Below are 97,870 nucleotides of genomic sequence, written 5' to 3'. Positions count from 1 at the left end.
GGGTTACGGCGGGGGCGGGGACGGCCGGTGGACCGGTGCGGGCACGATCCTTCCAGCGGGCCGGCGGTGCGCTCGGCGTGTCCCGCCGCGGCTCACTCGATCCGGGTAAATCCGTGTCGTGCTCGGCGAGTTGGTGGCATCGGACAGCGAGAAGGGTACGTGCCGCGGGCGCCGAACGGGCGGAGTCCCGGTGGGGACACGGGTGCCCCGCCGGGCTGCATGCCGCCGGGCGCTCCAGGGGGTGCCGTCAGGCCGTGCACACCTGACGGCACCCGCCTGAGGACGACTCCTAGGAGGTCACGGCCGTGCGGATGCCGCTGATCGCGGTGATGGCTCCGGTGGGGCCGAAGGTCAGCTCGACGGCCGGAGGTGCGTCCCGCCAGTCGAAGCCGCCGTGCGCGTCGGCGTTCGCGAACTCCGCACGGTCGATGGTGATCGGGTCGCCGCTCGGGAGGTAGTAGGAGAACGGCGCGCCCTCGGTGAGCGCCGACTCCGCCCGCTCCGCCCCCGGGTCGCCCGCAGCAACGAACGGCCGCCCGTCGGAGGGGAGTTCGCGTGCGCAGTCGCCGAGGTCCACCGTGTGCGGCGCGCAGAACACGGCCGGCCGGTAGTGGACGGTGTGCCCGCCCGCGCCGCCCGCGACGGAGTCGAGCACGGCGAGCACCGGCGGGTGCGCGGGCCTCTCGGTGGTGGCCTGCGCGGAGACCGGAGCGCTCGCGGGTGCACGGGCGGGGGCAGGGGCGGCAGCGGACGGCGGAGCGGTGGCAGCACCGCCGGAGGGGGTGCACGCGGCGGCGCAGAGGGCGAGGAGCAGGGCGGCGCCGGCACCGGCGGTGCGGCGTTCGGGCGGGGGCATCGGGAGGGGGGATCCCTTCGGACAGGGGCCCGACGGGGCCGGGCGGCACGACAGGAAGCGGGCGCGCGGACGGGCGTCCGGCCCCGGGGCGATGATCCTTCCAGAGCCGGCCGCGCCCTCGGGACGCACCCCGGGCACCCCCGGGATCAGGGACCGGCCTGCGGCGGCGGGGTCTCCAGCCGGGCGAGCCAGGAGGTGAGCAGCGCCTCCAGGGCGGCCGCCTCCACCGGGGAGAGCTCCCCGACGAGGCGGTGTTCGTTGCGCATGTGGTCGGCGAAGGCCCGGTCGATCAGGTCCCGGCCGGCGGGGGTGAGGGCGACCACCCGGCCCCGACCGTCGGCGTCGCTGCGGCGGCGGGTGACCAGTCCGGCCCGCTCCAGGCGGTCGACCCGTTTGGTCATGGCGCCGGTGGTGACCATGGTGTGCGCGGCGAGTTCGCCGGGGGCCCGCTCGAACGGGTCCCCGGCGCGGCGCAGCGCCGCGAGGACGTCGAACTCGCCCTCGCCCAGGCCGTAGCGGCGGTACACCACGGACAGCTCCTCGGTGAGGAGGGCGGCGAGGCGGTGCAGGCGGCCGATGACACCCTGGGGTGCGACGTCGAGGTCGGGCCGCTCGCGGGCCCAGGCGGCCTGGATGCGGGCGACGTGGTCGAGCGGCTGCGGCTGGTCCATGCCCGGATCATATCTTCCCCGGAAGCTATAGTGTCTTCCATGGAAGGCAATCTGCGGTGGATCCCGGTCACGGCGGTGGCTCCGGTGGCCTGGGGCGTCAACTACTTCGTCACCCAGCGGTTCCTGCCGCCGGACCATCCGCTGTTCGGCGCGGCGGTGCGGGCGCTGCCGGCCGGGCTGCTGCTGCTCGCCCTCTGCCGGGAGCTGCCGCGCGGCGTGTGGTGGGGGCGCTCCGCCGTGCTCGGGCTGCTCAACACCAGCGCCTTCTTCGTGCTGGTCTACGCGGCGTCCCAGTTGCTGGCGACGAGCGTGGCGTCCACGGTGATGGCGCTCGCCCCCTTGGCGATGATGCTGGCCGGCTGGGCGCTGCTGGGCGAGCGTCCCCGCCCGGCGCACCTGGTGGGGGCGGGGGTCGGGCTCGGCGGGGTGTGCCTGATGCTGCTCGGCGGGGCGGGCGGGGTGAGCCCGGCCGGGGTGCTCGCCTCGTCGGCGGCGATGCTGGTCTCCTCGCTGGGCTTCGTGCTCGGCAAGCGGTGGGGCGCGGGCGCCGGCGTGCTCGCCTCCACGGCCTGGCAGCTGGTCGCCGGCGGGCTGTTCCTGCTGCCGGTCACCGCCGCGGTGGAGGGTCCGCCACCCGCGCTCGGCGCATCCGCGCTGCTGGCCTTCGGCTACACCTCGGTGGTGGCCACCGCCCTCGCCTTCGCCGCCTGGTTCGCCGGTCTGCGGCACCTGCCGGCCGGCACGGTGGGCCTGATCGGCCTGCTGAATCCGCTCACCGGGGTGCTGCTCGGCACCCTGCTCGCCGGTGAGTCGCTGACGCTGCGCCAGAGCGCGGGCGCGGCGCTGATCCTGGCCGGCATCGTGCTGGGCCGCCCGGCGGGTGCCGGGCAGCGGCCGGCCGTCAGCCCTCCCAGGTCCCGTACTCGCCCTCCAGCATCTCCAGCAGGTTGTTCCAGAGCGTCGAGTCCGCCGGCCCCTGACCCAACTCCTCCAGCAGGGAGGTGAATTCGGCGAGGGCGGCGTTCGCCCCCGCGCCGGTGAGGCGTTCCTCCCAGCGGGCGAGCAGGCCGAGGGCTCCGACCAGTCCGGGCAGTGTGTCGGCCGCGTGGCCGCCGTAGCCCCGGGCGTGGTCCCAGCCCTCGGGGTCGTAGACCTCGACGACGCCGGTGTCCCCGCGCACCATGAGGTGCTTCAGGCCGTAGGTGCCGACGCAGTACGCGTAGCAGACCGGCGGCGTGTCGTCGTCGGGCCTGCGGCGGCCGTAGATCTCGTCCGGGTCCTCCGCCCACATGCCCTTCGCCGGGAGGCCCTCGGAGTCCCAGTCCACGAAGGCGAGCCGGACGGCCGGCACCCCGACCGTGGTGAGGAAGTCCCGCACCCCGGCGTTCTCCAGCGCCTCCGGCAGTTCGGCGCCGGTCGGCCGCCAGAGCGTCCCCGGGCCGAAACAGGACTCCAGCCAGTCGGTCGTGGGCCGGCGTGCGGCGGCCACCGCCTCGGACTCGTTCACGGCCGCTCCCCCGTTCGTTCGGCAAGGCGGCCATTCAACCGCGCCGCACCGACACCGCCCCACCGCCCGCTCGTCCCGTCACACCCCGTCCGGTGCCGGGCGCGGAGCGCGGGCCCGCGGTCTCAGCCGGCGGCGCCACCGCCGGCACCGCCACCGCCGGCGCGGCGGGCGTAGCGGGCCGCGAGCGTGCCGTGGGTGAGGCCGTGCAGGACGAGGCTCATCAGCACGGTCATGGTCATCAACTGGCCGACCAGGTCCGCGGCGTGCGGGTCGACGGGAGCGAGGCCGTTGAACGCGAGCAGGCCGTACACGATGGTGGCCATGCCGCGGGGGCCGAGCCAGGCCAGCAGCAGGCGGTCCCTCCGGTCGAGGCCGCTGCCGATCAGGGCGAGCAGGACGGGGAGGACCCGGACGACGGTCAGCGAGAGGGCGGCGTAGGCGACCACCCGTCCGTCGAAGTCGCCGGTGAAGGCCTGGGTGACGAGTTCGCCGAAGACGAACCAGAGTGCGAGCGAGAGCAGTGCGCCGACGTCCTCGACCAGGTGCAGCGACTCGGGCGGCAGGGCTCGCACCTCGGGCGCGAAGCAGAGCCCGGCGACGAAGGCCGCGACGAAGCCGCTGCCGTCCAGCAGGATGCCCAGCCCGTAGGCGGCGAGCGGCAGGGCGAGGACGCCGAGCCGGACGGCGGCGGGCGGCGTCCATCCGGCCCGCCAGGAGCGGCGCAGCAGCAGGCCGCCGGGCCATCCGACCAGGACGCCGGCGACGACGGCCCGGAACACGGCGTCGAGGGCGGTGCCGAGCGGGTCGCCGGACGGCTGGGGGACGTCGCCGTAGGCCTCGGCGCCGGCCAGGCAGAACAGGAACACCGGCGCGAGGATGCCGTCGTTGAGTCCGGTCTCGACGGTGAGGACGCCGCGCAGCCAGGACGGCAGCCGGCGGTCCTTGATCAGTTCGGCGGCGGGTGCCAGGTCGACGGCGACGGTCACGGCGGCGAACAGGGCGACCAGCCACCAGCGGCCGGACGGGAAGAGCAGTCCGCCGACCAGCACCCCGGCCAGGACGGTGAGCGGCAGGGCCACCAGCAGCAGCCGGGCGAGCAGGCGGCGGTGCGCGCGGACGACGCCCTTCGGCACGGCGGTGGCGTCGGTGAACAGCAGTACGGCGAGGATGATCTCGACGGCGCGTTCGGCGTCCGAGGTGGTCACGCCGACGGTGACCAGGGGGTGCGGACCGACGGTGAGGACGACGCCGGCCGCGGTCATCGCGACGGGGGCGGTGATGCTCCAGCGGGTGAGCCGTCCGGCGACCAGGGCCCACGCGAAGAGCGTCCCCATGCTGACGACCAGCGCGATCACGCGCGCACCTGATCTTCCCCCGGTGCGACCGGACGGCGGCGGAGTGCTCCCGATCGTATGCGCGGGAGGTCCGTGGGCCGCCGCTCCCGGAGGCGCTCCCCCGCGTGTCCCGGTGGTGGGCCGTCGACCGGGGTCCGGCGGGCCGGGGCGCCCGTCCGGCGGCCGGGTGCGGGTGGTGCGCGGAGGGCCCGCCCTGCGCCGGGAGGGCCCTCCGCGGGCACCCGCCGCCGCTGGGTCGGCAGCGGCGGCGGGTGGTACGGGTGCCGGCACCGCGGAGGCGGCGCGGCCGGTGGGGTGAGCGGTCAGCGGCGGGTGGTGAGGCCGAAGCCGTACGGGAAGAGCGGGTCGTAGTGGGCGTCGCCGGTGTTGACGGGCTCCTGGGCCTCGCTGCGCGGCCAGCTGACCGGGAGCTTGCCGGTGAAGCCCCGCTTGCCGAAGAGCACGTCGGCGACGCCGCCGCCCTCGCTGCCGGGCAGCCAGGACATCACGAAGGCGTCGGCCTTCGGCAGTTCGCCGGTGACGATCTGCGGGCGGCCGGCCACGTCGAGGACGACGCAGGTCGGGACGGCGGCGCAGACGCGGTCGACGTTCGTCCGGTCCGTGTCGGAGAGGTTCAGGGTGTGGCCGTTGCCGACGTCGCCCATGCCCTCGGCGTACGGGGTCTCGCCGACGACCACGACGCCGACGTCGTACCCGTCGGCGGGCGCGGAGGCGTCCCGGCTGTACGCCGCGTCCGGGGCGTACTGGCGGATGCCCTGGAGGATCGTGGTACCCGGAATGGTGTTGCCGCTCTGCCCCTGCCAGGTGACGGTCCATCCGCCGGCCTGGTTGCCGATGTCGTCGGCGTCGGCGCCGGCGACGTAGATCTTCTGGTGGGCCTTCAGCGGCAGGGCGCGGTCGGCGTTCTTGAGCAGCACCTGGGACTCGGCGACGGCCCGGCGGGCGACCGCGCGGTGGGCGTCCGAGCCGATCGTCGCGGCGTTGGAGCGGTCCGTGTAGGGGTGTTCGAAGAGGCCGAGCTCGAACTTGGCGCGCAGGATGCGGCGCACCGCGTCGTCGATCCGGAAGAGCGGGACGCGGCCGGCCTGCACCTCGGCGAGCAGGGCCTGCTCGAACTTCCCGGCGCTGTACGGCACCATGAACATGTCGAGGCCGGCGTTGACGGCGGTGCGCACCTGGGTCGGGTAGTCGCCGGGGATCTGGTTGATCGCGTCCCAGTCGCTGATCAGGAAGCCGTCGAAGCCGATCTTCTGCTTGAGGACGTCGGTGAGCAGTTCCTTGTTGGCGCTCATCTTGACGGGGTTCCCGATGCCGTCCTCCGTCCAGTCGACGCTGGAGTAGGACGGCATGATGCTGCCGACGTCGTGCTTGCGGACGGCGGTGACGTACGGGGCGAGGTCGACCGTCCGGAAGTGCTCGCGGTCGGTGATCGTGACGCCCTGGTCGAGCTTGTAGCTGCCGCTGGTGGAGCTGCCGTAGGCGGTGTCGCCGTCGCCGGCGTAGTGCTTGACGGTGGCGAGCACCCGGTCGGGGCGGGCGAGGTCCTTGCGGCTGTCGCCCTGGAAGCCGTCGACGGCGGTCTCCATCCGGGAGACCAGGTCCGGGTCCTCGCCGTAGCTCTCGTAGGTGCGGCCCCACCGGTCGTCGCGGGCCACGCACACGCACGGTGCGAACACCCACTGCGGGCCGGTGGCCCTCGTCTCGGTGGCGGTGATGTGGGCGGCCCGCTCGACGAGGTCCGGGTCGCGGGTGGCACCCATCGCGATGTTGTGCGGGAAGACGGTCGCGCCGACCAGGTTGTTGTGGCCGTGGACGGAGTCCACGCCGTACAGCAGCGGGATGTGCAGCCGGGTCGCGAGGGCGCGCTGCTGGTAGCCGTCGACCATGTCGGCCCAGGCGGCGGGGGTGTTCGGGGTGGGCGTGGAGCCGCCGCCGGAGAGCAGCGAGCCGAGCTTCAGATCGGTGATCTGCGCGCGGTCGCCGTCGACGGCGTTGCGCTCGGCCTGGGTCATCTGCCCGATCTTCTCGTCCAGGGTCATCCGCGCGAGGAGGTCCTTGACGCGTTGCTGCACCGGCAGTTTCGCGTCGAGGTACGGCAGCGGGCGTCCGCCGGCGGCCGGCTCGACGGCCTGCGCCGTGCTCAGCGGCACGGTGCCCGCTGCCAGGGCGGAGGCGGCGAGCAGGGCGCCGGCGAGCAGCGCCCTGCGGTGCGGGCGGCGGGTGGTGCCGTGACGGGTGGGTTCCACGTGTCTCTCCGTATCGCGGTGGATGGGCGGACACGCGCACACAGGCGCGTCCGGCGGCGGCAGGGGCCGCGCCGGGTGGTGCACTGCTGAGGGCCGCTGACATGCAATCAGACCTACCGACCACTAGGTAAGTCTTCTGCCCCACTTTTTTCAGAGCTTGACGGATCGTCGGCGGCCGGGCGCACGACCTGCCCCGGAACCCGGCCGCGGGGCCGGCCCGGTGGCTCGTACACTCACCCGGTGACCCTCGACCGCACCGCCGACCACACCCCTGACCACCCTGCGGAGCACACCGCGCACCGCACCCCGGGCGGCGCCCGAGCCCCGCGGGCGGGTGGCGCGCGACGCCGCGAGGAGATCCTCGCGATCGCCGTGGAGACCTTCGCGACCCGCGGCTACCACCACGCCTCGCTCGCCGAGATCGCCGAACGCGCCGGCCTCACCCAGCCCGGCCTGCTGCACCACTTCCGCTCCAAGACCGCCCTGCTCAGCGGCGTGCTGGAGCTGCGGGACAACTCCGAGATGGCCCAGCTCGGCACCGAGCGGCCGCGCGGCCTGGCCCTGCTCGACCACCTCGTGGAGACGGTGCGGCGCAACGCGGAGCGCGAGGGCATCGTCAGGCTGTACGCGGTGCTCTCCGCGGAGAGCGTCACCGAGGGCCACCCCGCGCAGGACTTCTTCCGCAGCCGCTACACGGGCCTGCGGGCCCTGGTCGCGGAGGCCCTCACGGAGGCCTGCGAACTCGGCGAGACCCGGGCCGACACCGACGTCGAGTCGGTGGCCAACGCGATCATCGCGGTGATGGACGGACTGCAACTGCAGTGGCTGCTCGCCCCGGAGTCGGTCGACATGGCCGCCACCACCCGCCGCACGATCGACGCCCTGCTCGCCGACCTGCGCGCCGACGCCGACCGGCCCGCCTGAACCGCTCCCGAACGGCCTCGGCACGGCTGCGGGCCCGTGGGCGGGGCACGGTGCCCGTCGACCCGCGCCCCGTCCGCCCCGCACCGGGTCGTAGGACGAACCGGGTCAGAAGACGAACCGCGGCGGATGCACCAGCACGCCGACGACCAGCAGCGCCAGCAGCAGGAGGTGGGCGGCCAGTGCGCCGACCGCCGCAGCGCGCCAGCGGCGGGCCGTCGTCGGCCGGCGGCCGGCGAGCCCGCCGACCAGGGCCCCGAGCAGGACGGGGCCGCAGAGCAGCACCGTGCCGATCAGGGCCGACTTCTCCGCGCCGTGCACGGAGACGGCGTCCCAGCCCGAACGGACGGCACGCCGGTACGAGCTCCAGACGAAGGTGAGCAGCCAGCCGTCCAGCGCGACGACGACCGCCCACAGGAACACCGCGGCCGGCCACTCCTGCGCGCCCGCGCCGTCCTCACCCGTCCGACTCCGCTCCACCACGCCTCCCCCTCCGACCCCTCCGACCGCACCGACCGCACCGACCGCACCGACCGCACCGACCGCACCGACCGCACCGGCGGCGCGCACCCGCACCATCGTGCCGCCCCCGCACCGCCACGGAGGCCGCGAAGGCGCCTTCGTCACCGGGTCGGAACGCGTCCGCCGCGCCGGAGGCGCCCGTCAGGTCCGGCGGCCGAAGAGCGGGCCGAGGACGAGTTCGGCGGCCCCGGCGGCGACGGCGAGGTGGCCCGCGGCGGCGAGGCCGACCGGGACGGGCTGCCACTCGGGGTCGGGGATACGGGCCTTGAGCTGGGCGGTGACGCCGTCGAGGTAGGTGTCGGGGGCGGCCAGGACGGCGCGTCCGCCGAGCACCACCCGGTCGATGTCGAGCAGCCGGACGAGGTTGGCGACGCCCACGCCGACCAGCCGGGCGGCGGCCGCGTGGTCGCCCCGCTCCAGGGCGGCGAGGCAGAGCACCTCCAGGCAGCCGTGGTTGCCGCAGGCGCAGAGCGGCCCGTCGACCTGCACGGTCTGGTGGCCGAACTCGCCGGCGTTGGTGCGGGTGCCGCGGTGCAGGGCACCGTCGAGGAGCAGGCCGGCGCCGAGTCCGGCGGCGAGGTGGACGTAGGCGAGGCCGCCGCCGGGCCGCGGGGTGGCGGGCGCCTCGCCGAGGGCGGCCGTGTTGGTGTCCTTGTCGACGACGACGGGCAGGCCGTCGAGCCGGGCGGCGAGTTCGTCGCGCAGCGGGTAGTGGTGCCAGTCGGACGAGCCGCGCGGGCCGCTCGGGGTGAACCAGTGCAGGACGCCGGCGGCGTGGTCGAGCGGGCCGCGGCAGCCGACGCCGGCACCGAGCAGCCTGGCCCCGGCGGGCAGGGCCGAGGCGGCGTCCCGGACCCCGTCGGCGACCAGGCGGACGGCGTCGCCGGGCGCGATCCCGGCCTCCACCGGCCGGGTGTGCAGGTGGAGGCGGCGGCCGGTCAGGTCGACCAGCAGGACGGTGAGTTCGTCGCGTTCGAGGTGGACGCCCACGGCGCAGGCGGCTTCGGCGCGCAGCCGGAGCAGGGTGCGGGGCTTGCCGCCGGTGGAGGCGCTCTGGCCGGCCTCCTCGATCATGCCTTCGGCGAGCAGCCGGCCGGTGATCTTGCCGATGGCCTGCGGGGTGAGGCCGGTCCGGTCGGCGAGTCCGACCCGGCTGCCTCCCTCGGGGGCGGCGCGGAGCAGGCCGAGCACGAGCGCGGCGTTGTGGTCGCGCAGTCCGGCCAGGTTGGTGCCGGTCGGGCCGGGGTGCGTCGTCATGGGGCCCATTGTGCCCGGACGGCGGCGCCCGGACCGCGCCCGGACTTGCACTTAGGAAACACTGTTGTTTAACTGGCGCCATGACCACCGCGAGCACCCCGCACCCCGAGCCGTCCGAGCACCCCGAGCAGCCCGCCCTCCGGGTCGGCCTGATCGGCTACGGCCTGGCCGGCGCCGCCTTCCACGCCCCGCTCATCGCCACCACTCCGGGCCTGCGGCTGGAGGCCGTGGTCACCGCCAGCCCGGAGCGGCGCGAGCAGCTGCGCCGGGAGCACCCGCAGGCCCGCGCCGTCGACACCGCCGAGCAGCTGCTCGCCGACCCGTCCGCGCTGGACCTGCTGGTCGTCGCCTCCCCCAACCGCAGCCACGTGCCGCTCGCCCGCGCCGCCCTGGAGGCCGGCCTGCCCGTGGTGGTGGACAAGCCGCTGGCCGCGACCGCGGCCGAGGCCGCCGCACTCGCCGACCTCGCCGAGGCCCGCGGCCTGCTGCTGACGGTCTTCCAGAACCGCCGCTGGGACGCCGACTTCCGCACCGTCCGGCAGCTGGTCGCCGACGGGTCGCTCGGTACCGTGCACCGCTACGAGTCCCGCTTCGAGCGCTGGCGCCCCGAGCTCAAGGAGGGCTGGCGCGAGTCCGCCGACCCGGCCGACGCGGGCGGCATCCTCTACGACCTCGGCAGCCACCTCGTCGACCAGGCGCTCACCCTCTTCGGCCCCGCCACGCACGTCCACGCCGAGGTCGACGCCCGCCGCACCGGCGCCGTCGCGGACGACGACGCCTTCGTGGCCCTCACCCACGCCTCCGGCGTCCGCTCCCACCTGTGGATGAGCGCACTGGCCGGCCAGCTCGGCCCGCGCCTGCGCGTCCTCGGCGACCGCGCCGCGTACACCGTGCACGGGATGGACCCGCAGGAGGACGCACTGCGCGCCGGGCAGCTCCCCGGCCCCGGCTGGGGCGAGGTCGCCGAGGCCGACCGCGGCCTGCTCGGCACCGTGGACGGCGCCGCCCCGCATCCCTCGCTCCCCGGCGACTACCCCGCCTTCTACGCCGGCGTCGTCCGCGCGCTGTGCGAGGGCGCGGCCGCGCCGGTCGACCCGCGCGAGGCCGTCGCCGCCCTCGCCGTCCTGGAGGCCGCCCGCCGCTCCGCCGCCGAGGGCCGTACCGTCGCACTGACCGAGGAGACCGCCCGGACCGGGGAATCCGCACGAGCCGAGGAGACCGCACGATGAGCAGCCCGCAGAAGAGCCCGGCGACCCCCGAGGAGATCGCCGCCCTGATCGAGCGGATCGAGGACGAGGAGCGCCGGCTGCGGCTGCCCGGCTTCGACAACGAGGACGCCTGGCGGCTCGGCACCCGGCTCGTCGAGCTGGCCCGCGGCGAGGGGGCGCCGGTCGTGGTCGACATCCGCCGCAACGGCCAGCAGCTCTTCCACTTCGCGCTGCCCGGCAGCTCCGCCGACAACGACGCCTGGATCCTGCGCAAGACCCGCACCGTGGACCGCTACGGCTGCTCCTCCTACCTGGTGGGCCTGCGCTTCGCGGTGAAGGGCGACACCTTCGAGGAGAAGTCCCGGCTCGACCCGGACACCTACGCCGCGCACGGCGGCGCCTTCCCGATCACCGTCGAGGGGGTCGGCACGGTCGGCACCGTCGCCGTCTCCGGTCTCCCCCAGGCCGAGGACCACCGCCTGGTGGTCACCGCCCTGGAGCAGCACCTCGCCGCGGCCCGCGACAGCGCCTGACATCCCCTTCACGCGCGGCGCCCCGCCCCCGGACCGGACCCGGGGCGGGGCGCGATCACGTGGTGACGGCTGCGCCGGGGTCCCGTGGCGCCGTCCCGTCGTCCGCCGTACCGGGGACGGCGCGCAGGCGGTAGGCGGCACCGTCGCGGCGCACCAGGCCCGCGGTGGGCGGCGGGAAGTGACTGCCGAGCAGCAGGGTGTCGGTGTCGGCGAGTTCGGCGAGCAGCTTCCGGCGGGTCGCACCGGCCAGGTCCGGGTCGATGTCGACGTGGCTGTGGATGCCGGGCTCGGCGAGCTGCACGGGGTGGTGGATGCAGTCGCCGGTGATCAGCGCGGTGGCGCCGCCGCTCTCCAGCCGGACGGCCACCTGGCCGGGGGTGTGGCCGGGCATCGGCAGGAGGACGACCCCGGGCGCGATCTCCCGGCCCCCGGCGGGCACGTCGACCAGGTCGAGGAGCCCGTGCTCGGCGACCGGGTGGACGGAGTCGCGGAACATCTGCCGGCGGGGCTCCTCCAGGTCGGCGGCCGCCCAGTGGTCCCATTCCGCACGGCTGGCGAGGTACCGGGCCCGGGGGAAGGTGGGGACCCAGGCGTCGCCGTCCCTGCGGGTGTTCCAGCCGACGTGGTCGGTGTGCAGGTGGGTGAGGACGACGAGGTCGACCGCCGCGGGCGGGAAGCCGGCCCGTTCCAGGCGGTCGGGGTAGTCGGTGTCGAGCCGGTGCCAGGCCGGGTTGGCGCGGTCCTTGCCGTTGCCGATGCCGGTGTCGACGAGGATCCGCAGACCGCCCGCCGCCACCGCGAAGGTGTGGCTGGCCAGGCGCAGCACGCGGTCGGCGTCGGCGAAGTCGGGCTGCAGCCAGGGGGCGGCGGCGACCACCTCGGGCGTGGCGCCGGGCAGCAGCCAGGGGCCGGTCTGCGGGGGCAGTTCGACCTCGTCGATGCGGTGGACGACGAGGTCGCCCACCGTCCAGGCGGGGGCCGGGGCCGTGCGGGCGGGGTGGGTCAACGACATGGCCGTCCCTCCGGGTGCGGGGCGGCGCCGGGCCCGCGGGCGTGGCGGGCCCCCGGGCGCCACTGGAGATCGATCTCCGCGTCGAGCGTACCCGCCGGCCGCGGCGGCCCGGGAGCGCGGTGCCGCTACCGCTCGATGTACGACTCCAGGCCGCGCAGGAAGACCTCGATCTTGAACTCGAAGCGCTCGTCGCCGTCGCCGTTCACCATGGTCTCCGCCATGTCCTTGAGCAGTGGGAAGCGCTCCTCGGGGAGCCGGGCGAGGTAGTCGCGGACGCCGTCGAAGTAGGCGTCGACGTCCACCCCGGCGGAGATCTTCGCGGTGTAGAGCGAGGCCTCGTAGGCGTCCGAGTCGATCAGCTGGCCGAGGCCGTCCAGGGCGAAGGCGGCGACCTGCCGGGGGATGCCGGCGGAGAGCAGCAGGCCGACGACGAACTCGGCGACCCTGAGCTTGTTCGGGCCGAGCTGGATGCCGCCGAGCGAGACCACGGTGATGTCGCGGTGCGCGGTGTAGACCCGCTGGGCCTCCCGGCAGACCTCCTTGATCTGCTCCTTCCAGCGCTCCGGTTCGGGCCGTCCGGGCAGCCGGATCTCGCCGGAGATGCGCTCCAGCATCAGCTCCAGCAGTTCGTCCTTGCCGGAGACGTGGGCGTAGAGCGAGGCGGGGCCCGTGCCGAGCTCCTGCGCGACCCGGCGCATCGTCAGGCCTTCGAGCCCTTCGCGGTCGAGGACGTGGATGCCGGCCTCGACGACGGCCTCGGGCGTGAGCGGCTGACGGGTGTCGGCCCTGCGCGCCTTGTGCCACGGGATCGGGGGCATCTCCGAGGTCACGCGCACCTCTTCCACCTCGGGGGGACGCCCGGTCCGCATGCGAGGACGGACGTCCGTGATCGACGGACGTTGACGAACATCGTAACCGAGGGCGAACAGCGTTCGAAGCCACGAATATTGTTTGACAGAACGCCGATCGACTCCGTAGAACAGTGTTCGTTCGATAGAAACGCTGTTCCCCTGCCTGGAGACGCCATGACCGACACCCCCACCCCGTACCGATGGCGGTGGGCCGCGCTGTTCGTGATCCTCGCGGCCGAGGTCATGGACCTCCTCGACTCGCTGGTCACCAACATCGCCGCACCGTCCATCCGCGCCGACATCGGCGGCGGCGAGAGCACCATCCAGTGGATGGGCGCCGCCTACACGCTGGCGATGGCCATCGGCCTGATCACCGGCGGCCGCCTCGGCGACATCTTCGGCCGCCGCCGGATGTTCCTGATCGGCGCCGTCGGCTTCACCCTCGGCTCGATCGGCTGCGGCCTCGCCCAGGGGCCCGACCAGCTGATCGCCGCCCGGGTCTTCCAGGGCCTGCTGGGCGCCGTGATGCTGCCGCAGGGCCTCGGCATGCTCAAGGAGATGTTCTCCGAGAAGGAGCAGGCCTCCGCGTTCGGCATGTTCGGCCCGGTCATGGGCCTGTCCACGGTCGGCGGCCCGATCCTGGCCGGCTGGCTGGTCGACGCCGACCTGTTCGGCACCGGCTGGCGCATGATCTTCCTGATCAACATCCCGCTCGGCCTGTTCGCGATCGCCGGCGGCCTCGGCTTCCTGCCCGAGTGGAAGAGCGCCCGCACCGTCCGCCTCGACCTGCTCGGCGCCCTGCTCGCCGCGGCCGGCTCGGCCCTGATGATCTTCCCGCTGGTGCAGGGCCGCGAGCACGACTGGCCGCTCTGGGCCTTCGCCCTGATCGCCGCCTCGGTCGCCGTCTTCGGCTTCTTCGGCTGGTACGAGGGCCGGCGCAGCCGCAGCGGCGGCGACCCGCTGGTCGAGCCCAGCCTGTTCGCCAAGCGCGGCTTCAGCGGCGGCATGGTCCTCGGCCTGCTGTTCTTCTCCGCGATGACGGGCTTCTGGCTGACCTTCAGCCTGTACACCCAGATCGGCCTGCACTACTCGCCGTTCAAGGCCGGCCTCGCGGGCATCCCGTCCTCGCTCGGCATGGTGGTCGCGTTCATCGCCTCGCAGGCCCTGCAGCGCTTCGGCCGCAAGGTCATGCACGGCGGCCTGATCGTGATGGCGCTCGGCGTCGCCGGCATCATGCTCACCCTGCACCTGGCCGGCACCGGGGTCACCCCGTGGCAGCTCGCCCCGGCCCTGGCCGTCACCGGCCTCGGCATGGGCTTCGTGATGGCGCCGTTCTTCGACACCGTGCTGGCCTCGGTCGAGCCGCACGAGACCGGCTCCGCCTCCGGCACGCTCACCTCGGTGCAGCAGTTCGGTGCGGCGCTGGGCACCGCCATCCTCGGCACCGTCTTCTTCGAGCAGGTGAAGAGCGGCGACTTCGTGCACGCCGAGCAGGTCACCCTCGGTGTCGAGCTGGCCATGATGGCCGTCGTCTTCGCCGCGATCTTCCTGCTGCCGAAGCACGCCCGCCCGCAGGGCGGCGAGGAGGCCCGGGAGGGCGACGCCGAGGCCGCCGAGCCGGCCGCCGCGGTCAACGCCTGATCCGCTCCCCCCGCAACGGCTGCGGCCGCCCGCCACGCGCGGGCGGCCGCAGCCGTTCCGCATGTCCGGCCGCCCGCACCTTCGGCCCTCGCACGTCGGGCCGCCGCGCGGCCCGGCCGCTCCCCCGGCCCGTCGGTGGTGTGTGGCGGGGCACGAACGGGGCAGAAGCGCGCCGCGGGGGAACGCCCGCACGGCCGCCGCCGCCGGGCCCGTCCGAGGAGGAGCGCCGCCATGACCACCGCACTGCCCCGGCTGACCGGGGAGTACGTGCTCGATCCCGCCCACAGCCGCATCGGCTTCGTGGCCCGCCACGCCATGGTGACGAAGGTCCGCGGCTCGTTCGACGAGTTCGAGGGCGCCGTCCACCTGGACGGCGACGATCCGGCCGGTTCGCACGGCCGCGTCACGCTCCGGGTCGACAGCATCGACACCGGCAACGGGCAGCGCGACCAACACCTGCGCACCAACGACTTCCTCGACGCGCCGAACCACCCGGAGATCACCTTCGTCTCGACCGCCGTCGAACAGGTCGGCACCAACCGCTTCCAGGTCACCGGCGACCTCACCATCAAGGCCACCACCCGGCCCGTCACCCTCGACTTCGAGTACACCGGCAACGCCGTCGACCCGTACGGCAACCTCCGGGTCGGCCTGGAGGGCACGCTGACGATCAACCGCAAGGACTTCGGCGTCAACTGGAACGCGGCGCTGGAGGGCGGCGGGGTGCTGGTCTCCGACCGGGTCGTCCTCGAACTGGACATCTCCGCGATCAAGCAGCCGTGAACCGCGCCGCCCCGGGCCCGCGAGCCGAAATCACCGGCCGCCCGCCCGCTTGGACCCGTCCCGCAGCGGAGAAACGATCCACATGACCACGGTGCACGAGGAGAACGAGCGCAAGTACGACGGCGCCCTCGACGGCCCGCTGACCGCCGACGGGCTGTCCGAGGTGTCCGGGGTCGTCCCCGGCGGGACGGAGAAGCTGAACGCCGTCTACTTCGACACCCCCGACCTGCGCCTGCTGCGCAGCGGGATCACGCTGCGCCGGCGCAGCGGCGGAGGGGACGCCGGCTGGCACCTGAAGACGCCCGGTTCGAACGGCATCCGCGTCGAGACCCGGCTGCCGCTGGAGGCCGGGCACCGGCGGCGGCCGCCCAAGGAGCTCGTCCGGCTGGTCCGGGGCACGGCCCGCGGCGAACGGCTCGCCCCGGTCGCCCGGCTGAAGACCGAACGGACGGTCACCCTGCTGGTCGACGCGGAACGCCGCACCCTCGCCGAGATGGTCCGCGACCGGGTGTCGGCCACGGCGCCGTCCGGCGCGGACACCGCCCCCGGCACCGGGCCCACCGTGTGGACGGAGACCGAGGTCGAACTCGCCGCCGGCGACCCCGGACTGCTGGACGAGGTCGAGGAGCGGCTGCGCGCGGGGGGCCTGCGCAGATCCGCGGCGAGCTCCAAGCTCGGCCGGGTGCTCGGCGAACGGCTCGACGAACCGGCCGGCCGGGCCGAGCCGCCCGCGGGATCGGTCGCCGCGGCCCTCACCGCGTACCTGCGGGAGCAGGTCGCCGCCGTCCACAGCCTCGATCCGGCCGTCCGCCTGGACCGGCCGGACTCGGTGCACCGGCTGCGGGTCACCGTGCGCCGGATCCGCAGCGCGCTGGCCGCCCACCGCAAGCTGCTGGACCGCTCCGTCACCGACCCGCTGGACGAGGAGCTGCGCCGGTTCGGCAAGGTGCTGGGCCGGGCCAGGGACGCCGAGGTGCTCGGCGAGCGCCTCGCCGAGCAGGCCTCCGGGCTGCCCGCGGCCGGCCGGCCCGCCGAGGTGTCCGCCCGGATCTCGGCCCGGTACGCCCGCCGCTACCGCCGCGCGCACCAGACCGCGCTGCAGGCCATGGACGGCCGCCGCTACTTCGCCCTGCTCAACGCCCTCGACGGGCTCGCCGCCCGGCCGCCGCTGCGCAAGCGGGCCCGGCGCGGCACCTCCGAGGCCCGCAGGGTGCTGGAGCGGCAGCGCCGCCGGGCCGTCCGCCGCCTCGGCAGCGCGCTCGACCTGTCCCCCGGTCCCGACCGCGACAAGGCCCTGCACCGGGCCCGCAAGGCGGCCAAGCGGGCCCGGTACGCGGCGGAGTGCGCCGCACCGGCCGCCGGCCGGCCGGCCGGGGAACTGCGCAAGCGGATGAAGCGCATCCAGCAGCCGCTCGGCGCCCACCAGGACGGCGTGGTCGCCGAGCCGGCGATCGTCGACTCCGCGGCCGGGGCCCGCCGCCACGGCGAGGACACCTTCGGGTACGGCCTGCTGTACGCGGCGCAGCGGGCCCACGAGGAGCAGCAGGTCGCCGACGCCGCGAAGGCGCGGAGGAAGGCCCGGAAGAAGGTGACGGGCTGAGATGCGGACCCGTCCGTTCCCCGCGGGGCTGCGCGCCACCCGCGGCCGCCGCGGTTAGCGTGCTGACATGGCCGACCGAGAGCAGCCGCCGGCGCCGTACGACCCGCCGGTCCGCGATGCCGTGACGAACTACTTCACCGACCGGGTGACCGAGGCGGAGGTGGCGCTCGCCCGCGCGCTGCGGGAGGCGGAGTCGCTGCGGGAGCGCCGGGCCGCCTGCGTGAACGGCGCCCGGCTGACCGACGAGGAGGCCCGCCGGGTCGCCGAGGCCGCCGAGCAGCGCGCCGCCCGGATCGCCGCCGCGACCGACGCCCGCCCCGAGGCGCACGCGGGGGCCGTCGCCGCGGCGCTGGCCGTCCGCGAGGGCCTCAGGTCGGCCGGTCACCCGGTTTGACGCCGGCGGTCCGGGGCTGCGCAGCCTTCCCGGCTTCCGGCCGGGGTGCCCCGGGTGACCCGTCCGGTCCGTCGCGGCCGTCCCGGGTGTCCCCCGTCACGGCGTGCAGCCGCTCAGCGGGCGGGTTTCCCCCGCCGGCCGGCCGCAGATGCGTTCGGTGAGCGGCGTCCCCTCGGCCCCGCGGCGCACCCGGATGAGGTGCAGCCCGTGCCCGGGCTGGGGGCCGCCGGCGAGCGGCCGGGTGTCGCGGAAGTCGACGGTGCCGGTGGCGCGGTTCTTCATCTCGACGGCCCGCAGTCCGGCCATCACCGAGCCGACGCCGCCCAGCTGGGAGGCACCGGCCTTGGCCGCACCGGCCTGGAGGGCGGCGGTGGCGTCGTAGGCGAGCGCGAGGGCGCCGTCGGAGAAGACGTCGTCCTCGTAGGGGTTGCCGCTGCGCGGGGCGAGCCGGAGTTCGGCGGCGGCGACCTCGGCGAGGTCGGAGGCGCGGGCGGTGACGGACGGGTCGGAGAGCGCGGTGTAGTAGAGGGTGGCCTGCGGTGCCATCCAGGTCGCGCCGGTGCGGAACTGGGCCTTCGTCAGGTCGTCGCCGGTGAGCACGGTGAGCGGCCGGCTGCAGCCGGCGTCCGCGGCGAGGCGGCGCATCAGCTGGTTGACGTCGTCGGCGCGGCCGGCCAGGTAGAGCACGGCGGGCTGGTGCTCGGAGTGACAGCTGGTGCTGAGCGCCGCCTCGAAGTCGGGGTCGCCGTTGCTGGTCAGCCCGTACTCCAGGGGGTGGCCGCCGATCAGCTGGAAGCCGGCCTCCTTGAGCATCGCGGAGCCGTACTCGGCCTGTTCGGGGCTGTACCGGTCGTCGCGGCCGGCGGTCCGGGTGAGGACGGCGGCCCAGCGGTCGGCCGGCGGCACGGCGAGACCGTCGACGATCAGCCGCAGGGCGGCGGCCTCCTCCTGGTCGGTGGCGGCGAGGCCGAAGTAGTTGACGTGCCCCTTGGCGAGGTAGCTGCCGGAGTTGGTGGTGCTGACCACGGCGAGGCCGGCCTGCTGGAGGAGGGTGAGGGAGCTGTCGCTGTCGGCGGTGTCGCGGCCGAGTCCGACCACGCCGACGATCGAGCGGTCCCGCCGGGCGAGGTCGACGATCCGCTGCACCGTCTCGCTCTGGAAGTACATGTCCTGCCCGCCGTTGGCGACCAGCACCTTGATCTTGAGCGGGTCGCCGGCGTTGTTGCGCAGCTGGGCGAGGTGGACGCCGGTGAGCTCCTTGAGGCTGTTGAGGGCGCGGGACTGCTGGCCGGCGGCGGTGGTGAGCGAGCCCGCGTAGACCACGGTGACGTAGTGCACGTCGGGCAGGGCGTCGACCCGGGCGTTCTCGCGGCGGATCGCGGCCTCCAGGGTCTCCAGGCCGACGGCGGCGCCGGTGCGGTCGGTCTCCTCGCCGGGCAGCGTGCCGCTGAGGCGGATGCCGCCGCCGTCCCCGGCGAAGGAGACGCCGCCGGTCGCGACGCCGACGCACTCGCGGGTGCCGCCCGGGTCCACCCGCCACACCGCGTCCGGGTTGGAGCCGAGCAGCCGGGGCTCGCAGTAGCGGTCGCCGAGCTGCTGCACCCGTAGCAGGCCGCCGCAGGCGGCGAGGACGAGGACGGCGAGGACCGTCCAGCGGGACCACAGGAACCACCAGGAGCGGCCGACCGGCACCGGCGCCAGCCGGGTGGTCGCGCCGCCGCCCAGCTGGTGCCGGGTGAGCCGGACGGGCAGCGTCCAGGCCAGCGCCCGGCCGCGGCTGGGCGCCTGGCGCACCCGCAGGTCGCTGACCCAGTTCTCGTACGGGCCGCGGCGGCGGGTGCCGACGGCGTGCACCGTGACGGGGGCGGTGCCGGCGTCCTCCAGCCAGCCGGCGACGTCGGCGTGCGCGACGGCGGCGAGGACGAGCAGCGGGTCCTGCTCGCTGCGGCGGCTGCGGACGTCGGAGATCGCGCCGAGCACCCGCAGGGCGCCGTTCCGGGCGTCCGCGCGGGGCACGAAGACGACCGGTGGGACGCGGCGCTTGCGACCGCGCAGGTCGGGCGCCCAGGAGCGGTGCGCCCAGCGGAGGTCCTCCAGCAGGGCGAGGGTGCGCAGCTGCAGGTGGAACTGCTGGGCGCGGTCCTTCTCGTCGTCGGGGGTGTCGGGCAGCTGGGCCTTGAGGATCTCGCCGGCGACCTCGCGGGCGCGGGCCCGGGTGACGTCCCAGGACATCCGGGGCCGCCAGAGCGACCAGGCGGCGGCCTGCCGGCCGGACGCGGCGAGGAAGGTGGTGGTGGCGAACCAGCGGCTGGCCCGGCCGAGCCAGGAGAGCGGCGCGGTGTTGCGGCGGACCCAGCCGGTGACGCCGAGGACCAGCAGCGCACCGAGCAGCACGAGCACGACGATCTGCCAGGTGGCCTGGGTGAGCAGGCTGGTGAGCCCGGCGAGGACGAAGGCGCCGATCAGGCTGGTGGAGTTGAGGACGGGCGACAGCAGCCGCTGCAGTTCGCCGCCGGTCGGACGCGGTTCGGGCCGCCAGTGCAGGTCGCGCAGCCGGCCGAGGACGGTCTCGACGTGGTCGTCGAGCGACCGGCTGGCGGCATCGGGGGCGGCGAGGGCGTGCCGGGCGGCCGACTCGATCGCGGCGACCAGCCGGGAGCGCGGCGCGGGGTAGCTGCGGTACCAGGCGGGTCCGCGGCGGGCCCAGGGGCCCTTGGCCAGCGAGTCGACGATGGCGACGGCGTTGCGGTGCGGGTCGTCGCCTTCCGCACCGCCGACCACGCGGTACGGCAGTCCGCCGGCCTCCTGGGCCTCCTGGACGGCGTGCACCACGCCGCGGACCTCGCGGTCGAGCTCCGGGTCGTCGTCCTCGGCGTACAGCACGACGACCGGCATCGGCAGCCGGGCCCCGCTGAACTGGCCGATGAGGTCCTTCACCAGCGCGTCGACCTCGTACTTGGCGGTCGTGCGCACACCACCGATCCGGGCGCTCTCGCGCGCCGAGCCCTGAGCCACCTGCACCCCCGTAGCCGCCCCCCGCAGGACGCGCACCCGCGCCCCGGACTGACTTGGCGTCAGACCGCGAGTGTAGACCCGGGGTGCGACGGCGCACACGGGATCGCACGGCCCGCGGGCGCCGGGCCGCCGGGCGGTCCGGCTGCTCCGTCGGAGCGACAGCCGTCACCCCGACGGCGCAGTGCCGCGAGCCGCGCCCTGCAGCCGGGGCGCCACCCGGGAAGGCTGTCGCGGGCCACCGCGCGGATCCGTGCCCCCGCCGGTGCCGCCTGCTGTCCGGTACGAGCGATCGGGGCCGCATGACGACCGCACCACCCCTGCCGACGGACCCGGCGACGCAGTCCCCGCCCGCCCACGGCCGCCCGGCCACCCGCACCGAGCCGCCACCGCCCCGCCCGCCGCACCGGGCACCGGCGCTCCGGCGGGGCGGGGCGCGGCCGTGACGCCCGACCAGATCCTCCTCGGCATCGGGCTGATCGTGGTGCTCGCCGCGGCCTCCCAGTTGCTCGCCGCCCGGCTGCGCATCCCGGCGCTGCTCGTCCTGCTGCCGGTCGGCTTCGGCGCCGGGGCGCTCACCGACACGGTCGACCCGCAGCGGCTGCTCGGCGCGGCGTTCTCCCCGCTGGTCTCGCTGGCCGTCGCGCTCATCCTCTACGACGCGGGCCTCGGCCTGGAGCTGCGCCGGCTGCAGGCGCACACCCGCCGCGTCGTCGTCCGGCTGATCTGGCTCGGCACCCTGATCACCTGGGCGGCGGCGACGGCCCTGGCGGCGCCGCTGCTCGACATGTCCAAGCGGTCGGCGGTGATGCTGGGCGCGATCCTCGTCGTCTCCGGGCCGACGGTCGTCGGGCCGCTGCTGAACTTCGTCCGCCCGACCGAGCGGCTGCAGCGCATCCTGATCTGGGAGGGGACGCTGATCGACCCGGTCGGCGGCATCCTCGGCGCGTTCGTCTTCCACGGCGTCGTCTCGGCCAGTGGCGACGGCATGCGCAGCGAACTCGGCGGCTTCTGGCTCAGCATCCTGGTGGGCTGCGCGGGCGGCGCGGTGGGCGCCGCCGTGCTGTGGCTGGTGCTGGACCGGCTGCGGCCGAACGAGATCCTCGGCACCACCGCACAGCTCGCCGCGGTGATCGGGACGGCTGCGGCCTGCGACGCGCTGCGCGACGACACCGGGCTGATCGCGGCGGTGGTGATGGGCATGGCGATGGCCAACCTGCCGGGCCTGGACCTGCCCGTCCGCCGGCCGTTCCTGGAGACCCTGGTCTCGCTGATCATCGGTCTGCTCTTCGTCTCGATCTCGGCCACCGTCACCCCGGCCTCGCTGCGGCACGTGGTGCTGCCGGCGCTCGGCCTGGCCGGGGCGCTGGTGCTGGTGGTCCGGCCGGTGGTGGCCCTGCTGGCGACGCTGGGGACCGACGTGCCGCGCGGCGAACGGGCCTTCGTCGGCTGGATGGCGCCGCGCGGCATCGTCGCGGCGGCCACCGCCTCCACCTTCTCGGCCTCACTGGTCGCCAAGGGCGTCGACGGCGCCGAACGGCTGCTGCCCGCGACCTTCGTGGTGATCGTCGCGACGGTGACGGTGTACGGGCTGACGGCCTATCCGGTGGCCGAGCGGCTCGGCGTGCTGCGCCCGGCGCGGTCGCGGCCGTTGCTGGTCGGCGGCGACGCCTTCGCGGTGGACCTCGGGCTGGCGCTGCGGTCGCTCGGCCTGGACGTACTGATGTGGGCCGGTGCCGACGCCGAGCAGGCCCGGATCACCGCGGCCGGGCTGGAGCTGGCACCGGGCGAGCTGCTCGCCGCGGCGACCGGCGCGGGCGCCGAACTGGAGGGCATCACGGGGGTGCTGCTGCTCACCGAGGAGGACGACTTCAACGCGCTGGCGTCGATGACGCTGCACGAGACGCTGGAGGGCGCGGTCTTCCGGCTGGCGCCGGCGGCGGGCAGCCGGGGCGTGGTGGCGCCGTATACCGGTGGCAAGGCGCTGTTCGGCCCGGGCCTGAGCCGTCCGGAGCTGGCCCGCGAGTACGGCGGGGGTGCGCGGATCACCACCCGGCCGGTGGACGGCGGGCTGCCGGAGGGCCACCGGCTGCTGTTCCTGGTGAAGCCGGACGGACGGCTGCTGCCCGTCACCGAGGACCGCACCCCGGCCCGGGGCGCCGGGGACGCGGCGGTGCTGCTGAGCCCGCCCGCGTGATACCCCGGCCGGGCCCGGCGCGTCCCGGCGCGCCTGCGCGGCCCGCCCGGCGGCGCTGGCGTTACTGGAGGACCGGGCAGGCGGGTCGGAACGGCGGGAGGACCGGGTGGCGACGATCCACGTCCGTGCGGTGAGCCCGCCGGACCTCACCGAGCGGGCGGTCGCGATGCTCGCGGCCGACCCGTGCGTGCTCAACCTGCTGGTGCAGCCGGGAGCGGCCCGGCACCCGGACGGCGACGCGCTCGCCTGCGACGTGCTGGCCGGCGGTGCCAACGAGGTGCTGAACGGCCTGCGCGGGCTGGGGCTGGAGGGCCGCGGGTCGGTGGTGGTCGAACCGGTCGACCTGGCGTTCTTCGGCCCGGCCGCGGAGGCCGGCCGGCGCGGTCTCGGCCGGCGGGTGCACGCGCCGATCTGGGCCGAGGTCGAGGCGCGGATCCGCGCCCAGGGCAGCTACGCGCCGAGCTTCTACCTGTACCTGGTGGTCGCGGCGCTGCTCGGCGCGGTCGGCATCGTCACCAACTCGCAGATCCTGATCGTCGGCGCGATGGTGGTCGGCCCGGAGTACGGCGCGATCGTGGGCGTGGCGCTGGGCCTGGACATCGGCGACCGGCGGGCCGTCCGGCGCGGGCTGACGGCGCTGGCCTGCGGCTTCCCGGCGGCCATCGTCGTCACCTTCCTGTTCGCGCTGGTGATCCGGGGGTTCGGCCTGGAGTCGCGGGCGTACGACGCGGGCCTGCGGCCGGTGTCCAACCTGATCGGCACCCCGGACTTCTTCTCGGTCGTGGTGGCCTGCCTGGCCGGGGTGGTCGGGATCGTCTCGCTCACCGAGGCCCGGACGAGCGCGCTGCTCGGGGTGTTCATCTCGGTGACGACCATTCCGGCGGCCGCGGACGTCAGCGTGTCCGCGGCGTTCGAGAACTGGGAGAAGTCCTGGGGATCGTTCCTGCAGCTGCTGCTGAACGTCGGGGTGCTGGTGCTGGTCGGCACGGGCACGCTCCGCACCCAGCGCGCCGTCTGGCGCCGGATCGGCCGGCGGCGCAGGCGGCCGGCCGCGGACTGAGTCCGCCGGAAGGGGGCGGGGCCGGTCGGCCCCGCCCCTCGGGACGGTCGGTCAGGCGGTGGCGGGCGGCGGTCCGCCCGTCCGGGCCGGCGGGGCTCCCCGGTCGCCCTCGGGGCCGGTGTCGAGGAACTCCCGGATCGCGAAGCCCAGCGCCACGAAGAAGGTGATCCACAGGACGACGGCCCAGGTCGGGTAGCTCCAGGTCGCCAGGATCAGCGCGCCGATCAGCAGGATGACCACGCCGATCCAGCGCTTCCAGCGGTGCACGAACGGGCCGACCGGGCCGAGCTTCATGCCGAGCGAGTACAGCGCGTCCCGCAGCGAGGCGATGATCCGGCGGCAGGCGGTGCGCACCGCGACGGCGGGCTTGGACGGCCCGATCAGGAAGGCGCCGACGGCGGTGACCACGGCGACGGCGCCGATGGCACGGATGCTCGCGCGCATGAACCGGATCAGGGTGTCGTACACCGTCCCGGCGGCCGCCTGGTTGGCGCCCGGCGGCAGGTGGTCCAGGTAGTAGGCCCGGAAGATGGTCAGCACCACGCCGATCAACAGCATCGCGAGGGCGATGCCGATCGCCGCGCCGATCAGCGCCCGGCGGCGGTTGACGGCGAGGAAGACGCCGCCGGCGGCCACGATCACGGTGAGGATCGGCAGCCAGTTGCCCATGATCTCCAGCAGCCGGAAGTACGTCCTGATCTTGCCGACGTCCTTGGAGGAGAAGATCACGAAGTTGGTGTGGACGTCCGGGATCTTCGAGGCCACGGAGAGTCCGGAGTCGACCAGTTGGGTCTTCACCTTCGCGATGACGGGCGCGAGGTCGATGGAGACCTGGTTGTTCTCGAGTTTGACGGTGCCGCCGCCCTTGCCGGTGAGCGCCTTGTCGAGGGTGCTGTGGATCAGGCGGTTGGCGTCGACCCAGAGGGTGGCGAACTGGTCGCTGGTGACCACCTTGTGGACGGTGGAGCTGACCAGGTCGGTGAGCCCGCTCTTGATCGGGCCGCTGAGGTTGCCGATCAGGTTGGACAGGTTCTCCGGCACGCCCTGCTGGGCAGCGGTGTCCGAGAGCTGCTTCACCAGGGCGTTGACGTCGATCTGGTCGAGCACCACGGTGGTGACCCGGTTGGTGATCGCGTCCTGGACGTCCGGCTCGGTGGCGAGCGGGGCCACGGTCTGCACGTACCGGTCGGTGTCGCCGACGAAGTTGGCCGTCCAGACCGCCATCACGGACAGGATGGAGAGCAGCGAGGCGATCACGATCAGCACCACGGCGCCGGAGGTTCGCCAGCGGTGGTGCTCCCGCTTGTGCGGCGGGGTGGTCGCCTCCAGGACGGCGAGGCGGGCCTTCAGCGCGGCCACCTCGTCCTGGCCGCCGCCGGTCACCACGGTGGGCTGCTCGACGGTCGGTTCCGGACCACGGGCGGGCGGTGGTCCGCCCGGCGGGACGGGCTCCGGCGGCTTGCCGTGGTCGGCGCCGCCGGACGCGGATTCGCCGGAGCCGGGCTCCGGTTCGCTCGACGCCATCTGCTCTCCTCGGGTCGGGGCCTGCGGCCGTTCGCCCTATCAGGAGAAGCGCGGCCCGGCGCGGCCACCACCGGGAATGGGCGTACGGGTGGTTCCGGCGCGCCCACGGCAGGCCGGACGGCCCGGGCGCGGCGATGATCGGAGGGTCCGTGCGAGCCGCCCCGAGCGGAGCGGCGCACGGCCGCACCCGGCAGGAGGACCCCATGGCGAAGGACCAGAACCCGGAGACCCGTCCGGCGGCGCAGCCCACCCCCGAGGAGCGCGCGGCCCGCGGGCGGGCGGCGCGACGGCAGGCACCGCGTTCGAGCCACGCCGAGTACCGGCCGGCCAAGAAGCGGCCGGACCCGCTCGGCATCCTGGAGGCCCAGTCGGCCAAGCGGGTGCCGGAGCTGGTGCCGATCCGCTACAGCCGGATGAGCGAGTCGCCGTTCCGCTTCTACCGCGGCGCGGCCGCCATCATGGCGTCCGACCTGGCCGGCAGCCCGGACTCCGGCATCCGCGCCCAGCTCTGCGGCGACGCCCACATGCTGAACTTCCGGCTGCTCGCCTCGCCGGAGCGTCAGCTGCTGTTCGACATCAACGACTTCGACGAGACCCTGCCCGGCCCCTGGGAGTGGGACGTCAAGCGGCTCTCGGCGAGCCTCGTCATCGCGGGCCGGGCGAACGGCTTCGACGACAAGGAGCGCGCGGAGATCGTGCGGGCCACCGTCCGCCAGTACCGCGAGGCGATGGCCCGGTTCGCCGGGATGCGGAACCTCGACGTCTGGTACGCCCGGATGGACTCCGACATGCTGCAGGAGCTGGCCGCCGAGCGGGCGCCGAAGCGCGGTCAGCGCGGGCTGGCCCAGGCGCTGGCCAAGGCCCGGACCCGGGACAGCCTGCAGGCCTTCGAGAAGCTCACCGAGGTCGTCGACGGCCGGCGCCGGATCGCCGCGGACCCGCCGCTGCTGATGCCGATCTCCGAACTGCTGCCGAACGTCGAGCGCGACGCGCTGATGACGCTCTTCCGCAGCCTGGTCGGGCGCTACGGCAAGACCCTCCCGTCCGACCGCCGGTACCTGCTGCAGAACTTCGAGCTGGTCGACGTTGCGCGCAAGGTGGTCGGCGTCGGCAGCGTCGGCACCCGCTGCTGGATCTTCCTGATGCTCGGCCGGGACGGCCAGGACCCACTGTTCATGCAGGCCAAGGAGGCCGACACCTCGGTGCTCGCCCCGCACGTCGGCGCCAGCCAGTACCGCAACCAGGGCGAGCGGGTGGTGTCCGGCCAGCGGCTGATGCAGGCGGCCAGCGACATGTTCCTCGGCTGGGAGCGGGTGGACGGCATCGACGGCAAGCGCCGCGACTTCTACGTCCGCCAACTGCGTGACTGGAAGGGCATCGCGGTCGCCGAGGACATGCGGCCCGCCGGGATGCAGGCCTTCGGCGCGCTCTGCGGCTTCACCCTGGCCCGTGCCCACGCCCGCTCCGGGGACCGCATCGCGATCGCCGCCTACCTCGGCGGCAAGGACGTCTTCGACCATGCGCTGGCGGAGTTCGCGGAGGCGTACGCCGACCAGAACGAGCGGGACCACCGGGCACTGGTCGACGCCGTCCAGGACGGCCGGCTGCCCGCGGCGGACCCGGTGGCCGAGCCCCGCTGACCGCCGCGGCCGCGCCACGACCGGCCGCGGGCCGAACGGATGACGGTGCGGCGGGCACGGCGCCCGCCGCACCCTGCGGCCCGGACGGACGTGGTACCACCTGACACAGAGGCCCGGGTGCCCGGCACTCCGGCCGGGCCCCGACGCCGAGGAGACGATGCGCATGCCGGCCGGACCGACCGAGCAGCAGGCCCCGGCGCCGCAGGACCCGATCGCGATCGTCCGCACCCGGGGCTACGTGACCGTCCTGGTGCTGGCCGCGCTGCTCGGCGTGCCGATCTCGGCCGGCGCCTTCGGCTTCCTCGCCCTCGTCTCCGAACTGCAGTCGCTCGTCTTCACCGACCTCCCGAAGGGGCTCGGCTTCGACGGCACGCCGGACTGGTGGGCCGTACCGCCGCTCGCCGTGGCGGGCGTGCTGGTCGCGCTGACCATCCGCTACCTGCCGGGCGGCGGCGGCCACAAACCGGCCGAGGGACTGAAGACCGGGGGCACGCCCTCGGTCGCGGCGGTGCCCGGGGTCGCGCTCGCCGCGATCGCCTCGCTCGCCCTCGGCGTGGTGCTCGGCCCCGAGGCCCCACTGATCGCGCTCGGCGGCGGCATCGCCGTCGGCGCGATCAAACTGCTGAAACGCGACGCCCCGCCGACCGCGGTGGGCGTGCTCGGCGCGGCCGGCAGCTTCGCGGCGATCAGCGAACTGCTCGGCTCGCCGCTGGTGGGCGCCTTCCTGCTGATGGAGGCCTCCGGGCTGGCCGGGCCGATGCTCGGGGTGGTGCTGGTGCCCGGGCTGCTCGCCGCCGGCATCGGCTCGCTGATCTTCACCGGCCTCGGCCACTGGACCGGTCTCGGCACCTACTCGCTGGCACTGCACCAGGTGCCGCCGGCCGACCGGCCCTCGCTCTCCGAGTTCGGCTGGGCGCTGCTGGTCGGTGCGATCGCGGCGCTGCTCGGCGAGGGGATCCGCCGCTCCGCACTGCGCCTGCAGCCGGTGGTGGAACGGCGGCGGCTGCCGCTCACCGTGCTGATGGGCGTGCTGGTCGGCGTCGTCGCCCTGGTGTACGCGGCGATCAGCGACAAGCCGATCTCCGACGTGCTCTACTCCGGCGAGAGCACCATCGGACCGCTGCTTGCCGACAACTCCTCCTACACGGCGGGCGTCCTGGCGCTGCTGGTGGTCTGCAAGTCACTGGCGTACGGGCTGTCGCTCAGCGCCTTCCGCGGCGGCCCGGTCTTCCCCGCGGTGTTCATCGGCGGGGCGGGCGGCATGGCCCTGGCCCACCTCCCCGGGGTGGACACCACCACCGGGTTCGCGATGGGCGTCGGGGCGATGAGCGTGGCGATGCTGAAACTGCCGATGACCTCCGTACTGCTGGCCACCCTGCTGCTCGGCACCGAGAGCCTCACGGTGATGCCGCTGGTGATCGTCGCGGTGGTGGTCTCCTACGTGGGGACGCTGCGACTGGCCCGGAGGCCCGCCGCACCGGCATCCCCCGCCCCCGAACCCGCCACCTAGGGGAACCGTCACCACCGTCCGAGTCGCGCGGTTCCCCGCACCCCGCCGGGTGGTCGGGGCGCGGGGAACCGGCGGGGGGTCAGGCTGTGGCGCGCTCGGCGGCGGCGAGGCGGACGCAGACCGCGACGCCCTCCATCGCGGAGCGGACCTCGTCCACCGACGGGAAGGACGGGGCCAGCCGGATCTGGCTGTCGCGCGGGTCGTTGCCGCCGGGGAAGGCCGCACCCGCCGGGGTCAGCGCGATGCCGGCCTCCTTGGCGAGGCGGACGACCTCGGAGGCGCAGCCCTCGGGCACCTCCAGGCTGACGAAGTAACCGCCGAGCGGCCGCGTCCAGGTGGCGATGCCGAGCGGGCCGAGCTCGCGCTCCAGCACCTCGTACACGGCGGCGAAGCGGGGCTCCAGCAGCGCGCGGTGGCGCTCCATGTGGGTCTCCACCGCGGCGGTGTCGGTGAAGAAGCGGGCGTGCCGCAGCTGGTTCACCTTGTCCGGGCCGATGGTCTGGGCCGCGGCGAGGCGGGCGTACCAGGCCGTGTTGGCGGGCGAGGAGCCGAAGAAGGCCACCCCGGCTCCGGCGGCCGTGATCTTGGAGGTGGAGGCGAAGACGAACGCGCGGTCCGGGTTGCCGGCCTCCTCACAGGCGGCCAGCACCGGCAGCAGCGGGGTGCGGTCGTCCGTCAGGTGGTGCACCGCGTAGGCGTTGTCCCAGAACAGCCGGAAGTCGGGCGCGGCGGTCGGCATGGCGGCCAGCCGGCGGACGGTCTCGTCGCTGTAGGTCTCGCCGCTGGGGTTGCTGTACTTGGGCACGCACCACATGCCCTTGATCCGCGGGTCGGCCGCGACGAGCTCCTCGACGACGTCCATGTCCGGGCCCTCGCCGGTCAGCGGGACGGGCACCATGGTGATGCCGAAGCGGTCGCAGATGGTGAAGTGCCGGTCGTAGCCGGGCACCGGGCAGAGGAAGCGGACCTCGTCCTCGTCCGCCCAGCGCTGCTTGGCGCCCGGCAGGACGGAGAGCATGGCGTGCGCGACCACGTCGTGCATCACCGTGAGGCTGGCGTTGCCGCAGGCGAACAGCTGGTCGGCGGGGACGTCGAGCAGCTCGGCGAAGACCGCGCGGAGCTCGGCCAGGCCCAGCAGGCCGCCGTAGTTGCGGCAGTCGGTGCCGTCCGCGGCGCGCACGTCGCCCGGCTGCAGGATCGTCAGCAGCGCGTCCGAGAGGTCGAGCTGCTCCGGCGAGGGCTTGCCGCGGGTGAGGTCGAGGCTCAGGCCGCGGGTGCGGAGCTGCTCGTAGGCGGCCCGGGCGGCGGCGAGTTCCGCCCCCTGCTCCGGGCCGGCCGACGTGGTGGTGGACGGCTGTGACACGGGGTTTCCCTCCGGTGTGGGTGCGGTTCTACCGGCGTTGCCGGGGCACTGCTGCGCCGACAATCTACCAATCCGCGGAGGCCGCCCCGTCGCCCGCGGCGGGTGCGGGTGCCCGCACGGTGACCCGCTTGGCGCCCAGCAGGACACGGTAGCGCTCGCGGGCGGCGAAGTCGGCGAGGCTCCACAGCGCCGGGCGGCCCGCTTCGGCGCACAGGTGCAGCACCGAGTCACCACCGGCGTGCACGCCGATGTGCGCGCCCCAGGGGTCCTCGTCCCGGCCGAAGAACAGCAGGTCGAGCGGGAGGGGCTCGGCCACCCGGACGGTGCTCGCGGTGTCCGCCCACAGCTCGCTGGAGCGCAACGCGGGCACCAGCAGGCCGGACCGTTCCAGCACGGCGCCGGCGAACGACTGGCAGTTGGCGCCGTGTTCGAGTCCGGGGCGCTCGGCGACCGCGCGCGAGCCGGGGAAGCGCGCCCCGGCGTACGGGACCTGCCAGAAGGCCGCGGGCAGCCGTGCCACGAAGCCGGCGGTCACCGGCGGGCCCGCAGCCAGTCGGCGAAGGCCTGCAGGGCGGGCCCCGGGTCGCTGCGGCCGACGCCGATCCGGAAGCGGTCGGCGGGGGTGTCGGTCAGCTCGGAGCGGTAGACGGCGGACGGCAGCAGCAGCACGCCGGCCTCCTCGACCAGCGCGGTGCAGAAGGCCTCGACGCCGTCCGCGCCGAGGTAGCGCGGGTAGGCGACGCAGCCTCCGTCGGGGGCGCGCCACTCGAAGAGGTCCGGGAACTCGGCGAAGAAGGCGTCGAAGAGCGGCAGGTTGGCGGCGATGATGCCGCGGTTGCGCTGCAGGATGCCGGCCCGGGCCTTGATCGCGATCCGGGCGAGGATCTCGCTGGGGGCCGCGTTGCAGATGGTGGTGTAGTGCTTGGCCCGCTCCAGGCGGCTGCGCAGCGCGGCGTCCCGGCAGGCGATCCAGCCGATCCGCAGGCCGGGCAGGCCGAGCGACTTCGAGGTGACGTTGAGCGAGAGGGCGCTCGGCGCGAGGTCGGCGGCCTGCGGCAGGATCCGGGCCGGGTCTCGCTCCAGGCCGCGGTAGACCTCGTCGCTGAACAGGTGGATCCCGCGCTCCTCGCAGAGGGCGGCGAGCGCGGTGAACTCGGCCCGGTCGATCACCTTGCCGGTCGGGTTGTGCGGGAAGTTGACGGACAGCACCTTGGTGGTCGGGCGCAGCGCGGCGGTGACGGCGTCGAGGTCGAGCGCCCAGTCCTGCTTCTCGTCCAGGGCGACGCCGGTGACCTCGCAGAGGGCGAGCGGGACGGTCTCGGCGGACTGGTAGTTGGGGGTGACGACCACCGCGTGGTCGCCGCGGTCGAGCAGCGCCTGCATGGCGATGTACAGGCCCTCCTCGGCGCCGGCGAAGCAGACCACGTCGTCGGCGCCGACGGTCTCGTACGTGCCGGCGATCGCCTCGCGCAGGCCGGGGTCGCCGAAGGTCTCGGTGTAGCCGAGGGCGAGGTTCTCCCAGGCGTGGCGGTCCTCGGCGTCGGCGAGGCCGACGAGCTCGGCCATCGTCATGGTCTGCGCGTCGGAGGCGGTGAGGTGGTGGCGGGCGGTGAACTCCCAGCGGGAGAAGTAGGTCTCCAGGCGGAAGTCGGGCAGTCGGGTCATCGGGGGCTCCGGGGGTCCTTGAGGTCGGCGAGCAGCGCGTAGACGGTGGAGCGCGAGGCCTTGAGGGCGGTGGCGACGACGGGGACGGCGCGGCGGACGGCGAAGACGCCGGCCCGGTCGAGGTCGGCGAGCACCTCCATGCGCTCGGCGCGGCCGAACCGTTCGACCGCGCGGCCGCGTTCGCGGACGTGGGTGCCGACGATCTCCTGGATGCGTTCCGTCCAGTCCTGTTCGAACAGGGCCTCGGGCCGCTCGACGGTGGGGGCGGCGAACCGGCTGAGCACGGCGGCGGCCTGGTCGAGCGGGGTGCGGTCGAGGTTGACGCAGAGCACCGCGGACGGGCGGCCGTCCTCGCCGCGGAGCACCGCGCTCACCGAGGAGAGCCGCCTGCCGTCGGCGAGCAGCTTCTCGTACGGGCCGAAGACGTCCTGGGCGGCGGGCTCCAGACGGTCCAGTTCGCCGAGCAGCGAGGGGTCGCCGGGGGCGCGGCCGGCGTGGGGGTTCCAGATGGCGAGCACCCGGTCCCGTTCGGCGTCGTGCAGCACGACCTCGGCATAGGGGCCGAGCAGCAGGGCGACGGCCTGGCACACCGGGCCCCAGAGCCGGACCCGCGGGTCGGTTTCGCGCGTCTCCATGCTCTGGACTATACGTCCGATCTGGACAGAAATTCCAGACGCAATGCCGGGACGGACGGATTCAGGTCCTGCGGGCCACCGCGAGGACCGCCATGTCGTCGTCCCGCGGGCCGCCCGTCCACCGCTCGACGTCCAGGACCAGGGCGTCGATCAGCCGCTGCGGCCGGCCGAACGGCCCGAGCGGGGCCAGCCGCGCAGCCGGGTCGTAGAACTCCCCCGCGCCGTCCCGGGCCTCCGTCACCCCGTCGGTGACCAGCAGCAGCGTGTCCCCCGGCGCGAACGGCCAGGCGTCCGGCGCGGACCGCGGCACCCCCAGGCCGCCCATGCCGAGCGGCAGGCCGGGGTCGCGCGCCGCGAGCAGGTCGACCCCGCTCCCGCCGGCCGGCAGCCGGTACGGCCCGGGGTGGCCGCAGTTCAGCAGCCGCACCCGGCCGCCCGCACCGTCCACCTCGCCGAGCACGGCGGTGATGAAGCCCTCCGCCCTGACCTCCTCGTCGCTCCAGGCGCTCTCCCGGACGAGCGAGTGCTCCAGGGCGTCGGCGAGGGCCGGCAGGTCCGGTGCCCGCTCTGCGTTCTCACGGAAGGCCCCCAGCAGCACCGACACGGCGGCCACCGCCCGCAGCCCCTTGCCCCGGACGTCGGCGATCAGCAGCCGCGTCCCGAACGGGGTCTCCTGCACGGCGTAGGCGTCCCCGCCGATCTGAGCCTCGGTCTGCGCCGCCCGGTAGCAGGCCGCGACGGCCAGCGTCCCCACCCGGGCGGGCGGCGCGGGCAGCACGGCCTGCTGCGCCGCCTCCGCCACCGACCGCACCGTCGCCAGCCGGTGCCGCTGACGGGCGATCACCCGGTTGACCCAGATGCCGATCAGGGCCGCGAACACCGTGTTCGTCAGCTCCAGCCAGCCGGCCGTGGTGCCGAGGGTGCCGTCCCGGGAGGTCAGCACCAGCACGCCGAGGGAGATCGCCGCACCGACGGCCACGGTGTCCCGCAGCGGCAGCAGGGCGCCCGCCAGGACGGAGGCGGCCGCCATCATCGGGTCGCCCCAGTAGTCGGCCGTGGCCAGCGAGTCCCAGACCAGGCCGCCGGCCACCAGCAGCCAGGGTGCGAACCGGACGGAGCGGGGCCACTGCGTGGACATCGTCGCCACCGGCAACCACGACTCCCGGACGCCGCGGCCGGGGGGGGGGGGGGGGGGGGGGGGGGGGGGGGGGGGGGGGGGGCCCCCCGCCGATCGGCGGGTCCGGACCCCCGCCCTCCTCCCCTGGCATCGGCCGGGTGACCAGGTGGCGGCCCTTCCTCGACGACGACACCCTCCGGCCCGGACCGGAGCTGGTCGCCGCGCTCAGCGCCGACCTGCGCTCACCCGACCCGGCGGTCCGCGACGAACAGGCCTACGTCCTGCTGCACCGCTGGATACCGCGGCTGCCCACCGCAGAACGCCACCGCCTCGGCGACGAGATGGCGGACCGCTTCACCGACCCGGAGATCCAGGCCCGCACCTTCGCCCCGCTCGTCCTCGCCCGGCTCGTCCGCCCGGGCGACCACGACCCGGCCTGGCAGCGCGCCTTCGACACCTGGTACCGCACCGAACCCGACCTGCGCGGCCACGACCCCGAACTCGGACGGCTGCACGCGGTCGCGCACGGCGCCGACCTGCTCGGCGTCCTCGGCCGCAGCCCGCACACCGAGCCCGCCGACCTGCTGGACCTGGCCTGCGCCCGGCTGCTCGCCCCCACCGAGCACCTCTTCGACGCCATGGAGGACGACCGGCCGGGCCTCGCGATCGCCCTCACCCTGACCCGCCCGGAACTGACCCGGTGCCAGTCCGTCGACTGGCTGGCCCCCGTCGCCGCCGACTTCGCCGCGGGCGGCCCGGCCCCGTCCCGGCGCACGCCTCCAACACCATGCGGACGCTGCGGGTGCTCCACCTGCTCGCCGTCCGCGGTGTCCGGCCCGCCCCGGACGCCGCCGCCGTCCCGCTCACCCACGCCGGGGCCGTCGCCGAGGCGGTCGCCGCGACCCTCGCCCTGCCGTCCCCGTACGCGGGCTGACCGGCCGCCGCCCGGGCCCTCGGCCGGGCCGCCACAGCCGGTGGGCACCAGTCGGTGGGCCTCAACCGGTCGGCAGCGGGCGGTCGTGGAGGAGCTTCTGGTACAGCACGTGGTCGTGCCAGGCGCCGTCGAGGAAGAGCAGGCCGCGGGCGGTGCCGATCCGTTCGAAGCCGCACTTCTCCAGCACCCGCTGCGAGCCGAGGTTGGCCGCGGCGGCGCCGGCCTCCAGGCGGTGCAGGCCGAGCTCGGTGTCGGCGGCGCGACAGGCGAGCAGCGTGGCGGCGGAGGCCAGGCCGCGGCCGGCCCGGGCGGCGTCCACCCAGTAGCCGAGGTTGGCGCTGCACAGGTGCAGCCGCACGATGTTGGACAGGGTGACGCCACCGACGATCCCGTCACCGCTCGCGAGCACCCAGAGGGCGAGCCGGCCGGTCTCGGCCTGGACGAGCTGGTCGTGCAGCCGGGCGCGCTGGCCGGCCACGGTGAACCAGTGCTCGTCGCGCGGCGGGTCCCAGGGGCGGAGGCGCTCCCGGTTGCGGATCATCGCGCGGCTCAGCGCCTCGGCGTCCTCCGGGACGGCGGGCCGCATCAGGACGTCGCCGGCGAGCGGCGCGGAGAAGGTGATCACCCGGACAGCGTAGGCGCTCCCCGCCCGCGGGCACCCGCGGCCGTGACGCCTGCCGGGACATGCGAGGGCGGACGCGACGCCCGGGCCCGCTCACGGACGGCTCAGCCCGCCGGGCCGGCCGTCCGGTCCGTGCGGTGGTCAGCAGCCGCAGGCCGGGGCTTCCAGGGCGCGGGCCAGGCGGTCGCTCCGGGCGCGGTCGAGGCCGAGGGCGTGCGGGAGTCCGCAGGTGCCCGGGCCCGGAAGGCCGCCGCTCAGCGGGGAGGGTGCGCACGGCTCGTGGTCCGGTCCGGAGCCGAGGCCGTGCAGCAGTTCGGAGACGGCGGCGGGGACGGTGGCCGGCGGCGCCCCGACGGCGAGCAGGGCGGCGGCGATCCGTGCGGCGGCCCCGGGCGGGATGCGGTGGCCGTGCAGCGCGGGCAGCAGGAGCAGCAGCCGGGCGTCCGGGTCGTGCAGGCCCTCGGCGGCCTGGGCGGTGGCGGAGGCGATCGCGTCCAGTTCGGCCCAGGACAGGCCCGGGCCGGTGGCGCAGCCGTCGTCGAGCAGCACCGGCTCGGGGCGGCTCCGGTCCGGGTGGGTGAGCAGCAGGTCGCGGCCCGCGTCGCCGGGGAGGTTGCGGTGGACGAGCACGGCGGTGTGGCCGTCGCGGAAGGGCACCCGGAGGGCGGGCCAGGCCTGCTCGTCGAAGAGGACCTCGGCCACGGCGTCGGCATCGGCGCCGTCCCCGCCGAACCACTCGGGTTCGGCCGGCCGGTGGCAGAGCGGCAGCAGGTGGTCGGCCCAGAAGCCCGGACGGGCCGTGAGGGGCTCGCCGGGGACGGTCGGTCCGTCGTGTCCGTGGATCAGCACCGGGACAGCATGCCGGAGGGTTCCGACGGGGCGGTGCGGTGGGGCTGCCGACCCCGGGCCGTTGCGGTGTGACGGCGGGCCCGGGGCCGACAGGTCGGCGGTGCCGGTGTGTCAGCCGACGTTGGCGCAGGCGTTGCCGATCGCCGGGTTGAGGATGCTGACGACGCCGATCGAGTTGCCGCAGACGTTCACCGGGATGTGGACCGGGATCTGGATGACGTTGCCGGACAGCACACCGGGCGAGTTCGTGGCCACGCCCTCGGCGCCGGCGCTCGCCGAGGCCGGGCCGGCAGCCGCGCCGAGGACGAGGGTGCCGGCGGCGGCCGCGAGGGCCAGGGCGGTGCGCAGTGCGGTCATGGTGGACTCCTGTCGTGTCGAGCTGTTCTGATGACGCGTCGGCCGCGCGATCGACGAACGGCCGTCATCACCTTTTCGGCACGAACGGCCTCCGGGGTTGGCCCGGCCACGACACTCCACCCGATCGGCGCAGCGGTCCGGCCGACGGTTGACCGGTCCGGCGGAACGGCCCGGCCGGGCGCCGCACGGACGCAGGTCGGACGCGGGCCGGACACGGCAGGGCGCGGGGCGGCGGCGGGGCCACCGGGCCGCTTCGGCCGTCCGGGGGACGGCCCGGCCGTGCGGCGCCCGGGGCCGCTCCCGCGGTCGGCCGGGTAGGCTCTCTGACGGTGCGTCGGCGAACGGACGGCCCGGGAAGAGGGCCCGCGGCCGGCGGGAGCCGCAATCAGGGGGTTGTCGTGGGTCTGCTGCTGCTGTTCCTGTCGCTGGCGGGGTTCGTCGCCGCGGTCGCGCTCGCGGCGGCGGGCACGTCCGCGCTGCTGGGACGCGGCGGGAAGCCGCTGCCGGGGCGGCCGTGGCGCGGACTGGCCCGGGTGGCCGCGGCAGGCGCACTGGCGGTGTACGTCTGCGGGCTGGGGCCGGTCGGCCTGGACGCACTGGACGCGGGCGACGGCGGCACGGACTCCGCCCCGCCGCACCCCTGCCGCACCGGCCCGCAGGAGCGCTGGATCCACGTCGTGGACTGGGAGGCCGGGTTCGTCCCGGTCCGTTTCGAGTGCCACCTGCCGGACGGCGGCTCGTACCGCAACGACTCGGTGCCCGGCTGGGTCAATCCGGCGGCGACGGCGCTCGCGCTGGCCGCCGCGGCGTGCGGGATCGCGGCGGGAGCCATGGACGAGCGCGCGGCCCGCCGGACGCCCGCGGGCGCCTGAGGGCGGCAGGGGCCCGAGGGCGACGGGGTCCGAGCGGTCGGGCCCCCGTCGCCGACGGCGGGTCAGAAGTCCAGGGAGACCTGGTCGACCGTCCAGAAGGCGCTGTTGGTGCCGGTGTAGCGGAACCGGAGCTGGGCGGTGGAGGCGCCGGCGGGCACCGTCACCGGGATGCTCTCGAAGCGGTTGGTGCCGGCCCGGTAGGACGCGAGCAGTTGCGGCGCACCGGAGTCGAAGGAGATGTGGACGTCGCCGGTCTGCGGACCGTCGACCTTGTAGTCGGTGGCGAAGCGCAGGGTGGCCGTCCGTGCGCCGTTCAGCCGGTAGCGCGGGCTGATCAGCGTCGAGTCGAACGGGTGCGCACCCTCTACCGCGGCGACCGGTTCAGCTTCACCCTGGACCTCCCGGCGCCGACCACCGACTGACGGACGGTCGGGCCGACCGCCCGTCCTGCGGCACGACGGCGCGCCGCATGCAGACCCGCGGCCACCGGTCCAGCCCGTGTGCGGCCTCGCGCTCCCGGACGGCCCGCAGCTGCGGCCCGATCTCCGGCCCGTCGAGGACGGTGAAGCCGCAGCGGGCGTAGTAGGGCGCGTTCCACGGCACCTCGGCGAAGGTGGTGAGGGTCAGCGCGGGCAGCCCCTCGGCGGCGGCGCAGCCGGCGGCGCGGTCGATCAGCGCCCGGCCGATCCCGCGCCGGGCGCTGTCGGGGTGCACCGACACCTGTTCGACGTGCAGGTCGCCGTCGACGCGCTCGGCGAGCAGGTACCCCACCGGGCGGTCGCCGCCGTCGACCGCCACCCAGGCCAGGCCGGCGGCCAGGAACGGGGCGAACTCCTCGTCGGAGAAGGGCTCGTCCGCGGCGATCTCGGGCATCCCGACCCCGCGGAACGCCTCCCCCGCGGCACGCTCGATCGCCTGCAGCACGGGGACGTCCTCGGGACGGGCGGCTCGGATGCGCATGCGGTCATTCTGCCGTCCCCGCCCATGGCGGCGGGCGGACCTGCGGGCGTCCGCCGAGCGGATGACTTCGCCGCGGCGCAGCGCGCGCCCGGGCCGCGGGGCGGGCAGTGTCGTCCGGGTGACCGCCGGGCCGGGAGCCGGACGGGACCGGGGCGGCGCCGGGACGGAAGGAGAGCGGCATGGCTGCTGACAGCGGCGGACGGGACGGCGGCGGCACCAGCGAGAGGCTGGCCCTGGCGGGCATGCTCTTCGCCGTCTCGATGACCTTCATCGACCAGACCATCGTGTCGATCGCCGCCCCGAGCATCATCCGCGAACTCGGGCTCTCCGCCGGTGCGATGCAGTGGGTGGTCAACGCCTACCTGCTGTCGCTGGCGGCGTTCTTCGCGCTGGGCGGCCGGGTCTCCGACATCCTCGGGCACAAGCGGATGATGCTGGTCGGCACGGTGGTGTTCGTGGCGGCGTCGGCGCTCTGCGGGGCGGTGCCGACCGGCGGCGCGGCCGAGGCCTGGCTGATCTCCTTCCGCGCGGTGCAGGGGCTCGGCGCGGCGCTGATGTTCCCGGCCGCGCTGGCCGTGGTGGTCGAGGTGTTCCCGGTGGAGCGGCGCGGGCGGGCCCTGGCGCTGTTCTTCGCCGTGGCGGGCGGGCTGACCGCGCTCGGCCCGATCCTCGGCGGCTGGCTGACCAGCTGGACCTGGCGGGCGATCTTCTGGGTCAACGTGCCGGTGGCGGTGGTCGCCCTGGTGCTGACCTTCCTCGCCCGGATCCGCAACACGCCGCGCCCGGAGCCGATCGACTGGCCGGGTGCCGTGCTCGTGGCGGCCGGCATGGCCCTGAGCGTGCTCGGCCTGCAGCAGGCGGCGGTCTGGGGCTGGGGCAGCGCGGCGACCTGGGGGTGCATCGTGGGCGGCCTGGCGGTGCTGGCGCTGTTCGTGCTGGCGGAGCTGCGCAGCCGGGACCCGCTGATCACCATGCAGGTCTTCGCCGACCGCGCGTTCTCGGTGGACAACGCGGTGCTCTTCTTCTCGATGATGTCCTTCGTCCCGGTGTTCTTCTTCGCCTCGGTGTACGCGCAGGTCGCCCTGGGCTACTCGGCGAACGAGGCGGGCCTCTACCTGCTGGTGTTCTTCGCCGGGTTCGGCCCGGCCTCGCAGATCGGCGGCCGGATCCTGGACCGGCGCGGAGCCCGGCCGGCGATGCTGCTGGGGACGGTGGTCGGCGCGGCCGGGTTCGCCGGGTGGGCGGCGAAGATCACCGATCTGTCGCTGGGCGCGCAGTGGGTGTGGATCGTGCTCGCGGGCGCCGGGATCGGCCTGCTGCTGACGCCCGCCTCGACGGACGCCGTGAACCGGGCGATCGGCCGCTCCTACGGCGAGGTCACCGGGATCACCCAGACCGTCCGGAACTACTCGGCGAGCGTGAGCCTCGCGGTGCTCGGCACCGTCCTGCTGCACACCGCGGCGAACCGGATCACCGACACGCTGGAGCAGCGCGGGCTGCCGCCGCAGGCGGCGCGCAGTACGGCCGACCAGATCACCAAGAGCCTCACCGGGCCGAGCACCGGCGGGTCCGGGGCGAGCGGCGTCGACCCGGGACTGCTGGCCGCCCTGCGGGCGGACTTCGCGGCGGCGAACCGGCCGGTGCTGTACGGGATGGCGGCGGCGCTGGCGGCGGCCTTCCTCTGCGCGCTGTGGCACCCCGGCACCCGGATCACCGCGGAGGGCGAGGCGGCCCGGTCCCGTCCGGGTGCGCGCCCGACCGGCCGGGAGCCGGAGCGGGAGGGCTGACCGCGTCGGGAGCCTTCGCGACCGGTACGGCCGCCAGGTCGTCGACCAGGCCGACGAGCCAGACGGCGGTGTCCACGGCGTGCAGCGCCGCCGGGTCCGGCGGCAGGCGGGCGGCCGTGACGCGCTCGTCGAGCAGGGCGGTCCGCGCCTCGGCGAGCAGCGGGTCCGGCGGGACGGGCGCCCGCGGTCCGGCGCGCAGCGCGGCGCCCTCCCGGCGGAAGGCGGCGGCCGCGGTGTCGGCGTCCCGGACGAGGGTGGCGGCGGTGTCCGGCCAGCCGGCCAGGGAGTGCGGGGCGATCCTGGCGAGCAGTTGCTCGGCACCGCGGACGGTGTGCTGGCCGGTCAGCACCGCCGCCTGCCAGTCCGGTGCGCCCGGCGGCACGGTGTGGTGCTCGGAGCGGAACTGGGCGTAGGTGGCCTCGGCGAGGACCGCCGAGCGGCGGGCCCGGCGCACCGCGCCGTCCGGGGCGGGCCCGCCGGTCAGCACCGCGACGGTCTCGCGGAGCGCGGCGGCACTGTCGGCGAGCAGTTCGGCCGAGCGTCGGCGCAGTTCGCGGGCGCCGCCGAGCGGCCAGGCGCAGAGCCCGGTGAGGATGCCGACGGCGGCGCCGGTCGCCACGTCGAGGAGCCGGGCCTCGGCGAGCCGCCAGCTGGCGGGCGCGAGCTGGGCGAACACCATGGCCACCACGACGGTGAAGGTGCCCTGGGCCCAGGCCAGGCCGAGCAGCGGACCCACGGTGAACGCGGTGAGCATGGTGACCGGCAGTGCGACGGCGTAGAACAGCGGCCGCTCGCCGACCAGCATCAGCATCACGGCCGTGGCGACCGCACCGCACAGCGTGCCGGTGAGCGCGGGCCGCAGGGCCATGCCGGTGTCGGCGGCGGTGGTGCGCATCAGGGTGAGGGTGGCGAGGAGCACCCAGAAGCCGTGTGTGAGGTCGAGGCCGCCCACCAGCAGGCGGGCCGCGGCAAGGGCTGCGGCGGTGCGGACGGCGTTCTGGAAGTACACCGAGCGCGGGGTCAGGTTGGCCCGGAACCGGGCCCACCAGAGCCGGACGGCCGGCTCGTGGGCGTACCAGAACGGGCCCGGGCGTTCGGCGGGCGGGGTCGGGTCGGGCGGCAGCGGTGCCCCGCGGCTGATCCGTACGGCGAGGGTGAGGAAGCGGGCGCCCTCGGCGGTCTCCAGGGCGATGCTGCCGAGGGCGAGCCGGGCGGCGGTCGCCGCCTCCGCGGGGTCGGCGGTGGGGTACGGCCCGATGTGTCCGGCCGCAGTGCCCGGGGCGGGGCGTGGGCCGCCGTCCGGGTGGAACGGGGTGCTCCGGACGGTTTCGAAGGCGGTGAGGGCGGCCTCGATCGGCTCGGTCGCGGGCACCGGCCCGGCCCGCGGCGCTCACCAGTGCGGCGGCCTGCGGCAGCGGGCCGGCGAGGTCGTTGACCCGGCCGATCCGCAGCAGCTGGGCGCGGGTGTGGCGGAGGGCGGTGGCCGCGTGCGAGAGGGCGCGGTCGGTGGCGCCCGCCGAGGCCGGGCGCTCCATCAGGGGGATCCGGGAGAGGCGCAGCTCGTCCATGGCTGCGGCGGCGGGGTCCGGGCGGCCGTCGGCGGCGCCGGGCGGGGCGCGGTCCCGGACGGGGCGGCCGGGGGGCGCCGCGACGGCGGCCGCGGTGCGGTCGGCGAGGTCGGCGACCGCGGCGGCGGCCCGGGCCAGTCGGTCGCGGTGGTCGACGGGCGGCGGCACCGGCCACAGCAGCCGCTCGGCGGCGGCGAGCAGCACGATCCCGGCGGTGACGCCGATCAGCCGCAGCGGCAGGTCGTCCGGCCGGTACGGCGGGAAGCACGGAAGGATGTAGAGCAGTTGCAGGCCGTTGGCGAGGCCGACCAGCCGGGGCCCGCCGACCGAGCCGTAGGCGACGGCGAATCCGATGCCCAGCATGCCGAGGGCGGCAGCCCACGCGCGGACGGCGAGCAGGGTGCCGAGGGTGATCAGCAGGTAGGCCGCGGGCAGCGTGAGCAGCAGGGTGCGGGCCCGGGCGCGGGCGCCGCCGCCGATCCGGGAGAGCAGCCCGAGGGAGATCGCCCCGAACAGGGCGTAGGTCGCGGCGCTCGGCCGGTCGAAGGCGTACCGGAAGGTGTAGAAACCGGTGCAGGCGACCAGGGTGACCCGGACGGCGCGGTGCAGGACCTCCAGGCCGGGGTCACGGGCGCGGAGCCGGTCGGGCAGTGCGCGCGTCCGGCTCATCGGCACCCCGCTGTCCCTGGTCGGTGTCCCCTGCGGTCGCGGCGCCCGGCGGGCCGGAGGTGGGCGGCCCGGGGCGGGCCGCCACCCGGCAGGCGTGGGCGGCCACCCGCTCCACCAGGCTAGGACGGCCCGACCGGCCCCGCAGGGGCGCCCGTCACTTCGGCAGCTGGGCCCGGATGGCCCGGTCGGCCGTGGCGACCGCCGGCTCCACCGGATCGCCCTTGACGGCCGAGTAGAGCAGGGCGTTGAACGGCCCCCAGACGGCGGACATCTGAGGGAGCGACGGCAGTGGCACACCGGTCTTCGCGGCCTGCTCGAAGGCGGCGAGGTCGGGGTCGGCGGCGCGGGCGTGGGCGAGGGCCTCCTTCAGGGCGGGCATGCGGGGCTCGGCCTTGTACAGAGCGTCGGCGAGTTCGACGGAGCCGAGCGTGGAGAGGACGAACTTCTGGGCGAGCGCCTTGTGCGCGCCCTTGCTGGCGACGAAGAACGACTGCACGCCGACGAACGACCGGGCGGGGCCCTTGCCCTCGAAGCCGGGCACCGGGGAGACGGCGTACTTGGTCCCCGCGGCCCGCACGTCGGCCAGCCGCCACGGGCCGGACACCAGGAAGGGGGTCTTCCCCGAGGTGAAGGCGGCGGCGGTGCTGTCGGAGGTGTAGGAGCGGCGGAGCACCCCCTTCCCCTTCTCCCCCAGCGAGGCGATCTTCTCGATGGCGGCGACCGACGCGGGGTGCCCGACACCGAGGTCGGCCGGATTGGGGTTGCCCCGCCCGTCGTCGCCGAACAGGTAGCCGCCGGCGGAGCTGAACAGCGGGTACATGTGGTACGTGTCGCCGGACTTCCCGTCCCCCTGGCTGACGGTGTACCCGACCGCCTGGGTCACCTTGCCGGCCTTCCTGAGCTCCTCGCCGGTGGCCACCAGGTCGTCGAAGGTCTGCGGGGCGTCGGGGGCCAGCTCGGTGTTGCGGAACAGCACCAGGCTCTCGACCGCGTACGGGATGCCGTAGAACTCGCCGTTGTACATCACCGCCCGGCGGGCGACGTCCACGTAGTCCTCCATCTTGTTGTCGAGCACCAGGACGGGGTCGATGTAGCCGTTCAGCACGAGGTTCCCGATCCAGTCGTGCGCGCCGATCATGACGTCCGGGCCGGTGCCGGCCTTGGAGGCCTCGACGAACCTCTCCTGCTGGTTCTCCGTGACGGCGACGATCTCGGCCTTGGCGCCGTGCGCGGCGGCGAAGGAGTCCGCGAACGGTCTGAGCGCCTCGGCGCGCTTCTCGTCGGCCCAGATCACCAGTGTCCCGTTCGGGGTCGCGTCGGAGGCGGAGCCGAAGACGGAACCCGAGCCGCAGGCGGTCAGGCTGAGGGACAGGCAGATCGTGGCCGCGATGAGGGGGAGGCTTCTGCGCACGCGTCGCTCCGGGTCGATGAGGGTGGGGGCATCCGCCGAGCCGGCGTGCGCAGAAGTTAGCAACGCCCCCAAGCCGTGGCAACGCTTTTCAGCAACTTTCGCCAGCGCTTCCAATCCCTTGCAGGTGAGGCGCGGCCCGGCGGCGGGAGTCCGCACACGTCGCATCCGTACGGGCGCCCGCACACGGCCCGTCCATCACGTTGAGTGAGCGTCCGTGCGACTTGAGTTGCCGTCGGTGAGGGGCCGGACGAGGGTGGTCGGCGAGCCGCTCCCCCGGTGCGGCCGACTCCGCGATCACGAAAGGCACCGACCCATGTCCGTCACCCGGACCCTCCGCACGGCCGTCCTCGCGGCCGTCCTCGCCACTGGCACGCTCGCCGCAGCCGCTCCCCAGGCGTCCGCCCTCGGGGAGGGCAGCATCCGCGTCGTGGGCGGCCGGATCGTCGAGGACGGCGCCGCCGTCGACGTCACCGTCACGGTCGCCTGTCCCGCCGGCGACGTCCGCGCCGTGCTCGTCCGCGCGATACAGGGCGTCACCGGCTCGGTGGACGCCGCCGGCCCGCAGCTGCCGATGGTGACCTGCACCGGCGACCCGCAGGACGTCGTGGTCCGCCTGGCGGCGACCCCCTACGAGGCGGGCGTCTCGGACTGGCAGCCCGGCGAGGCCTACGTCACCGCCTGGCTGTCCGGCGCGGCGACCGACAACGACCTGTTCGAGGTGGTCGACCTCGCCTGAGGACGACCGTCCGGCAGCCGCTCGCAGGCCGCCCGGCCCGGGGACCGCACCCCGGGCCGGGCGGCCTCCGTCGCCTCCGCACCCGGCCGCCGGTGCGGCCGCTCAGTGCGACCCTGCCGCCAGGGCCTGCTTCTGCAGGTCGCCCAGGACGTCCTCGGGTCTGCGGACGGCCGGGCCGGCGCTCTTCTTGATCTCGGCGGAGATCGCGTCCCAGGAGGTGTCCCCGAGCGGATAGAAGGTGGCCTGCGGAAGCAGGGCGAGGAACGGTTCGAGGTCGTGGTGCCGGCCGCTCGCGGTCATCGCCAGCAGGGCGTCGTGGGTGACGGGCATCAGGTTGTACGCCTCGTCGAACGCCAGGGTGTTCTCACCGGTGTACACGAAATCGAGGAACTTCTTGATCTCCTTGCGGTGGCCCCACTTCTTGAACGCCATCATCCAGTCCGCGACGCCGAGCGTGGACTTCAGCGGACCGGCCCGGCCGGGGATCGGAACGATTCCGTAGTCGATCCCGCCGTCCTCGGAGAGCTTGACGAGCGAGGGGTGGCCGTTGAGCATCGCCGCCTTCCCGGCCGCGAAGTCCGCGAACGCCGTCCGGCGGTCGGTGCGGGCCGGATCGGGATAGGTGAGCCCGGGAGTGACGAGGTTGTTCCGCAGCCAGCCGAAGGTCTCCACGTTCTGCGGGCTGTCCAGTGCGTAGCGGCCCGAGCGGTCGGTGAATCCGCCGTCGTTCCCGAGTTCCCAGATCAGCGTCTCCGCCTGGGCCTCCTCCGGGCCCAGCGGCAGCGCGTACGGGACGGTGCCGGGCACCTTCTCCCGGATCCGCTGGGCGTCCCTGCGCAGCTCGTCCCAGGTGGTCGGGGGCTCGGCGATGCCCGCCCGGCGGAAGACCGCCTTGTTGTAGAAGAAAGCGCGCGCCGAGGAGACGAACGGAATTCCGTACTGGATACCCTCGACCTGCCCGGCCTTGGCGAAGCTGTCCAGGAAGTCCGCCCGGGTGCCGATCGACAGGACGTCCGAGGCCTTGTAGAGCAGGTCGCCCGCGACCTTGTCGGCGTATCCGCCGGTCTGCAGCACGTCCGGGACGTCGCCGCTGTCGATCATCTCCTTGACCCGTTTGTCGATGTCGTTCCAGTTCACCACCCGGACGTCCACCCGGATGCCGGGATTCGCGGCGGTGAAGGCCGATGCGACCGCGTTCCAGTAGTGCTGGGAACTGTTCGACTCCTTGTCGCCGTAATCGGCGGCCACCAGCCGGATGGTGACCGCCGCGCCGGAGCCGAACCCCGATGCCGAACAGGCGGTGAGGGTCAGGGAGCAGGCCAGTGCCGCGGTTAACAGGCGCGGCAGATGTCGTTCCACGGGGAACCGCCTTCGAATGGTGCCGCAGGGCGGCAGGGCCGGAGACAGGAATGCGCCCGGGAATCCCGCGGGGTGTCGGCGGGGTGTCCACAAACGGTCGACCGCACGCATTCCTGGTCGAGGAGGGTGGCGAAGCGTGCATGAACGGCCGGGCGAATGGGCGAAAGTCTCGACCAGTCCCGACCGCGGACTCCAGCGCGGTTACCGAATCGTTGCCCCACGTGACCGCTCCGACGCGCTCCGCAGCGGCCCGCGACCGGGCGCCCGCCCGTGCGGGCACCGGGTCGTCGGCATGCGACGGAGCGTCAGAAATGGTTCCGGCCGGGGCTCTTGGGTCCGCAACGGCCGGTTCCGGATGTGATGCAGGCTACGCGGCGGTACGTCTTGACCGGCTCCGTCCGCCGCTGCCACGGTGGTCCACACCTGTTCGACCGGCCCCGGCCCGGGGCCGTCCGCCGTCCGTCCGTGTCCGCGCACCCCGGGAGCCGTCATGCCGTGCCGCAGCGCCCGGACGTGCCGGGGCACGCCGGGCGCTGCGCCGGGTACCGGTGTCAGGAGGTGACGGAGGCCGGCAGCACCTGGGAGACCTGTGCCGCGCCACCGCACGGCTGGAAGGCGAACGGCACCTTCTTGTCTGCGTCCGCCAGCGGGTCCAGCGGCGCGCGGAAGGCGAAGCCGGCCGCCTTCGGGCACGGCGCGTCACCGGTCGGGACGTTGCTCCACTTCAGGAAGAACGCCGCGGTTCCGCCCGGGGCGAGCACCAGGGTGCCGCCGCTGCCGCCGAGCCCGCCGAAGCCGGCCGGGATCGCCCCCACGGCCACCGACAGCGCCGGCGCGCCGGGGGGCGCGTACGGGGCGAGGGTGGGACGGCCCGTCAGCGAGCAGGCCGCCGAGGACACGTTGGTGAGCACGAAGCGCTGGACCATGGTGCCGGCGGCGCCGTCGGCGGTCGACGCGGTCACGCTCAGCATCGGGTTGACGCAGTGCTCCACCTCTCCCCCGCCCCCGCCGGCGGTGGCCGTCGGGGTGGGCTTCGCCGAGCCCTTCGCCGAGAACGCGACCGTGCCGGCGCTCTTCGCGGGCGAGGCGGTGGCGGTGGAGGCGGAAGCCGCGGTCGAGGGGGCGGCGGAGACCGCGGTGGTACCCACGGCGTCCCCGGCCGTGTCGGTGCCGTCGCCGTTGCACCCGGCCAGCACCAGCGGGGAGGCGAGGGCGAGCAGGACGGCGAGGGCTCGACGGCGAGTGTCCACGGCAGGGCCTTTCGTTCGGTCGGTCCGGCCACCGGGGCGGCGCCGGCCCGCGGCGCCCGTCGGAGCCCGCCGGACGCCACCGCCCGCAAGGACGCGCACAGCGGACGGCCGGTTGCCGCCACGGCGCACATCCCACACCCCGCGGCCGCCGCGATCCAGCACGGAGAGATCACCTCTTCCGCACGGAACCGCGCACGGACGGGCCCGGGCCGAACGGTCGCTGACGAACCGCCCGGCCGCCGGGCTCAGGCGCGGAACGGCGGAACGATCTCCAGCACCCTCGCGCCGCCACCGGCGACGGCACTCTCGAACAGGGTGAGCCGGTCACCGACCGCCACCCCCTGCCAGAGCTCCGGGGTGAGCGGCGCCAGCCGGACGGTGGCCGAACCGCCGGGCGCCAGGACCGGTTCGTCCTCCACCCAGAGCGCGGCCACGGCCAGGGAGGGCTCGCCGGTCGCCGTCCGCAGCCCGATGTCCCACAGCGGGCGCAGCCGGCCGTCACCGGCGAACGGCGTCGTCCGCCTCCCGGCGTCCGCACCGGCGAGCACCAGTTCGGCCCGGACGCCGCCGCGCTCCGCCTCCCCGCGGCGCCAGGCGCACCATCGGGCGGTCCGCTCCCGGCCCACCTGGCCGGCGGCGTCCGCGAGCAGGTCCCAGTAGGCGGGCGGCAGCGAGCGTGACCGGCCGGCCGCCAGCAGCAGGTCGAACGCGAACTCCCAGTCCTGCCGCCGCCCGCAGTCCCGGACGTCCTCGGCCGTGGCGCCGTCGGAGGTCAGGACACCGGCGGGCAGCAGGTCGGCCGCCCGGAGGCAGCGTGAACGCGTCGGTCATCCGGCCCATGGTGCTCCACCACCCCGCCGCCGTGATCACCGGGCCGGTGTCCTACCGTGGCGGCCCGAAGAGGAGGTGGGGGCGGTGGACGTGCCCGTACGGCTCGTGGTGGACCTGCTGCGCGACCGGGCGGTTCCCGGTGCCGTCCGCCTCCGTGCCCGGCGCCGCCGCACACTCCTCGGCGGCGGCTCGCCCGTCCGGGTGCCCGGCCGGCTCGCGCTGCGCTCGCGGCTTGAGCTGATGGAGGCCGCCTCCGTGGGCCGGCTGACCGTTGCGCCGGGCGGCGGTGCACTCCGCTTCGCCTTCCGCGGGGCGGCGCCCGGGGTCGAGATCCCGACCGGCGGCCGCATCGTCGTGGCCACCGCGGCCGAACCCGACCGCTGGGCCTCGGCGGTGGCCCGGACGGTGCTCCGCTACGAGGCCGTCCCCGGCCGCCCGGTCTGGATCGAGACGACGGCCGCCGACGCCCCGCTCGTCCACCGCGCCCTCACCGGCGGGCACTGAGCCCGCCGGGAAGCCCTCGCCACCAGGCGCCGGGCGGCTCCTTCACCCTCACCCCGTGTCAGGCGGTCGACTCCGAGACATCAGGTTCACCATCCGAGACTTCGCCCGGCACGGGTCGACCCCGGCACCGGCCACCGCTCGGCCGGCCATCCGCGCGAGGTCTCCCTGGAGTGCACGGCCGACCGTACGAAGCGGGTGACCGAACTCGAGGCACCGATCGTCACGGCCTGAGGGCGGACCGGTCGCCGGCCGGGAACGGTCAGGCCCGGTTCGCGCGGCCGGAGGCGAGCAGGTGGCCACGGCGGAGCAGCGCGCGGCAGCGGGCGGCGAGGCCGAGGTGGGCGGCGGGCCGGTCCGCACGTACGGCCTCGCGGTCGTCGAGTGCACGCACCGCAGCGGGCTCGGTCATCCGCCCTTCGGGCCACTGCTTGTGCACGGCCACCACCCTTCGTCGGTCGGCACAGCTTACGGCCGCGCGGCGCCGGACCGGTCGGTGCGGTCACGGTCGAAGCGCTCCCGGGCCGCGAGCACGGCGTCGCCGTGGGCGGCCGACCAGGATCCGAGGGCGCGGATCGGGTCGAGGAGGGCGGTGCCCGCCGCGGTGAGGGTGCAGTCGACGCGGGGCGGGGCCTCGGCGTCGCGACGGCGTTCGACCAGGCCGTTGTACTCGGGGCGGCGCAGGGCCTGGTCGAGCACCTTGGGGCTGATCCCGCCGACCCGGGTCAGCAGGGTGCGCGGCCGCATGGGCCCCTGCTCGCCGAGGACGTACACCACCACGCTGTCCCGGCGGTTGGCGAGCACCTCGAAGGCGATCCGGGCCCGGCAGTCCGCGGCGAACACGTCGCCGCCCAGGTCCGCGGCCGTGCCGATGTCGTCCGTCGCGCCGTCCTCCTTGATGGGTCCATCCTGCCGGTCCGTCGCCCACCGAACGGTGTGCATCGACCCGGTTGGCGTCCCGGGCACGGCAGTTCGCCGTCGTCAGCGAGTGGGGAGCAGTGGGATGCGCATCGGCATTCTCGGTACGGGGGCCATGGCCGCGGCCCTGGGCGGGGCCTGGGTCCGGGCGGGGCACGAGGTCGTGGTGGGCGGCCGCGATCCGGGGGCGGCGGTGGGGCTCGCCGAGCGGATCGGGGCGGCGGGCGGCGCCGGGCTCGCGGAGGCGGCGCGGTTCGGTGAGGCGGTGCCGGTCGCCGTGCCCGCGCAGGCCGCGCCGGGGGTGGTCGGCGGGCCGGCCGCCGAGTTGGCGGGGCGGACGCTGCTGGACTGCACGGTGCCGATGGCGCCGGGCGCCGCGGGCCCCGTCCTGACCACGGCGGGCGGGCGGGACTCGGTGGCGGTCCGGCTGGCCGCGGCGGCGCCGTCCGCACGGGTGGCCAAGGTGTTCGGCATCTGCCACGAGAGCATCTGGACGCTGCCGCGGCCCGCCTTCGAGGGGGCTCCGCCGGCGGTGCCCTGCTGTGCCGACGACCCGGCCGCGGCCGCCCTGGTGGGCGAGCTGGTGGCGCCGACCGGCTGTGCGGCGGTGCCGTGCGGCGGCCTGGAGCGGGCGGGGCTGCTGGAGGCCGCCGCGGTGTTCGCGATCGGCGCGTGGTGGTCCGGCGGCGAGGTCCGGCACGTGTTCCCGGCACCGGCCCTGGCCCCGGGCGCGGTGGACGACGAGGTGTTCTGACGCCGGGACCCCGCGGCGGCCGGCCGGAACGTGCAACGGCCGGCCGCCACGGGTCGTGATCGGGCGTCAGGCCAGGTCGAGGCCCGGGTAGAGCGGGAAGCCGGCGAGCAGGTCGGCGGCGCGCTTGGCGACGTCGTCCCGCACCTGGGCGTCCAGCACGTACTGCGCCTTGGACGGCGTGCCGGCGGCGGTGGTCGCCGGGGCGGTGCCGCGCAGGGCGGTGTCGATGAGGTCGGCGATCTCGTCCATCTCGGCGGTGCCGAGGCCGCGGGTGGTGAGGGCCGGGGTGCCGATCCGGACGCCGGAGGTGTACCAGGCGCCGTTGGGGTCGTTGGGCACGGCGTTGCGGTTGGTGACCACGCCGGAGTCCAGCAGGGCGGCCTCGGCCTGACGGCCGGTCAGGCCGTAGCCGGAGACGTCGATCAGCACCAGGTGGTTCTCGGTGCCGCCGGTGACCAGGGTCGCGCCGCGGCGCAGCAGGCCGTCGGCGAGGGCCCGGGCGTTGTCGACGACCTGCTGGGCGTAGGCGCGGAACTCGGGGCGGCGGGCCTCGGCGAGGGCGACGGCCTTGGCGGCCATCACGTGCGGCAGCGGGCCGCCGAGGACCATCGGGCAGCCGCGGTCGACGTGCTCGGCCAGTTCGGAGGTGCACAGCACCATGCCGCCGCGCGGGCCGCGCAGCGACTTGTGGGTGGTGGTGGTGACGATGTGGGCGTGCGGCACGGGGTCGAAGTCGCCGGTGAGGACCTTGCCCGCGACCAGGCCGGCGAAGTGCGCCATGTCCACCATCAGGGTGGCGCCGACCTCGTCGGCGATCTCGCGCATCAGACGGAAGTTGACCGGCCGCGGGTACGCGGAGTAGCCGGCCACCAGGATGAGCGGGCGGAACTCGCGGGCGGTGGCGCGCAGCGCCTCGTAGTCGACGAGGCCGGTGGCCGGGTCGGTGCCGTAGCTGCGCTGGTCGAACATCTTGCCGGAGATGTTCGGGCGGAAGCCGTGGGTGAGGTGGCCGCCGGAGTCCAGGGACATGCCGAGCAGGCGCTGGTTGCCGAGTTCGCGGCGGAGCTCGGCCCAGTCCTCCTCGGTGAGGTCGTTGACCTGGCGGACGCCGGCGCGCTGCAGTGCGGGGCTCTCGACTCGCTGGGAGAGCACGGCCCAGAACGCGACCAGGTTGGCGTCGATGCCGGAGTGCGGCTGGACGTAGGCGTGTTCGGCACCGAAGAGCTCGCGGGCGTGCTCGGCGGCGAGCGCCTCGACGGTGTCCACGTTGCGGCAGCCGGCGTAGAAGCGGCGGCCGACGGTGCCCTCGGCGTACTTGTCGCTGAACCAGTTGCCCATGGCGAGCAGGACGGCCGGGGAGGCGTAGTTCTCGCTGGCGATGAGCTTGAGCGACTCGCGCTGGTCCTGGATCTCGGCGCCGATGGCGTCGGCGACCCGGGGCTCGACGGCGCGGACGGCGTCGACGGCGGCGCGGAAGGCGGTGCCCGCGGTGGGGTCGACGGCGGTGTGGGGTGCGGCGGGGTAGCCGGGCGTGGCCAAGGCTGTCTCCTCGTGACGACTCGGACGGCCCAGGCGCACGGCGACAGCGTGAGACACGGAGCCGCTCCCCGATGGTCGAATCCATCCCTGCGCGCCAGTCACGGCTCACCGGGAGCGTACCAACCGTGCCGGGTGGTCGCCGCGTGGGTCCGTTCCGTGGACGGGCTTGCCCCGTGGGCGCGGTGGGAAGGGAGGCTGCGGGGGCCCGTGCACAGGGGCGGGTGACGGGGACGGACGGGGGGACGGCATGACGAAGCGTGATGTCCGCAGGGGCGTGGTGCGGCGCGGGGTGCTCGCGCTGACGGCGTGGTGGCTGTGGATGCCGCTGGTGGCCCTGCTGGTGTGGGTGGTGAAGCACGTCCTGTTCGGCGGGTTCGGCCAGCAGGACCAGAGCTACGTGCCGCTGATCGAGCAGGAGTTCTTCCCGCACGGCGGGCCGGTGGACGCGGCGCCGCTGTTCTGGCTGTGGGTGGCGGTGGGGCTGCTCGGCACGGTGTGGGGCGTCGCCTTCGTCGCGGACGAGTCGGGGGCCGGGTTCCGCGGGTGGCGGGTGCGGCTCGTACTCGCGGTGGTGGTGCTCGCGACGGTCGGTTCGCTGGTGCGGGCGGGCACCGGGATGTGGGACGACGACAAGGACGCCGGGCGGTACTACGCCCGGGCGACGGTGCTGGACGTCCCGGCGGCCGGCGCGGCCGTCCCGCGCTCGGTGCTGGCGGTGACCGAGCACACCCGCAAGGGCGACGGCGGCCGCTGCGACCTGGTCGGCACCGCCGACGTGCCGGCCTGCGTGAAGACCGAGCCGATGCCCGACTTCGGCTTCGAGGCGCGCACCGCCTCCTACGCGGCGGCGGCCAAGGCGCTCACCGACAGCGCCGGCCTGGCCTCCGGGGTGCACCTGATGGGGCACAGCCTGCACTACCTGCCGGACGCCGCGCGGGGCGGCGGGGTGTGGACGGCGCTGCTGGACGGCTCCGGCGAGCAGCCGATGGAGGGCGTCGCGGTCTGGGACGGCCGCTCGAACACCGTCGCGAGCTGCGCGTTCCGCGGCGGCCACGCCTTCGGCCGGGCCTTCTCCGGGACGGGCGCCAACAGCCTGCGCAACCTGCTCGCCGAGCGGTTCCCGCAGCTGACCTACAGCGAGCAGGACATCTGGGGCTACTGCGACGGCCCCGACCCGCAGACGGCGCAGCCGGTGGTGGTGATCTCGGTGGCCCGGCAGATCGGCTGGAGGCAGCGCACCGTGCTGGAGCCGGCGGGGGTGCTGGTGCTGCGCGGCTCGATCGACGGCAGGCCGGACATGACGTACCGCAAGGAGGTCGCGCCGGGCGAGCTGCCGGGGGCGGTGTACCCGGGCTCGGTGGTACGGGCGCAGATCCACGAGGTGCAGTGGCTGGGCGGGCGCGGCGCGAAGGACGACCGCGGCTTCGGCTACTCCCACACCTCGGCCTCGACGAACGCGAACAACCCGGGCGAGTTCCTGCTGCGGTCGAAGGCGGACGGCCACCTGTACTACGTGACGCCACTGGTGCCGCGGGAGAGCTCCTCTCAGGTGGTGGTGGCCTTCGCGGTGGTCCGGGCGGACCGGGCCGGCGGCGGCCTGAACGACCTGCACGTGTACGTGCGCGGCGACGACGCCCCGTCGGTGAACCTGGACGTGCTGGCGAGCCGGATGGTGTCGTACATGGCGCAGCAGACCTCGATCACCATCAGCGCCGGCGCGGGCGGGGCCCTGCAGGAGATCGTCCCGTTCGGCCGGGACATGTGGCGCGGATTCGTGGACTTCAACGGGCAGACCCAGGACTACGTCGACCTGTCCGGTGACGCGACGGTGAAGCCGAACCTGGTGTCGCTGAACGGCAGCATCACCGCACCCGGCGGGCAGCCGACCCCGGCCCCCGCGACCTCGGCGACGGCGCCCGCGCCGTCCGCACCGGCGCCCACCGCGCAGGCACCCGCGCCCGGCGGCGGGTGCGGCGCCGATCCGGCGCAGCTGACGACGGCACAGCTGGCGGCGTGCGTCGCGGAGCTGTCCCGGGCCCTGCAGGGGCGGGTGCAGGACCCGGGGACCGCTCGGCCCTGACGATCGCGGCGATCGGCGGCGCGTCGCCGTGGGAGGATGCCTGCGGGGCTGTTGACCAGGGTGTTCGTCCGGCACGGCGGCGGCCGCCGGCGTCAGGGGGTGCGCCGCGCGGTGTCGCGGGCGGGTGGTGCGGCCGTCCGGCCCGGCCCCCGCAGCTCGCGCCCGTGGAGGAAGGCCGGCCATGACGACCCGACGCGAACGCTGGGAGCGGCACACGCAGTTCCCCCTCATCGTGCTGTCCGTGCTGTTCGCCGTCGCCTACGCGGTGCCGGTGCTCGCACCGCGGGCGCCCGGGTGGGTGCTGCACGGGGCGGCCTGGGCCGAGTGGGCGGTGTGGGCGGTCTTCGCGCTGGACTACGCGACGCGGCTGGTGCTGGCGGAGCGGCGCTGGGAGTTCGTCCGCCGCAGCCCGCTGGACCTGGCCTCGGTGCTGCTGCCGCTGGTGCAGCCGCTGCGGCTGCTGCGACTGGTGTCGACGCTGCTGCTGGCGGGCCAGCGGGTGCGGATGGCCTCCCAGGTGCGGCTGACGACCTACGTGGCCGGGGTGGTGCTGGGGCTGCTGGTGTTCGGCTCGCTGGCGATCCTGGAGATCGAGCGGAGCTCGCCGCGCGCGAGCATCCGGACCCTGGGCGACGCCCTCTGGTGGTCCTTCACCACCATGACGACGGTCGGCTACGGGGACCTGACGCCGACCACGGGCCTCGGGCGGCTGCTGGCGGTGGCTCTGATGCTGTCGGGGATCGCCCTGCTCGGTGTGGTGACGGCCAACATCGCGGCCTGGTTCGTGGCCCGGTTCGAGGCGGAGGACCGGCTGGACCACCTCAACCACCGGGCGATCCAGGACCTCACCGCCGAGGTGCGCGAGCTGCGGCGCGAACTCGCCGAGCTGAGCCGGCACGCACGGCCCGACGAGGCCGCGGCGGACGACCGGCTCGAACGGTCCGCCTGAGCACCGGCCGCCGCGGGCGGGCGGCTCCGACCGTCCGCCCGGGACGGCCCCGCGACCGGCCCCGCGACCGACCGCGGCCGTGTGATCTGCGACACGTCGCCGGGCCGCGGCGGCCCGTGCGCACGCCGTGCGACCGGTACCGGTGCCGCAGGGCGCGGCCTGGTGCGTGCAGTGACGACGCGTCGGGGGCACGGCCGCCGGGACCCGTGCACCGCCCGGCGGGACGCGTTGTCCGCGGGTGGCGCTAGGTTTCCGACATCACCGCGGGCGGGGTGTCCGGACCCCCGGTCGGCTGCGGGGGTTTCCGACGACTTGGCAGAGCACGAGGTGGGGCCGTAATGGGTTGGGTGGCGGCGGGCGACGGGTACGAGGTCGCCCTGGTGGAGGGCCGGGTGACGGCGCGGTCGACGTCCGGCCGTTCCGCGGGGAGGCAGCTGAAGTCGCTGCCGAAGGCGGTGCGCGAGCACCCGGAGACGGACCGGCTGCGCCGGTTCGCGACCTGGCTGGAGCGCCACGCGGCGTCCTGCCGGGAGCAGGTGGACGCCTGGATGGTGTCCTCGCTGCCGGTGCCGACCGGGCTGCTGGCCAAGGTCTGGCCGGACGAGGCCTGGCAGGCCGCGCTGCGCGACCTGGTGGTCGTCGGCGACGGCGAGGACGAGGTGGGCTTCCTGCGCGACGCCACCGCCGACGGCGAGCTGCGGCTCGTCGACCTGGACGGCGAGACCGTCCGCATCTCCCCCGCCACGGTCACCCTGCCGCACCCGGTGCTGCTGGAGGACCTGGAGGACCTGCGGGAGTTCGCGGCCGAGCTCGGCGTCGTCCAGGGCGTCGACCAGATCCACCGGGCGACCTTCCGCAAGCCCGACGAGGTGGCGGAGAAGGCCACCGAGGTCAAGGACTTCGCCGGCGGCAGGTTCCCGTCGCGGTTCGGCCTGGCCGCCCGCGCCACCGGGCTCGGTTACCGGGTCTCCGGCGGCTACGCCACCACCCGGGTCCGGGACGGCGAGCGGACGGTCGAGCCGGCGGTGTGGATCGGCGAGCCGTACTGGGACGGCGATTCGGAGACCGGCGCGCTGTGCTGGCGCGACACCGAGGGCCGGGCGCTGACGCTGCCCGAGGTCGGGCCGGTCGCCTGGTCGGAGGGGATGCGGATGGCCGCCGCGCTGTACGCCGGCCGCACGGTCCAGGAGGGGAAGAACGCATGAGCACGCACGAGGACACGGGGACGGGCCGCACGATGACCGAGGAGCAGGCCGCCGAGCTGCTGCAGGCCGGGGCCGTGCTGCCGCCCGGCACCGCCGGCGCCGGCGAGCGGGCCGTGCCGCTGACCGCCCGCACGTACCGCCACCCCGGCCTGGACGACCGGGTCGTGGTCCGGCTGGTGCCCGCCGAGCTGGGCGCCGCCGAGGACCAGGCCGTGGGCTTCCTCGGCCTGCAGCCCGACACCGAACCGGCCGAGGTCGGCCTCGGCCTGCGGCAGGCCCTGGGCTTCCCCGAGTGGGTGCTCGCCCACCACCCGCAGGACGGCCACCACGCGCTCGGCATCGTGCCCGAGCTGGAGCGGATCGCCAAGCAGGCCGCCTCCCGGCCGAAGGCCGCCCTGGAGGGCTACCAGCAGCTCGCCGAGCGGCTGGCCGAGGCGGTGCCGCACTTCCTGCCGACCTTCTACGAGCAGGCCGGCCGGGTCTTCCTCGGCGCCGAGAACAGCCAGTTCGCCGCCCAGATGTTCGCCCGCGCCCGCAAGGCCGAGGCGCAGCACGGCCTCCCGCTGGACGAGCAGCGCCTCGACGCGGTCTTCCTGGAGTTCGCGCTGGCCGGCGCACTGCCCGTCAAGGTGCTCTCCGGGTACGCCAAGGAGCTGAGCGCCCGGGTGCCCGCCGCGGAGGCCTTCGACCGGTTCCGCCGGCTGTGCGTGCGCCGCACCGCGGGCGGCCTGGAGCCGTCCGCCGTGATGGCGACCGACCTGCGCCGGCTGGCCCGCGCGGCCGGCGCCGACCCGGAGGCCGCCGAGGCCGACTACCTCGACGAACTCCTCGCACTGCCCGCCACACTGCGCGCCGCCGCCGGCTGGTGGAAGCGCCACCGCGACGCCCTGGTCGCGCTCGGCCGGCGCAGCCCGTCGGCCCGCGGCCGGCTGCTCGACCTGATGCCGACCGGCTACGACGGCGAACTGCCCGTGCTGTGGCTGGACGTCCTGGTCGAGTCCGGCGCGGCCACCGGCCTGTACGACGACTCGGTGCCCGCCGAGGCCCGCCCCGCGGACGGCACCGCAGGCTGGTTCGAGCGCTTCCTCGGCTGGCGCGGCCACCGCTGGGGCACCCAGACCCGGATACCCGCGCTGCTGCCGCTGGTCGACCGGGCCGCCGGGCGGCTGCGCGCCGAGCACACGGCGGCCGGCACCGCGGTGCGCGTCACCGAGACCAACGTCAACCTGCTGGACACCCTGCTCGCCCTCGGCGTGCCGGTCGCCGACCCGACCGAGAACACCACGCTGCACCTGGAGGCCTGGGCGCAGGACGAGGCGCGGCGCGACCTGACCGCGCTGGAGGCCGACCCGCGCTTCCGGCCGGCGTTCCGCAGGGGCGCCGACCGGCTCTCCAACGACGCCGGCGGCCGGCAGGCCCTCGGCCTGCTCGCCCGCTCGCCGGGCGGCCGGCCGATGCTCGCCGAGTGGATGTCCGAGATCGCCCGGCAGCCGCGCGCCGCCGGCCTGCCCGAGCTGCCGAACGCCTTCCAGCGGCTCGGCTGGCTGCCCGGCGAGGTGCTGGTGCTGGCGGGGGAGGAGGTCCGCGCCGCGGCCTCCACCGACCTGTCGGCCGTGCTCGCCCGCTCGCTGCGCGCCGGCGTGATCGACGAGTTGGGCTGGCCCGCCTGGGACGAGGCCGCCGCGGAGCTCGTCGCCCGCAAGGACGTCGACGACATCGTCGTCGCGGACGCCTGGCCGCACCTGATCGCGGCCGGTCCCTCGCAGGCCCGGGTGCTCGGCGCCGAGGGCACCGTGCTCAGTCACGACCTGCGGATCCCCGCTGGCGACTCCTCCGAGACCGGCTTCCACTACGTGGACGGCTCGCTGCTCGTCCACTGGCAGTCGCAGGCCAACAACCGCCGCTTCCTCGGCTACTGGCACACCGCCGCGGACCGCGTGTTCAGCATGCCCGAGAACACCTCCCGGCGCGGCACCCGCACCTACTGGCTGGGCTCGCTGAACAGCCACAGCCTGCCGCTCGACGGCGGCGGCCGCACCGGAGGCAAGGGCACCGTGCACGCCGGGGACACCGCGCTGCCCGGCGAGCGCCGGATCATCGGCGACGGCCGCACCTTCTGGGTGTGGGCCGACCCGGGCGGCGACGCCCCGTACACCTGGCACGAGTACGACCCGGCGACCGACACCGTCGGCCGGGCCGCCGACCCCGCCTTCGTCGCCGACGCGCTGCGCGACGCCCCGGCGGGCAGCAAGGCCTGCGGCGGCTGGGTGATGCCCGCGCCGACCGGTGACACCACGGCGAGCGGCGCGCCGGTGGACGGCCTGCTCGGCTGGCGCACCCTCACCCTGGCGGACGGCTCGCACCGCGGCGAGGACCTCGCCGGACGCGGCATCACCCTGCCGCCGGGCCGGGGCTGCCCGCTGCGCCTGGTGCAGTTCCCCGGCGCCGACCGGCCGCAGGCCGTCGTCCGCAACGGCACCTACGGCATCCGGCTGGTCGACGCGGACGGCGCCACGACCGCCACCGTCCGCACCGACGACCTGCCCGGCGAGTTCGCCGAGGGCACGCTGATCCTGCCGCCGCTGCGCTACTGGCACTACCTGCAGCCGCGCGACCCGCAGGGCTCCGCCGCGCTGCGCCGCCTCGACGACGGCACGGCCGCCGCGCTGCTCAAGGCCGCCACCGAGGCCGACCCGCAGCAGCCCGCCGAGCTCACCGCGGCGGTCCGCGCGGTGCTGCCGGAGGTCACCGACGAGCGGCTGCTGGCCGGCATCGCGGGCCTGCTGCGCTACGCCGCCGCCCCGCAGCAGCGGCTGACGGCCGTCGCCGAGCGCCTGGAGCTGGAGCTGTCCGGCGGCGCCGTCCCGGTCGAGGAGGCCCCCGGCCCGTCCGACGGCGAGCTGCAGGCCGCACTCAGCGGCCTCGGCGTGGCGTCCTCCTGGTACAACGCGCAGCAGAGCCGGTACACCGCCGAGCAGGTGCGCTTCCTCGCCCGGGCGGCCTCCCCCGAGACCGAGGCCGCGGCACCGGGCACGGTGCACCTGGACGCCACGGAGACCCCGCACGAGCGGGTCGGCTGGCGGCAGCTGCCGCAGCTGCCCGCGGCGACCGCGCTGCGCGCGGTGTCCGCCACCAGCACGCCGGAGGACCGTGCCGCGCTGCGCGGCCTGTTCGAGGTGCTGGCCGGGGTGGGCCTCACCGACCCGGCCGGGACCGCGCACTGGCGCACTGCCAGGCTGCACGTCGCGGCCGGCCACCTGGCCGACCGGGACGGCTCGACCCGCCACGGCGACCGCGACATGCTGCTGCCGCTCGGCGGCGGCGCGTTCCTGCTGTTCGCCGACGGGGACGTGGCGACCAACGGCGACACCGAGTCGACCGTGCTCTTCCACGACCCCACCGGCCGCTTCGAGGCGCCGGCGCCGTACACCCTGCTCTCCTGCGAGCCGCTGAAGGGCGCCGCGGACGGCCGGGCCGCCGCGGTGCTGGCGTACGCCGCGGACCGCGAGCCGGCCCCGTGGTTCCCGGCGGCCGCCGAACGGTTCGCCTCGCTCACCGGTGTCACCGGCACCATGGCCGCCCTGGTGGTGGCCGGCCTGCCGCAGGTCGAGAAGTGGGAGCGCAACTTCCTGCCCGCCGAGACCCGGGCGATGCTCGGGCTCAAGGTCGCCGACGCGGCGGTCGCCCGGGACGAGCTGCGCTCGCTCGGCGCCGCCACCCGGCGCAGGCTGCTCACCGCCCTGGTGCCCGCCGACCCGGCGCTGCTCTGGACAGAGGGCCCGGACGTCGAGGCCGCCGCGGCGGTGTGGAACGAGAAGCTGGGCCGCCGCGTCGCCGTCCCGGAGGCGCTGCTCGCCGAGGCCGTCCGTGCGGTGCGCACCGGCTGGGCGCCCCGCGCCGCACTGGGCGCCGTCCTGGACCCGGCCTCGGCGGCCGACCTGACGCAGGACCTGGAGTGGCACGTCCAGCGGGACCGGGTGGTGCCCGTCCGGCCGGGCTCCGGCTTCACCGCCGCGACGCTCGTCGGCGCGGTGGCGATGGCCGGGTGGCTGTCCCACCGGCTGCCGGCCGGCGACCCGCTGCGGGCGGCGCTGCCCGCCGCGCTGGCCGCCGTCCGCGACCGGCTCGCCCACCCGGGCCTGATGCTCGACCTGGGCCGCTACGTCAGCCTGCCGAGCTTCCGCAAGGTCGCCGGCGCACCGACCGAGGTCGGCGAGGGCTACGAGCGGTACGGCGCGGTGGTCATGGCGACCCACGACACCCAGCCCGCGCCGGGCATCCGCACCGCCCTGCTGGACGCGGCCGGCGAGGACCCGTACCTGCCCGCGCTGCGGGAGAACGCCGGCGAGCCCTTCCCGGCCGAGGCGGCGCTGAAGGCCGCCCGTTCGCCCGGCTTCGAGGCGATGCTCGGCGACCCGGGCGACCCGGCCGCCGGCGAGCGCGGGCCGGACGGCACCTGGTGGCCGCAGGACCCGTCCCGCTCGGTGCCCGACCTCGTCGAGGAGGCCGCCGCGCGGCACGGCCTCGGCGCGGACGCCGCCGCGCTGTACCTGATGCTGCTCGCCATGCCCGACCCGACGGACCGCAACACCGCCCGCTGGACGGGCTGGAAGCCGGCCCGGCTGAAGGCCGCCCGGGCCGAGCTCGCCGCGACCGACCTGGTCGTGCAGGCCTCCCGCACCCGCGCCGGACGGACGCTCTTCCTGCCCGGCGGCTGGACGGAGCAGCGCAGCCCGCACCTGCCGCTGGAGACCTGGAAGCTGCCGCTGCTCGGCGGCGGCTCCACCGCCCTCGGCGTGCTGCTGCCGGCCGAGCCCGCCGCCGGGCTGTACCGCCGCGCCTGGCAGCGCCTGCTCGACGGCGACCTGCCGAGCTTCGGCGAACTGAAGGCGCCCAAGGCCCGCCGCGGCCGCCGCCGCTGACCGAGCGCCGGCGACCCCCCGGGGGTGCGGCACACCGCCGCACCCCCGGCCCCACCCGTTGTTCCCCTTTCCCCGGACCGAAGGACCGACACCGTGTCTCCGACGACCCCGACCGACCTCTCCGAGCCGACGACCGATCAGGCCGCCCCGCCGGCCCGGCAGATCCTGCCCGCCGAGGAGCGGTACGCCCAGGAGCTCGCCTTCCTCGCCGCGTACGACGAGGGCCCCCGCCCGCCCGGCTGGGCGCTGACCCCGGCCGCGGTGGTCACCTTCGTCTGCGGCAGCGACGGCGAGGCGCTCGCCCTGCCGCCGAAGCGCCGCAAGGACGGCGCGCTGCCCGCCAAGCTGGTCGTCGCGCCGAAGTTCGTCGGCGAGCGCGCCCTGGTCGAGCGCTGCGTGGTCACCCTCGCGGGCGAGCGCGGCCTGCTGCTCGTCGGCGAGCCCGGCACCGCGAAGTCCATGCTCTCCGAGCTGCTGTCCGCCGCGGTCAGCGGCACCAGCGAGCTCACCGTGCAGGGCACCGCCGGCACCACCGAGGACGCCTTCCGCTACGGCTGGAACTACGCGCTGCTGCTCGCCCAGGGCCCCACCCCGCAGGCGCTGGTCGCCTCGCCGGTGATGACCGCGATGCGCACCGGCCGGGTGGCCCGGATCGAGGAGGTCACCCGCTGCCTGCCCGAGGTGCAGGACGCGCTGGTGTCGATCCTCTCCGACCGCCGGGTCAGCGTGCCGGAGCTCGCCGGCACCGCGGACGCGACCGTCGCCGCCGTCCCCGGCTTCACCGTGATCGCCACCGCGAACCTGCGCGACCGCGGCGTCTCCGAGATGTCCGCCGCGCTCAAGCGCCGCTTCAACTTCGAGACGGTGCACCCGATCGCCGACGCCGGCGCGGAGACCGAGCTCGTCCGCACCCAGGCCACCGCCGCCGTGCAGCGGGCCGGTGCGGCGTTCGGCGTCGACGACGCCGTCCTCGACGTGCTCGTCACCGTCTTCCGCGACCTGCGCACCGGCCGCTCCGCCGAGGGCTGGGACGTCGAGCGGCCCGGCACGGTGATGTCCACCGCGGAGGCCGTGCACGTCGCCGCCTCGCTCGGCCTGGCCCGCGCCTACCTGCCCGCCGGCGACGTCCTGGACCTGGTCCCGGGCCACCTGCTGGGCGCCGTCCGCAAGGACGACCCGGCCGACCACGGCCGCCTGCTCGGCTACTGGGACGGCCCGGTGCGCCGCCGCGCCGAGGACGGCTCCGCGATGTGGCGCCGCCTGTGGGACCTGCGGGAGAACCTGCGGTGACCGACCCCCGTACCACTGAGGACACCACCGGGGCGGCCGCCGGGAGCACCCCGGCGGACACCGCGGACCCGCGCGAGGCGGTGGAGGCGCTCGCCGCCTCCGCCCGGCCCCACCTGATCGGTGTCCGGCACCACAGCCCGGCGCTCGCCGCGGTGGTGCCGGCGCTGCTCGACAAGGCCGACCCGCAGGTGGTCTGCGTCGAGCTGCCGGCCGACTTCCAGCGCTGGCTGCCGCACCTCGCCGACCCGGGCACCGTCGCCCCCGTCGCCCTCGCCGGGGCCGACGAGGGCGGGCACCTCGGCTTCTACCCGTTCGCGGACTTCTCGCCCGAGCTCGCCGCCCTGCGCTGGGCCCGCGAGCACGGCGTCGAGGTGCGCTGCTGCGACCTGCCGCTCGCCGACAAGGGCTGGGGGACCGCCGGGGCGGGCGACGCGCCCGGCGTCCGCCCGGCCGTCCCCGCCTACGCCGACGCGCTGGAGGCGGCCGGCACCGGCCGCGAGGGCGACGACCTGTGGGACCGCTCCGTCGAGGTGCGGGCCCCCGGCAGCGAGCCGGAGGCCGTCCGCCGTGCCGCGCTGGCCGTCGGCTGGGCGCTGCGCCGCGACGCCGAGGGCCGCGGCGGGGTGCCCGCCGGGGACCTCGCCCGCGAGGCGCACATGCGCCGGGTGATCGCCGCGGCGGCGGCCGGCGGCCGCCGGGTCGCCGCGGTCGTCGGCGCCTTCCACGGACCGGCGCTGACCGGCGTCGAGGAGGCGGCGCCGGACGCGACCGGTGCACCGGCCGAGACACCGGCCGAGACACCGGCCGAGGGCGGTCCGGTCACCTCGCTCGTCCCGTACACCTTCGACCTGCTCGACGCCCGCTCCGGCTATCCGGCGGGCATCCGCGACCCCAAGTGGCAGCAGGCCGTGCTCGCCGCCCAGGGCGACCCGGAGCAGGTCGACGCGGCCGCCGCCCGGGCGATCACCGACATCTGCCGGGAGCTGCGGAAGGCCGGGCACCCGGCCGGCACCGGCGAGGCCGCCGAGACCCTGCGGCTGGCCGGCGACCTCGCCCGGCTGCGCGGCCTGCCCGCACCCGGCCGCGGCGAACTGCTGGAGGCCGTGACCGCCGTCCTCGGCCAGGGCGAGCCGCTCGGCCGCGGCCGGGCCCTCGCCAAGGCGCTGGAGGCGGTGCTGGTCGGCGCCGACCGCGGCCGGCTCGCCCCGGGCACCCCGCGCTCCGGCCTCGGCCCGTCCGTCGAGGCCGAGCTCGCCGCGCTGCGCCTGCCCGACCCGGAGGACCCGGACTCCCGCGAACTGCGGCTCGACCCGCTGCGCTCCCCGCTGGACGGGCGCCGCGAGGTGCTGCTGCAGCGCCTCGCGATCTGCGGGATCGGCTACGGCAAGCAGATCGAGGTCTCCGGCACCGGCGACGGCTCCGCGCTCAGCACCCGCTGGCGGATCGCCTGGACGCCGTCCGCGGCCGCCCGGCTCGACCTGGCCGGCGTACGCGGCGTCACCGCCGAACTCGCCGCCGCCGGCACCCTGCGGGAGACCGCCCGCCGGCAGTCCGCCGAGGGCGGCCCGACCTGCACCCAGCTGCTGGACGGGCTGCGCGCCGCGGCCCGCTGCGACCTGCCCGCGCTGGTCGCCGAACGGCTCGCCGAGGCCGAGCAGTCGCTGCCCGCCTCGGCGACCCTGCCGGAACTCCTCGACGCGCTGGACCTGTTGGAGGCCCTGCGGCTCGCCCACCTGCCCGGCACCACCGAGCAGAGCCGGGAACGCGCCGCCGAACTCGCCGCCGTCCTGCTCGACGCGGCCGTCCGCGGCCTGCCCGGACTCGCCGGCAGTGAGGACCCGGCGGACGCCACCGCCCTGGTCGCCCTGGCCACCCGGGCCGGCGACCACCGGCTCGGCCTGCGGATGGACGACGCCCTCGCCGAGCTCGCCCGCACCGGCTCGCCGCTCGTCCAGGGCGCCGCGCTCGCCGCACGGGTGCTGCTCGACCTGGACACCGCGGACCGCCTAGGCGCCCGCGCCGCCGGCTGGGTCGACGCCGCCGCCGACCCAGAAGGCCGCCGCAGACTGGCCCGGCTGCTCACCGGCCTGCTGACGGCCGGCGGGCCGCTGCTCCAGTACGCGCCGGACGCACTCGGCCCGCTGCTGGAGCGGATCGACGCCCTGCCCGACCGCGGCTTCCTGGACCGGCTGCCCGCGCTGCGGGCCGGCTTCGACGCGCTCAGCCCAGCCGGCCGCGGCCGGCTGCTGGACACCGTCGCCGAACGGCTCGGCGAGCGCCCCGACCTGACGCTCACCGCCCCGGCCGAACTGCTCGCGCTGTGGACGGCCGCGGACACCGCCGCCGCCGAGGCGCTCGCCGCCCTCGGGCTCCCGGGCACCGGGGCACCGGCCCCGGCACCCGCCGAGCCCGAGGCGCCCCCGGTGGAGACCGCGAGCACCGCTGCCGACGGCCCGGCCGAGGCCCGGCTGTCGGCGGCCGACCGCTGGCGGCTGCTGCTCGGCCGTGAGCCGGAGCGGCTGCCCGACGGCGCCCGCCGCTACGCCCAGGCCCTGGACGAGCTGTACGGCCGCGGCCGCGGCGAGGGCGCCGCCGACCTGGACGGCGGCTCCGGCAACGGCGGCGGCCAGGAGGCGTCCTTCCCGACGGCCCGCGAGTGGTCGGAGGAACTGGAGGCGCTGTTCGGCGCGGACGTCCGCGAGGAGGTGCTCGCCGCCGCCGCGGACTCCGGCCGCACCGACGTGCTGGCCGAGCTCGACCCGGCGTCCGTCCGGCCGTCGATGGAGCTGCTGACCTCGGTGCTGAACCTGGCCGGCGGCATGCCCGAGCACCAGCTGAACCGGCTGCGCCCGCTGGTGCGCCGGCTGGTCGAGGAGCTCTCCCGCGAGCTCGCCACCCGGCTCCGGCCGGCCCTCACCGGCCTCGCCACCCCGCGGCCGACCCGCCGCCCCGGCGGCCGGATCGACCTGCCGCGGACCCTGCGGGCCAACCTGGCGCACACCCGCCGCCTGGACGACGGCCGGCTGGTCGTCGTGCCGGAGCAGCCGGTGTTCAGCACCCGCTCGCGGCGGGAGGCCGACTGGCGGCTGATCCTGGTCGTCGACGTCTCCGGCTCGATGGAGGCCTCGGTCATCTGGTCCGCCCTCACCGCGGCGGTGCTGGGCGGGGTGCCCACCCTGTCCACGCACTTCCTGGCCTTCTCCACGCAGGTCACCGACCTGACGGAGCGGGTCTCCGACCCGCTGTCGCTGCTGCTGGAGGTCAAGGTCGGCGGTGGTACGCACATCGCCGCCGCACTGGCGCACGCCCGTTCCCTGGTCACCGTGCCGAGCCGCACGCTGGTCGCGGTCGTCAGCGACTTCGAGGAGGGCTACCCGCTGGGCGGCCTCCTCGGGGAGGTGCGGGCGCTGGCCTCGTCCGGGGTGCACCTGATGGGCTGCGCGGCGCTGGACGACACCGGGACCCCGCGGTACTCGGTGCCGGTCGCCCGTCAGCTCGTCGCCGCCGGCATGCCGGTGGCCGCCCTCAGTCCCCTCGCCCTCGCCCGCTGGGTCGGCGACCGCCTCCGCGGGGAGGCCCGATGACCGGAGTACAGGCGATGACCGCTGCCGAGGACCTCCAGCTGCCGCCCGTCGCACCCGAGGTGCTGGCGGCCGCGGTGGAGTCGCTGACGTCCCGTCTGCGCAAGAAGCTCGACGCGGCGATCGAGCAGTACGCCGCCCTGCCCGTCGCCCCGGCCGCGGACGGCCCGGGCGTCGGCGTCCGGTGCGGCGAGGACGCCGTGGTCACCCTGCTGCCCGGCCCGGACGGCGCGGTGACCGAGGAGGGGCAGGCGCGGTGCAGCTGTCTGCTCGCCCCGCGCTGCCTGCACCGGGCGGCGGTGCTCGGCTGCTGCCCGATCGCCGACCCGCCCGCCGCCGGCGCCGCGGCACCGGCCGGGCCCGCGGAGCAGGCCGAGCCGGATGCGGCTCCGGCGACGACGGCGGCCGCAGGGACGGCCGGGGCCGAACCCGCCCCGGCCGCCGCGCCGGAGCCGCCCGCCACCGTCGAGCCGACGCCCGCCCAGGTGCAGGCCGCCGCCGGACTGTGGGCGGCCGCCGCGGCGGCGCTCGCCGCCGGCGTGCCCGCGGCCGGGGCCGTCCCGCAGGCCGAACTGCTGCGGGCCGCGCACACCGCACGGCTGGCCGACCTGCACCGCGCCGAGGCGGCCGCGCTGCGGGTGGTCCGCGGCCTGCGCAGCGCCCGCGCCCGCTACAGCAGCCACCGCACCGCCGACCTCGCGGCGGCGCTGCGCGAACTGCTGCTCACCACGGCGCTGCTGCGCTCCGGCCCGGCCGACCGGGCGGTGCTCGGCACCGCCCGCCGGGCGTACAAGCCGGGCGGCGCGCTGCGGGTGCACGGCGTCTGCCGCGAGCCGGTGCTGACCGCCACCGGCTACGGCGGCGTGGTGACCCACCTGGTCACCGAGGACGGCCGCTGGGTGTCGATCGCCGACATCAAGCCCGGCGGCCCGTCCCGCGCCCGTGGCGCGGGCACCGCACCGGTCTCGGTCGGCGCGGCGGCCCTGGACCACTCCCAGCTGTCCCGCGGCGGCCTGCTGATCTCGGGCGCCACCGTGTCCGCGGACGGCCGGCTCGGCTCGGGCCGCGGGGTCCGGGCCAATCCGGTGGGCGGGATGGACTGGGGCTCCGGCCCGCTCGCGGAGCTGTTCGCCCGCCCGCTGGCGGAGGCCGTCGCCGAGCGGCTCGCCGACGGCCCGCTGGCCGACCCGGAGCAGACCGAGCTGCTGCGCCGGCCGGTCGGCTGCGAGCTGGTGGTGCTCGGCGCGTCCGCCGACAGCGTGCTCGCCCGCGAGGTGGACGGGACCACCGGCGAGCCGCACGGCCCGCTCGTCCGGCTGGTCGCCGTCAACCGCCACCCGGACCTGGCGCACACCGCCAACCTGACCCGGATCGGCGCCCACCCCGGCCTGCGGCTGCGGGTGCTCGCCCGGGTCGACCCGGACCGGGCAGCCACCCTGCGTCCGCTGGCGGTGGCACCCGTCGCCGGGGCCGCGTACACGCTGCGGCTGCCGGCCGAGTGGCAGGGCCGGGCCGACCTCGGCTACGACCTGCTCCAGGGCACCCACGTGCCCGCCCCGGACGGGGACGGGCCCCAGCTGCCGGGGCCGGTGTCCGCGGGGCCCGACCCGCTGGGCGACTCTCCGCTGTGGCGGGTCCGCCGCCAGGTCGAGCTGGCGGTCGCGGGCGGGCGGCGCGCGGTCGCCGAGGCGGCGCGCAGCGGCGGTGCCCGGACGGACGCCGCGGCGCTGCGGCGCACCGGGTTCCGCACGGCGGCCGGGCTGTCCACGGCCCTCGCCGAGGAGGCCGACCGCCGGCAGCGGGACGTCTTCGGCCGGCTCGGCGACCCGAACGCCGACCGCTACGCAGAGCAGTGGCTGGCCGCGGCCCTGCACCTCACGGCTGCGGAGCGCGAGCTCGTCCGGGCGACCTGGCACGTCCGCGAGGCCGCAGCCGGCTGAGCCGGTCCGGGTCCGGCGGCCCCCACGACGGGGCCGCCGGACCCGTTTCCCTGCTGCATCGCCGGGCGCCGGGCCTGCGGCACGAGTCGTGCACGGAGCCCGCGGTGAACCCGGACCGCACCGGTCCGTCCCCGGGCACCCGGCACCGGGCGGGACGCACATGACGGGCGTAGATTGAGGGCACCCACGGGATGATCACCACCGAGGAGGGGTGTGGACGCGCCGGCTGTGGACTACGGGGCGGCGTTCCGGGCGACGCCCAGCCCCATGGTCGTCCTGACCCCCGGCCTGGTGATGGCGGACGCCAACGAGGCCTATCTGCGGGTGTCCGGCCGCAGGCGCGAGGAGCTGGTGGGCCGTCTCCTCTTCGAGGTCTTCCCCGGTGATCCGGCGCACGGCGACGACTCAGGCGCCGTACCGCTCCGCGCCTCGCTGGAGCGGGTCCTCGCCACCCGGCAGAGCGACAGCATGCCGCTGCAGAAGTACGGCGTCGACCGCGCCGACCGGCCCGGGGTGTTCGACGAGCGCTACTGGAGCACCCTGAACACGCCGGTGCTCGGCGCGGCGGGCGAGGTGGTCGCGATCGTGCACCGGGTGGAGGAGGTCACCGCGCTGGTCCGCGGCATCCTGGACGGCCGGGGCCCCGCGGACGGCGCGGTGCTGACCGGCCTCACCCGGGAGGCGCACATGGCGGCGGACCTGCTGGCCCGGGCCCAGGAGCTCGCCGACCTCAACGAGGAACTGCGGCAGGCGCACGCCCGCGAGCGCGAGGTGGCGCTGACCCTGCAGCGGTCGCTGCTGCCCGCGGTGCCGCCCGCGCACCGCTCGTTCGCGGCGGTCCGCTACCGTCCGGCGACCCGGACGCTGAACGTGTGCGGCGACTGGTACGACCTGGTCGACCTGGACCGGGCACAGCTCGGGGTGGCGGTCGGCGACGTGGTCGGCCACGGGCTGGAGGCGGCCGGGATCATGGGCCGGCTGCACAGCGCGCTCAACGCCGCCCTGCGCGCCACCCGGCAGCCGGCGCAGGCGCTGAAGACCCTGGCCCGCTACGCGGTGACGGTCGAGGGCGCCCTGTCGACGACCGCGGTGCAGACCGTCGTCGACCGCTCCACCCGCACCGTCCGGTACAGCAGCGCCGGGCACCCGCCACCGGTGCTCGTCGACGCGGACGGCTCCGTCCGGGTGCTGGACGGGGCGACCGATCCGCCGCTCGGCGCCTGGGAGAACGAGATCCCGCGCTCCGAGGCCGCCGCCGGGTACCGGCCGGGTGCCACCCTGGTGCTGTACACCGACGGCCTGATCGAGCGGCGCGGCGAGGACATCGACGTGGGGCTCGACCGGCTCACCGCAAGCGCCGCCCGGCACCGCCGCCTCGAACCGGAGGCGCTCGCGGACGCGGTGCTCGCCGACCTCGGCGCGGACGACGAGCAGGGCACGGACGACATCGCGCTGGTCGCCGTCCGGCTCTGATCCGCCCGGCCTCACCGGGTGCCGTCCAGCGGGTGCGCGGGACGGGCTCCGGAGGCAGGCTGGTCTCTCCCGAGGTCAACCAGTCCACGAAGGGACGACACCGTGGCCACCGACTACGACGCCCCCCGCAAGGGCGACGACGAGAGCTCCGACGACAGCATCGAGGAGCTCAAGGCACACCGGGCGGAGCGGGCCGACGGCAAGGTCGACGTCGACGAGTTCGACGCGGCCGAGGGGCTCGAACTGCCGGGCGCGGACCTGTCGGGCGAGGAACTGACCGTGCAGGTCCTGCCGAAGCAGCAGGACGAGTTCACCTGCGCGAGCTGCTTCATGGTGCGGCACCGCAGCCAGCTCGCCGGTGAGAACTCCAAGGGGCAGCCGATCTGCAAGGAGTGTGCCGACTGAACCCGGCACTGCCGCCCGGCGGCGCGGCCGGGGCCAGGACGGACGGCCCGCGGGGTCAGTCCGGGGAGAGCAGCGGGCCCAGCGGCCCGAGGTCGATGTTCAGGTCCTCGGGCGTCAGCCCGAAGTGCTCGCGGAGCTCGTCCATCCGCTCCTCCAGCGCCATCAGCGTGCGGCCCATCTCCTCGATCCGGTCCTCCGAGAGGTCGCCCACGTCGATCCGGCGCAGCGCCTGACGCTCCATCAACTGCCGCAGCAGCTCGACCACGGTCAGCACGAGCGCGGCGAGGTCCCGGCCCACCGACTCCGGGTCCAGCTCGATCCGGCGGCCCGGCCCCACGGCGCGCGGCCCGCGGTCCCCTCCCGGCGCGGTCACGGCCCCTCCCCGGTGTACGGCATCGGCGTGTGCTGCCGCTGGGGCGCGTGCTCCTCGTCGGCGGCGGCGAGGGTGCCGACCGAGGCGATCAGCGCCCGCAGACTGATCCGGACGAGGTCGACGTCCGCGATGGAGAGGGTGATCTCGCCCGCGACGACCACGCCGCCGGCGAGCAGCCGGTCGAGCAGGTCGACCAGGGCGATCCTGCGCTCGTCCACCGGGTACGTGACCGCCCGGACCGGCTCGGCTGCCCCTGTCACCCCCGTTCACCCGCCCTCGGCCGGCGCGACCGGCGCGACCGGCGCGGGCTGTTCGCCGGACCGGGGCTCCGGCGGCCCGGGGCGTCGCGCGGTCCGCCCGGTCGCCCGACCGCCGACCGCGGTGGCGGGCCCGTCGCCGGTGCCGGTGCCGGATGCAGGGTCGGCTTCGGTGTCGAGGTCGGCGAAGGAGTACGGCGGCCACGGGCCGGTGAGCTCCAGGCGGAGGCCGGGGAAGCGGCGGCCGAGTTCGGTGACGGCGGCGCCGAACTCGGCGACCCGTGCCTGGTCGACCAGGTAGGCGCCGTTGAGCAGCATCGGGTCCGTCCGGCCGCTGGCCTCGGCGGACTGCAGCGGGTGCTCCGCGGCCCGGCCCGCGCGGGCGGCGAGCGCCGCGTGGATCTCCCGGGCGCCGTCCATGGCCTCGTCGAACCGCCGGGCCAGGGAGTCGCGTTGGGCACGGCGGCGCAGCAGGTAGGCGGTGCCGGGGCGGTCGGCGGGTGCCGGGATGTCGGCGGGTGCGGCGGCGGAGCCGGCGAGGTAGGCCTTCACTCCCCACTCCGCACGGTCGGCGACCCGCTCCAGGGCGGCCCGCAGGCGGGGACCCGCGCCGCGGAGGAAGGCGGCGGCGCCGCGGTCGTCGCGGTAGAGGGTGGCGAAGCGCAGCGGCAGGGTGCGGCCGCTGCGGGCGAGTTCGGCGATCACCTTGTGGTGCGCCCGGACGGCGGTCTCCAGCCACTGCAGGTCGGTCAGGCGCTGCTGCAGGGACCGTTCGTCGAAGCCGCTGCGCGGCACCGAGCCCACGACCAGGACGAGTCCGGGGGCGGTGAGCGTGCGCAGCGGCTCGCCCGCGACCCCGGTAAGGCCGTCGAGGGCTCCGTCCCCGGCGTCGTGGATCACCGCGTAGAGCCAGGTGAGGTCGGGTGCGGTCATGACGTGCTCCTCGGGCGGCGGCGCCGGACGGGCGGCGCCTCTCGGTCCTCGTACTCTCGGCTCCCGTGCGCCCCGTCCTCGTAAGCGTCGTCCTCGTACCCGTCGTCCTCGTGCTCCGCGGCAGTCCCGACCGTCCGCCGGCCGCTGCGGCCCGCCTCCAGTTCGCCGATGCGTTCGCGCAGACGGCGGTTCTCCAGGGCGAGGTCCCGCTTCCCGGACGAGAGGGAGGGGTCGTGTTCCCACCAGTCGATGCCCATCTCGCGGGCACGGTCGACGGAGGCGATCAACAGGCGGATCTTGATCGTGAGCAGTTCGATGTCCAGCAGGTTCACCCGGATGTCGCCCGCGATCACGATGCCCTTGTCCAGGACGCGTTCCAGCAGGTCCGCGAGGTTGGCGGGCTGCCCGCCGGGGCCGCGGGACTGCGCGGCAAGGAACCGGTCCCCGGGTCGGGCGGTCGGCTCGGTCATGGCGAGTCCTCCTCGGGCCTGCCGCGGTAGTAGCGGCGTTCACGGCGGTAGGAGACCAGGTCGCCGTCGTCGTCGAGGGCGACCAGGTAGACGGCGAGGATGTCGGTGGAGTCGGGGACGCGGCGGGACTCCATCACCTCGACGCCGATCCGCCAGCCGTCGTCGGTGCGGTCGATCGAGGTGATGCCCTCGGGCGTGCGGCCGGTGAGGTCGCCGACGTCCGCGGCGGCCACCGCCGCGGCCCGACGGGCCGTCAGCCTCCCGTCCGACGGGCGGCGCCGCGGCGGCCCCTCCGCGGACCGCGCCGGGTCGGGGGAGCGGTCGGGAGTCCCGTCGCTCCGGCGGCGTACGGGGCGGGTCGGTTCGCCGGCGGTCCGGCGGCGCGCGGGGCTCTTCTCCGCGGCGTCCGGCCCGGTGGCGGACCGGCGGGTCCGGCGTTCGGGCCGGTCATCACGGACCGGGCGGTCGGGCGGGGGCTCGGCCGGGGGTGTCCGACGCGGCCGGCGCTCGACCGGACGGTCCGGGTCGCCGCCGTCGGCGGGCCGGGGAGTGCGGACGGCCACGGCTCACACCTCCGGGTACCGGGCGGGTCCCCCGCGCCACGGGTGTCCCGCCGCGCGGGCGCGGAGCACCGGCCGGCCGCAGGCCCCGCGGCCGGCCCCGGAGGACGGTCGAGCGGCGCCGCACGGCGGGGCGGCTGCTGTGGGCAGGGGTTCCGCCACCCGGCCGCGGTCGACCACGTCGACCCGGGCGGGCGGATCGGTGACGCCCCGCACTCCGTCCGGGGTCCGGGTGCCGGCCGGCACGGTGCCGTGGACGTAGCAGGCCCGGGTCGGGGCGGTGGCACCGCCGCCCGTGCCGGCCCGCGCGGCGCTCATCGCTCCTCCTCCCCCCGAGCGCGCTTCGTGCCGTGCCCGACCGTCCCGTGCCCGGTGCCGCCGCCCTGCAGGCGGTGCACCAGCTCGGGCGTGCCCCGGCTCCTGCCGTCGGCCGGGTCGAGACGGTTCGCCGCCTCGGCGAAGCGCAGGTAGGTGTCGACGCTGGCGACGACGATGCGGGCGTCGACCGTCAGCAGCTCGATGCCCACCAGGGAGACCCGCAGGTAGACGTCGATGACCAGGCCCTTGTCCAGGATCGGGTCGAGGACGTCGGCCGGACCCCCGGCCGGGGGCCGGTCGAGGTAGCGGCCGGTCGGCGCGGCGACGGTGGACACGGCGGATCACCGGCTCCCGGCCGGGACGCGGCGACGCGAACGCGGAGCGGGATCCTCGTCCTCGCGTGCCTCCTCGTACTCGTCCTCGGGTTCCTCGTCGCCGGGCTCGTCGCCGTCGGCGGACCCGGAGCGCAGGGACTCCGTCCGGCGCTGCAGCGAGTCGGTCAGCGCGTCGACGCGGTTGCCGGCCGCGGCGACGGCCGCCTTCCGCCCGGCGTCGGCGAGTTCGCCGCGGACGCTGCCGGCCAGTTGCCGGAGCTGGGGCGACGATTCGGGCAGCCCGCTGAGGAGCGCGGCCGGATCGGTGGTGATGCGTTTGCCCGCGACCATCCCCGCGAGGGCCATCGCCCAGCGAACCTTGTGGAAGGGCCCGAGGAGGTAGCCCGCGCCGACGGCTGCGGCAAGCTTCGTGTTCTTCATGGTGTGTCCTACGGAGGCGGGAGTCCCGTCGTCGATCCGTCGGACATCGAGGATCTGTCCGACGAAGACCCTGGCCCGCCTACCCGGCCAACTCGATCACAAACGGTGAGCGCAGAGTGGTTGAAATGTCTAAATTGACCGACAATGCGCAACCATTCGTCACTCTCGGCACTGAAGGTGGCGGCGGGTACGCCGGCGGGTCCGCGCTTGCATCCGGTACCCGGGTACGGGTTTACCGTCAAAGACGTCCCCGCTCGGGGGCCTGACGACGGGAGTGAGCGCGATGGGCGACGGGGAGTGGGTGCCGGTGTCGTGCACGCTGCCCAGCGAGGAGCGGCCGCTCCGGGCGGCGGAGTGGGACGGCCTGTTCGCCGGCCACCTGCAGCAGGCGTCCCGGACCGGGCCGCTGGGGCTGCGGCTGGAGCTCGACGCCGGCTGCGAGGCCCCGGTGCGCGACCTGGCGGAGCGGGAGGGCGGCTGCTGCTCGTTCTTCGCCTTCGCCGTCGCCGTGCGCCCGGAGGCCGTGCTGCTGGACGTCTCGGTGGACGCGGCGCACGCGGCCGTGCTGGACGCCGTCGAGGCGCGGGCCCGGGCCGTCGGGGGCCCCCGGTGACCGGGGGCCTGCGCTCCGGGCAGGTCGCCGACGCGGCCGGGGTGAACGTGCAGACGCTGCGCTACTACGAGCGGCGCGGCCTGCTCGCCGAGCCCGACCGTTCGCCGGGCGGGCACCGCCTCTACGGCGAGGAGGCGGTGACGGTGCTTCGGGTGGTCAAGGCGGCGCAGCGGCTCGGCTTCACCCTGGACGAGGTCGCCGAGCTGCTGGAGGCCGGCCGCCACCGGCACGGCCGCCCGGTGCCCGGCCTGCAGCAGCGCGCCGCGGCCAAGCTCGCCGAGGTCGACGCGAGGATCGCCGATCTGACCGTGATCCGCGGCGCGCTGCTCGCCGCCGTCGACGCCGGCTGCGACGACCTGCTCGCCTGCGCGGGCAGTGCCTGCTGCCCGATCCCCTTCACCGATCTCGCCGAGGAGAGGCACCGTGACCAACCCTGCTGCTGACCGCACCCCGCGCACCGTCGGGGTGCTGGCGGGCCTGGCCGGCCTGGCCTGTGCGGCCTGCTGTGTGCTGCCCGCGCTGATCGCCACCGGTGCGGTCGGCGCCGGTGCCGGGGCGGTGACCGGCCGGCTGCCCGCCCTCGCCGCCGCGCTGGCCGCGGGCGCGGCCGCCGCGTGGTGGCTGGGCCGGCGCCGGGGCGCCCGCGGGTGCGGCTCCCGGGGCTGCGGGGCCGGCGCTTGCGGGTGCGGGAACACCGCTGAGGCGGTGGAGATCGGCCCGCCGCCCCGCCGGTAGCGATGGCGGCAGCCGCGCACCGAGGGGCCGGGGAACGTGAGGGTGCCCGCCGGCGGGCGCTCGGGGGCGCGCCCGTCGGCGGGCGGTGCGCCGGACCGGCCGACCCGGGGAGGTGGCGGCCGGTCCGGCGGGTCTACGCGGCGGCGATCGCGGTCAGCACCGCGGTCCGGGCGGCCTTGGCGGCGGGGAGCGCCGCCGCGGCGAGCCCGGCCAGCGCCGACCCGGCGAGGACGACCCCGATCGTCGTCCACGGAACGGTGAGCGCGGTGACGCCGTACAGGGTGAGGACCCGCTGTCCGGCGACGCCCCAGGCGAGACCGAGGCCGAGGCCGAGCAGCGCGCCGTGCACGGCGATCAGCACGGACTCCAGCCGGACCATGCGGCGGACCTGGCGGCGGGAGGTCCCGACGGCACGCAGCAGCCCGATCTCCCGGGTGCGTTCGACGACCGAGAGGGCGAGGGTGTTGACCACGCCCAGGACGGCGATGACGATCGCCAGGGCGAGCAGGCCGTAGACCAGGTACAGCACGGTGTCGACCTGGCCGGTGACGGACTTCTTGTAGTCGGCCCGGCTCTGCACGGTGACCTGCGGGTAGCCGGCGAGCACGGTGTCCAGGGCGCTCTGCACCCGCTGCTGGTCGGCGCCGGGGGCGGTGTTGAGGTACAGGGTGAAGTCCTGCGCCTCCGGGGCGTACCGGGCGAGGGTCTCCAGGGAGACCTCCCAGCTGCCGCCGTCCTTGCCGGCGCCGGCCGGGGGCCTGCTGATCGCGCCGACGGTCAGGGTGCCGGTCGCCCCGTTGAGGAACTGCAGGTCGACGCGGGAGCCGACGGCCAGGTGGTCGGCGTCGGCGGTGGTCCGGTCGACCATCACCTCGCCGGCGGCGACGTCGGCGGTGGAGCCGGCCACGTACTGGGGCTTGACGGCCCGGTCGACGGCGGCGGTGTCGACGCCGGAGACGGCGATCTGGAAGCCGTTCAGGTGCGCGAGCGCGTACCGCTGCCGGGTCACGGCCACGACGCCGGGGACGGCCCTGACCCGGTCGGTGACCTCGTGGCCGATCGGGGTGGCGCCGTTGCCGGACAGCACGTAGTCGGCGCCGAAGGTGGCGTCCACGGCCCGGTCGACCGAGGTGGTGAGCGAGGCGGCGAGGACGGCGACCGCGCCGACCAGGGAGAGGCTGATCATCAGGGCTCCGGCGGTCGCGCCGGTGCGGCGCGGGTTGCGGACCGCGTTCAGCCGACCGAGTCGGCCCACCGTGCCGAACAGCGCGGGGTAGCACGCGCCGAGGCCGTGGACGACGACCCGGGACAGCGCCGGGCCGAGCACGACCAGGGCCAGCAGGGAGGCGAGGATGCCGCCGCCGAGCAGGGCCCCGGCCGTGACGATCGTGGTGTGGTGGGTGGCCGCGCCGTACAGCAGTCCGCCGCCCGCGACGAACAGGACGGCGCCGAGCGCGGTGCGCCGGCCGAGCTTCGGCGCGGGCGGGACGGCGGCCTCGCGCAGCGCGGCCATCGGGGAGATCCGGGCCGCGCGCCGGGCGGGGAGGTGGGCGGCGACGAGCGTGGCCACGACGCCGACGGCGTAGGCCGCGACCGGGGTCGGCGGGTCGATCACCAGGGCTGTGCCGGACAGGTCGACGCCGAAAGTCGAGATCAGCGCCCTGAGTCCGGCGGCGAGGCCGATGCCCGCACCCAGGCCAGCGGTGGAGCCGACGAGGCCGACCAGCAGCGCCTCGGTGAGCACCGACCGCAGCACCTGGCCGCGGCTCGCGCCGAGGGCGCGGAGCAGGCCGAGTTCGCGGGTCCGCTGGGCGACGAGCATGGCGAAGGTGTTGAGGATCAGGAAGATCCCGACCAGGACGGCCAGGCCCGCGAAGCCGAGCAGCGCGAGGGTGACGACGCTCAGGAAGGAGCTGATCTGCTGGGCCGCGGTGGCGGCCTGCTCCTCCTTGGTGGCGACCGAGTAGCCGTCGCCCAGCGCGGCCTTGATCGCCGCCTTGGCGGTGGCGCGGCCGGTGCCGGGCCCCGTGTCCACGATGATGCCGGTGAACCCGTCGGGCTTGCCGAGCAGCTGCTGCTGCGCGGTCGCGGTGTCGACGTAGGCCATGGTCACTCCGGGGTTGCCCGCCCGGTAGGTGACGATGCCGACGAGGGTGCCGGGCATCGAGCCGGCGGGGGTGAGGACGCGCAGGGCGTCGCCGAGGTGGAGGTCCTTGTGCCGGGCGCTGGCCCGGTCGAGGACGATCTCGCCGGCCCGGGTGGGGGCGCGGCCCTCCGCGAGGTGGACCTGCGGGTCGTCGTACCAGTTCTGGCCGAGGGTGGGGGCCCCGGTGGTGGGGCCGACCTGTTTGCCGTTCCGGTCGACGACGGTCAGGTCCTGCAGGGACACCTGGCCGTGGGCGGCCCGGACGCCGGGGAGGGCGGCGACCCGGGCCACCACGGCGGCGGGCAGGGTCGGGGTCTCGCCGGAGACGCCGCGGTCCTCGGCCTCGGGGGTGAACGCCTGCTTGGGCTTGACCGTCACGTCGGCCGCGGTCGAGCCGGCGATGCCGGCGAAGGCGACGTCGATGGTGTCGGAGAACACGAGGGTGCCGGAGACGAAGGCCACGCCGAGCAGGACGGCGAGGGTGGACAGCGCGGTGCGGCCCTTGTGGGCCAGGAAGGTGCGGAGGCTTGCCCTGATCATGCCGTCAGCTCCTGCGTCCGGCGCCGTCGAACCGGCGCATCCGGTCCAGGACGGAGTCGGCGGTCGGTGCGGTGAGCTCGTCGACGATCCGGCCGTCGGCGAGGAACAGCACGCGGTCGGCGTGGGCGGCGGCGACCGGGTCGTGGGTGACCATGACGATCGTCCGGCCGAGGTCGTCCACCGAGCTGCGCAGGAAGCCGAGCACCTCGGCGCCGGCGCGGGAGTCGAGGTTGCCGGTCGGCTCGTCCGCGAAGACGATCTCCGGGCGGCTCGCGAGGGCCCGGGCGACCGCGACGCGCTGCTGCTGGCCGCCGGAGAGCTCGGCCGGCCGGTGCTTCAGCCGGGCGGCCAGGCCCACGGTGTCGATCACCCGCTCCAGCCAGGCGCCGTCCGGGGTGCGTCCGGCGATGTCCACGGGCAGGGTGATGTTCTCCAGCGCGGTGAGCGTGGGCAGCAGGTTGAACGCCTGGAAGACGAAGCCGATCTTGTCCCGGCGCAGCCGGGTGAGCTGCTTGTCCTTGAGGCCGGTGATCTCGGTGTCGCCGATGAGGACCTGCCCGCCGGTCGCGGTGTCGAGGCCGGCGAGGCAGTGCATGAGGGTGGACTTGCCGGAGCCGGACGGACCCATGATCGCGACGAACTCGCCACCGCGGACGGCCACGTCGACGGCGTCCAGGGCGACCACCCGGGTCTCGCCCGTGCCGTAGGCCTTGGTCAGGGACGTGGCGCGGGCCGCGACCGTCTCGTGCGGGCCGGTGACCGCGGTTGCTGTGCTCACGCACGTCCTCCAGGATCGGGGCACCCGCGCCCGGTCGGGCGGGCGGGCATGGCAGACTTCCGGCAGCGACTTCTACCGGAACGTAGAAGTTCTACGATCAGGTAGAAGTTCTACGTCGACGTAGAAGATAGCGCAGGAGGTGGACCGGTTCCGTGGGCATGCACCCGACCGCACCCGAGGGGCGGGGCAAGGGCGAGCTGGAGGCCGCGATCCTGGCCGTGCTGCACGGCGCGGCCCCCGACGCACTGACCCCCGGCGAGGTGCTCGAACGGCTCGGCGACGCACGGCTCGCCTACACCACCGTGGTCACCGCCCTGACCCGGCTGTACGGCAAGGACGTGCTGCGGCGCGCCAAGCGCGGCCGGGCCTTCGCCTACTCCCCCGTCGCCGACGAGTCCGGGCTCGCCGCCCGCCGGATGAGCGGCGTGCTGGCCGGGCGCGCGGACCGGGCGGCCGTCCTCGCCCACTTCGTCGACGAGCTCTCGGACGCCGACGAGGAGCTGCTCCGCCGGCTGCTGGACCCGGGGAAGTAGGCCCGGCCCCGATGCGCGTCGCCGTCTACCTGCCACTGGTGCTCCCGCTGCTGGCCGCGGTCCTCGCCCGGCCGCTGGGCGAGCGGCTGCCGCCGCGGCAGGCCACCTGGCTGCTGACCGCCGGCTCCCTCGTCCTGGCCGCCGCGAGCACCGCCGTGCTCGGCATGCTCGCGGCCACCGGGCTGATCCGGATCCCGCTGCTCGCCCGGCTCGCCGACGGGCACTGGTCGGCGCACGCCGCCCAGCAGCACGACCCCACCTCGCTGTCGGTCGCCGTCCTCGCGGGCACGCTGCTGGTCGGCGTCACCGCCCTGGCCGGCCGCATGCTCGTCCGGAGGGCCCGCACCCTCGCCCGGTCGATGTCGGAGGCCGCCTGCCTGCCCGGGCGGGACCAGCTGGTCGTGGTCGACGACCCCGCCGCCGAGGCCTACGCCGTCCCGGGGAACCCCGGCCGGATCGTCGTCTCCACGGGCATGCTGGCGGCCCTCGAACCCGCGGAGCACGAGGTGCTGCTCGCCCACGAGCGCGCCCACCTGGACCACCGGCACTACCTGTTCGTCGCCCTCGCCCAGCTCGGGGCCGCCGCCAACCCTCTGCTGCGGCCGCTCGCCACCACCGTCGGCTACACCGTGGAACGCTGGGCCGACGAGGTCGCGGCCGGCGTCTCGGGCGACCGGCACCGGGTCGCCCGCACCATCGGCAAGGCGGCCATCGCCGCCCGCCGCACCCGTGGCCGGTCCTGGATCCCGGCCGCCGCGCTGGGCGTCCTCGGGCGGCTCCGGCCGGGTACGCTCCGCCCGGGCACCCCGCGGCCGCACCTGCGCCGGCCCGCCTTCCTGCGGGCGGACGGGCCCGGCCCGGTGCCCCGCCGGGTCGCCGCGCTGCTGGCCCCCGCGCCGCGCCGACGCGCCTGGACGGCCGCCGCCTTCGCCGGGCTGGCCCTGACCACCGCACTGTGCGCGGCCGAGGCCGCACACGACCTGGAGACCCTGCTGGAACTGGCCAAGCACGCGGCTGCGCACCACTGAGGGCCGTACCGCCGCAGGGCCGCGCCGCCCGCGCGGTGGGCGGTCAGCCGGTCGGTGCCGGCGGGGCGTCCAGGATGCCCAGCAGGATGCGGACCAGCTCGGCGACGACCTGGTCGAGGGTCGCGTCCACCCAGCCCTCGGCCCAGTCGTGCAGCAGCCCGTTCACCCCGCCGATGAACGCGGCGGCGGCCACCCGGTAGTCGCGCGGCACCGCCTCCCCGCGGGCCACGGCCGACGCCGCCTCCGCGCACAGCAGGTCGACCCAGCGGGAGCGGCGGGCCAGCCGCTGCTGCTCCAGCCGCGGGCTGACGCCGATGATCTCGACGAAGGTGATCCGCAGCCGGCGCCGGTCGGCGGTGACGTGCGCCGCGTAGGCGCCGAAGACGGCCGCGGCACGATCGGCGACGGGCAGCCCCCCGGCCTCGGCGAGGGCCGCCAGCGCGGCCTGCTCGGCCCAGTCGTTGACCTGGAGGTGGAGGTCGGCGAGCACGTCCTCCAGGGTGCGGAACTCCTCGTAGAACTGACGGCTCGACAGCCCGGCCGCCTCGCACAGCGCGGCGACCGTGGTGGAGCGGTAGCCCGGCGCGTCGCCGAAGAGCTGCAGCGCAGCGGTCAGGAAGCGCCCGCGGCGCTCGGCCTGCCGGTCCTCCGCGGACCGGCCCGCGTACCGACCGGTCGGCTGCCTCAGCCTGCCTGTCACCGCACCCCCCGTAGTCGACGGACCCTCATTTTCCCGCGTCCGCCGTCTTGTCGGGACACCGACGCGTCGTTACTTTCAAGTAGAAAATCTGAATGTGCTCGTTTTCAGATCCTCCCTGGACCACCAGCCGGAAGGAACGACGATGCCCCGACCCGCCCACCGCTCCCCCGCGCGCCGCACGCCACGGCGGCGCGCCGCGCTGCGCCGCGCCCTGCTCGCCACCTGCGCCGCACTGGCCCTGACCGCCGGGGCGGCGAGCGCCGGCGCCACCCCGCTGCCGGCCGCGGCCGCGGTCTCGGCCCGGGCGGACGGGCTGCGCGAGGTGCTCTTCGTCGGCAACAACTGGGACGGCACCGCGGACGTGGTGGAGTCCACCGGCGCCCTCGCCCGGATCGGGCGCATCGACGTCGTCCCGGACAAGGCGCAGCGGCTCGCCGAGATCTACCTCAACCCGGTGAAGCTGGCGTACTTCCTCGGGGTGCGGCTTGGCCCGGGCGAGGGGCACGACCAGTTCGTCGACGACATGTACTCGACGCCGGACGGCTCTGCCGTGGTGGTCTCCCGGCCGAGCTTCGCCGACGTGGTCTCCATCGACCTGGCCACCGGACGGATCAACTGGCGCTTCCCGGTGGCGGGTTACCGATCCGATCACATGGCCGTCTCGCCGGACGGCACCCGGGTCGCGGTCTCCGCCTCCACCGCCGACATCGTGCACGTGCTGGACATCCGGACGGGCCGGCAGCTCGGCTCCTTCGCCACCGGCGACAAGCCGCACGAGAACGTCTTCACCGACGGCGGCACCCGGATCTGGAACATGGCGATCGGCGAGGTCACCACCGCGCTCGACGCGCCGTGGCTCGACTGGACGAAGGGCGACCGGCGGATCACCGTGGTCGACGCGCAGACCTTCCGCCAGGTGAAGGTCATCGACATGCGGCAGCGGCTGGACGCGATCGGCCGCCAGGACCTCTCCGACGCCGTCCGCCCGGTGGCGTTCAGCCCCGACGGCTCGACGCTCTACTTCCAGGTGTCGTTCTTCAACGGCGTGCTGGAGTACGACGTCGCCGCCGACCGGATCACCCGGGTCGCCGACCTGCCCGGGAACCCGGCGACGAATCCGGACCGCACCACCTGGGTCAACGACTCGCGGCACCACGGGCTGGCCATGAGTCCCGACGGCGCGCACCTGTGCGTCGCGGGGACGATGGACGACTACGCCACGGTCGTCGACCGGGCCACGCTGAAGGAGGGCCCGCTGGTCCCCGCGTCCAAGCCGTACTGGGCGACGGTCAGCGGGGACGGCGCCTCCTGCGTGATCTCGGAGAGCGGGGCCGACCGGATCACCGCGATCGACTTCGCCACCGGCCGGAAGGTCGCCTCGACACCGGTCGGCGACCACCCCCAGCGGGTCCGGCTCGGACACGTCGCCGCCGACTGGACCTCTCCGCCGGCACCCTGACGTCCGATCAGTGGGCCGGCGCGTCGCGGGGAAGGGCGCGGTGGGCCCGCCAGGCGTCCAGCGCCTCGGTGCGGGTGCCGGCGGGGTGCTCGGCGTGCCAGCTCCGCAGGAAGCGGTTGAACTCGAACTGGGCGCCGACCTCCTGCGGCCGGGCCGCCTCGGCGCGGGTCGCGTGCCAGTGGCGGACGGCGTCGGCGAGGGTGCGGCCGGCGTTCTCCGCGACGAAGGCCCGCATGTGCGCGTCGAAGTGGAAGGACGGCCCGATCTGCTCGGTGAACCAGGCGCGCAGCACCTGGCTGCAGCGCTGGCCGGCGGGGATCACGGTGTCCCCGTCGACCGGCGCGGCGAGCTGCCGCACCGCGCGGGAGGGACGCGGCGGCGGGGCCTCCGGCAGCGGCCCGCCGTCCAGCGCGGCGGCCAGCCGGGCGGTCAGCGCCGCCTTCCCGCCACCCCGGCGGACACCCATCTCCCGGGCCAGTCCGCCGAGTTCGTCCAGCGTCCAGTACCACCGCAGCAGCTCGGCACCGCTCAACGCCGTCGTCAGCCGCGGTCTCGCCTCGTGCACACCGGTCATGCCGCCCCCGTCCCCGCCCATCCGGCCATTCTGCCCGCCACCTGCGACAACCCGAGACCGGGGGTCGGCGCCACGCTCGGCGCAGCAGGAAGGACACCCCGGGACGGCGGACCCGGCACAGCCCGCGGCGAGCCCACCCGGAAGAACGCCGGACGGATCCGCCCCGCAGAGGACGCGCGTTCCGGCCGCCGTCCGTGCACCGCGCGCAGCCCGACCCGACCCGGCACGGACGCCCGGTTGCCGCACAGGCGGACCGCAGCGGCCCGCCACCGCGGGTCAGCGAGTCGTGTTCGGCCACGACACGGCGGCCCTGTCTGCAGCATCGGCACGCGAAGTATCGGGGGGACTCTCGCAGCCCGGCCCGCAGTGGCGCCGGAGGGACGGGCGGGCGCGGGTCAGGCGTGCGGGTGGGTGGGGCCGCCGGCGGTGCGGGGGGTGCCGAGTGGGGCAAGGGTGCCGGCGGCGGCCATGGAGTCGGCGAGGAGGGCGGCCGTGCGGCTGGCCTCGTAGAGCTGTTCGCGGGCGTCCCGGGCGGTGCGGATGACGTCGTAGGCGTCGGCGCCCGCGGGGTCGGGGGCGATCCGGCCGGCGGCCTGCTCGCTGCCGAGGAAGGCTTCGAGCCGGTCGAGGAGCTCGGGCAGCCGGGCGGTGAGGCCGGCCAGGGCGCCGACGGCCTCCGCGGCCTCGGTGGTGTGCAGCAGGCCGGGGCCGCCGCCACGGTGCGGGGCGTCGGCGGCCACGCGGAGCAGTTCGGCGGCTTCGGCGGCGAGTTCGGCGACGGACAGGTGCTGCGGGACGGTCGGGTTCATCGGTGGCCCTCCTCCGGGCGGCTGACGGTGCGTCGGCGGGCCGGGCCGCCACGGCGGCCGGTCCCGGGGAGTGCGTCTGCCCGCCCGGCGCGCCGCCACACGGTCGGCGGCCGGTCGGATCGGACGGGCCGTCAGCCCTTGCGGGCCACGTAGTAGAGGTTGAGCGGGTCGCCGTCGACGGACCGCACCTCGACCTCGTCGAAGCCGGCCTCGCCGAGCATCCGGCGGGCGGTCTGCTCGCCCCACACGGTGCCGAGTCCGGCACCGCCGGTGCTGAGCGAGGTGGTCATGCAGTAGAAGACCGAGAAGCAGTAGAGCGCCGGGCCGAAGGGGTGGCCGACGTTCTCCTCCAGTCGGCTGGAGGCGGCGATGTCGCCCATCAGGAAGATGCCGCCGGGACGCAGCGCGGCGGCGATCGCGGCGAGGGTGGCCGCCGGTTCGGCGAGGTCGTGGATGACGTCGAAGGCGGTGATCAGGTCGTACTCGCCCGCGATGCCGGTGGAGTCGCCGACGGCGAGGGCCACGTTAGCCAGGCCGCGCCGTTCGGCCTGGGAGCGGCCGACGGCGATGCCCTCCTCGGACTGGTCGAGGCCGTGGAAGCGGCTCTCGGGGAAGGCCGCGGCCAGCACCACGGGCGCGCGGCCCTGGCCGGTGCCGACGTCGAGGGCGTCGATGCCGGTCCGCAGCCGGTCCGTCAGGCCGGGGACGAGGGGCACGATGGTGTCCACCAGGGCCAGGTCGTAGACCCGGGCGCTCTCCTCTGCCTGCAGTGCCTGGAACCGGGGGTAGGCGGAGTAGGGGACGCCGCCGCCGTGCCGGAACGCGCCGAGGACCTGCTGTTCGACCTCGCCCATCAGTCCGACGTACTGCATGATGCCGGCCAGGTTGTCCGGCCCGGCGGCCGCGGTGAGCGAGGCGGCGTGCTCGGGCGGCAGCCGGTAGGTGCCGTCGGCCGGGTCGTACTCGACGATGCCGCCGACCACCATGCCGCCGAGCCATTCGCGGACGTAGCGTTCGTCGAGTGCGGTGCGGGCGGCGAGGTCGGTGCTGGTGGCGGGCGGCGAGCCGGCCATCGCGTCGAACAGGCCGGCCTGGTGGCCGACGCTCGTCATCAGGGCGAGGGCGGCGCCGTTGAGGACGTCGACCATCCGGCCCGCGAAGGCCTCGGTCTTCGCCTGGTCGAGTTCCCCGTTGCCGTTCTCCGGATTCGCCATCGGGCACCTCCTGCTGCCGGGGCGGCGGGGCCGAGCAGTGCCGCACCTCCAACGTACGCTCGGCCGGCCACGGCGGCTCTCCGCCCCGGACCGGCCGTCATACCGCAACGGCCGCCCTTGACTCCGGCGAAACGGGCACCGTACGGTCGGGGGCGATCCGACCGGAAACTTCTCCGAAACTTTTCGTCGCAGCTCGCAGCACCAGCCGCGCAGCACCCTTCACAGCACCCCCTCGCGGAACGCTCCTCGTCGCTCCCGCCCGTCCGAGCCCTCGGAGGCACCCATGGCCACGCCCGGGGACCCGGCCGCGCCGCAGTACCAGGACGCCCGCAACCCCGTCCTGCCCGGCTTCCACCCGGACCCGTCGGTCTGCCGGGTCGGCGAGGACTACTACCTGGCCACCTCCTCGTTCGAGTACTTCCCGGGCCTGCCGCTGTTCCACAGCCGGGACCTGGTGCACTGGCGGCCGATCGGGCACGCCGTGGACCGGCCGGAGCAGCTGGCCCTGGACGGCGTCCGGCCGTCCGGCGGTCTCTACGCAGCCTCGCTGCACCACGCCCGCGGGCGCTTCCACCTGGTGTGCACCCTGGTCGACGGCCCGGGGCAGGACGGCACCTTCCTGCTCACCGCCGACGACCCGGCCGGCCGCTGGTCGGACCCGGTCTGGCTGCCCGCGGCACCCGGCTTCGACCCGTCGCTCTTCTTCGACGAGGACGGCTCCGCCCACCTGCTCGGCGCCCGGCCGACCGACGACGAGGGCCGGACGGAGATCTGGCTGCGCGGCATCGACCTCGACCGGGGCCTCCTCACCGGTGAGGAGCACGTGCTCTTCCGCGGCGCCCTGGTGGACGCCCGCTGGGCCGAGGGCCCGCACCTGTACCGGCACGGCGACCACTACCTGCTGGTGGTGGCGGAGGGCGGCACCGAACACGACCACGCCGTCACCGTCGCCCGCAGCCGCCGGCTCACCGGGCCGTACCGGAACAACCCCCGCAACCCGGTGCTGACCCACCGCCACCTCGGCCTCGGCCACCCCGTCACCGGCGCCGGGCACGCCGACCTGGTCCGCACGCCGGCCGGCGACTGGTACGCCCTGCTGCTGGCCTCCCGGCCGTACGGCGGCGGCGGGCACGCCAACCTGGGTCGGGAGACCTTCGTCGCCCGGGTCGCCTGGGAGGACGGCTGGCCGGTGGTCAACCCCGGCAGCGGGCGGCTGGAGGAGACCACCCGGATCGCACTGCCGCCGCACCCCTGGCCGGAGCCCGGCCCGGTCGACCACTTCGACGCGGCCGAGCTGGGCCCGCGGTGGAGCCTGCTGCGGACCCCGCGCACGGTCTTCCACAGCCTCCGGGAACGCCCCGGCCACCTGCGGCTGCAGCTGCTGCCGCAGACCCTCGCCGAGCGGGCGACGCCGAGCTTCGTCGGCCGCCGCCAGCAGCACGCGGACTTCACGGCCGAGGCGGCGCTCGACTTCGCCCCGGCCGCGCCCGGCGAGCAGGCGGGCCTGGTGGCGTACTACGACCCGGACCACCACGTCCGGCTGCTGGTGGACGGCGACGGCGCGGGCGGCCGGGTCGTCCGGCTGACCGTGCGGGACGGCGGCCGGGACACCGTCCGGGCCGAACTGCCGCTCGCCGCCGGCCCGCTGGTGCTGGGCGTGACCGCCCGCGGCCAGCAGTACGCCTTCCGCTGCGGCCGGGCCGACGGGCCGGCCGCCGAGCTCGGCACGGTGGACGGCCGCATCCTCAGCAGCCGGCACGCGGGCGGCTTCACCGGCTGCCACCTCGGCCTGTACGCCACCGCGCCGCACCCGACCGCCACCCGGGCGGACTTCGACTGGTTCCGCTACGTCGCGGACTGACCGTCGCCGCCGCCGCACGCCGCGGCGAAGGCGGCCAGGTCGGCGGCGGTGCGCACGGGGTCGTCCCACTGGACGACGTGGCCCGAGCCCTCGTGGACGAGCAGCGCGGCGTGCGGCAGGGCGGCCGCCAACCGCTCCTGGTCGGCCCGCGGCAGGACGGTGTCCCGGTCGCCCCGGATCAGCAGGGCGGGCGCGGCGATCCGGTCGAGGCCGTCGAGGCGGGTCTCGCCGAACAGCCCCTCGACGGTGGCGCGCCACACCCGCGCCGGGACGCGCAGGCCCTCCTGCACCATCAGTTCGGCGAAGTCCGGCGGCAGCGGCCTGGCGACGACCGACTCCACCATCGCGCGGACGGCCGCCGGGTCCAGCGGGTCGGTCATCCGCGCGACGGCCTCCCGGAAGGCGGCGGCCTCCGGCTTGTCGACGAGCAGGGCGGGCGAGCCGAGGAGGACCAGGCCGCGGACCCGCTCGGGGCGGTCGGCAGCGAACCGGCGGACGGTGAAGCCCGCGCTGGACGCGCCGACGAGCACGGCCCGGCCGATGCCCAGCAGGTCCAGGAAGGCACCGAGGTCGGCCGCGAAGTCCGCCGGCCGGTAGCCCTCCGGCGGGCTGTCGGCCCCGCCGTGCCCGCGCTGGCTGGGGGCGAGCACGTGCAGCGCCGGGGGCAGCGCGGCCATCAGCGGCCCGAAGGCGCGCCAGGAGTCGCCGACGGCGTGCAGCAGGACGACCGGCGGTCCGGCGGGATCGCCCTGCTCGGCGTACGGGAGGGCCGGCCCGCCCGGCAGGCGCGCGACCCGGACGGCCGGTTGCTCCATGCGGCACCTCCCCGCAGCGGCACCCTCACTCGGTGGTCCCGCGCCGGAGCGGGCGGCGCAGCGCCCGCGGCGGGACGCACCGGGGTCAGCCCGGCCGGTGGCGCAGGATCCGGTCGTCCCCCGGGCGGGGGTCGCCGCGCCCGTCGGTGTTGCTGGTGGTGACGAGCAGGCTGCCGTCCGGCTCGGCGACCACCGTCCGCAGCCGCCCGGCGGTGTGGTCGAGGACGGCGGTGGGGGTGCCGGCCGTGCCGTCGCCGTTCAGCGGGATCCGCCACAGGCGCTGGCCGCGCAGCCCGGCCATCCAGATCGCGCCGTCCGCGAAGGCGATGCCGCTCGGCGAGGCGTCGGCCGGACGCCACTGGACCACCGGGTCGGTGTATCCGGCCCGGCCGGCCTTGCCCTCGACGACCGGCCAGCCGTAGTTGGCGCCGGGCCGGATCAGGTTGAGTTCGTCCCAGGCGTCCTGGCCGAACTCGGAGGCCCAGAGCCGTCCCTGCGCGTCCCAGGCGAGGCCCTGCACGTTGCGGTGGCCCAGCGAGTAGACCGGGGAGCCGGGGAAGGGGTTGCCGGGCGCGGGCGCGCCGTCGGGGGTGATCCGGAGGATCTTGCCGCCGAGCGAGGTGCGGTCCTGCGCGAGGGCGGTGCGGCCGGTCTCGCCGGTGCCGACGTAGAGCATGCCGTCCGGGCCGAAGGCGATCCGGCCGCCGTTGTGGTTGTCGCCCTTGGGGATGCCCGAGAGCACGGCCCGGGGATCGGTCAGCCGGGCACCGGCCGGGCGGGCGGGGTCGTAGGCGAAGCTGACGATCCGGTTGTCGTCGTTGCCGGTGTAGTAGGCGTACAGCCGGCCGTTCGGGCCGAGGGCCAGGCCGAGCAGTCCGCCCTCGACGAAGGCGTCCACGCCCGGGACGGTCCCGACGTCGGCGCGTTCGCCCGTCCTCGGGTCGATGCGCAGGATCCGCCCGGTGTCCCGGGATCCGACCAGCAGGGCGCCGTCCGGCATCCGGGCGACGCCCCAGGGGGTGTTCAGGCGGTCGGCGACCGTGGCGGCGTCCGCACTGCCCGATGCACTGCCCGATGCGCCGGCCGTGGCAGCGGTGCCCGCCGGGGCGGACGAGCCGCAGCCGGCGAGGGCCGCGGCGAGGACGGGCAGCAGGGCCAGCGCCGTCGCGGTGCGGGATTTCACACGGGCCTCCCGGCGGGGCATCGGCCGCCCGGCCCGCGCCGGGCAGCACTCCAGCTCACCACACCCGGGCCGTCGCTTCCTGCGTTCCGCCGATCGGCACCGCATGGCACCACATGACACCTCCTGGCACTGTATGACGCCACCAGGCGCCACCCTGGCACTGCAACAGGGGCAGGTCCACCCCACGACACCACCGGCACTCACCCGCCCCGCCGATATATCCGCAGGTCAGGCGGCATGCGCTGCCATGGACGCCACGCATGGCGCCACAAGGGCTTGCGCATGGCACCACAGTGGTGCCATCATGACGTCATGGACCTCACTCCGTATGTCGACACCCTGCGGCGCGAACTCGCGGTGGCCGCCGAGGCCGGCGGCGACGAAGCCCGCGAGCTGGCCGAGCGCCTCACCGCACCGCTGGAGTCGGCGACCCGCCTGACGATGCTCAACGTGCTCTCCGCCGCGATGGACGAGATCACCCGCGAGCTCGCCCCCGGCTCGGTCGACGTACGGCTGCGCGGGCTGGACCCGGACTTCGTGGTGACGCTGCCGCCGACCGGCAGCGGCCCCGCGCAGGCGGCCGCCGCCGCGCCCGTCGAACCGCTCGCGCCACAGTCGCCCGCCGACACCGATGAGGGCGGCACCGCCCGCGTCAACCTGCGACTGCCGGCGCACCTCAAGGCGCGCGCCGAGGAGGCCGCGGGCCGCCAGGGCCTGTCGGTCAACGCCTGGCTGGTCCGGGCCGTCTCGGCGGCGCTCGACGGCGGCACCGCACCGCGCACGACGGAGAAGGCCCGCAGCGTCGGACAGAGCTTCACCGGCTGGGTGCGCTGACCCGGGCAACCGCCCCGCACCCATCCGCACCACTTCACCCACACCGCTCCCCACCTGCGGGGACGCCCCGAAGAGCCACGAGGACGGGACAGCCATGCCTTCTTTCGACACCCCCGAACCGATTTCCGCCCACGCCCACGTGGCCGCCGGCTCCGTCCGGCTCACCGCGGGCGACCGCCCCGAGACGGTCGTCGAGGTGCTGCCCCTGGACCCGAAGAAGGACCGGGACGTGCGGGCCGCCGAGCAGACCGAGGTGTCCTTCGCCGGCGGTGTCCTCACCGTCCGGACGAAGCAGCGCACGCTGCTCGGCCCGACCGGCGCCGTCGACGTGACGGTCGACCTGCCCTCCGGCTCGCACGTCGAGGTGGCCGGCTCCTGGACACAGGTGTTCGGCGAGGGCCGGCTCGGCGAGGTCCGCGTCAAGACCTCCGCCGGCGACGTCCGCCTGGACACCACCGGGCCGCTCAGGCTGACGGCCTCGCACGGCTCGATCACCGTCGACCGGGTCGAGGGCCCGGCCGAGATCACCACCAGCTCGGGCAGCGTGCGCGTCGGCACCGTCGACGGCCCCGCCGTCCTGAAGAACTCGCACGGCACCACCACCGTCGGGACCGCCCTCGGCGAGCTGCGGGTGAGCGGCGCCAACGGCGACATCGACATCGCCCGGGCCGAGGGCCCGGTCACCGCCACCACCGCCCACGGCACCCTGCGGGTCGCCGAGGTCGCGAGCGGCAGCATCCAGCTGGAGACCGCGTACGGCGCCATCGAGGTCGGCATCCGCAAGGGCACCGCCGCCTGGCTGGACGTCAGCTCCGAGCGAGGCCAGGTGCGCAACTCGCTCGCCGACGCCACGCCGCCGGAGGAGGCCGAGGACACCGTCGAGGTCCGCGCCCGGACCCGCTGGGGCAACATCGACGTCCGCAGCGCCCGCGCCTGAGCCCACGCCGTACCACCGCCCCGCACGACCGCCCTGCACGACCGCCCCGACCCACCGTCACCCCAGCCTTCGAACGGGAGGGCTCCATGCCTTCATTTGTCATGCCCGCGCCCAGGACGGACGGTGATCCGCGGCCGCCCGCCGCCGTCACCGCCACCGGCCTGCGCAAGTCCTACGGCGGAAAGACCGTCCTCGACGGGATCGACCTGCACATCCCGGCCGGATCGGTGTTCGCCCTGCTCGGGCCGAACGGCGCCGGCAAGACCACCACCGTGCAGATCCTCTCCACCCTCGTCGCCGCCGACGGCGGCACGGCCCGGGTGGCGGGCCACGACGTCGCCGGCTCGCCCGCCGGCGTGCGCGCCGCGATCGGCGTCACCGGGCAGTTCGCCGCACTCGACAACCTGCTCACCGCCGAGGAGAACCTGCTCCTCATGGCCGACCTGCTGCGTCTCGGCCGACGCGAAGGGCGCGCCCGCACCAGGGAGTTGCTGGAGCGCTTCGACATCGCGGACGTCGCGCAGCAGCGCGCCGCCGCCTTCTCCGGCGGCATGCGGCGCCGGCTCGACCTCGCCATGACGCTGGTCGGCGACCCCCGGGTGATCTTCCTGGACGAGCCGACGACCGGGCTCGACCCGCGCAGCCGCCGCACCATGTGGGAGACGGTGCGCGCGCTGGTCGCGGGCGGCACCACCGTCTTCCTCACCACCCAGTACCTGGAGGAGGCCGACCAGCTGGCCGACCGGATCGCCGTGCTCGACGGCGGCCGGATCGTCGCCGAGGGCACCGCCGACGAGCTCAAGGCACGGATCCCCGGCAGCCACGTCCGGCTGCGCTTCACCGACCCCGCCGAGCACGCCCGTGCCTCCGCGGCCCTGCCCGGAGCGGCCCGGGACGACGAGGGCCTCGCCCTGCGGGTGGCCGGCGACGGCGGCATCGACGCCCTGCGCACCCTGCTCGACCGGCTCGACGCGGCGGGCATCCGGACGGCCGACCTGTCCGTGCACACCCCCGACCTGGACGACGTGTTCCTCGCCCTGACCGGCGGTCGCACCGCCGCCACCGCCACCGCCACCCCGCCCGACGCCGAGGAGACCCTGCGATGAGTTCGCTCGCCCACGCCGTGAACGACTCGGCGACCATGCTCCGGCGCAACCTGAAGCACGCGGTCCGCTATCCGGCCGTCGGGTTCGGCAGCGCCATGACGCCGATCCTGATGCTGCTGCTCTTCGTCTACGCCTTCGGCGACTCGATCGGCGCGGGCATGGGCGGCGGCCGGGACGCGTACCTGGACTACCTCACCCCCGGCATCGTGGTCATGGGGGTGGCGGCCGGCTCGATGTCCACCTCGATCGCGATCTGCTCGGACATGACCGAGGGCATCATCAACCGCTTCCGCACCATGGACATCACGCGGTCCTCGTTCATGACGGGCCACGTCCTCGGCAGCGTCGTCCAGACGATGGTCTGCGCCGTCCTGGTCGTCGGCGTGGCCCTCGCGCTGGGCTTCCGGTCCGCGGCGACCCCGCTGGAGTGGCTGGCCGCGGCGGGCCTCCTCACGGCGATCGTCTTCGCGGTGACCTGGCTGTCGGCGGCGCTCGGCCTGCTCTCCAAGACCGTCGAGTCCGCGAGCAACAAGCCGCTGCTGGTGCAGTTCCTGCCGTTCCTCGGCTCCGCGTTCGTGCCGGCCGACTCGATGTCGCCGGGTCTGCGCTGGTTCGCCGAGAACCAGCCGTTCACGCCGATGACCGAGACGCTCCGCGGTCTGCTCTCCGGTTCGGCGATCGGCAGCAGCGGCTGGATCGCGCTCGCCTGGTGCGCGGGGATCACCGTGATCGGCTACCTCTGGTCGCGCTCGCTGTTCAGCGGCGGCGTGCGGCGCTGACCGCCGGACGTGCGGACGGGCGGGGGCCGTTCGGCCCCCGCCCGCCGTCGTGCGCGGCTGCGGATCAGCAGCTCAGGTTGTTCCCCGGGACGGTGCCGAGGATCTGGGTGAAGCTCTGGTAGGCGTTGATCCGGCTCTGCACCTGGGCCGGGTTGCCGCCGTTGCACTCCAGGCTGCCGTTGATGCTGCGGATGGTCTCGCCGAAGCCGGCGCCGTTCACCATCGCGTTGTGCGGGGTCATGGTGCCGGGGCCGGACTGGGTGTTCCAGTACCAGAGGCCGGTCTTCCACGCGACGGCGGAGTCGGTCTGCACCAGGTTGGGGTTGTGCAGCAGGTCGATGCCGAGGGCGTCGCCGGCCGCCTTGTAGTTGAAGTTCCAGCTGAGCTGGATCGGGCCGCGGCCGTAGTAGGCGGCCTGGCCGGCCGGGCAGCCGTAGGACTGCGAGGAGTCGCAGTAGTGCGGGTAGTTGGCGGTGTTCTGTTCGACCACGTACACCAGGCCGCCGGTCTCGTGGCTGACGTTGGCGAGGAAGGCCGCGGCCTCCTGCTTCTTCACCGTGTCGCTGCCGGTGTTGGCGAACGCCGGGTAGGCGCTCAGCGCGGCCTTCAGGCCGGCGTAGGTGTAGAAGGAGTTCCGGTTCGGGAACATCTGGTTGAACTGCGCCTCGCTGACCGGGAATCCGCCCGGGTTCGAGGTCTGGGTCGGGGTCGGCGTGCTGCCGCCGCCGGAGCAGTTGTACGGCTCCCAGTACCAGGTGGAGATCGTCGGGTCGTAGCCCGGGTTGTCGTGGGTGGCGCGATACAGGTTGCCGTTCGAGTACTTGACGACCGTGCCGGTGGTGTAGGTGCGGCCGGCCACCCAGGCCGGGTAGTCGCAGCTGCCGCCGCCGGTCGGGGTCGGGGTGGAGCCGCCACCGCCGCCGCAGACGCCGTTGTCGGCCCAGACGCCGGAGGCGCCGCCGGGGGTCTCGTTCTGGGTCCACCACTTGGCGGTCCAGTTGTGGCCGCTGTAGGAGGCGGACATGCCCCCGGTGTAGACGGAGGAGGAGTTCCACGCCGAGGCACAGGTGCCGGCCGAGGCGGAGGTGGGAATGAGGACCGCGAGGCCTATCGCGGCGGCGCCGGCGGCGGCGGCCGCGATGAACCGGCGCTTGGCCGGGAGACGGTGCTTCACTGACACGTGATCACCCCTTGGTGCGGTGGGGGCCGCACGGGATCGAGGACGGAGGGGACCGCGCACGCGGGCCTGCGGACACCGTCGGAAGAAAGGGGTGCCGGGCCGCCGTTGCGGGGTTGACGAGGACTCAACCAAACTGGTCTATACCTGTCAAGAAGGCGTGCTGTAGGCAGGTTCAAGGGAACCCTAAGAAATCCTCAAGGCGCGCGGCGCGGCCCGCCGGGCCCTTCCGGACGGGGGCTCGCGGGCCGGCCGCGCCGGCCGGCTCAGGCCTTCCGGCGGCGCTCGCCGCGGGCGAGTCGGCGCAGCCCCGCGAACCGGCCGAGCCGGTCCAGCCGTTCGGCGTTGGCCATCGACGCCCGGTCGAGCTCCTCCATCAGGCGGCGCGAGCGGTGCTCCAGGGCGAGCTCGTCGAGCATCCGGTCGATCTCGGCGAGCACCGACCCGTACAGCTGCCAGGCCTCCGGGTCCTCCTGGACGTGGCGCAGCAGCTGGTGCGCCACGTTCTCGCGGACGGCCCAGGCGGCGGCGAGCTCGGCGGCGAGGCGGTCCTCGGCCTCCTCGGCGCTGCGGCTGACCTGGGTGGTGACCAGCACGGCGAAGCTCACCAGGGCGCCGCCGACGTGCTCCAGCAGCTCGCCCAGCGAGACGGTGACGTCGGAGGGGAAGAGCCGCTCGTCGCCGTTGCGGCGCTTGGCCAGGTCGGTGAGCGAGCGGGTGAGCACCCGGATGACGACCACGCAGATCTCCAGCGTGTCCAGGCCGGTGCGGAGCACGATCCGCGAGAGCAGGCCCTCGCTGACCCGCGGGTTGAGCCGCAGGCTGTCCTCGGCCTGGCGCAGCGCGGCGTCGACGTCGGCGATGGCCTGGTCCAGCCGACGGGCCTCGTGCAGCCGGGCGGCCGCCTGCTCGACCGGTGCCGGTCCGCCGAGCTCCTCGGCGATCTCCAGCAGCAGTTGGCGGGCGCGGCGGGCGAGGTCCTCGATGGACTCGCCGGCGGTGTCGACCCAGACCGGGGGCGCGAAGACGACGTTGAAGGCGAGTCCGACGCCGGCGCCGATCAGGGTCTCCAGGACGCGGTCCCAGGCCTGCGAGGCGAGCCGGGTGACGCCGAGCACCAGCATGGCGCTGATCGCGACCTCGTTGACGAACTCGTCGACCCGGACGAAGTGCCCGACCACCAGCGAGGCCAGGATGATCAGCCCCAGGCTCCACCAGGAGAGGCCGACCACGGCACTGAAGCCGATCGCGATCAGCACGCCGACGATCACCGAGTTGACCCGGCGGATGCTCGTCTTGAGCGTCGAGTACACGGTGACCTGGACGACCAGCAGCGCCGTCAGCGGCGCGGTGAGCGGGGCCGGCTCGGCGCTGAGCTGGACGGCGACGGCGTAGGCGAGCGTGGCGGCGACCGTCGCCCGCAGGTACAGGGCGACGGTCGGGTCCTTGATCCACCGTCGGACGGCACTCCTGGTCCGGGTCCACAGATCGCGCATCACTCCCTTGTACCCGTCGCACCGCCCCGCATCCGGACGGCGCGGCGCACCCCTCCGGGTGCCGTGGCCGGCGCCGCGGCACCCGGAGGGGCGGGAGGTGCTGCGCGCGGGTCAGGCCGAGACGAACCCGCGCACCTGTGCCAGCACCGTCAGGTCGGTCAGGAAGCCGATGTGGGTCTGGCAGGCGACCAGGGTGTTGGTGGCGCCGCCGACCGCGGTGCTGGTGTACGGGATGATCACGCCGTCGCAGGGCGAGTACCAGGTGCGGTACGCCGTGCTGCCGGGCGTCTCGTCACCGCTGTTGAGCGTGGCGAGGAAGGACGAGCCCGGGTACATCTCCTGGCAGGACGGGTAGACGATGCAGTTCGCGGCGTAGGTGGTGCCGTGGTTGGCGCCGGCCAGCGAGGCCCAGTGCGCGACCTTGGTGTGACCGCCGAGCTGCTTCACGTACCACCGGGTGACCAGCCCGCCCATCGAGTGGTTGACCAGGTCGACCTGGGTGGCACCGGTCTTCGCCCGCACCTGGTCGACGTAGGCCGCGAGCTGCGCGGCACTGGTCTGGTTCGACTGGTTCCAGTCGTACTCGAAGGTGTACAGCTCGGAGGAGCCGTAGCCGCCCGCCGTGAACACCGAGAGCGCGGTCGTCCAGTTGGACGCACTGCCGGTGTAGCCGTGCACGAAGATCACCGGGCGGTGGCCGGCCGCATGGGCCGCCCCGGACGGCACCACGAACGCGGTGACGGCCGCCAGGCACAGGAACAGGGAGCCGAGAATCCGGCGCATCCCTACCTCCAGGGTTTGGGTGGGGGAACCCTGACCGGACGTCAGGGCGGCCACAGTCTGGACAGCCCCGGCCCCGCCGCGAATCGGTGAAACCACCGGCGCCCGCAACCGGACGCGGCCTTGTGCACCTGCCCAGCCGCACCCCCGGGCCACTGGGCAGCCCGACAGCCTCCGCCTCACCGTCTGGACCGCACACGACCGTTCTGCTGCGCTGGGCCACGCACCGACCGACCGCCGGCCCGGAGAGGCAGCCCGTGCACGGACGCGAACCCGAACTCCGGGCGCTGGACGCCCTGCTCGCCCGCGCGCTCGCCCGGACGGGCGGCTGCCTGCTGCTCACCGGGCCGCCCGGCGCCGGCCGCACCGCCCTCGCGGCCCGTGCCGCCGAGGCGCCGGCGGCCGCCGGCGGGCGGGTGGTCGCCGCCCCCGGCCACCCGGCCGAGCGCGACCTGCCGTACGCGGCCCTCACCCTCCTCACCGCCGAGCTCGCCGGCACCGGAGCACCCGACCCGTCCCCGGGGACGCCACGGACCGACGGACGCCGGTCCGCCGCCGAACGCGCCGGGCACCTGCTCGACCTGCTGCAGCGGGCCGCCCGGGACCGCCCGCTGCTGCTGGTCGTCGACGACGTCCACCACTGGGACGCCCCCTCCCGCACCGTCCTCGGCCTGACCGCCCGCCGACTCGCCCCGCACGGCCCGGCCACCGCACTCCTCACGGCCGACACCCACCACCGCACCCCGGCCGACGACCTCGCGGGGCTGCCCCGACTCGACCTCGGACCACTGCCGGACGCAGCCGCCGCCGCACTCGCGCACGCCACCGCCCCCGGCCCGGTCGCCCCGGCCGTCCTCTCGGCGCTGCTGGCGGCCGCACACGGCCGGCCCGGCCAGGTCGCCGACCTGCTCGCCGTCCTCACCGCGGCGCAGCTCGCCGGTCGGGAGGAACTGCCCTCGCCGCTGCCCGCGACCCCGCTGCTCCGGCGCTACGCCGACCGGCTCGACCCGCTGCCGGCGGCGGAGCGGACCCACCTGCTCGCCCTGGCCCTCGCCGAGGAGGCCGCCGGGCTCTGGCCGGCCCGACCGCGGCTGCCGTCCGCGACGGAACCGGGATTCCTCCGGGCGGCCGCACGGGCCGGCATCGTCGACGGGCACCCCGACGGCCCCCGCTTCACCGACCCGTTCTGGCCGGCCGCGATCCGCCACCGGGCCACGACCTCCGACCACCGGGCGGCCCACCGCCGGCTCGCCCTCGCCACGGCGGCCGACGGCCCGCGGCTGGTGCACCTCTGGCACGCCGCCTCCACCGCGACGGCGCCCGCCCCCGCGGCCGCCGACGCCCTGGACGCCGCCGCCCGGACCGCCGGGGCCACCGCCCTGCCCGGCCAGCTCGCCGCCCTGCTCGGCCTCGCCGCCGTACTCGGCCCGCAGGCCGCCGCCGCCGCGGACCGGTACGCGCGCGCCGCCGAACAGGCCCGCCTCGCCGGCCGGACCGGCCTCGCCCGGCAGCTCCTCGACCGGGCCCGCCGCCTGCCGGCCGACGCCCGCACCACCGGCCGTGCCACCCGCACCGCCGGCATGATCGAACTCGCCGGGGGACCCGCCGGACAGGCCCGGGCCACTCTCTCCCTTGCCGCCGACCTCCTCGCCCCCGTCGACCCGGAGCTCGCCCTCGACGCCCGCCGGCACGCCGCCGAGGCCGCCTGGGCGGCCGGCGACCGGGCGGGCTGCCGCGCCGAGACCGCCGCCCTGCTGCCCGTCCCCGCCGGCCCGGAGGCCCCGGCCGTCCCCGCGGTGATGCTGCACAGCGCCCGCGGCGCCGCCGCCGCCTTCGACCTGCACTACAGCCGGGGCATCCCCGCACTGCGCCGCGCGGTCGCCGACGCCGCCCCCGGGTCCGGGGAGGGGACCGGGCCTGCGGCCCTGGCCCGGGCGCTCGCGGCGGCGGCCGTGCTCGGCGACGCCCCGGCCGCCCGCGACCTCGCCGGCCGGGCCGTCGCGCTGGCACGCGCCCGCGGCCACGAGGCCGGCCTCCCGCACCTGCTGCAGCGGTTGGCCTTCGCCGAGCTGTACGCGGGACTGCCCGAGCGGGCCGAACGGCACGCCCGGCAGGGCCTCGACCTGGCCGAACGGGTGGACGCACGCAACTCCGCGGCCCACCACCACGCGGTGCTGGCCCTCGCCGCCGCCGTCCGCGGGGACGCGGAGGACTGCACCCGGCACGCCGCCGAGGCGGACCGGACGGCCGGGGCGCACGGACTGGCCACCGCCGCGGCGGTCACCGCCTGGGCGCTCGCCCGCCGTGACGCCTCCGCGGACCGGCCCGACCGCGCGGCGGCCCGGCTGCTCGCCCTGGTCGCACCCGGGCCCGCCCAGGGGCACTTCGCGCTGCGGCTGCTGGCCGTCCCCTGCCTGGTCGAGGTGTGCGTCCGGGTCGGCCGCTGCGACGAGGCCCGTCCGGCGGTCCGGGAGTTCAGCGCCTGGGCGGCGGCCGGGGCGGGCCCGCACGCGAGGGCACTCGCACTGCGCTGCGCGGCACTGCTGGCCGAGGCGGAGGGCAGCGCCGCGGACGCCGTCCTGCGCCCGTACCGGGAGGCGCTCGCCCGGCACGCCGCGGCCGACTCCGTCCTGGAGCACGCCCGTACCTCACTGCTGCTCGGCAAGGCGCTGCGGCGCCGACGGCGCCCGGGACGGGCCCGCCACCATCTGCAGGAGGCACTGGACGGCTTCGAGCGGTGCGGGGCCCGGCCGTGGGCGGAGGAGGCCAGAGGTGAGCTGCGGGCCGCCGGGGCCGCGTCGGACCGGCCCGCGGACGGCGGCGCCACCCGGTGCCGGGACCTGACCGTCCTCACCGCCCAGCAGGCGCACATCGCCCGGCGGGCCGCCGACGGCGCCACCAACAACGAGATCGCCCGGCAGCTCTCGCTGAGCCCGCGTACGGTCGAGCACCACCTGCGGAACGTCTTCGCCGTCCTCGGCATCCGCTCCCGGACACAGCTCGGCCCCGTCCTCGCCGGCCGCCCGCTTCCCGGGTGCGGGGAGCGGGCCGTGCGGGGGTGCGGGGTGCCGGGTCCGGGATCACCGGTCCGGGCCGCGGAGGCCGTACGGACGGCCGGGGGCCCTACTTGCTCAGGCCGGCCTTCACGGAGCACACCGGCCAGGCACCCGGGCCCTGCGCCGCGAGGACCTTCTCCGCGACGGCGATCTGCTGCGCCTTGCTCGCCTGGTGCGCGTTGGCCGCGTACGCGTGGCCACCGAACGCG

85 protein-coding genes, 3 pseudogenes and 1 riboswitch are annotated in these 97,870 nt (G+C 75.8%); of the genes and pseudogenes, 40 read left to right on the top strand and 48 right to left on the bottom strand.

Features of this window, described 5'->3' with window-relative positions; translation table 11 throughout:
* Window positions 1-289 precede the first annotated feature (289 nt).
* Window positions 290-856, bottom strand: coding sequence for a hypothetical protein (locus IE98_RS0133255; protein WP_030275484.1), 567 nt, complete (start codon window positions 854-856; stop codon window positions 290-292).
* Window positions 857-1,002: 146 nt separating this feature from the next.
* Complete coding sequence (locus IE98_RS0133250; RefSeq protein ID WP_030275482.1) at window positions 1,003-1,527, bottom strand: MarR family winged helix-turn-helix transcriptional regulator; 525 nt, start codon at window positions 1,525-1,527, stop codon at window positions 1,003-1,005.
* Between the two features lie 39 nt (window positions 1,528-1,566).
* Here IE98_RS0133250 and IE98_RS0133245 point away from each other — a divergent pair, with 39 nt between their 5' ends.
* Window positions 1,567-2,532: an EamA family transporter gene (locus tag IE98_RS0133245; protein WP_030275481.1), complete on the top strand. Its 966-nt coding sequence runs from the start codon at window positions 1,567-1,569 to the stop codon at window positions 2,530-2,532.
* Here the strand turns inward: IE98_RS0133245 and IE98_RS0133240 are convergent.
* From IE98_RS0133240 to IE98_RS0133230, 3 genes and pseudogenes are all read right to left on the bottom strand, one after another.
* Window positions 2,429-3,034, bottom strand: coding sequence for an SUKH-4 family immunity protein (locus IE98_RS0133240; RefSeq protein WP_052391311.1), 606 nt, complete (start codon window positions 3,032-3,034; stop codon window positions 2,429-2,431). The two genes, IE98_RS0133245 and IE98_RS0133240, sit on opposite strands and share 104 nt — an antisense overlap.
* 122 nt (window positions 3,035-3,156) lie before the next feature.
* Window positions 3,157-4,389 (bottom strand): cation:proton antiporter, encoded by a 1,233-nt coding sequence (locus IE98_RS0133235; RefSeq protein ID WP_043175727.1) that lies wholly within the window; start codon window positions 4,387-4,389, stop codon window positions 3,157-3,159.
* A 311-nt stretch (window positions 4,390-4,700) separates the two neighbouring features.
* Window positions 4,701-6,626 (bottom strand): annotated as a pseudogene (locus IE98_RS0133230) (glycoside hydrolase family 3 protein); the annotation flags it as partial.
* 381 nt (window positions 6,627-7,007) lie between these two features.
* On the opposite strand from IE98_RS0133230, the gene IE98_RS0133225 reads away from it, so the two are divergent.
* On the top strand, window positions 7,008-7,559 hold the full coding sequence (locus tag IE98_RS0133225) for a TetR family transcriptional regulator (RefSeq protein WP_043175742.1): 552 nt from the start codon (window positions 7,008-7,010) through the stop codon (window positions 7,557-7,559).
* 105 nt (window positions 7,560-7,664) lie between these two features.
* Here IE98_RS0133225 and IE98_RS0133220 read toward each other — a convergent pair whose 3' ends face one another.
* Together IE98_RS0133220 and IE98_RS0133215 are read right to left on the bottom strand one after the other, a co-directional pair.
* On the bottom strand, window positions 7,665-8,039 hold the full coding sequence (locus tag IE98_RS0133220) for a hypothetical protein (RefSeq protein WP_199923007.1): 375 nt from the start codon (window positions 8,037-8,039) through the stop codon (window positions 7,665-7,667).
* A 180-nt stretch (window positions 8,040-8,219) separates the two neighbouring features.
* The gene (locus IE98_RS0133215) at window positions 8,220-9,344 is read right to left on the bottom strand and encodes an ROK family protein (protein ID WP_030275472.1); all 1,125 of its coding nucleotides are present in this window, start codon (window positions 9,342-9,344) and stop codon (window positions 8,220-8,222) included.
* 71 nt (window positions 9,345-9,415) lie between these two features.
* Here IE98_RS0133215 and IE98_RS0133210 point away from each other — a divergent pair, with 71 nt between their 5' ends.
* A complete protein-coding gene (locus IE98_RS0133210) occupies window positions 9,416-10,564 on the top strand; it encodes a Gfo/Idh/MocA family oxidoreductase (RefSeq protein WP_052391310.1) in 1,149 nt (382 codons plus the stop codon).
* Complete coding sequence (locus tag IE98_RS0133205; RefSeq protein WP_030275470.1) at window positions 10,561-11,076, top strand: heme-degrading domain-containing protein; 516 nt, start codon at window positions 10,561-10,563, stop codon at window positions 11,074-11,076. Before IE98_RS0133210 ends, IE98_RS0133205 begins: the two co-directional genes overlap by 4 nt.
* Before the next feature lie 55 nt (window positions 11,077-11,131).
* On the opposite strand, the gene IE98_RS0133200 is transcribed toward IE98_RS0133205, so the two are convergent.
* Window positions 11,132-12,088, bottom strand: coding sequence for an MBL fold metallo-hydrolase (locus IE98_RS0133200; RefSeq protein WP_052391309.1), 957 nt, complete (start codon window positions 12,086-12,088; stop codon window positions 11,132-11,134).
* Between the two features lie 125 nt (window positions 12,089-12,213).
* Window positions 12,214-12,918: a TetR/AcrR family transcriptional regulator gene (locus IE98_RS0133195; RefSeq protein WP_234443769.1), complete on the bottom strand. Its 705-nt coding sequence runs from the start codon at window positions 12,916-12,918 to the stop codon at window positions 12,214-12,216.
* A 195-nt stretch (window positions 12,919-13,113) separates the two neighbouring features.
* Between IE98_RS0133195 and IE98_RS0133190 the strand changes: the two genes are divergently transcribed.
* The 4 genes from IE98_RS0133190 to IE98_RS0133175 all read left to right on the top strand — a co-directional run bounded on the left by IE98_RS0133190 (window position 13,114) and on the right by IE98_RS0133175 (window position 17,357).
* On the top strand, window positions 13,114-14,580 hold the full coding sequence (locus tag IE98_RS0133190) for an MFS transporter (protein ID WP_052391307.1): 1,467 nt from the start codon (window positions 13,114-13,116) through the stop codon (window positions 14,578-14,580).
* 231 nt (window positions 14,581-14,811) lie between these two features.
* The gene (locus IE98_RS0133185) at window positions 14,812-15,363 is read left to right on the top strand and encodes a YceI family protein (protein WP_030275465.1); all 552 of its coding nucleotides are present in this window, start codon (window positions 14,812-14,814) and stop codon (window positions 15,361-15,363) included.
* An 82-nt stretch (window positions 15,364-15,445) separates the two neighbouring features.
* Window positions 15,446-16,963, top strand: coding sequence for a CYTH and CHAD domain-containing protein (locus IE98_RS0133180; RefSeq protein ID WP_030275464.1), 1,518 nt, complete (start codon window positions 15,446-15,448; stop codon window positions 16,961-16,963).
* A gap of 67 nt (window positions 16,964-17,030) precedes the next feature.
* Window positions 17,031-17,357, top strand: a complete 327-nt coding sequence (locus IE98_RS0133175; RefSeq protein WP_030275463.1) for a hypothetical protein — start codon at window positions 17,031-17,033, stop codon at window positions 17,355-17,357.
* A gap of 96 nt (window positions 17,358-17,453) precedes the next feature.
* On the opposite strand, the gene IE98_RS0133170 is transcribed toward IE98_RS0133175, so the two are convergent.
* On the bottom strand, window positions 17,454-20,330 hold the full coding sequence (locus IE98_RS0133170) for an ABC transporter substrate-binding protein (RefSeq protein ID WP_043175724.1): 2,877 nt from the start codon (window positions 20,328-20,330) through the stop codon (window positions 17,454-17,456).
* Window positions 20,331-20,811: 481 nt separating this feature from the next.
* Between IE98_RS0133170 and IE98_RS0133165 the strand changes: the two genes are divergently transcribed.
* Together IE98_RS0133165 and IE98_RS0133160 are read left to right on the top strand one after the other, a co-directional pair.
* Window positions 20,812-22,566 (top strand): cation:proton antiporter, encoded by a 1,755-nt coding sequence (locus IE98_RS0133165; RefSeq protein WP_030275460.1) that lies wholly within the window; start codon window positions 20,812-20,814, stop codon window positions 22,564-22,566.
* A gap of 106 nt (window positions 22,567-22,672) precedes the next feature.
* On the top strand, window positions 22,673-23,626 hold the full coding sequence (locus IE98_RS0133160; protein WP_030275459.1) for a DUF389 domain-containing protein: 954 nt from the start codon (window positions 22,673-22,675) through the stop codon (window positions 23,624-23,626).
* Window positions 23,627-23,677: 51 nt separating this feature from the next.
* Here the strand turns inward: IE98_RS0133160 and IE98_RS0133155 are convergent, their stop codons facing one another.
* Window positions 23,678-25,150: a hypothetical protein gene (locus tag IE98_RS0133155; protein ID WP_234443768.1), complete on the bottom strand. Its 1,473-nt coding sequence runs from the start codon at window positions 25,148-25,150 to the stop codon at window positions 23,678-23,680.
* 203 nt (window positions 25,151-25,353) lie between these two features.
* Here IE98_RS0133155 and IE98_RS0133150 point away from each other — a divergent pair, with 203 nt between their 5' ends.
* Both IE98_RS0133150 and IE98_RS0133145 read left to right on the top strand, forming a co-directional pair.
* Window positions 25,354-26,790 (top strand): DUF2252 domain-containing protein, encoded by a 1,437-nt coding sequence (locus tag IE98_RS0133150; protein WP_030275457.1) that lies wholly within the window; start codon window positions 25,354-25,356, stop codon window positions 26,788-26,790.
* Window positions 26,791-26,953: 163 nt separating this feature from the next.
* Complete coding sequence (locus tag IE98_RS0133145; RefSeq protein ID WP_030275455.1) at window positions 26,954-28,300, top strand: chloride channel protein; 1,347 nt, start codon at window positions 26,954-26,956, stop codon at window positions 28,298-28,300.
* Window positions 28,301-28,379: 79 nt separating this feature from the next.
* Here IE98_RS0133145 and IE98_RS0133140 read toward each other — a convergent pair whose 3' ends face one another.
* The 5 genes from IE98_RS0133140 to IE98_RS0133120 form a co-directional block, all read right to left on the bottom strand.
* Window positions 28,380-29,663, bottom strand: coding sequence for an aminotransferase class I/II-fold pyridoxal phosphate-dependent enzyme (locus IE98_RS0133140; protein ID WP_030275454.1), 1,284 nt, complete (start codon window positions 29,661-29,663; stop codon window positions 28,380-28,382).
* A gap of 64 nt (window positions 29,664-29,727) precedes the next feature.
* The gene (locus IE98_RS0133135) at window positions 29,728-30,183 is read right to left on the bottom strand and encodes a hydrolase (RefSeq protein WP_106976784.1); all 456 of its coding nucleotides are present in this window, start codon (window positions 30,181-30,183) and stop codon (window positions 29,728-29,730) included.
* A gap of 11 nt (window positions 30,184-30,194) precedes the next feature.
* Window positions 30,195-31,328 carry an aminotransferase class I/II-fold pyridoxal phosphate-dependent enzyme gene (locus tag IE98_RS0133130; RefSeq protein ID WP_030275451.1) on the bottom strand — a complete coding sequence of 378 codons (1,134 nt, stop codon included), beginning with the start codon at window positions 31,326-31,328 and terminating at the stop codon, window positions 30,195-30,197.
* Window positions 31,325-31,963 (bottom strand): helix-turn-helix transcriptional regulator, encoded by a 639-nt coding sequence (locus tag IE98_RS0133125; RefSeq protein WP_030275449.1) that lies wholly within the window; start codon window positions 31,961-31,963, stop codon window positions 31,325-31,327. The genes IE98_RS0133130 and IE98_RS0133125 overlap by 4 nt, the downstream gene beginning before the upstream one ends.
* Window positions 31,964-32,024: 61 nt before the next feature.
* Window positions 32,025-33,101: a PP2C family protein-serine/threonine phosphatase gene (locus IE98_RS0133120; RefSeq protein WP_030275447.1), complete on the bottom strand. Its 1,077-nt coding sequence runs from the start codon at window positions 33,099-33,101 to the stop codon at window positions 32,025-32,027.
* Between the two features lie 320 nt (window positions 33,102-33,421).
* On the opposite strand from IE98_RS0133120, the pseudogene IE98_RS52685 reads away from it, so the two are divergent.
* Together IE98_RS52685 and IE98_RS49655 are read left to right on the top strand one after the other, a co-directional pair.
* Window positions 33,422-33,763: pseudogene (locus IE98_RS52685) on the top strand (DUF2785 domain-containing protein); the annotation flags it as partial.
* 17 nt (window positions 33,764-33,780) lie between these two features.
* The gene (locus tag IE98_RS49655) at window positions 33,781-34,014 is read left to right on the top strand and encodes a hypothetical protein (RefSeq protein WP_159401151.1); all 234 of its coding nucleotides are present in this window, start codon (window positions 33,781-33,783) and stop codon (window positions 34,012-34,014) included.
* A 61-nt stretch (window positions 34,015-34,075) separates the two neighbouring features.
* Here the strand turns inward: IE98_RS49655 and IE98_RS0133105 are convergent, their stop codons facing one another.
* The 3 genes from IE98_RS0133105 to IE98_RS0133095 form a co-directional block, all read right to left on the bottom strand.
* The gene (locus tag IE98_RS0133105; protein WP_030275444.1) at window positions 34,076-34,639 is read right to left on the bottom strand and encodes a GNAT family N-acetyltransferase; all 564 of its coding nucleotides are present in this window, start codon (window positions 34,637-34,639) and stop codon (window positions 34,076-34,078) included.
* Between the two features lie 138 nt (window positions 34,640-34,777).
* A complete protein-coding gene (locus IE98_RS0133100) occupies window positions 34,778-35,485 on the bottom strand; it encodes a hypothetical protein (RefSeq protein ID WP_030275443.1) in 708 nt (235 codons plus the stop codon).
* A gap of 111 nt (window positions 35,486-35,596) precedes the next feature.
* A complete protein-coding gene (locus IE98_RS0133095) occupies window positions 35,597-35,842 on the bottom strand; it encodes a chaplin (RefSeq protein ID WP_030275442.1) in 246 nt (81 codons plus the stop codon).
* A gap of 398 nt (window positions 35,843-36,240) precedes the next feature.
* On the opposite strand from IE98_RS0133095, the gene IE98_RS0133090 reads away from it, so the two are divergent.
* Window positions 36,241-36,714: a hypothetical protein gene (locus tag IE98_RS0133090; RefSeq protein WP_052391306.1), complete on the top strand. Its 474-nt coding sequence runs from the start codon at window positions 36,241-36,243 to the stop codon at window positions 36,712-36,714.
* Between the two features lie 387 nt (window positions 36,715-37,101).
* Here IE98_RS0133090 and IE98_RS0133080 read toward each other — a convergent pair whose 3' ends face one another.
* On the bottom strand, window positions 37,102-37,674 hold the full coding sequence (locus tag IE98_RS0133080; protein ID WP_063749051.1) for a GNAT family N-acetyltransferase: 573 nt from the start codon (window positions 37,672-37,674) through the stop codon (window positions 37,102-37,104).
* 179 nt (window positions 37,675-37,853) lie between these two features.
* Between IE98_RS0133080 and IE98_RS0133075 the strand changes: the two genes are divergently transcribed.
* Window positions 37,854-39,461: an MFS transporter gene (locus IE98_RS0133075; protein WP_052391305.1), complete on the top strand. Its 1,608-nt coding sequence runs from the start codon at window positions 37,854-37,856 to the stop codon at window positions 39,459-39,461.
* Here the strand turns inward: IE98_RS0133075 and IE98_RS51350 are convergent.
* Together IE98_RS51350 and IE98_RS0133060 are read right to left on the bottom strand one after the other, a co-directional pair.
* On the bottom strand, window positions 39,385-40,833 hold the full coding sequence (locus IE98_RS51350; RefSeq protein ID WP_078661506.1) for an FUSC family protein: 1,449 nt from the start codon (window positions 40,831-40,833) through the stop codon (window positions 39,385-39,387). The genes IE98_RS0133075 and IE98_RS51350 overlap by 77 nt on opposite strands.
* Window positions 40,834-41,852: 1,019 nt before the next feature.
* Window positions 41,853-43,109, bottom strand: coding sequence for a sugar ABC transporter substrate-binding protein (locus IE98_RS0133060; RefSeq protein ID WP_030275432.1), 1,257 nt, complete (start codon window positions 43,107-43,109; stop codon window positions 41,853-41,855).
* Window positions 43,110-43,422: 313 nt separating this feature from the next.
* On the opposite strand from IE98_RS0133060, the gene IE98_RS0133055 reads away from it, so the two are divergent.
* Window positions 43,423-43,845 (top strand): hypothetical protein, encoded by a 423-nt coding sequence (locus IE98_RS0133055; RefSeq protein WP_030275431.1) that lies wholly within the window; start codon window positions 43,423-43,425, stop codon window positions 43,843-43,845.
* Between the two features lie 102 nt (window positions 43,846-43,947).
* On the opposite strand, the gene IE98_RS0133050 is transcribed toward IE98_RS0133055, so the two are convergent.
* The 3 genes from IE98_RS0133050 to IE98_RS47075 form a co-directional block, all read right to left on the bottom strand.
* A complete protein-coding gene (locus IE98_RS0133050; protein WP_234443767.1) occupies window positions 43,948-45,204 on the bottom strand; it encodes an extracellular solute-binding protein in 1,257 nt (418 codons plus the stop codon).
* 551 nt (window positions 45,205-45,755) lie between these two features.
* Window positions 45,756-46,454, bottom strand: coding sequence for a DUF4232 domain-containing protein (locus IE98_RS0133045; protein WP_030275427.1), 699 nt, complete (start codon window positions 46,452-46,454; stop codon window positions 45,756-45,758).
* A gap of 245 nt (window positions 46,455-46,699) precedes the next feature.
* Window positions 46,700-47,080 carry a hypothetical protein gene (locus IE98_RS47075; protein ID WP_078661503.1) on the bottom strand — a complete coding sequence of 127 codons (381 nt, stop codon included), beginning with the start codon at window positions 47,078-47,080 and terminating at the stop codon, window positions 46,700-46,702.
* Window positions 47,081-47,369: 289 nt separating this feature from the next.
* Between IE98_RS47075 and IE98_RS0133035 the strand changes: the two genes are divergently transcribed.
* Window positions 47,370-47,789, top strand: coding sequence for a hypothetical protein (locus IE98_RS0133035; RefSeq protein ID WP_030275422.1), 420 nt, complete (start codon window positions 47,370-47,372; stop codon window positions 47,787-47,789).
* A gap of 259 nt (window positions 47,790-48,048) precedes the next feature.
* On the opposite strand, the gene IE98_RS0133030 is transcribed toward IE98_RS0133035, so the two are convergent.
* Together IE98_RS0133030 and IE98_RS0133025 are read right to left on the bottom strand one after the other, a co-directional pair.
* Window positions 48,049-48,225, bottom strand: coding sequence for a hypothetical protein (locus IE98_RS0133030; protein WP_159401150.1), 177 nt, complete (start codon window positions 48,223-48,225; stop codon window positions 48,049-48,051).
* Between the two features lie 29 nt (window positions 48,226-48,254).
* On the bottom strand, window positions 48,255-48,728 hold the full coding sequence (locus tag IE98_RS0133025) for a winged helix-turn-helix transcriptional regulator (RefSeq protein ID WP_078661502.1): 474 nt from the start codon (window positions 48,726-48,728) through the stop codon (window positions 48,255-48,257).
* Between the two features lie 61 nt (window positions 48,729-48,789).
* On the opposite strand from IE98_RS0133025, the gene IE98_RS0133020 reads away from it, so the two are divergent.
* Entirely contained in the window at window positions 48,790-49,458 is a 669-nt protein-coding gene (locus IE98_RS0133020; RefSeq protein WP_030275417.1) for an NAD(P)-binding domain-containing protein, read from the top strand.
* Between the two features lie 66 nt (window positions 49,459-49,524).
* Here IE98_RS0133020 and IE98_RS0133015 read toward each other — a convergent pair whose 3' ends face one another.
* Complete coding sequence (locus IE98_RS0133015; protein ID WP_030275416.1) at window positions 49,525-50,997, bottom strand: glycine hydroxymethyltransferase; 1,473 nt, start codon at window positions 50,995-50,997, stop codon at window positions 49,525-49,527.
* A 20-nt stretch (window positions 50,998-51,017) separates the two neighbouring features.
* Window positions 51,018-51,109, bottom strand: a riboswitch (ZMP/ZTP riboswitch).
* A 135-nt stretch (window positions 51,110-51,244) separates the two neighbouring features.
* On the opposite strand from IE98_RS0133015, the gene IE98_RS0133010 reads away from it, so the two are divergent.
* The 9 genes from IE98_RS0133010 to IE98_RS0132970 all read left to right on the top strand — a co-directional run bounded on the left by IE98_RS0133010 (window position 51,245) and on the right by IE98_RS0132970 (window position 68,842).
* The gene (locus IE98_RS0133010; protein WP_159401149.1) at window positions 51,245-53,077 is read left to right on the top strand and encodes a hypothetical protein; all 1,833 of its coding nucleotides are present in this window, start codon (window positions 51,245-51,247) and stop codon (window positions 53,075-53,077) included.
* Window positions 53,078-53,258: 181 nt separating this feature from the next.
* Window positions 53,259-54,026, top strand: a complete 768-nt coding sequence (locus IE98_RS0133005) for a potassium channel family protein (protein WP_030275414.1) — start codon at window positions 53,259-53,261, stop codon at window positions 54,024-54,026.
* Between the two features lie 338 nt (window positions 54,027-54,364).
* Window positions 54,365-55,231, top strand: coding sequence for a DUF4132 domain-containing protein (locus IE98_RS0133000; protein WP_030275413.1), 867 nt, complete (start codon window positions 54,365-54,367; stop codon window positions 55,229-55,231).
* On the top strand, window positions 55,228-60,153 hold the full coding sequence (locus tag IE98_RS0132995; protein WP_234443766.1) for a DNA-binding protein: 4,926 nt from the start codon (window positions 55,228-55,230) through the stop codon (window positions 60,151-60,153). The genes IE98_RS0133000 and IE98_RS0132995 overlap by 4 nt, the downstream gene beginning before the upstream one ends.
* A gap of 93 nt (window positions 60,154-60,246) precedes the next feature.
* Window positions 60,247-61,443: an ATP-binding protein gene (locus IE98_RS0132990; RefSeq protein WP_030275411.1), complete on the top strand. Its 1,197-nt coding sequence runs from the start codon at window positions 60,247-60,249 to the stop codon at window positions 61,441-61,443.
* A gap of 80 nt (window positions 61,444-61,523) precedes the next feature.
* Complete coding sequence (locus IE98_RS0132985) at window positions 61,524-65,027, top strand: vWA domain-containing protein (RefSeq protein ID WP_030275410.1); 3,504 nt, start codon at window positions 61,524-61,526, stop codon at window positions 65,025-65,027.
* Window positions 65,024-66,964: an SWIM zinc finger family protein gene (locus IE98_RS0132980; protein WP_234443765.1), complete on the top strand. Its 1,941-nt coding sequence runs from the start codon at window positions 65,024-65,026 to the stop codon at window positions 66,962-66,964. Before IE98_RS0132985 ends, IE98_RS0132980 begins: the two co-directional genes overlap by 4 nt.
* A gap of 213 nt (window positions 66,965-67,177) precedes the next feature.
* Complete coding sequence (locus IE98_RS0132975) at window positions 67,178-68,437, top strand: PP2C family protein-serine/threonine phosphatase (RefSeq protein ID WP_030275408.1); 1,260 nt, start codon at window positions 67,178-67,180, stop codon at window positions 68,435-68,437.
* 102 nt (window positions 68,438-68,539) lie between these two features.
* Window positions 68,540-68,842, top strand: a complete 303-nt coding sequence (locus IE98_RS0132970) for a DUF4193 domain-containing protein (protein ID WP_030275406.1) — start codon at window positions 68,540-68,542, stop codon at window positions 68,840-68,842.
* A gap of 55 nt (window positions 68,843-68,897) precedes the next feature.
* Here IE98_RS0132970 and IE98_RS0132965 read toward each other — a convergent pair whose 3' ends face one another.
* From IE98_RS0132965 to IE98_RS0132930, 8 genes are read right to left on the bottom strand one after another with little or no spacing between them, the layout of a single operon-like run.
* The gene (locus IE98_RS0132965) at window positions 68,898-69,215 is read right to left on the bottom strand and encodes a gas vesicle protein K (protein ID WP_052391303.1); all 318 of its coding nucleotides are present in this window, start codon (window positions 69,213-69,215) and stop codon (window positions 68,898-68,900) included.
* Window positions 69,212-69,475: a gas vesicle protein gene (locus IE98_RS43480; protein WP_043175721.1), complete on the bottom strand. Its 264-nt coding sequence runs from the start codon at window positions 69,473-69,475 to the stop codon at window positions 69,212-69,214. The genes IE98_RS0132965 and IE98_RS43480 overlap by 4 nt, the downstream gene beginning before the upstream one ends.
* Before the next feature lie 6 nt (window positions 69,476-69,481).
* Window positions 69,482-70,405, bottom strand: coding sequence for a GvpL/GvpF family gas vesicle protein (locus IE98_RS0132955; RefSeq protein WP_052391302.1), 924 nt, complete (start codon window positions 70,403-70,405; stop codon window positions 69,482-69,484).
* The gene (locus IE98_RS0132950; RefSeq protein WP_052391301.1) at window positions 70,402-70,875 is read right to left on the bottom strand and encodes a gas vesicle protein; all 474 of its coding nucleotides are present in this window, start codon (window positions 70,873-70,875) and stop codon (window positions 70,402-70,404) included. Before IE98_RS0132950 ends, IE98_RS0132955 begins: the two co-directional genes overlap by 4 nt.
* Complete coding sequence (gene gvpO, locus IE98_RS47070; protein ID WP_078661500.1) at window positions 70,872-71,438, bottom strand: gas vesicle protein GvpO; 567 nt, start codon at window positions 71,436-71,438, stop codon at window positions 70,872-70,874. Before gvpO ends, IE98_RS0132950 begins: the two co-directional genes overlap by 4 nt.
* Window positions 71,439-71,441: 3 nt before the next feature.
* Complete coding sequence (locus IE98_RS0132940) at window positions 71,442-71,753, bottom strand: hypothetical protein (protein WP_030275399.1); 312 nt, start codon at window positions 71,751-71,753, stop codon at window positions 71,442-71,444.
* On the bottom strand, window positions 71,750-72,088 hold the full coding sequence (gene gvpJ, locus IE98_RS52680; protein ID WP_078661499.1) for a gas vesicle protein GvpJ: 339 nt from the start codon (window positions 72,086-72,088) through the stop codon (window positions 71,750-71,752). Before gvpJ ends, IE98_RS0132940 begins: the two co-directional genes overlap by 4 nt.
* Window positions 72,089-72,094: 6 nt before the next feature.
* Entirely contained in the window at window positions 72,095-72,508 is a 414-nt protein-coding gene (locus IE98_RS0132930) for a hypothetical protein (protein ID WP_052391300.1), read from the bottom strand.
* Window positions 72,509-72,791: 283 nt separating this feature from the next.
* On the opposite strand from IE98_RS0132930, the gene IE98_RS0132925 reads away from it, so the two are divergent.
* From IE98_RS0132925 to IE98_RS0132915, 3 genes are read left to right on the top strand one after another with little or no spacing between them, the layout of a single operon-like run.
* Window positions 72,792-73,121 carry a hypothetical protein gene (locus tag IE98_RS0132925; RefSeq protein ID WP_030275393.1) on the top strand — a complete coding sequence of 110 codons (330 nt, stop codon included), beginning with the start codon at window positions 72,792-72,794 and terminating at the stop codon, window positions 73,119-73,121.
* Complete coding sequence (locus tag IE98_RS0132920) at window positions 73,118-73,564, top strand: MerR family transcriptional regulator (protein WP_030275391.1); 447 nt, start codon at window positions 73,118-73,120, stop codon at window positions 73,562-73,564. Before IE98_RS0132925 ends, IE98_RS0132920 begins: the two co-directional genes overlap by 4 nt.
* Window positions 73,545-73,856: a hypothetical protein gene (locus IE98_RS0132915; protein WP_030275390.1), complete on the top strand. Its 312-nt coding sequence runs from the start codon at window positions 73,545-73,547 to the stop codon at window positions 73,854-73,856. Before IE98_RS0132920 ends, IE98_RS0132915 begins: the two co-directional genes overlap by 20 nt.
* A gap of 133 nt (window positions 73,857-73,989) precedes the next feature.
* Here IE98_RS0132915 and IE98_RS0132910 read toward each other — a convergent pair whose 3' ends face one another.
* Both IE98_RS0132910 and IE98_RS0132905 read right to left on the bottom strand, forming a co-directional pair.
* Window positions 73,990-76,542 (bottom strand): ABC transporter permease, encoded by a 2,553-nt coding sequence (locus IE98_RS0132910; protein WP_030275388.1) that lies wholly within the window; start codon window positions 76,540-76,542, stop codon window positions 73,990-73,992.
* Window positions 76,543-76,546: 4 nt separating this feature from the next.
* Window positions 76,547-77,320: an ABC transporter ATP-binding protein gene (locus tag IE98_RS0132905; protein WP_030275387.1), complete on the bottom strand. Its 774-nt coding sequence runs from the start codon at window positions 77,318-77,320 to the stop codon at window positions 76,547-76,549.
* A gap of 158 nt (window positions 77,321-77,478) precedes the next feature.
* On the opposite strand from IE98_RS0132905, the gene IE98_RS0132900 reads away from it, so the two are divergent.
* Both IE98_RS0132900 and IE98_RS0132895 read left to right on the top strand, forming a co-directional pair.
* Entirely contained in the window at window positions 77,479-77,853 is a 375-nt protein-coding gene (locus tag IE98_RS0132900) for a BlaI/MecI/CopY family transcriptional regulator (RefSeq protein WP_030275385.1), read from the top strand.
* Between the two features lie 11 nt (window positions 77,854-77,864).
* Window positions 77,865-78,881 carry a M56 family metallopeptidase gene (locus tag IE98_RS0132895; protein ID WP_030275384.1) on the top strand — a complete coding sequence of 339 codons (1,017 nt, stop codon included), beginning with the start codon at window positions 77,865-77,867 and terminating at the stop codon, window positions 78,879-78,881.
* 43 nt (window positions 78,882-78,924) lie between these two features.
* Here IE98_RS0132895 and IE98_RS0132890 read toward each other — a convergent pair whose 3' ends face one another.
* Window positions 78,925-79,581, bottom strand: coding sequence for a TetR/AcrR family transcriptional regulator (locus IE98_RS0132890; RefSeq protein WP_030275383.1), 657 nt, complete (start codon window positions 79,579-79,581; stop codon window positions 78,925-78,927).
* 142 nt (window positions 79,582-79,723) lie between these two features.
* Here IE98_RS0132890 and IE98_RS0132885 point away from each other — a divergent pair, with 142 nt between their 5' ends.
* Window positions 79,724-81,040, top strand: coding sequence for a YncE family protein (locus tag IE98_RS0132885; protein ID WP_052391299.1), 1,317 nt, complete (start codon window positions 79,724-79,726; stop codon window positions 81,038-81,040).
* A gap of 7 nt (window positions 81,041-81,047) precedes the next feature.
* Here the strand turns inward: IE98_RS0132885 and IE98_RS0132880 are convergent, their stop codons facing one another.
* The 3 genes from IE98_RS0132880 to IE98_RS0132870 form a co-directional block, all read right to left on the bottom strand.
* Window positions 81,048-81,635, bottom strand: a complete 588-nt coding sequence (locus IE98_RS0132880) for a DUF6434 domain-containing protein (RefSeq protein ID WP_234443764.1) — start codon at window positions 81,633-81,635, stop codon at window positions 81,048-81,050.
* 374 nt (window positions 81,636-82,009) lie between these two features.
* The gene (locus tag IE98_RS0132875; protein WP_030275377.1) at window positions 82,010-82,423 is read right to left on the bottom strand and encodes a hypothetical protein; all 414 of its coding nucleotides are present in this window, start codon (window positions 82,421-82,423) and stop codon (window positions 82,010-82,012) included.
* Window positions 82,424-82,554: 131 nt separating this feature from the next.
* Entirely contained in the window at window positions 82,555-83,637 is a 1,083-nt protein-coding gene (locus IE98_RS0132870) for a class I SAM-dependent methyltransferase (protein WP_030275376.1), read from the bottom strand.
* Between the two features lie 283 nt (window positions 83,638-83,920).
* Between IE98_RS0132870 and IE98_RS0132865 the strand changes: the two genes are divergently transcribed.
* Window positions 83,921-85,498, top strand: a complete 1,578-nt coding sequence (locus tag IE98_RS0132865) for a glycoside hydrolase family 43 protein (RefSeq protein WP_052391298.1) — start codon at window positions 83,921-83,923, stop codon at window positions 85,496-85,498.
* Here IE98_RS0132865 and IE98_RS43470 read toward each other — a convergent pair.
* Window positions 85,483-86,313, bottom strand: coding sequence for an alpha/beta fold hydrolase (locus tag IE98_RS43470; RefSeq protein ID WP_052391297.1), 831 nt, complete (start codon window positions 86,311-86,313; stop codon window positions 85,483-85,485). The two genes, IE98_RS0132865 and IE98_RS43470, sit on opposite strands and share 16 nt — an antisense overlap.
* A gap of 85 nt (window positions 86,314-86,398) precedes the next feature.
* Window positions 86,399-87,517 carry a PQQ-dependent sugar dehydrogenase gene (locus tag IE98_RS0132855; RefSeq protein ID WP_078661498.1) on the bottom strand — a complete coding sequence of 373 codons (1,119 nt, stop codon included), beginning with the start codon at window positions 87,515-87,517 and terminating at the stop codon, window positions 86,399-86,401.
* 291 nt (window positions 87,518-87,808) lie between these two features.
* Here IE98_RS0132855 and IE98_RS0132850 point away from each other — a divergent pair, with 291 nt between their 5' ends.
* The 4 genes from IE98_RS0132850 to IE98_RS0132835 all read left to right on the top strand — a co-directional run bounded on the left by IE98_RS0132850 (window position 87,809) and on the right by IE98_RS0132835 (window position 91,152).
* The gene (locus IE98_RS0132850; protein ID WP_030275369.1) at window positions 87,809-88,330 is read left to right on the top strand and encodes a toxin-antitoxin system HicB family antitoxin; all 522 of its coding nucleotides are present in this window, start codon (window positions 87,809-87,811) and stop codon (window positions 88,328-88,330) included.
* Window positions 88,331-88,424: 94 nt separating this feature from the next.
* Window positions 88,425-89,267, top strand: coding sequence for a DUF4097 family beta strand repeat-containing protein (locus IE98_RS0132845; RefSeq protein WP_030275368.1), 843 nt, complete (start codon window positions 88,425-88,427; stop codon window positions 89,265-89,267).
* Window positions 89,268-89,353: 86 nt separating this feature from the next.
* Window positions 89,354-90,373, top strand: coding sequence for an ATP-binding cassette domain-containing protein (locus tag IE98_RS0132840; protein WP_030275366.1), 1,020 nt, complete (start codon window positions 89,354-89,356; stop codon window positions 90,371-90,373).
* Window positions 90,370-91,152, top strand: coding sequence for an ABC transporter permease (locus tag IE98_RS0132835; RefSeq protein WP_030275364.1), 783 nt, complete (start codon window positions 90,370-90,372; stop codon window positions 91,150-91,152). The genes IE98_RS0132840 and IE98_RS0132835 overlap by 4 nt, the downstream gene beginning before the upstream one ends.
* 64 nt (window positions 91,153-91,216) lie before the next feature.
* Here the strand turns inward: IE98_RS0132835 and IE98_RS0132830 are convergent, their stop codons facing one another.
* The 3 genes from IE98_RS0132830 to IE98_RS0132820 form a co-directional block, all read right to left on the bottom strand.
* Window positions 91,217-92,326, bottom strand: a complete 1,110-nt coding sequence (locus IE98_RS0132830; protein WP_043175717.1) for a glycoside hydrolase family 19 protein — start codon at window positions 92,324-92,326, stop codon at window positions 91,217-91,219.
* A 269-nt stretch (window positions 92,327-92,595) separates the two neighbouring features.
* The gene (locus IE98_RS0132825; RefSeq protein ID WP_030275360.1) at window positions 92,596-93,825 is read right to left on the bottom strand and encodes an FUSC family protein; all 1,230 of its coding nucleotides are present in this window, start codon (window positions 93,823-93,825) and stop codon (window positions 92,596-92,598) included.
* A 111-nt stretch (window positions 93,826-93,936) separates the two neighbouring features.
* Window positions 93,937-94,608, bottom strand: a complete 672-nt coding sequence (locus IE98_RS0132820) for an esterase/lipase family protein (protein WP_030275358.1) — start codon at window positions 94,606-94,608, stop codon at window positions 93,937-93,939.
* A gap of 86 nt (window positions 94,609-94,694) precedes the next feature.
* On the opposite strand from IE98_RS0132820, the pseudogene IE98_RS0132815 reads away from it, so the two are divergent.
* Window positions 94,695-97,547: pseudogene (locus IE98_RS0132815) on the top strand (AAA family ATPase); the annotation flags it as partial.
* A 181-nt stretch (window positions 97,548-97,728) separates the two neighbouring features.
* On the opposite strand, the gene IE98_RS51340 reads toward IE98_RS0132815, so the two are convergent.
* Window positions 97,729-97,870: transglycosylase family protein (locus IE98_RS51340; RefSeq protein WP_234443770.1), on the bottom strand; the 142-nt coding region annotated here is incomplete at its 5' end.

It is taken from the genome of Streptomyces sp. NRRL B-24484 (genome assembly GCF_000717715.1).
Classification (GTDB): Bacteria; Actinomycetota; Actinomycetes; order Streptomycetales; family Streptomycetaceae; genus Kitasatospora.
This window is presented reverse-complemented; position numbering and strand designations above follow the sequence as displayed.

Coding starts and splice junctions, on each gene's coding strand:
- IE98_RS0133255 (WP_030275484.1), bottom strand. CDS start 856: ATGCCCCCGCCCGAACGCCGCACCGCCGGTGCCGGCGCCGCCCTGCTC.
- IE98_RS0133250 (WP_030275482.1), bottom strand. CDS start 1,527: ATGGACCAGCCGCAGCCGCTCGACCACGTCGCCCGCATCCAGGCCGCC.
- IE98_RS0133245 (WP_030275481.1), top strand. CDS start 1,567: ATGGAAGGCAATCTGCGGTGGATCCCGGTCACGGCGGTGGCTCCGGTG.
- IE98_RS0133215 (WP_030275472.1), bottom strand. CDS start 9,344: ATGGGCCCCATGACGACGCACCCCGGCCCGACCGGCACCAACCTGGCC.
- IE98_RS0133210 (WP_052391310.1), top strand. CDS start 9,416: ATGACCACCGCGAGCACCCCGCACCCCGAGCCGTCCGAGCACCCCGAG.
- IE98_RS0133205 (WP_030275470.1), top strand. CDS start 10,561: ATGAGCAGCCCGCAGAAGAGCCCGGCGACCCCCGAGGAGATCGCCGCC.
- IE98_RS0133200 (WP_052391309.1), bottom strand. CDS start 12,088: ATGTCGTTGACCCACCCCGCCCGCACGGCCCCGGCCCCCGCCTGGACG.
- IE98_RS0133190 (WP_052391307.1), top strand. CDS start 13,114: ATGACCGACACCCCCACCCCGTACCGATGGCGGTGGGCCGCGCTGTTC.
- IE98_RS0133185 (WP_030275465.1), top strand. CDS start 14,812: ATGACCACCGCACTGCCCCGGCTGACCGGGGAGTACGTGCTCGATCCC.
- IE98_RS0133180 (WP_030275464.1), top strand. CDS start 15,446: ATGACCACGGTGCACGAGGAGAACGAGCGCAAGTACGACGGCGCCCTC.
- IE98_RS0133175 (WP_030275463.1), top strand. CDS start 17,031: ATGGCCGACCGAGAGCAGCCGCCGGCGCCGTACGACCCGCCGGTCCGC.
- IE98_RS0133155 (WP_234443768.1), bottom strand. CDS start 25,150: ATGGCGTCGAGCGAACCGGAGCCCGGCTCCGGCGAATCCGCGTCCGGC.
- IE98_RS0133150 (WP_030275457.1), top strand. CDS start 25,354: ATGGCGAAGGACCAGAACCCGGAGACCCGTCCGGCGGCGCAGCCCACC.
- IE98_RS0133145 (WP_030275455.1), top strand. CDS start 26,954: ATGCCGGCCGGACCGACCGAGCAGCAGGCCCCGGCGCCGCAGGACCCG.
- IE98_RS0133130 (WP_030275451.1), bottom strand. CDS start 31,328: ATGACCCGACTGCCCGACTTCCGCCTGGAGACCTACTTCTCCCGCTGG.
- IE98_RS0133125 (WP_030275449.1), bottom strand. CDS start 31,963: ATGGAGACGCGCGAAACCGACCCGCGGGTCCGGCTCTGGGGCCCGGTG.
- IE98_RS0133120 (WP_030275447.1), bottom strand. CDS start 33,101: ATGTCCACGCAGTGGCCCCGCTCCGTCCGGTTCGCACCCTGGCTGCTG.
- IE98_RS0133095 (WP_030275442.1), bottom strand. CDS start 35,842: ATGACCGCACTGCGCACCGCCCTGGCCCTCGCGGCCGCCGCCGGCACC.
- IE98_RS0133080 (WP_063749051.1), bottom strand. CDS start 37,674: ATGCGCATCCGAGCCGCCCGTCCCGAGGACGTCCCCGTGCTGCAGGCG.
- IE98_RS0133075 (WP_052391305.1), top strand. CDS start 37,854: ATGGCTGCTGACAGCGGCGGACGGGACGGCGGCGGCACCAGCGAGAGG.
- IE98_RS0133055 (WP_030275431.1), top strand. CDS start 43,423: ATGTCCGTCACCCGGACCCTCCGCACGGCCGTCCTCGCGGCCGTCCTC.
- IE98_RS0133025 (WP_078661502.1), bottom strand. CDS start 48,728: ATGCACACCGTTCGGTGGGCGACGGACCGGCAGGATGGACCCATCAAG.
- IE98_RS0133020 (WP_030275417.1), top strand. CDS start 48,790: ATGCGCATCGGCATTCTCGGTACGGGGGCCATGGCCGCGGCCCTGGGC.
- IE98_RS0133010 (WP_159401149.1), top strand. CDS start 51,245: ATGACGAAGCGTGATGTCCGCAGGGGCGTGGTGCGGCGCGGGGTGCTC.
- IE98_RS0133005 (WP_030275414.1), top strand. CDS start 53,259: ATGACGACCCGACGCGAACGCTGGGAGCGGCACACGCAGTTCCCCCTC.
- IE98_RS0133000 (WP_030275413.1), top strand. CDS start 54,365: ATGGGTTGGGTGGCGGCGGGCGACGGGTACGAGGTCGCCCTGGTGGAG.
- IE98_RS0132995 (WP_234443766.1), top strand. CDS start 55,228: ATGAGCACGCACGAGGACACGGGGACGGGCCGCACGATGACCGAGGAG.
- IE98_RS0132980 (WP_234443765.1), top strand. CDS start 65,024: ATGACCGGAGTACAGGCGATGACCGCTGCCGAGGACCTCCAGCTGCCG.
- IE98_RS0132955 (WP_052391302.1), bottom strand. CDS start 70,405: ATGACCGCACCCGACCTCACCTGGCTCTACGCGGTGATCCACGACGCC.
- IE98_RS0132950 (WP_052391301.1), bottom strand. CDS start 70,875: ATGACCGAGCCGACCGCCCGACCCGGGGACCGGTTCCTTGCCGCGCAG.
- IE98_RS0132940 (WP_030275399.1), bottom strand. CDS start 71,753: ATGAGCGCCGCGCGGGCCGGCACGGGCGGCGGTGCCACCGCCCCGACC.
- IE98_RS0132930 (WP_052391300.1), bottom strand. CDS start 72,508: ATGAAGAACACGAAGCTTGCCGCAGCCGTCGGCGCGGGCTACCTCCTC.
- IE98_RS0132925 (WP_030275393.1), top strand. CDS start 72,792: ATGGGCGACGGGGAGTGGGTGCCGGTGTCGTGCACGCTGCCCAGCGAG.
- IE98_RS0132910 (WP_030275388.1), bottom strand. CDS start 76,542: ATGATCAGGGCAAGCCTCCGCACCTTCCTGGCCCACAAGGGCCGCACC.
- IE98_RS0132900 (WP_030275385.1), top strand. CDS start 77,479: ATGCACCCGACCGCACCCGAGGGGCGGGGCAAGGGCGAGCTGGAGGCC.
- IE98_RS0132895 (WP_030275384.1), top strand. CDS start 77,865: ATGCGCGTCGCCGTCTACCTGCCACTGGTGCTCCCGCTGCTGGCCGCG.
- IE98_RS0132885 (WP_052391299.1), top strand. CDS start 79,724: ATGCCCCGACCCGCCCACCGCTCCCCCGCGCGCCGCACGCCACGGCGG.
- IE98_RS0132880 (WP_234443764.1), bottom strand. CDS start 81,635: ATGGGCGGGGACGGGGGCGGCATGACCGGTGTGCACGAGGCGAGACCG.
- IE98_RS0132875 (WP_030275377.1), bottom strand. CDS start 82,423: ATGAACCCGACCGTCCCGCAGCACCTGTCCGTCGCCGAACTCGCCGCC.
- IE98_RS0132870 (WP_030275376.1), bottom strand. CDS start 83,637: ATGGCGAATCCGGAGAACGGCAACGGGGAACTCGACCAGGCGAAGACC.
- IE98_RS0132865 (WP_052391298.1), top strand. CDS start 83,921: ATGGCCACGCCCGGGGACCCGGCCGCGCCGCAGTACCAGGACGCCCGC.
- IE98_RS43470 (WP_052391297.1), bottom strand. CDS start 86,313: ATGGAGCAACCGGCCGTCCGGGTCGCGCGCCTGCCGGGCGGGCCGGCC.
- IE98_RS0132855 (WP_078661498.1), bottom strand. CDS start 87,517: ATGCCCCGCCGGGAGGCCCGTGTGAAATCCCGCACCGCGACGGCGCTG.
- IE98_RS0132850 (WP_030275369.1), top strand. CDS start 87,809: ATGGACCTCACTCCGTATGTCGACACCCTGCGGCGCGAACTCGCGGTG.
- IE98_RS0132845 (WP_030275368.1), top strand. CDS start 88,425: ATGCCTTCTTTCGACACCCCCGAACCGATTTCCGCCCACGCCCACGTG.
- IE98_RS0132840 (WP_030275366.1), top strand. CDS start 89,354: ATGCCTTCATTTGTCATGCCCGCGCCCAGGACGGACGGTGATCCGCGG.
- IE98_RS0132835 (WP_030275364.1), top strand. CDS start 90,370: ATGAGTTCGCTCGCCCACGCCGTGAACGACTCGGCGACCATGCTCCGG.
- IE98_RS0132825 (WP_030275360.1), bottom strand. CDS start 93,825: ATGCGCGATCTGTGGACCCGGACCAGGAGTGCCGTCCGACGGTGGATC.
- IE98_RS0132820 (WP_030275358.1), bottom strand. CDS start 94,608: ATGCGCCGGATTCTCGGCTCCCTGTTCCTGTGCCTGGCGGCCGTCACC.